The organism is Nocardiopsis suaedae, from assembly GCF_027706745.1.
GTDB lineage: Bacteria > Actinomycetota > Actinomycetes > Streptosporangiales > Streptosporangiaceae > Nocardiopsis_A > Nocardiopsis_A suaedae.
This window is the reverse complement of the sequence record NZ_JAQFWP010000002.1, coordinates 1-113,070: the sequence shown is the minus strand read 5'-3', so window position 1 is coordinate 113,070 and position 113,070 is coordinate 1. Positions and strand designations below refer to the sequence as shown.

The following is a 113,070-nucleotide window of genomic DNA, read 5'->3' as shown; positions in this document are numbered from 1 at the left end:
TACGACCCCGACGTCTACGGCTCGTACCGCGTGCTGCGCGGGGGCGGCTGGTCCGACGAGCACTGGTCCTGCCGCGCCTCGGTGCGCCGCCGCAGCCATCCCACCTTCCGCATCGACGACGTGGGCTTCCGTGTGGCGCGCTCGGGAACGCCCCGGCTTTAGGGCTGTCCATAGTGGCGGTTCCACCACCCGGTCACGCCCGAGACGCCCTCTTCCCCTGAAGCACCGCGCCCCGCACCCGCCTTGTCGACCGGTGCGCCGACGGGCGCCCCTTTCCCCAGGGCGGCGGGAGGCCCGAACGCTCCCCGTTCCGCGCGAGAGTCCCTGGCCGCCGTCCGGTCCACCCGGTCTCCACGCCATCGGCGTCAGACCGTGAACAGGCCCCAGTACGCGGCCCACGGCAGCAGGACGGCGGTCCCGGCGAGCAGCGAGCCCAGGCGGATTTTCGCGGGGGTGTCGAAGGATGCGCGCGCACGGTAGCACCGGACGCCCAAGGAGAGCGCCGCCGCGGTGGCGCCCAGGGTCGCCAGCTGCAGTGCCAGCCACGGCAGCGGATGCCCGGCGACGACCGGGCCGGGCGTCGTCCCGGCGCTGATCATGATCACCCCGAGGTAGCCGATGGTGAGCGGGGGAACGGCCAGGCCCACCAGGCCCAACGCCGTGGCGGTCCGGCGGCCCGGGTGCAGCCGGGGCCGACCGCGCAGGCGGGAGTAGGCGCCGACGAGGAGGGAGCCCCCGAAAGCGACCACGAGCACGGCGAACGCGGTGAGCTGGACGCCGGGCGACTCGTGCGCGGCCAGCGGCGCGAGCGGTTGGCTGTCCTCGTCCTGCTCCGGAGGCGCGTCCGCCCTTCCCGCGGCGGGGACACCGGACAGCCCGTGCACCCATTCGGTGACCACTCGGACGTACTCGGGGGAAAGGTCGCGGAAGAGGTTGTCGAGGTCGGCTTCGGCCTCCACATATCCGTCGTCGCTGGGCTCCATGCTGTGCCCTGCACCGTCGATGACACGCAGCGCCGAGTGGGGGTGGCCGCCGCGAGCAAGGGCGTCCGCGTAGATCCGGAGGGTCTCCCCGGGCGGGGTCGAGCGGTCGAGGGCGGCGGCCACGCCCAGGAACGGCCGCTCCAGCCGTTCCAGCGCGGGCCGGGGATCGTGGCCGTGCAGGCGGAACATGTCGGCGGCCACGATGTGGCGGGTCAGCGTCTCCCCCAGCCGCGACCGCAGGGGCTCTGAGACCCCGGCGTGCCGGAGCTGCATCCGGTTCATCCACACCTGGGTGCGCTCCGGTGGCAGGGCACTGGAGTTCGCGGCGATCACGAAGTCCACCGCCGGGGAGCGGTCCGCGGCCTCGATCACCGTCCAGCCGCCCTCGCTGTGCCCGTGCACCCCGACCCGGTCCGGATCCACCTCGGGGCGCTCTTCCAGCAGGTGGACTCCTGCGATCGCGTCGTCGGCCAGGTCGGTGATGGAGGCGGCGAACAGGGAGTAGCCCTCGTCTGGGCCACGCTTGTCGTAGATGAGGGTCACGATCCCGGCACGCGCGAACGCCTCGGCCTGCGGCCGGTAGACCTCGCGCGGCACCCCCTCGCCGGACCCGGCCACGAGCACGAGCGCGGGCAGGTCCGTGCCGCCCCCGGCCGGCGCGATGACGGTCCCGCCGACCGCCCGGTCCCCGGAATCGAAGACGACGTCCTCGGTGACGAGGTCACCGGACCGGGACGGCCCGTGGGCCGCGGCCGGGCCGTGGCGTGCGGTGACGGGGGCAGGGAGCGACGCGAGAACGGCCAGGGCAAGCGCGGCCAGGGCCAGGGGGCGGCGGGCGGCACGAGGCATCGGACGGGCCCTTCGGCTGTGGGGGGGCTTCCACCTCCAGTGGTACATGTACACAGAAACTTGTGCAAGGGAAATTGTGCACACGTGTCGGTCGACAGTCCCCGCAGGCCATGGATTGCAAAGACATCTGTGCACAACTACGGTGGCCGCATGGATGACGAGTCGGCGCCGCGGACGATCACCGACCTCGCGGCCCTGAAGGCCTTCGCCCACCCCAGGCGCCAGCACATCATCCAGCACCTGACGGAGCAGGGCCCCGCGACCTCGGCCATGCTGGCGCGCGCCCTCGACATGAACACGGGGGCGACCAGCTACCACCTGCGCGAGCTCGCGCGCCACGGCTTCGTGGAGGAGGTCTCCGTCGAGGGGGCCCACGGGCGGGAGCGGTGGTGGGGCGCCTCCCGCCAGGACCTCCGGTTCCCGCTGCGCAGCGAGCAGGACCCGGCCACCCGGGCGGTCATGGACGAGATGACGGGATACACGCTCTCCCGCGACATCGCCGCCTACCAGGAGGCGGCGCGGGCCATGGACCCCTCCGACCCTTGGGCCGACGCCTTCCCCTTCTCACGGGGATCGATCACGGTGACCCCGGAGGAGCTGACCCAGTTCTTCGAGGAGTACATCGGCCTGCTCAAGCGGTACCAGCGGCCTCCGGAAGAGGCCCCGCCGGAGGCCCGCGTCATCCTCACGCACTTCCTGGGCTACCCCGCTCCGGCGCAAACGGAAGACGGCGAGGGCGAGGGCGGCTCCGAAGGACGCTAGCCCCTGTCCGAGCCTTACGAGAAGACGGCGCTGCGAGCCCGCACAGCCCGACGTACAGCACGGCACCCCGGACCGTCGCCTCGGAGCGCAGGACGGCTCGCCAGAGCGCGGCCGCCATGCGGAACCGTTGGAGCAGCCCCATCCCGCTCTCCCCCGCGCGGCGCGGCCGACACGGCTGCACATCGGAGGGACATGGGAGGGCGGCGGCCCACCTGCGGCCCCCTCCCGCCCCTCCCTGAGCCGGGTCGCACGGCGCGCATCCACCGCCCTCGGCCCCCAGTCGAGTGCGCGTGCGGCCTTGGGAGAAGTTCATCCCCAAGGCCGCACGTGTTCCTCCGGACCATCGCCCGATCGGTCCGCCGACGCGTCCCTCCGCCCCTTTCGGCGAGGATCCGTGCGCGGATTCACGGGAATGGCATTTCCGCCTCAGTGGGCATCAGATGTTGTGGATACCCGACACGCTCACCACCGCTGAAAATGTTCGGAGGTTCGGAGGATCGCCTTCCACCGCGGTTCCGGCCGCGCCCAGAAGAAGCTCAGAAGAAGCGCAGGCGCTCACGCATCTGCTTTTCGGGGTCTTCGAGGTAGATCAGCTCGCCACGGGCCATCGCCTGCTCCAGGTAGGCGTACACCTGGATGGCGCGGTTGATGACGTCGGTCTGGGTGTCCCCCGTGGCGGCGACGGTGGCGTCGAGGGCCTGGGTCGTTCGGGACGTCAGGTTGACCGTCACACGGGCGGAACCGGAGCCGGAACGCCGGGATCCCCCACCACGGTTCTGCTGCTGTCCGGACAGGTCTGTCGATTCGGCACTTGAGATGTTGGGCGGCATCACGCGACCTCAATCTTGATCGGCCCGTTCGGGCACGGCGACGATGCACAGGGCTCAGGCGCCGTTGGAGAACGGGAGGGGTTCGGCCGAGCGTGCGGCACCGGTAACACCGACGCGACGGGGCGCGCACGAGCGCGCGGCCGGCGTTGACGGGCAGGACCGGATGCATGGTGAGAGGGGAGGGGGTGCGAGCGCTCACGCGTGCCCCCCGGAGGGCCGGTTGTTGGAATGAATCCATCCATTCGGCCGCCTCCCCCTTACGCATCAATCGTACTCACTAAAGATGCATCATCGGCGGTACGTTGTCAAGACCATAGGGACGGCGCGCGGCATCGCATGACGCCCTTAGGCGCCGGGGGCGCCGGGGGCGCCGGGCGCACCACGCGACCGACGAGCGGCAGCGACTCGCGAGACCCCGAGGGCACACCCACCCGCCTGCCTCACCTGAGATGAAGTCCGCCGACACCGCACCTGAACGCCCCTTCGAACCCCGCGACCGTTTTGCGGCTTCATGCGTGCTTTCGTGCGGTTCATCGCCGATACCCCTTGTGTATCCCGATGCTGCTCCATCTCCGAATACCCCTCTCCCCATCACTGGGCCATCAGAGCTGCATCCATCATAAGCTTGTTAGACGTATATCTTCTGCTATCGTGATGGCTGTGGATACCCGGCGCTGATGCGTCATGTGCGCCCGAGCAGCACCGAGCGACAGCGGAGCCGCCCGAGGCGCGTTGACAACTTGATACTCACCACCAGGTTCTGGAGGTCATCGCCTATGGGTGAACCCCGGGGGCAGTCTCCGCAGCACACGGACGAGGCCACGGCGGAACCGGCCGACGGGGTCGAGGAACGGGTCCTCGCGGACGACTCCCCCAACACTCGCGCCGATGTCGTCTTCGACAGGACCCCCTGCCGCTTCTCGATGGAGGCCGGCGTCGGACCGGCGCGGGGAGCGATCTCAGGGGAGGCAGGCCCCGGCTCACCCATGGAGGCGGCCGGGGCCACGCTCGTCGCCATGGTGGCCACCGCGATTCCACCGGCGGGGATCGGCATCCTTCTCGTTCTCGCGAAAGCACCCGTCGCCGTAGTGGCCACCGCCAGCGTCACCGTCTGGCTCGCCGCCGTCGGCATCTTCTTCCTGATGCGCCGGCGGCAGAGCTGAAGGACCCGGGTGGGCTCCTCCGTCCCCGCCGAGGAGCCCGCCCGGGTCGCAGTGCTGCGCACGAAAGGCGCCCCGCCCCACGGGGACCGGCGCCTCCCGGTCCCCGTCCGTTCAGCGGCTCAGCGGGTCTTGAAGGAGTTCCTCAGAGAGGCCCGCTTCTCCCACGAGTCCCTGCCGGGCCCCTCGGGCATCTCGGGGAACCAGCTGTCGTGGCGGATGAGGAACCGGCGGCGCTCTTCGTCGCTCATGCTCCCGATCTCGCCGAGCTTCTCGAAGTACTCCTCCCGCGCCGCCCCTGGGGCGAACAGCATCAGGAACTCGGCGAGCTCGCCGGAGATGTTGCCGAACGAGTGCATGCCGCCGGGCGGGATGTAGGGGTAGTCGCCCTTGGCCGCATCCATCCATCGCTCCCCGTCGAAGACGTGGATCTCCCCGGAGAGGACGTAGAACGCCTCCGACATCGTCTTGTGGAAGTGAGGCTTGGTCCCGCCGATCGCGGGCCCCATCCGGTTCTGGTAGAGGCCGAAGAGGCCGTCGGTGCTCAGCCGGGTGGAGAGGAAGTGGAACTCGCCGCCGCCGGGCGTCGTGAGGTCCGGAGGAGTGTCGGCCGGCCGGAAGGTCGCGTTGACCTCCCACGTGTCGCTGTCGTGGAGGACGTCGGGGTAGTCGGGGGCGGGAAAGGTCATGGTCTGCTCTTCTCCGGTTCGTCGTCCGTCGCCGAGTCGGGCCGCACGGTCCGAGGGCCAGACATGACACCGTTCCCTCGGGCATCCGCCCGGGTCCGCTTCACTGACGGATGCCGCGCCACGGATGTGACAGACGGGGCGCGGTTCTTCCGTGCCCGGTGCCGATCACACGATTGCCGATCACACGATGCCGAGCGAGACCAGAAGCCTCCAGACGTCCGTCGACGGGTCACGCTTGATCGGGTCGCACTCAGGCGCATGCCCGGAGCGCGCGGACCACTGCCCCGGCTTCGTCGGCGACTCGCCGGATGGCCGACGGTCGATCTGGCCGGTATGCGCCTTCCCGGCTTTGCAGCCGCCGTGCTCGCAGGCGCTCACAAGCGCGCGGGCATTGGCCACGGCGGCGGTTTCCCGGCCGCGCAGGGCGTCTCTCCTCCGGCCCTTGATGCCCTTGTCGTTCCGCTTATCGTAGTCCTTGAAGGCTTCGGCTCCTCCGGCCGCGCGCAGCTTGTCCACGACGTTCCTGCTTCTGCCGCTCTGCGCCCCTGAGAAGGGCTGGAAGTGCAGGAGCAACCACAGGTCGAACGAGGGGTGGGAGAGGCAGACGTCGACCTGCACATCGGCGGCCGCGGCCAGCGCCTCCCGGATGTCGCCGTCCCGGTCGGCACCGTCTCTATCGAAGAGGACCCACGCCTCCTCCCCCTCACGGGCCTTCTCGGCAGCCTTGGCCACGGCCTGCTTCGGCAGCAGGCCGTTCCTGTCGCTGATGGGGTGGATCTGGAAGGGATGACGAGCGTCGCCCCCTTCACCACCGTCGCCGAACTCGTGGTTGAGGTGGATGAGGTAGTCCGGCTCGGTCGCCGCCCCTTCGACGGCGACGAAGAGCACCCGGACCTGCCGCTCCCTGGACCGCGCCGGGCGCTCGAGGGGAGCCTCGTCGTCGATCAAACTGCGTCGGCGGCGCCGCTTGTCCCGCTTGCTCACGCGCTCGGCCTCATCCCCGACTGCGCGATGTCCCGCGCGATCTCGCCGGGCGTCAGCCGGGGCACGCCCCCGTACCTCCCCCGCAGGTAGCCGCGCTCAAGGCTCTCCTCCTTACGCGGCTTCGCGTCGGTGACCGGGTAGAGCTCGGTGGCGCCGTCCTGCTTCTTCCGGGTGATCCACACCTGGTCACGGTCGAGGGGACGGTCGACCACGGCACTGCCCAGGAGCGACACGTCGTGCGTGGTGAAGATGAGCTGCGCACCATGAGGGTTGGAGTCCTGGTCCTGGAAGATGCGGACGACCTCGGCGGCAAGCGACGGGTGCAGGCTGGAGTCGAGTTCGTCGACCAGAAGCACACTCCCATCGTCCAACGCCTGGAGCATCGGCCCGAGGACGTCGAACCAGGTGTGCGTGCCCTGCGACTCCTCGGTGATGAAGTCCAGTGACACGTCTCCATCAGCCCCCCTGTGTTGGAATCTGACCCGCGCCAGTCCCTCGGCCACGCGCTGCACCTCGCCTTCCTCCCCCGTGAGGGGGGTGAGGTACCAAGGCTCCAGCGTGACCCCGGAGATGCCGAGGTCGGCGACGGCGAGGAGGCGTTCGATCTCCTCGCGTCGGGATTCCCCTGCAGCGGCCAGCATCCGCGACGTAAGTCCATCTCCCATGAGGTTCTGGCGCCTTGAACCCGCCTCTCCGAGACTGTCTGTGAGGCTGTCTGTGAACCAGCGGAGCAGGGGGCTGAGCTGGGGATCGTTCAGCGCGGCGCCAGTCGAGAGGAACAGGGCGTTAGGGCGAGTCATGTCCACGATCGCATCGCGCTTGCCTTTGAAGCCAGCCCCGCGAAAGACGTACTCGTCGCCGCCCTCTTCCGCACGCTCGGCGTCCCGGTCGAACCACACGCTGCGCTTGCCGTGCGGGTAGACGTGCAACCACTCCGCCTCAATGCGCTCGTCGGAGACCTCGAAGCCGTAGGTGTACCTGGTTCCGGGTTCACCGAGGAGCAGGTCCACCTCGAAGAGGGACGTCTCCTCTCGCGATTCGCGGTCGAGCTTGAACGGCTGACGGAGGACCCTGCCAGGATGCCGCGCCCAGTCCGCGAATGAGCTCGTCACTGCATGCTGCATGAAGGCAAGAGCATGGATCACGTTCGACTTGCCTGAGGCGTTGGCTCCGAATAGGCCCACGACCGGAAGCGCGCTGACCGCCCTGCCCTTCGATCGGAGGGGCGTCGGCCTGGCCGTCCCTTCGTTGAACTCGGTTCCGACGAGGGACAGCGTCTGCTCGTCACGGATCGAGCGGTGGTTGGCGGTCCGGAATCGGAGCAGCATGCCCGGCCTCCTCATTTGACGTCTGATGCGGTGGCGTCAGACGACTCTTTGCGCAGGTGAACTGCGTAAGAGCGCTTCTAATAATGGTAGGCCATTACCTGGTCCTTCGGGGAGCGGAGCCGTGGACAACGGAGCACGCCTCAGCCGAAGAGGCCGAGGAGGCGGGCGAGGAGGACGACGGCGGCGACCGAGCAGGAGTAGGGCAGGGCCTCCCAGGCGGTGACGAGCATCCATTCGCCGCTGGTGCGGTAGGGCGGGTAGGGGGCGGGATCGCGCCGACGGCGACGGGCCGCCTTCGCGGTGCGGCCTGGTGGTGGGCCGACTGGGCGGGGGCGGCCGGGTGGGCGCGAAGTGCCGGGCGGACGAGATCGCTCGGGGGACGTGGGTGGTGGGGGCGGCGCGGGCTGTTCAGGCCGCGCGGTCGGCCCCGGGGACGGGAGGGGCGGGAGGTGGCGCAGGTCCAGGGCGCCGGACTCGGCTCTGCGGGCTCGTCTGTCGGCGTGGGCCGTGCGGACGTCGCCGACGGTCGGGGCGGTGGCGCGGGCATCCGGGTTGAGCTGGCGGGCGGTTTCGAGGAGCCACGGCGGGAGTTCGGCCTCCGGGACGTCGTGGCTCGCGCGGGCGTGGGGCGAGCGGAGCAGGGGCGGGCCGTCGGGCCGGGCCTGGGGTGAGGGCGTGCCTGGTGGTGGCGCCGACCGGGCGTGGCTGAAGCGCTGCCCGTGTCGTCGGGAGAGGACCAGGCGGACGCGGCTGGCGACGGCCGGCGGTGGGGTCGTCGCGGGAGCGGGCGGGGAGGGGAGGTCGGCGGGCGTGGCCGGGTGCTCGTTGATCATGAGGTTCTCCGGGAGGAGCTCGGTGTAGAGCGGTCGGGAGTACAGGTGCCGACGCGGGAAGGCCGTCGGCGCGAGGAGGCGTGCCGCTGCCGCCGGGAGTGGGCGGAGAGGGCCGGGGAACGACGCGGGCCGGGCCGGGGAGTGGCACGGCCAGGGAGCGACACGGATCAGGGACTGACGCGGCCGGGGAGTGACGCGAGCCTGAGCAGCGGGCGATGGGCCACGTGGGCCAGGGCGTCGAAGAGTCGGTGAGGGGCTGGTGGATGTGGCCGTGTTGTGGCCGTGTAGGGCGCTCCGCCCGGCCCCCTCCGTCCGGGCGGAGCGCGTCGAGGGCGGCTACCGGCGCCGTGCGGGTGCAGCGGGGGCCGCCGCGAGGATGGACTCGATCCGACGGGCGAGGTCGGCGTACTCCTCGACCGGGAGGAGGCGGGTCATCTCGGGCTCGGCGATCTCGCGCTCGAAGCGCTGACCGGGCCAGAGGAGCCACCACCAGGGACGGGCGGAGACGGCGTCCGCGCGCAGGACCGCTCGCTGGAAGGCGAACGGGCACCCGCGGAGCCGGGCGGAGTCGCCGCCGTCGGGGTCGGGGATGTAGGCGTCGACGACGGAGACGGAGGTGTCGACGGCCGTGCCGAGGCCGCGCGCTTCGAGCTCTTTGGCGAGAGCGAAGAGCGGGTGGAACGGCGAGCCGGTGTAGACGGATACGGGCATGAGGTCACCACCTGAGGTGCGGGGCCGACCCCTTCGTAACTGGTCGACCTCTCACCGTGAGTGTGATTTACCTCCGAGGTATTTTGCAAGCAGTTTGAAGGAATCTGAGGTACTTAGTTGTCTCGCAGCGCCCCCGTATGATCACGACACGACCAGCGACCGGAGGTGGGTGTGACCGACGACCACGGCCCGACGGTGCGGCATCGCCGCTTGTCGAACGAGTTGAAGCGACTCCGCGAGGCGGCGGGACTCGACACGCTCGACGTCGCCCAAGCCCTGGGCTGGGACCGCTCAAAGGTGAACCGCATCGAGCGCAGCCAGTGGAAGCGCCTGAAAGAGGCGGATATCAGAGGCTTGTGCGGGTTGTACGAGGTCACCGACGAGGGCCGGGTCGCCGCCCTCGTCGCCATGTCCAAGCAGGCGAAGGAGCAGGGCTGGTGGGTGCGCTACCACGACGTCCTGGGCCCCGGCTCATACGTGAACCTCGAATCGCAGGCGTGCGCCATCCGCTTCTTCGGCGCGCTCATCATCCCCGGGCTGCTGCAAACACCCGCCTACGCACGGGCCCTGATCCGTTCCGGGGGCATCACCGAGCCGAGCGAGGTCAAGCGCCGCGTCGAGGCGCGCATGGCACGGCAGGAGCTTCTCAATCGCCCTGACCGACCCCGCGTGAGCGCCATCATCGACGAGGCGGCCCTCCGCAAGCTCGTCGGAGGCGCGCTCACCATGCGCGAGCAGCTCCTCCACCTGATGCTCTTCAACGAAGAGGGCACGGCGGAGGTGCGCATCGTTCCCGACAGCGTCGGCGGCCACCCCGGCGTGACCGGCCAGTTCGCTCTTCTCGACTTCGCAGCGGCGGAGCAGTCCACCGTCGTCTTCATCGATATTTCGCGGGACGGTATCTTCATGGAGGAACCGGAAGAGGTCGGGCGGTACGAAGCGAAGTACGAGGGTCTGGCTTCGCTTGCTCTGTCCCCCGAGGAGACGAACGATCGCCTGACTCAACTCGTTGACGAGATGAGAGGACGTTGAGGTGGACCAGTCCTCGACCGTGGAGTGGCGGAAGAGTTCCTACAGCAGCCCCGAGGGTCAGGAGTGCGTCGAAGTCGGCAGACCTCGGAGACCAAGCACCCGCGAATCGCGCTCCGTCTATGTCAGAGATTCAAGATCGCCGGACTTTACCCCTCTCGCCCTGCCGGTTCAGACGTGGGTCTCCTTCATCGCAGCGTTCAGATGATCAGTACTTCGGAATCCACAGACCGAGGTCGATGTCCAACCGGTTGACGACTTTATCAACCTCATGCTCGAAAGCCTGTCGGGGGACCAGATCCTCCCCGCCGTTCTTGGCCGTCAGCTGGATTTCGTAAACGGCGCCTCGCGTGCGAACGAGCACCCTGTAGGCCGTCTCCCCATCACCCGGCGAGCCATAAACATAGTACGACTCGTCCGAGTAGTCCCCCGCTTCAGCGACCTCGACGTCCTGAATCCCGGCTTCGAGTTCACCCCGACGCTGCTGAAGGTCACTGGACGCGGAGTCTTCCGGTGATTCCTCGCCGCTCGCATTGATGATGGCGTTGTAGGAGAAGGAAAAATCCCAACGCTCGATCGAGTCAAAATCAGGGTTGAGAACCCACTGACAATCATCCGAGACGACACGGTTCCCTTCCTCACCGCTCTCGGCCGTATCCTCGAAGTCGTCGTCGTTGTCGGTCCGTTCGACGCTGAGGCTGGATATCGTTGGAATCGACTTGGCACAGAGGTCGAGCTCGCCGGCCTCCAGTTCATCGATCGGCTCACCGGTCTGATCACTTACAGCGCCTCCGCCTGCCGACGGGGGCTCCTCTTCCTCTCCACCTGTGACCGTGGAGACGAAGAGGCGCAGAGTTCCGACGATGACGCCCATCACGAGGAACGCGGCCAGGGTCCCCGAAACAAAGACGACGAGGAACGCCTTCCACCCGTGGAGCCCCTTCTTCGCCGGTCTGCTCGCCGCTGCCTTCTCGGCCATATTCCCTCTGACCCTCGCCTAGGGGTTCTGCTGCTCCAACTGCGCCTTCACGTCCGGGTGCTCCAGCGGCCGCGTGAAGCCGAGGATGTCCGCACGGCTCGGGTCATCATACTCACGGGTCGCGATCGGCCCGCAGTCGGTACACCAGGCCTCCACCATCAGCCCGTCCCCGATCACCATGCCGACGTGTCCGGGGCCGGGCGGCTCATTCGAACGGCTCACATCAAAGAAGACGAGGTCCCCGGGCTGTTCCTCGCCCTGCGGGACCTCAGGGCCGAAGGTCCACTGATCCTGGGAGACCCTGGGAATCGAGACCCCGATGCTCGCGTAGGCCTTCATCGTCAGACCGGAACAATCGAAGGTGTTCGGCCCGGTCGCTCCGTAGACGTACGACTTGCCACGCTGCGCCAGCGCCCAGTCGACCACGGCCTGCGAATACTCATCCGGTGCCCGGCCGATCGGCACCCCTTGCTCGTCGACCGTGCAGTTCACCGCGGTCTCGATCGCCCCGCTGGCGTCGAAGTCGCCGTCGGCGTACTGGTCGGCCCACCCCATGACGTCGTCGACGTACCACCAGGCGTGGTTATAGGAGAAGATCGCCTGTCGGACGTCGTCCTTGATCCCGTTCGCGATCAAATAGTCGGCGGCCGCCGGAATCGCGTCCTCGGGGTCGTAGACGTTGACGATGCCGTCCTCGTTGCCGTCCTGCCCGTACCCCTCCTCAGGGCGGTCGTCGGTGTCCATGATCGGCTCGCCGCCCCAGCTGTTGCCTGCCGCCGATCCGTCAAGGGCACCGAACTGCATCGGACCGGCGGCACCCCAGTCGTTGTGCCCCTCGGTGATGCCGGGGCCCTCCCAGCGCCCGTGCTTGCTCTCGACCTGGCCGATGCCGGCGAGGATGTTCCAGGGGATCCCCTTCTCATCGCCCCACTCTTTGTAGAGTTCCAAGTAGTTCTCGGGGATCGAATCCTCGGCGTAGCCGCTGCTCTGAGCCTGCTGGGCGTCGGGATCGGACGAGCATTGGAGCCCCTGCACCGCCATGTACCCCGCCGGTTGCAGGATGGCCAGGGGAAGCACCACAAGGACCAGGACCAGCACCCCGGCCATCAGGAACCCGACGGCGATGGCCAGCCGTGTGGCACAGGCCCCGGAGTCGTCCCGGGGCCGCTCGACGAAGAGGGAGATCATTCGGTCACCTGCCGGGAGGGGTCATCACATACGACAAGTTCACGACGGAGTGAGGTCATCCCCCGCCCAGGTTTCCCGCATCGGCGGGCTGGAAGTCGTAGACCTCCCACTGCCCGCCGTCCTTCTGCACCGTCACTGCATAGTCGCCGAGGTTCTCGTCCGCGCCGTCCGAGTTCTGAACGATGGACTGCGCCGTCACGACGAAGACGACCGATTCGTCGGAGAAACTCCGGATCGACTCGACTTCGGCACGCCCTTCCGCCGTCGTCTCCTTCTTCGCCATCTCGTCCCACAGGGCGCCGGCCCCGGAGCTCTGGGCGAGCGTCTCGGCATAGTCCGGAGCAGCGAGTTCCTCCAGGGAAGCGAAGTAGTCCTCCCGAGGTGCCGAATAGTCGATGGTCCCGTAGGCCTCGGCGAACCCTTGCGCGGTCGCGGCGGCGGCCTTCAGCTCGTCCTCTTCCAGGGGCAACAGGTCGAGAACCTGGACCTCGTCCACGTCTGTCGTCGGGATCGGGCTGGGGGCCGCCGTCGCAGGCGCCCCCGCATCGGCCCTGTCGCCTTGTCCTCCCCCGGCCTGCTGCCCCGAGGCCTCCGTCCCCTGTTCGTCGTCGCCGCTGAATCCCCCGAGGCTCAGATAGATACCGAAGGCGACCAAGACGACGACGAGGGCGCCGAAGACGACTCGCTGCTGCCGATCGGTCAGTGTCCTGGGCATGGCTGGGGCTTCCTCTGGTCACCGTTCGAGAGGGGAGTACCGGCGCGAGTCCACTCGGCCATCAGTCACCGTCCTTCAACCAGAACGGGACGTCCTTGTCGGGACGGCGCTGCGCGCCTGTTCCCGTGCCCGTGCCTGTCCAGAAGGGACTGATCGGCCGGTCCGGGTCCCTGTCACCGGACTTGAACCAGTGCCCGCCTTCCTTCGACCCGTTCGAGGCGGGCGGCGCGGACTGTCGCGGGGGCGCGGGACGCTCCCGCCGAGATCGGGGACCGCCCCAGCGGGAGCCCCTGTTCACGTTGCCCTGCGGCGGAGTGGCCTCCCGCCCCTTGAAGATGCCGGTACCGCTCGTCGGCGAGGGCTCGCCCCTCGACGGAGGCTCCGCTGCGCGGGAGTCGCTCCCCGCCCCCGAACGCTGGCCGCTGCCGCTCCCCGTTCCGAAGACGGACGCCCAGCCCGTGTCACCGGTCCCCCGGTAACCGCCCGCCGGGCGGGGCGGGATCGGCCCGGAGCCGCTTTCCCGGCCCCTGGAGCCCGAGCCCGCTCCCCCGCTGTGCGCGGCGACTCCGCCAAGGCTCGGCGCCTGGTCGGCGCTCTTGGGCGGAGGCGCGGACGGCGTCGACGCCGAGGGCTCCTTGCCCTCCGTCGAGCCGAGCTTGAGCGGAGGCGGCCCCGCCTTGCCATGCGCACGGCCGTAGCCTGCGCTTCCCCGCACCCGGCGGCCCTCGCCTCGCACAGCGCCGCCTTCGCCTTCCGCCTGTTCCGGAGCGCCTTGCGCGCTTCCCCGGCCGCCGACGTCCGGCTGGTCGCCGCCTGCCCCGACGCCCGACGCCGGGACGGCCCCGGCGGCTGCTGCGAGCTGGGGCGCGCGCTTGAGTCCCCATTTCTGCGCCCGCATGTAGGCCACCGGCGGCAGCACGTTCGCGCTCTGGCTCAGCGTCCGACTCTGCATGGCATCGCTGACCATGCGAGACGTGAAGGTATTGGCGTTGACCGACGCGAAAAGGTGCGCGAAGGGCTTGCGATAGATGAAGAGGGCGAGCGTGAAGAGCGCCAGCAGGATCATCTGCAGCCCCCAGCCGAGGCCGGAGCCCATGATGATGCCGTAGCACATCACAAGGAGCGCGATCAGCATCACCACGAAGATCTGCTTGAGGAGGAGGCCGAACATCATCTCCAGCCACCTGAGCAGAACCGTCCGCCCATAGCCCGGATGGACGCCGATCAACAGGAAGACCGGAGCCAACAGGAGGAGAAGTAGGAACCCGATCTTCAAGACGATCAATGCCACTGAACCGGCGAGGATCAACCCGCCTGCGAAAACCGCGGCGAAGAGCGCCAGCACGGCCACCCCGAGCCGATCGCCCTGCTGGTCGCCTGCGAAGAGCGGATAGACGCCGGGATAGGTCTCCTGAATCTCCGATGCGATGTCCTCGTACTGACCCTCTTTGTCAGCGATCAGTTCCTCTGCATCAACCTCTCCGTCGGCGATCTGTTGCTGCTCGACTCGGCTGATGCCCTGAGCTTCGAGGAGGTCCACCGCATAGCGCGAGGTGGCGCTTTCAGCGACGTCACCGCTTCCGAACGTCCCGGCCACCCACGGCTGACAGACCAGGCTGCTCCACAGCATGTTCGAGTTCTGTCGTACAGCGAAATCGCTGTCCGACTCCCACTCGGCTTGCTGCACGGGTTCCGCACCGGCCGGACACGACGTGCTCCCGCCGCCCACGGACACCCTGGAAACCGCCGAGTTCACGAGCTGGGTCCCCGAGTTCACGACCCCGCCCGCCATGTTGAGGATCTGCTGGGGCTGCACCAGGATCCACAGGCCCAGCGCGGTCGCGAGGACCATCCAGATCGTGCTCTCGACGGTCAGGGTCACACGCTTGCGGACCAGCCCGTACCAGCCGAGCCACACCGCCCCCAGGATGATCACCGTGGGCAGGAGCGGGCGCCAGATTCCCTCGCGGAGCTGGGTGATGACGCCCGTGACCATGGTGTTGAAGTCGTTGAGCAGACCGTCCGACGTCGCCGCCTGGTAGACGGTGATCGTGGACTGGTTGATCGTCTTCGACAGGGACCACGTCGTGTTGCTCAGCGTCGCCATCGCGCTGGACGACATCTTGTCCACACACGATTCGCGGATGACGTGCCACTGCTGGCCCGCCGTCCCGTACTGGCCGTAGATGCTCGCGTCCGGCGGCAGACCGTCCTCGGAGCCGACGATCGACGACTGGGACTGGGGCGGGACGAGAAGTCCGTCCGAGCCGCTACCGGCCGACTCCGGCTGGGGCGCCGGCTCCCCCGGGCACAGCGGCGCCGCCTGCGCCGCCCCTAGCGGCACCAGCAGGAACGCCATCACCAGCAGTGCCATCGACAGCGACCGGCGGAGCCCGGGACGCGCACGCGCCCCTCCTCCACTCGCCCCCTTCATCGGCTCCTCCGCGCGCTCTTCCCGCTCGCCGATCCCTGGACCATGCCCTCGTCCGCGCCCCAGCCGCATGTTCACCGTTCCTGCCCGTTGCCCCTGCCGGTGCTGCCCGCCAAGGCCTCCGCGCCCTCGAAGACCTCGGTGTCCTCCTCATCGGGGTGCTGCCGTGTCGGGTTGGTGTCCAGCCACCGCAGCAGCTCCTCCGACACCAGGTCGACCGCGATCCGCCCCGCCCGTCCGTCCAGGTCGCGGAAGATGCATTCACCGTTGCCGAGGTTTCTGAGCATCCCCATGTGCTCCTCCTCGGGCTCCACCCCGAGGAGCGACATGACGCTCTCGACCTCGTACCGCTCACTCGAACGGAACGCGAACACACTGGACAGACAGTTGGTCACCTGCTCGTTGAGGAGGTCGCCGGCGTTCTGGCTGACGAGGATCAGCGCGGTGTTGCGCGAGCGGCCCATGCGGCTCACCTCGGGCACCAGCTTCGCGCCCTCGGGGGTGGAGGTCACCGCCCATGCCTCGTCCAGGAAGATCGCCTTGGGGAGGTGCCGGTCGAGCCCGTTCATCAGTTCACGGGCGAACTGGCTCACCAGGTACAGCAGCGCGACGCTCAGCCGCTGCTCGTACGAGTAGTCCTCGCGCTGGATGGTCGAGTCGGGCAGCGTCAGCCCGCCGAGGGTGAAGACCGTCGTCCACCCCTCGGAGTCCACCTGCGCGTCCCCCTGGGGCGAGAAGCACAGGTTCGCCAGCCGCATCTCCGACATGGACTGCAGCACCGCGCCCAGGTTGCGCGACGCCGGGTCGTGCGACCGCTCCAGGTACTGCACGACCTTCGCCAGGCTGGGCTCGGGCTGGTTGGCGACGGCGGCCACCGCCTGGATCATGGCGGACTCGCGCTCCTCGCTCATGCGGGGCAGCAGCAGCCGCAGGGTCTCCGTGGCCATGGTCTTCTTCGCCGGTAGGTCGTCCCCGAACGCGAACGGGTCCAGCAGCCCCGGCTGCGCCGACTCCAGGGACATGATGCGCGCCTTGCGCCCCCGCCGCTGCAGCAGCCGCACCAGCGACTCCGCGTCGCCCTTGGGGTCGATGGCCGCGACGGTCACCCCGCGCAGCGCCAGCTGGTAGATGAGCAGCAGCGCCAGGGTCGTCTTGCCGCCGCCCGGCTCTCCCGTGATGGCGATGGCCGTGGGCCGGTTGCGCGCCGCCGCCACCATCGGGTCGAAGTGAACGATGGAGCGCGCGCGCCCGAGCGTCTCGCCGATGTACGGCCCGGTCCACCCGCCGCCGCCCTGGCTGGGGTCGCGCCGGTCGCCCAGGTCCACGGTGGCGGTCGGCATGCCCCCGGCGATGGTCCGCAAGGGCTGGCGCTGGGCATAGGCGCTGAGGCGGATGCGGTCGCCCGGCAGGGACTCGTTGAAGAGCGAGAGCTGGTCGCCGGTGGAGTTGACGACGTCGATGCCGATGTCCCGGTAGTGCTCGACGACCGCCTCGATCCGCTGCACCAGCAGCTCCTCGGTCGGCGCCGACACCATCAGCCGGTGCCACCCGTACACGAACGGCAGCCGCTCCTTGGTGATGCCGTGCTCCAGCATCCGGGCGGCGTCGATCTGTTCGGCGAGGGCGATCGGCATGTCCGCCCCCGCCTCGCGAATATGAGCGTCCATGTCGCGCGCGTGGGCGAGCTTGCGGCTGACGTCCTTGCTCGCCTTGGCGGGCGGGATCAGCTTCATCCGGGAGCTGATCTCGACGGGGAACGGGAGCGCGTCCGAGTAGTGCACCCACGGTTCGCCCTCAGGGAAGGGCATGAGGTCGGGGAACCGGGAGAACGACAGGTAGGCGACGTAGGTGTCCCCGATGTTCTGCTCCAGGCGCAGCATGGAGCGCCCGTTGTGGATGACGCCTTCCACGAGCTGTTCGATCTCGCCGCGCCCCCAGGTGCGGCGGCCCGCCGCCGACGGCCGGGGCTCTTCGACGGTGCCGGTGACGGCGTGCCTGAAGAGCCACGCCACCTGGTTCGCAGTGGCGTGCTTGGCGTGCAGGGAGCTGGCCGACAGCGCGCGGCCGAGGCGCTCGGACTGGTCGGTCCAGCGCGCGATCTCCTTGCCGTCGACGGCCGGGTCCTCGATGCCGAGCGCCTGCTCCGAGCGCTGGTAGGCGCCGATCAGCTGCGCGAACATCCCCTGGGAGAGCTGGCCGCGGACGCCGCCCCGCATGCCCAGGCGCACGCCCAGGTAGACCTCCTTGGTCCAGAAGTCCTTGGCCCACACGTGGCGGTACATCTCGTCGAGGTAGTCGTACCACCCGGGGCCGGAGTCGGACGTGTCGTCCAGGCGGGTGGCCCACTGGGCGGCCGGGTAGGTGCGGTGCGCGATGCGCAGGTGCACCTCGGCGTCGTCCATCCGGATGGCGGCCAGGGCGATGGTGATGTTGTTGGCGAGGGCCTCGCGTTCCTCCGGGGTGGTGAACTCGTAGGAGACCGTCGGGAGGCGGAAGTAGGCCCACGCCTCGGAGTCGCTGAGCAGGACGCGGTCGTCGAAGTACCGGACCGCGAGGCGGCTGCCGCCCCTGCTGCCGTTCATCGGTGCCCCTCCCGGGTGGTGGTCGTCACGCCTACGCCCTTCCTCGTTGATCTCGGGGAAGTCGGGGTTAAAAGGGCTGTCTTAAGCCCGACTTCCCCGAGATCAACATGGGGAAGGGGGGCGGGGGGTGTGGAAAAGTCCCGCGCGGCACGGCGAGCACGCACCGTTGTCCCATGACGCGACATCCCGATACCCCCGCTCCCTTGCTCAATGGCCCCTTCCTGGGCCCCGCAGCGATCGCCGAAGGCCTCATCACCGCTGAACAGCTTCGTAGTGAGATATGGGTCCGGATGGCCAAAGGGGTCTACACCCACGTTTCCACCCGTCCGGACTCCCTGCCCACCATGGCGCGCGTAGTGGCACTGATGCTGCCTAAAGGGGCCCTGTTGGGGGGTTCCGCCGCCGCAGCGCTTCATGGCGCGGACTACTGGCGTCGCGGCGACCCCATAGCTGTGGTCACCCCCCGCGACGCCCCCCTCCACCCTTTCAAGGTGCGAGGCGCGGCGGTCCGCATCACCCACGCCGAAGTTCTCCCCGAGGACACGACCCGCACCCTGGGGATTCCCCTCACCGCACCCCTGCGCACTGCCTTCGACCTCACCCGGTTGGCGGTGCCCGGCCGGAGTACGGCGGACCCCGCGAATCTGCGTGAGAACGTGGCCGCGCTGAACACCTTCCTCGCAGTGGGGCGTACGCGCGGAGACACTCGAAGCACGCTTTTCACACCCCACTTGTTCAGGACCTATATCGCGCGCGACCGCTTCTACCGGTGGCGCGGGGTCCGACGGGCGGCCGCCGTAGCACGGTTCGCCCGAACAGAGTTGGAGTCGCCGGAGGAGTCGCGGTTGATGATGGACCTCGTGGGGGCCGGGCTCCCCGTTCCAGAGGTGCAGTATGAGGTCTCCATCGGAGCACGTAGGGATCGGCGCGCCCGACTGGACTTGTGCTACGTATTCGACGAGGGGAAATCCCTGGTGGCCATCGAGTACGACGGAGAGGTTCACGCGCAGCGCCGCCACGAGGACATCGAACGCTGGCAGCTCATCCGCGACCAGGGCGTCCGGCTCTACGTGGTTACGTCCAGGACACGTGACACCGTTCTGCCCTCGGCGATAGCCGAGGTGAAGGCGCGGCTGCGCCGACAGGGGGCGACAATCGGCGACTACCACCCGCGGCAGGCAGCACGCCTCCAGCGCGAGGCCGCCGACCGCCTCCGCGCCACCGAATGTTGATCTCGGGGAAGTCGGGGTTAAGAAGGCTTTGTTAACCCCGACTGCCCCGAGATCAACGAGGAGGGGGGTGGGGCGGGTCATCGGCGGGCCTCCGAGGGGGCGCGGTTGGACGGCTGCTGCCCCGCCGGGGACACGGCGTGCATCAGCACCCCGCCGAGGGCCGCGTGGGCGCGCCGCGTGCTGGACCGCAGGCTCGCGGTGTCCCCCAGCTTCCCCTGGGCCACGTGGTCGTCCCAGGGGACGCGCACGATGGCGCGGCAGCGCCCGCGGGCCACCTGCTCGGCCTCGTCGACGTCGTTGAGGCTGCGCTTGCTCACCCCGTTGATGACCACGACGGAGCGGGAGCGCAGCGCCGCGTACCCGTGCCCGTCCAGCCACTCGAAGGTCATGGCGACCGAGCGCGCGGCGTCGGCGCTCGCCGGGGCCACCAGGACCAGGCCGTCGGCGGTGGGCAGCGCGCGCGCCACACCGGTGGCGGCCGGGTCGAGCAGGGCCACCTCGTAGTGGGCGGACAGCAGCTCGGCCAGGCCCGCGTAGTCGCGGTCGTCCAGGGTCTGCACGTACGGGTCGTCGAGGGTGGAGACGACCTCCAGGCCGGTTCCGGTCTGGGTGGTGTAGCGGCGCATGTCCGCGTACCCGTCGACCGATTCGGCGTTGGCGAGCAGGGAGGTGAGCGTCTCCGGGGTCGCGCTGCGGATCCTGCGGGAGAGGCCGTTGACGCCCGGGTTCACGTCGACGGCGACGACCCGCTCGTCCCGGTAGGACGCCAGGGTGTGGCCGAGCATGAGCGAGGTGATCGTCTGCCCGGCGCCGCCGGTGCAGCCGAGCACGACCACGCTGCGCGGCCCGCCGATGTCCATGCGCAGACGGGCGACGTCCCCGGCGGGCAGCTCGTGCTTGGGCGCGTTGGAGCCGCCGGTGACGACGCGGGCCAGGCGCCGCCAGCCGCGGGTGGCGCCGGTGTCGGTCCCGGCGGCCTCGGCGGCGGCGCGCGCCCGGTCGGCAGGGCTGAGGCGCCGCTGCTCACCGGTGCCGTGGTCGAGCTGGAGCTCGGGCTTGTCGTCGGTGTCGGAGTCGGAGGCGGGGCCGGTTCCGGAACCGTCCGGGGCGAGTTCGACGACCTCGGGGTCGGTCCCGGTCTCGGAGGCGCCCTTGGCGCGGTCGCCGTCCTGGCCGAAGAGGTTGTTGAGGCGGCGTGCGTTCTCGGCGACCTTGCTGAAGACCCCCTCGCCGGTCTGCGCCGGGCCCGACTCGGAGGGCCGGCGGGTCTCGCCGGAGGACGCGGCGGAGGGTTCGGGGGAGCTCTCCGCCGGGCCGCTGTTGCGGGAGCCGGTGTCGCGAGGGTCGGTGTCGCGAGGATCGGTGTCGCGAGGATCGGTGCTCGGAGCGTCGGCGCCCCGGGCCGTGTGCTTGGGCTCGTGGCGCACCGCGCTCTGGGAGCCCGTCGGGTTGCTGCGCATGGAGCGCGAGAGCCGCCGCGACCGTTCCAGGATGTCGTTGACCTCGGCGGGCTGGGAGCGCCGGGAGGGCTTTGCGGGCGCGGCGGATTCCGCGGACTCGGCGGGCTCGGCGGGCGCGGCGGGCGCGGCGGGCTCCTGGGCCGGGCGGCGGGACGCGGCTTGGCGCGCGCGCAGCGCGGCCTCCTCGGCGGCGGTCAGGTCGTCGTCGGTGGCGCGGTGCGGCTCTTCTTCGGGCTGGGCAGTGGCGGCGTAGCTCTCGTGCTCGCCGGTCCCGTGGTCCAGCTCGGTGAAGGGCTTGACGGATGCGGGGGACGAGGCCGGGGACGAAGCCGGGGTCGGCTTCGCGGCTTCAGCCATCTCGCTTCCGCGTGCGGCGGCCTCGTCGCCGGACTTCCGCGAGGCGTCGTCGGGCCGATCGGGGGCGGGCCGATCGGGGGCGGACGGCTCGTCGGCGGCCGCTGCCCTCTCGGCGGTCTTCGGCGTCGACGCCTCCCGCTCGGCGTCCTTGGTCGGCTGTTCGGCGACGTGGGCCAGGGCGGACTCGTCGGTCAGACCGGTGGCCGACGAAGCCCGGCCGTCAGCAGGCGCCGCGTCGGCGGATGCCTGGTCTTCGCGGGCATCCGTTTCCGGAGAACCCGCCTCCGCGCGCGCGGAGGCCGCGTGCGGCAGGTCCTGGGTCTTGACGTCGTCCGCGTCCGCGTCCTCGTTCGTGGAGGCCGCGTCGGACGCCACTTCGGACCGACCGGCGTCGGTGGCTCGGGCTGCGTGCGCGTCCGGGCCGTCGGCGCGGTCCGTCACCGCAGAAGCCGCGGCCTCGCCGTCCTGGTCTGCGGCCGATTCCGCTTCGTCAGCCTTGCCGGAAGATCCATCGGAGGGTGTGGGCCGCGCAGACGGTACGGACGGGGTCGGGGAAGCTGTGCGCTCCTCGGTGGTCTCCCCGCTGCCCTGACTCGAACCCGCCGTGGTGGAGCCGGGCGTCGTGGTGGATCCGGGCGTCGAATCGGCCGACGCGCGCGCTTCAGCGGAGGTCCCGTCCGCGTCGTCGGGCCTGGCGGCCGTCGCCGCGAAGCTCTCGTGCTCGCCCGTGCCGTGGTCGAGCTGCATCACGGGCTTCGAGGGCTCCGAGGGCTCCGGCGTCGCCGCCTCGGCCTGACCGGTGCCCGTGCTGGTGTCCGTGGTCGGGCCCGCATTGGTGGCCGGGTGCTCTGCCTCCGACACCTGGGGCTGCCGCGGCGCCTTGTCGTCGGCGCCGCCCACCGGCGGCTCGGCCGTCGCCGCGAAGCTCTCGTGCTCGCCGGTGCCATGGTCCAGCTCGGTGGCAGGCTTGGCCGGGGCCTCGGGCTCGGGTGCCGCCTCGGCCTCAACCGCAGCCGCCTCGGGCGCCCCGTCGTCGGCCGTGGCGGTGACGGCGTAGCTCTCGTGCTCGCCGGTCCCGTGGTCCAGCTCGGTGGCCGGCTTCGACGGGGTCTTCTGGGGCGGCGCCTTCTGGGACGACTTCTCCGGCTCGTGAGCCGTCGCCGATTCCGCCTCCTCGGCCGTCGCGACGAAACTCTCGTGCTCGCCCGTGCCGTGGTCGAGCTGGAGTCCGGGCTTGTCCGCCCTGTCCGCTTCCGAGGGGCGTGCCTCCGCCCCCTCCTGGGGCTTCTGGTCGCCCTTGTCCTCCGGGGCCTTCTGGTCCTCCTGGACCCCGGCCTCAGCGGGCGCGGCCTCGGCAGGGACGGGCTCGGTCGGCCCTTCGGCGTCGCGGGCATCGCCCTGCGCCGGGCGCTCCGCGCGCTCCTCGGTGAACCAGCCCTCACGGCGGCGCTTGGTGCGCTCGACGTCCTCGGACTCGGCGAAGCGGGGCTGCGGCGGCACGGGGTCCGCCTCCCGCTCTTCCTCCTCCAGGCGCTCCAGGTGGCGGTCGAGGACCTCCAGCCGCTCCTCCTGAGCGCTCTTGGCGGCCTTGGCCCCCTCGGGCCCCTTGGCGCCCTGCTCCGGGGCGACCCCATCCGTCGCGGGCTGAGCGCCGTCCCCGGCACCGTCCTGGGCACCGCCCTCGACGCCGTCATGGGCGCGAACGTCGGCACGGGCGTCGGCGCGCTTCTGGCCGCCGTGCTCCGGGAGTTCCCACGGCGCCGCGTGCGGGCGGCGGCCGCGCTCCTCGCCCTCAGTGCCGACCGCCTGCCGGGCGGCCTCCTCCGGCGTCGCCGGGGCGCCGGTCGCCTGTGCCTGCTGAAGGGGCGGCGGGGGCGCCACGCGCTCACGCTCGCGCGCGAGGCGGCGCTCCACCTGCTTGCCCTGGATCCGGCCGCGCAGGCGCCGGTGGGCGCTCTCGTCGCGCTCGATGGGACGCTCGACGGCGTGCTCGGCGGGGTGCTCGGCCGCCTCCTGGACCGGCACCGCCTCCTCGGCCTCTTCAGGGGCGAACTCGATCACGCGCACGCCCTCGTCCGGAGGGAGGTCCGTGTGCGGCTCCTCGGGCGCCGGTGCCGCCATCATCTCCTCGGCGCGGCGGCGGGCCTCCTTGTCGGGTTTGGGACCGTCCTCTTCAGCGGCCGGAGCATCCTCCACACCGCCGGGCTCATAGATCTCGTCGAACTCCACCGCCGGGTCCGCCCCCGGGGAGCCCGAGGCGTCTGAAGAGCGGTAGGCGTTGAGCCACTCCTCGTTCTCCCTGCGCAGTTCGCCGCGTTGGCGGGCGCGGTCCGCCGCCTGCGCGCGCTCCAGAGAGGTGGGGCGGGTCAGCGAGCCGCCGGGCCGCTGCGCGGTGACGTCCTCGGACATCTCCTCGGCGGCCTGAGTGTCCTGGGCGGCCTTCGGCTGCGCCTTGTTGAGGGCGAACCCGAAGTAGTTGAGCACCTTGATGCCGAGACCGCGCTTGGGGGCGGGCGCAGGCTCGGCCCGTGCGGCGGCCGCGGGCTCATGGGAGGGCTCGGGAGCGGGCTCGTCCCGGACGGGCTCGGGAACGGCGAACCTCGGCGGCTCGGCGCGCACCGGTTCGGCCGGCAGGGGCTCGGGCTCCTCGGGGAGCGGTTCGGGCTCGGGGGCCTCCGAGACGATGGAGGGCTCGACGCGCTCCTCCCCCGCCTCCGGGGAAGGTGCCTCCTGCGTCTCCTGCACCGCCTCCCGCGGCTCCTCCTCGGGCTCCGGAGGGCCGACCGGTTCAGAGACGGGCTTGCCGCGGTTGAGCTTGAGCGGCTCCGGCGAGCGCTTGCCCCGGGGACGCTCCGGGGCGGCGACGGCCGCCACGCGATCGCCCGGCGCCGGCGGCTCCGCCGCCCGGACCGGCGCCTCGGCGGCCCCGGCCTCCTCAAGGGCCGGTTCCAGCATCAGCGGCTCGGCCTCGGCCGTGCCCTGGACCGGTGCGCGCAGCCCGCCGCGCTGTTTCGCGGTGCCCTTCTTCGCGATCCTGCCGGTGCCCTTGCGGGACTTGGCGACCTCCGGAAGGGGGAGGTCCGGGTCGCGGTGCCACACGCGCACCTCGACCCGGACCTCGGACGGCTCGTGCTCGGGCGCGAGCCGGGTGTACACCCGGGACTCGGCCAGGAAGCGGATCTGCGACAGCAGCAGTTCGGTGAGCCGCTTGCCCTCGATCACCGGCCGGGTGGCCAGGAAGGTGATGACCAGGGGCGGCACGATCCACACGACGTGCCAGGGCGTCTTGAGCGGGACGTTCAGCAGGCTCATCAGGAGGATCCACACGGCGAGGACGCCCAGGAACACACCGAGCGTGACGACCGAGAGCGGCTGGGGAAGCCGGAAGTCGTACAGCTTGTACAGCCGCTTCTCGATACGCCAGATGTTGGTGTACGTGGGCAGGTCCATCCGCTGGGCCTCCTAATCGACCGGAACGCCCACGGCGCGCGCAAGGGCGGTCGCCGTCACCTCGATGATCTGGGGCACGTAGAAGACGATCCCGATGAAGATCGCAAGAAGAACAAATTGGACAAACCGGGTGATCTCTCGCGTGAAGAGGAAGAAGATCGCGACCACCGAGACGATCACCAGGAACAGCGGCCCGAAGAATCCCCGGAGCCATTCCGCGAGCCCCTGGGTGTCCAGGGAGTCCTCGGGCGGCGCATCGGCCGCCGCGAGCACGATCGGCCCGACCGCGTCCGACACCGCGTGCACGACACTGGAAAACAGGGGGAGCATGTCAGTCGCCGTCCTCCCGTGCCTCACGTCTGAACTGCATGGCCTTCGATCTCCTTGTCTCGGGACCCCGTAGCGCCGCCTCAGCGCCCGAAGGAGTGCGGAGCCCCCTGGAGGTCCCGCACGTACCACTCGCCGTCGGAACGGACGACGGTGATCCGGTAGCTCTGCGTGAGGGTGGCGGCCTCGTCGCCGCCTCCGGGGATCCGCCACTCCACGGTCGCCGTGGCCTGGCGTACATCATCCTCCCCCACCTCGCCGCGCGCGGGTACCGCCACGTCGTCGAGGCCCCCGAACTCCAGGGCCCCCTGCGGGAGGCGGGCCACGGTCGCGCCGTTCTCCACGTAGCGCGTCAGGTGCTCGGGCGTCTCGGCGTAGGCCTCGAAGAACGAGGTCAGCACCGGCTCCAGCTCCTCGCGGGCCTCGGAGTCGCCCTCGCCCCCGGGCGCCTCGGGCAGGTCGGCCTTGTCCGGCGCGGCCAGCAGGGCCGGCGGGCCGGACACCACCAGGGAGGAGGCGTCCTCGGCGTAGACGGGCACGTCCAGGCTCATGGGCTCGCCGTTGACCTGCGCGCTGAGGGTCACCACGGCGTTGTTGGCGTCCTCGGGGGTGACGGTGACGACCTGGATCTCCGACCCCGTCAGCGACCCGGCCGGGACGTTGAACGCGTCGGCGTCGCCCTCGGGGACGAACTCGGCGAGCGCCGTGGCCCGGTCGGCCTCGGCGCCGTCCTCGGGGGCGTTGAGGTAGTGCTCGGCGAAGCGCCCCGCGAACGCGCCCGCGGCCGCCTCGGGGAACCGCTCCTCCTGCGGCTCCTCCTGGGCGCCGCCGTCGTCGGACGGGGTCGCGATGCCCTCCCGCAGGGGGTGCCAGACGCCGTTGAACAGGACGACGATGATGAAGGCCCACAGGACGGCGCGGCCGACCCAGACCCACCAGCGGCCGCCCGAACCGGCACGGGGCCGCCGCAGGCGGCCCGCTCCCCCGCGCACGTCGTCGGCCGCGTCGGCGGCCTCGGGGGTACCGCCGCTCCGCGCGGTCGACCTGCGAGCCATCACGCCTCCCCCATCTCTCCTCACACCGGACCGGGCACTGCTGATCCGAGGGCACGACGGCACCCGGACTCCACCCGAGCCCTGTCTACCCCATACCTATGGTGAGGCATTGTTCAGGATCTCGGTCGCCAATGATCGTCGGTGTTTCTTCACCAACCGCACGATGTACCCGGCATGTCGAACCGCCAATACCCCCTTACCTGGTCGAATCACATCGAACCACGAGGATTTCCGAGGTCAATGGGGTAATTGCGGTCTGACCGGAAACGACCGTGTGCCCGTTCGGCAACAGGAGTGTGACGTTCAGCGGTCTTGCCCGCCGAGGAGGCGGCGCGCGCTCCAGGCGAGGGCGGCGGCGATGCGCGCGGGCGACAGCCCGGCCCGGTCGCGCTGGTGGGCGAAGGCCTCGGGGGCCAGCGGGGCCAGCAGCGGCTCGACGAGCGCCTCGGGGTCGGGGGCCCCGGCCGCGCGCGCGAGCACGCGCAGGTGCGCGCGCCAGAAGGCGTAGGCGCCGGTGGTGTAGCGGCGCTCGCCGGTCTCGGCGCCCAGCAGCAGCGGCAGGTGGCGGTCGAGGAGGTCGACCATGGCGGCGTAGAAGGCCGCCAGGCGCTCCTCAGGGGGCGCGCCGGGGCCCAGGGGCGGGGGGCCGGAGATCATCGCGCCCTGGAGTTCGCGCTCGTGCTCGTCGAGGAGCGCGACGGCGACCGAGGCGGTGTCGGGGAAGCGCCGGTAGAGGGTGGCGCGGCCGACCCCGGCCGCGCGCGCGATGTCGCCCATGGTGACGGCCCGGGGGTCCTTCTCGGCGAACAGGCGGCGGGCGGCGGCCAGGATCTGCGCGCGGTTGCGGGCCGCGTCGGCGCGGGGGCGGCGCCCGGCGGGCGCGCCCACGGACGGTTCGTCGAGCAGCAGGCCCTCGGGGTGTCCGGCTCCGTTCTCCATGGCCCGATGCTAACGGATTCCCTCGGTTATGTGGACACCGTGTCCGCTTGAATGCATGATGGGAGCGAGAAGCGGACAGCCTGTCCATTTGACCGGGAGAGGACCATGCACATCGCACTGCTCGCCGCCGCCCTGCTCATCGGGTGCCTGCTCGCGGTCCAGGCGTCGGTGAACCTCCAGCTCAACAAGGCCGTGGGAACGCCCTACGGCGCCTCGACCGTCCAACTGTGCGTGGCCACCGGGCTGCTGCTGGCGCTCGGCCTGGCCACCGGGTCCCTCGGCGCGCTCGGGCAGGTGCCCGAGGCCCCCTGGTGGCACCTGCTGGGCGGGCTGGCCAGCCCCTTCTACATCACCAGCGGGATCCTGCTGATCCCCCGGCTCGGCGCGGTGACCACCGTGGGCCTGTTCGTGTCCGGGCAGATGCTCGCGTCGGTGGCGCTGGACCTGCTCGGGGTGCTCGGCGTCGAGCAGCGGCCCCTGTCGGTCGGGACGGCGGCCGGCGCGGTGGCGGTGCTCGCCGGAATCACCGTCGTGGTGCGGTCCCAGACGCGGGCGGCGGCCCCCGCGGCCGCGGGGGTCGGAGGCGTGGCGGTCAAGGCGCCGCCGAACGGGGACGGGCGGCCGCCCTCCCTGGCCGGGTGGGTCGTCCTGGGCCTGGCGGCGGGCGCGGTGCTCCCGGTGCAGGGGGCGGTCAACGCGCTGCTGCGCGGCACCCTCGTCGAGCCCCTGGCGGTGGCCGTCGTCAGCTTCACGGTGGCCACGCTCGCCATCGCCGCGGTGCTGGCGGTGCTCCTGGCGACCGGCCGCACCCCGCGGCCGCGGTTCACACCGCTGCGGCACATGCCGTGGTGGGGGTGGCTGGGCGGGGCCTGCGCGGCGGGCTACGTCACCGGCACCTTCCTGCTGATCCCGCAGATCGGCGCCGCGGTGACGGTGGCGCTCACCGTGACCGGACTGCAGCTCACCTCCGCCGCCGTCGACCAGTACGGGCTGTTCCGCCTGCCGAAGCGGCCCGTGACGCCGCCGCGCGCCGGGGGCCTTGCGCTGCTCGCCGCCGGCGCCCTGGCCATCCAGCTGCTGTGAGGGGATGAGGACCGATGCGCGAGCCCTACCGCGCCGGGCCGGGAATCACCACCCTGCCCTCCGACCTGCCCATACCCGGCCTCGGACTGCAGCCGGTCAACGGCTACCTGGCCACCGGGCGCGAACCGGTGCTCGTCGACTCCGGGATGCCGGTGGACGCGGCCGCCTTCGAGGCGATGCTGTGGACCTACGTGGACCCCGACGACCTGCGGTGGGTGGTGGTCACGCACGACGACCGCGACCACACCGGGGCGCTGATGCGCATCCTGCGGGCCGCGCCGCGCGCGCGGCTGGTCACCAGCCCGGTGTCGGCGGTGCGCCTGACCGAGGAGTTCTCCCTGCCCGAGGGGCGGGTCGTCACCGCCAACCCGGGCGGGCGCCTGGAGACCGCCGACCGGGTGCTGTCGTTCCACCGGCCGCCGATGTTCGACTCCCCGGGGACGCTCGCCGTGGTCGACTCGGCCACGGGATCGCTGTTCGCCTCGGACAGTTTCGGCACCGTGCTGCCCGGGCCCGCCGAGCACCCGTTCGACCACGGCGAGGAGTGCTTCTTCTCCGGCTTCTCGGTCCTGAACCGGGCCATCGCCCCGTGGACGGCGATGGTCGACCAGAAGCGGTTCGACACCGCCGTCGCGGCCATACGGGGGCTGCGCCCGCGCCGGATGCTGAGCGCCCACGCTCCGCCCATGGAAGGCGGGCTGGACCGGCTGTACGCGGCCATGGCCGAACTGCCCCTGCTTCCGCCGTGGCTGCCCGAAGCCGACCTGGAGGGCGCGCTCGACGCGAGCGCGCCCTGAGTGACCGTAGGTGAGCGACCGAAGGGACATGACCCATGCAGGACCCGATCGAAGTGGCGCCGGGGACCATCGTCGTCTACAGCGACATCTGGTGCTCCTTCGCCCACATCGCCGTGCACCGGCTGCACGAGGCGCGCACGCGCGCGCGGCTCGGCGACCGGGTGCGGTTCGACCACCGCGCCTTCCCGCTGGAGCTGCTGAACAAGGCCCCCAGCCCGCGGCCGGGGACCGACAGTGAGGTGGGGCGCATGGCCTCCATGGAGCCCGGCGCCGGGTGGCAGCTCTGGCAGGCGCCCGACTGGCTGTACCCGACGACCACACTGCCCGCGCTGGAGGCGGTGCAGGCCGCCAAGGCGCAGGGGCTCGACGCCTCTGAGCGGCTGGATCTGGCGCTTCGCAAGGCGTTCTGGGCCGAGTCGCGGTGCGTGGGCGACCGCACGGTGATCCTGGAGTGCGCCAAGGCGGCGGGGGTGGACGCGGCGCACATCGCCGAGGCGCTGGAGGACGGAAGGGCCCGGCGCACGCTGTCGGACCAGGCGGAGACGGCCGCTACCGACCGGGTGAACTGCAGTCCGCACCTGTTCTTCGCCGACGGGGGCGACGTGGCCAACCCCGGCATCGAGGTGGGGTGGGCCGGGGACTACGGGATCGGCTGGCCGGTGGTGGCCTCCGACGACCCGTCGGTGTACGACGCCATCGTCCGCCGCGCCGCCGCCTAGGGAAGGACCGCGGGCCCGCCGGAGCCGTTGGGACGGCTCCGGCGGGCCCTTCGCGTGTGCGCGCGCGTGGGCCGCCGCGTGCGCCGCCGACGCGTTGCCGGTTCCTGCCACGCGCCCGGGGAGGCCGACCGGGTGTCCGGGCCCCTGCGATCCGGACGTGCCGGGGGCGCCGTTCCCATACGCCGAAACAGCGCTCTCCGGGCTCCGGCGCACCGTTTTCCCCATTCATATGTGAAGTGGACACGGAAATGCGTCGCATTCACCTTCGGATTCCCGCACGGGCGCCGGAGTGTACCGTCGGGCCGACCATTGTGCAGCGCGCCTGACGCGTCCGTTTCAGGTCAGGGCGATTGCCCCTCAACGGCCGCCCTTCTTCATAGACTTCAAGGCGTTCGAGCAGGTGATCACGGATGTCCGTATCGAATCACCCACGCTCGGCCCACGAAATCGAGAAAGGCGCGAAGACGTGACCGAGGCCGGAATCACCGAGATCGAAGTGTCCACCTTCCCCGAGCCCTCGAACAATGGCGGAGACCCCGCCGTCCGGGGCGCGGCCGACCTGACCCAGCACGAGATCCAGGCGCTGAAGACCCGCTACAACCTGGCGGACGCCCACACCCACCAGCGGCAGTCGCCCGAGCAGGAGAAGATCGTCGCCCGGCTCACCGAGCTGTGGCACGAGTCCGAGGACCACACGCAGGCCTACTTCGAGGACCGGCTGCGGTCGGCCTTCTTCCGCCTGCACCGCCAGCCCACGGCGCTGCACATGGACCGGGCGCTGCTGTCGTACTCGGCCAGCGTGTCCACCATGGTGGCCGCCATGTACCTGCGGCGGCACGGGATGTCCGTGGCGCTCGTCGAGCCCTGCTTCGACAACCTGACCGACCTGCTGCGCAACATGCAGGTCCCGCTGGAGGCGCTGCCCGAGGAGTCGCTGGCCGACCCGGCGCGGGTGTACGACCGGCTCGCCGAGGGGTGCACCGCCGACGCCGTCTACCTGGTCGACCCGAACAACCCGACCGGGTTCACCCTGGCCTCCGGCGGCATGGAGGGGCTGCGCGAGGTGGTGCGGTTCTGCGCCGACCACGGGCGGCTGCTCGTCCTCGACTTCTGCTTCGCCTCCTTCGCACTGGCGGCCGAGGGCACCCGGGCGGACGTGTACGCGCTGCTGGAGGGCTCCGGCATCGAGTACCTGGCCATCGAGGACACCGGTAAGACGTGGCCGCTGCAGGACGCCAAGTGCGCGCTGCTCACCGCCGGCGGGTCCCTGCAGCAGGAGATCTACGACCTGCACACCAGCGTGCTGCTGAACGTCTCCCCGTTCGTGCTGAACGTGGTGGCCCGGTACGTGGAGGACTCCATCGAGGACGGCATGGAGTCGGTGCGGCGGATCGTGCGGGAGAACGCCGCCACGGCCCGCAACACCCTGCACGGGCCGGTGCTGGAGTACCAGGAGCCGATGGTGGAGACCAGCGTCGCCTGGTTCCGGATCCGCCCCGGGCACCTGACCGCGTCCCGTCTGCAGGATGAGCTGCTGGCCGACGAGGTGTACGTGCTGCCCGGCACCTACTTCTACTGGAGCGCGCCCGAGCGCGGTGAGCGGTTCGTCCGCGTGGCGCTGGCGCGGGAGCCGGAGATGTTCCGCCTCGCCATGGACCGCATGCGGAAGGTGCTGATGCGCCATGAGCGGTGACGTGTTCGTGGACGCCTCCCTCTTTATGGGGATGCACCGTATGGGGATGCACCGTACGGGGATGCACCACGAGGACGAGCGCGTACGCCGCGGGTGCAAGGCGTTCTTCGCCCGCGCGCTGGAGCGGCCCGCGGAGCGGGTGCGCATGAGCCTGGAACAGGTCGGCCTGTGCGACGCCCTGGTGTGGAGGCGCCCCAGGGGCGAGCAGGACGCCTATTACCCCTTCATGGACCGGCTCCACACCGACCTGCGCATGGACCGGCCCGGGTACACGGAGAAGGACACCCGGCGCGCCTGGGAGGACCCGGCCCTGGACGGGCTTCCCGACCACGAGCGGCTGGCGCTGGGCCAGGTGATGGAGCGCGGCGGTACCCTGTACACCGCCTCCGCACGGCTGCTGGCGCGGCCCGGCCTGCCGGTGGAGCCCGCGGACGGCGGTGAAGGCGACCCCCGGTTCCCGGGCGGGCTGGAGCCGTACTACCGCATCTCGCTCGCGCTGCGCGTCGGGAGGGATGAGCTGTGATCGCCGGGACCGTGGTTCCGCTCATCACCCCGTACGACGAACACGGCCGCGTCTCGGAGAAGAGCACGGCCTCGCTCATCGAGTACCTGCACGCCGACGTGTCGGCGCTGATGCCGGTGCTCAGCTCGGGCGAGGGGTGGCGCCTCACCGACCAGCAGTGGAGCGACATGGTCGCCTTCACGGTCGCGCATTCCCACGGGCTCCCGGTGATCGCGGGGGTGCAGGCGCCCGACACGCCCGGAGTTCTGCGCCGGGCCCACATGGCCGAAGCGCTGGGGGCGGACATGGTCGCCGCCACCACGCCGTTCGGGGCGCGCGTCGGGCAGGACGAGATGGTGGCGCACTACCGGACCCTGCAGGGCGGGACCCGGCTGCCGGTCGTCGTCTACAACGAGGAGCCGGTTTCGCGGAACCGGGCGTCGCTGGTGACGCTGCTGCGGATCTGCGGGCTGCCCGGGATCGCCGCGGTGAAGGAGTCCAGCGGAAACCCCGAGATGACGCGCGCGCTGGCGGCGTCCGGGACGGGGGTCCCGGTGCTGCAGGGGTGGGAGGACCAGGTGGCGTCGACGCCCGGGGTGGACGGGCTGATCGGGCCGCTGGCCAACCCCGAACCCGGGCTGTGCAACACGCTCCTGGCCGACCCCGGCGAGCCGCTGCAGCGGATCGTGGACGCGGTGTGCGACCTGTTCGGGCTGTTCCGCGACGACTGGTACCTGCGCGTGAAACGGGAGCTCGCGCGCAGGGGCGTGATCGAGGACGCATGCGCGCCCTCCGGAGAGCACGCACGAGAGGAGGACGAGTCATGACGACGAGCACTGTGCCGGGGCTCCCGAGCGGGGTGCCCGCCGCGCCCGACACCGCCGAGGCGCGCGCGAGAGCGGCCGACAGCGACCAGCTCCGGCTGTACCGCCTGTACCGGACCGTGCCCACGGCCGCGGAGTACGGGGAGGTGCTGGCGCTGGAGGAGCGCTGGATCGGGCCGATGGCGGCACGGTTCGAGGCCGGGGCCCCCGACCTGCCGGACCGGACGGCGCTGCTGCGCGCGCTGCGCGGGCGGCTGGCGGCCGAGGAGGCGGTGGAGGACGAGGCCGCGCGGTTCGTGGCCGAGGAGGCGGACCTGGAACAGCTCAAGGTGATCGCGGCCGAGTTCGCGGTGGACGGGCTGACCGAGTCCGAGACGCTGCTCCCGGTCGTGGCGCGGCTGCCGTTCGCGTCGGGGCTGGCGGTGTTCCGGGTGCTCATCGACGAGCTGGGGTGCGGCAGCGAGGAGAAGGCGCACTCGCGGCTGTACCGGGACCTGCTGACCGGGCTGGGGATGACGCTGGACCTGGAGCACTACGTGCCCAGGGCGGCGCCGGAGTCGCTGGCCTACGTCAACCTGTTCCACTGGCTGGCGTCGCGCGCGCCGGAACCGGAGTACTTTCTCGGGGGGTACGCCTACTTCGAGTCGAGCGTGCTGTACGCGTTCCAGTGCTACCGGCAGGCGGCCGAGCGGCTGGGGCTGTCGGAGCACGCCTACTACACCGAGCACCTGTACATCGACGGCTACCACAGCCGCCAGATGCGGGCGGCGCTCAAGGCGCTGGACACTGAGCGCGGCCTGGACACGGCCAAGGTCTGGGCGGGCGTGGAGGTGACCGGCGCGGTGGCCGGGGCGGCCTTCGAGGCGGCCGTAGAGCGCGCGCGGGCGGCAGGGGCTGCGTCATGAGCAGCAACGAGCCCTCTATCCGCCCCGTCACCGAGGACATGGTGCTGATCGAGGCGGGAGGCCGACGTCTACTGGCCGAGGCGCACTGTCCGCACAGGGGCGGCCTGCTGCGGTTCGGCCACGTGGACGGAACGGTGCTGAAGGTGCGGTGCCCGCTGCACCACTCGGTGTTCGACCTGGAGGACGGCTCGGTGACCGCCGGCCCCTCGTGCAGGCCCTTGAGGATCATCTCCGACCTGTCCGGAGAGCCGGTGGAGCAGTAGCCCTCGCAATGAGGACGGGGCCCACACCCAATGGAGCGTGTGGGCCCCTCCGCTTCGCTTCAGGCGGTCGCTCGTCCGCCCGCTTCGGCGCGACGTGCACGCCGACGGATTCCGTCGGACGTCCCCACCATCCGGCGGGGCCCGACTCCACGCGCCCCCGCGACGTGAGTACTAGTTAGGCTAGGCTAAGGTAACCATCGCCGTGTTGGGCATTTCGGGCGCATGGTCCCGAACCGGATCTGTTGAGCGGTGGTCATGGTGATACGCGCTTCTCTCGCCGCGGGGGCGTCCGTCCTCCTTCTGCTGGCCGCGGCCGGCTGCGGGGAGTCCGAACCCGTTCCGGAGCAGGAGGCCGCCGCCGGGGAAGGCGCGACCGAGTACCCCCTGGTCGTGGAGAACTGCGGCCGGGAGGTGACGATCGAGCACGCGCCTCAGCGGGCCGTCTCCCTCGACCAGGGGTCCACGGAGATCCTGCTGTCGCTGGGGCTGGAGGACCGCATGGTCGGCACCGCGTCGTGGACCGACCCCGTGCGGGAGGACCTCGCCGAAGCCAATGAGGAGGTCCCCCGGCTGGCGGACGAGGCGCCCTCCTGGGAGGTGGCCCTGGACACCGACCCCGACCTGGTGACGGCCTCGTTCGGGCGCCACTTCGCCCAGGGAGGGGTGGCCGAGCGGAGCCGCTTCGAGGAGACCGGCATCCCGACCTACCTGTCCCCCACCGACTGCGACGGCGGCACGAGCATCAACGGCGGCGGCACCCGGACCGCCCCGCTCACCCTCGACCCGCTGTACCAGGAGATCCGCGAGCTGGCCGAGATCTTCGACGTTCCCAGCAGGGGCGAGGACCTGGTGGACGAACTCGAACAGCGGCGCCAGGCGGCCCTGGAGGGCGTCGACGCCTCCGACCTCACCATCGCGTTCTGGTTCGCGGACCTGAAGACGCCCTACGTCGCGGGCGGGCGGGGGTCGGCGAACCTGCTGGCCGACGAGGTCGGCGCCGAGAACGTGTTCGCCGACGAGGAGGACGACTGGCCGGCCACGACGTGGGAGGCCTTCGTCGACAGGGACCCCGACGTGATCGTGCTCGGAGACCTCAGCCGCGAGCGGGCGCCGGGCGACAAGCTCCAGGAGAAGATCGACTTCTTGGAGAGCGACCCCCTCACCAAGGACATGGAGGCGGTCGAGGAGGAACGGTTCATCGCCCTGCACGGGGCCGAGATGAACCCCTCGATCCGGACCGTCGACGGGCTGGAGGACCTCACCGAAGGGCTCGGCTCCTTCGAGGATGCGCGGTGACGCTCGACGCCCCGCCCGTCGAGCCGCGCACCGCGTCCGCCCCGGCGCCGCCGGCCGGACCCGCCGGGGGCTCGTCCCTGCGGTTCCTCGGCGTGGGCACGGGGGCGCTGGCGCTGCTCCTGGCGTCGATCGGGGTGGCGATCACCCTGGGGCCCGCGGACGTCTCCCTGGTCAACGTGCGCGACATCGTGCTCAACCACCTGGGGTTCACGGACATCCCGGTGCGGGTCTCCGAGGACGCCATCGTGTGGGACGACCGCCTGCCCCGGGCGCTGGTGGCCGCGGCGTGCGGGGCCGGTCTGGGGCTGTGCGGTGTGATCCTGCAGTCGCTGCTGCGCAACCCGCTCGCCGACCCCTATGTCCTCGGGATCTCCTCGGGCGCCTCGACCGGGGCGGTACTGGTGGGGATCGTGGGCATCGGCGGGTTCGCGCCGGGGGTCTCCGGCGGAGCGTTCGCCGGATCGGTCGCGGCGTTCGCCGTGGTGATGCTGATCTCGCGCCTGGCGGGCGGCACCAATGACAAGGTCATCCTGGCGGGGATCGCGGTGACGCAGCTGTTCTCCGCGCTGACCTCGTTCGTCATCTTCGCCTTCGCCGATTCGGACGAGGCGCGCGGGGTGATGTTCTGGCTGCTGGGCTCCCTCGAAGGGGTGCGGTGGGACGATGTGGCCCTGTGCGGTGCCGTCGTGCTCGCCGGTGCGGTCTTCTGCCTGGTGCGGGCGCCGGTGCTGGACGCGTTCGCGTTCGGTGACGAGGTCGCCTCCTCGCTGGGGGTGGCGGTGCGGCGGGCCAGGATCACCCTGATGACCGTGACCGCGCTGCTCACGGCGACGATGGTGAGCGTGGCCGGGGCGATCGGGTTCGTCGGCCTGGTGCTGCCGCACGCCGCACGGTTCCTGACCGGGCCGGTGCACTCCCGCCTGGTCCCGGTGACGGCGCTGGTCGGGGCGGTCTTCATGGTCTGGGTGGACGCGGCGGCGCGCGTCGCCTTCTCCCCCTCGCCGCTGCCCGTCGGGGTGGGGACCGCGCTGGTCGGCGTCCCGGTGTTCATCGCCATCATGTTCCGCCGGAGGAGGCCGCTGTGACCCCTGCGTTCCGACCGACGAGGAGGCCGGTGTGACTCTGCGGACCCGGGAGGTCGGCTGGAACCGCGGCGGCCGGCTCGTCGTCGACGGGGTGACTCTGGAGCCGCGGGCCGGGGAGACGGTCGGGCTGCTCGGTCCCAACGGTTCGGGCAAGTCCTCCCTCATCAAACTGCTGTCGGGGACAGCGCGGCCCACGTCCGGGGCGGTCACGCTGGATGACGCATCGCTGGCGGCGCTGTCCCGGAAGGACGCGGCGCGAGCGATCGCCACCGTGACGCAGCACGCCGACACCGTCGTGGACATCACGGTCCGCGACATCGTGGCCCTCGGCCGCATCCCGCACCGCGGCACGTTCGGCGGCGACAGGCAGGCCGATACCCGGGCCGTCTCTGAAGCGCTCGCGAGGACCGGCCTTTCCGACAAGGCCGACGAACTGTGGCACCGCCTGTCGGGAGGAGAACGCCAACGCGTCCACATCGCCCGCGCGCTGGCCCAGGAGCCCAGGGAGCTCCTTCTGGACGAGCCGACGAACCATCTGGACATCCGCTACCAGTTGGAACTGCTCCAGCTCGTGGCCGACCTGCCGCTCACGACGGTGGTGGCCCTCCACGACCTGAACCTGGCGGCGATGTTCTGCGACTCCGTCCTCGTCCTCAAAGAGGGCCGGGCCGTCGCCGGAGGCGCACCGGCCGACGTCCTGACGCCGGAGCTGATCGCGGAGGTCTACGAGGTCAACGCGACCGTCAGAACCAACCCCGGGACGGGCCGCCCGGAGATCGGCTTCACCCCGGGACGCGTACCGAGCACGGCGGCGCGGTAAGCCCCCGGACCACCGGGGGCGGCCCGCGCGGCGGATCAGCGCGTCGCGCTGACGCCCTCGATCTTCGGCCTGGTCACAGCCGCTGTTCCCACGGATCGAGCAGTTCGACACCGGTGTGTGCGAAGTCCTTGCTGTTCCTAGTCGCGCACGTGGCGTTGTGCACCAGGCAGATCGCCGCGATCTGCGCATCACGTGCGCTGATCGGCGATCCGGCCGCCTCCCGCGCGACGAGGATGTCCGCGTAGCGCTCGGCGGCCGCGTCATCGAACGACAGCACGGAACGACTGTCCCGGTAAGGCTCGAGCGCGACCTCGATTCGTGTAGTCAGTGCCTTCTTGCGCCTGCCATCAGGGAGGCGGCGCGCCCCGGCCAGCAGCTCCCCCAGTGTCACGGCGGTGATGGCGACGTCACCAGTGAGCGACTCGAGCCACGCGACGACGCCCGCGTCGGGCTGCGGTCGGAAGATCTCTGAAATGACGTTGGTGTCGAGGACGATCACTCGAAGTCCACCGCTCGCGCAACGTCGCTCCGCTCCGGAACCGGAAGGTCCTCGACACCTCCCACGTCCTGCGCCGCCTGCAAGAGCGCCAAGCCGATGTGCGGCCTGCGTGCAGCCTTCGTGAGAATGTCTCGGACCTCTGCCTCCATGGAGCGCCCGTGCTCCTTCGCCTGCGCGGCGAGCTGCCGCTTGACCGACTCATCGAGGCCGCGAACGATGATGGAACCCATCAGAGACCACCCCCTCAGGTGCTATCACCAGCGATAGCATTCCAGCGGAGGCGGCGCTTGAGTTCTTCCTGAGGATGTGCGGCGTGGAGGACACGGCCCCCGTCCTGCGGGTGGCCACCGAGGACGGCCTCACCCCCGACACCCCGCGGCCGGTCCTCCCTGTCCCGGACCGGACGCAACCGTTCCCCTCTTCCCCGCATCGAAGGCATGCCGACGAAGCGAGGGAGCGCAGCATGGCATTCGAGATCCACCACCCCGGCCGCCCCGAGGACCTGTCTCCGGCACCGATGCTGTGGGCCCACGGGGTATTGGGGGCGGCGACCGCAGCGGCCGCCCCCTGGGAGGCGCTTCACCTCTACTCGTTGGACGACGAGGGGCTGCTGATGGACCCCGAAGACGGCACCTGGTGGCGTCTGACCTGGTTCGCCGAAGACACCGCGGTCCTCACCGGAAACGAGCCGCTGGGCTACGAATGCACGGAGTACCGGGGCCTCGTCGACAAGCTGGCCGGGGCCCCTGACCGACTGCCGATCGGATGGCTCGGCGACATGCTCCGCGTCACCACGGCAGGAGAGTGGGAGCCCAGTTTCCTCTACTGGTGGATCGACGGCGACTGGGGCCGCACGGAGTATCCGGAAGGCATCCGCGACGACGGACTGTGCACGGTGGACGGCATGGGCACCCCGGAACGCCTGCAGAGGTACGGGTGCGTCGGGGCCCCCTCCTTGGAGTCGGTGACCGAAATCTTGGAGGCCGCGGCCGCCGGAGCGCTCGCACCGTCGTCGCTGGAGGCCTTCATGCGAGCGTGCGGTGTGGAGGACCCGGCCCCGGCGCTGCGCGTCGCCGCTGAGGGCGGCCTCACCCCCGACGCCCCGCGCCCCGTCCTCAAGGTGACGTAGCCGGGCGGGCCCTCCTGGGTCACAGGCCCGCCTTGTGCAGCGCAGCGCTCGCCCGGAACCTCATCCGTGCACACCGGTCGCGTTCGTCTTCAGGGGTGTCATCGTCGCAGTCGCACCGGTGCCTGAGCCACCGCAGGTCATCCGGGTCGAGCCACAGCGCGACGCGCCCCTGAGCGGCCTCCGCATCGGAATCGGTCGGCACGACTGGGCGCTCATCCATGACGGACATTGTGCCGGTACACGGAAACCGCCGCGCCCGTGCGACGTCGGTATCGGGCCTGCTCTCGGCCTGCGCCAGGATGCCGCCCCCACTCTCATACCGGACACGCACCGTCCGCAATGATCCGTACCGTCGCCTTCGCCCCATCACAGGAGGAGACGGCCATGCAGCTCGCAGCCACCCGCATCATCACCGACGACGTGGACGCGCTCGTCGCGTTCTATGAAGCCGCCACCGGGATCGCCGCCGCGCGGCTCCACCCGATGTTCGCCGAGATCCGCACCCCCTCCGGCACACTCGCCATCGCGAGCTCGGCGACGGTGCCGCTGCTCGGCGAGGGGGCAGCCGAGGCCCGCGCGAACCGCAGCATCGCCCTGGACTTCCTCGTCGATGACGTCGACAAGGCCTACGAGGCCCTCCAGGGCGTCGTCGAGGTGTTCGTCAACGAGCCGACGGACATGCCCTGGGGCAACCGCTCCCTGTTCGTCCGCGACCCCGACGGAAACCTGGTCAACTTCTTCACCCCGACCAGCCAGGCCGCACAGTCCCGGTTCTCCGACCAGGGCAGGTGATCGGCGACGGATCGGCCGGAGGTGGCGGCCCCCGGCCGATCGTCCTGCCCCCTCAGGGAACGATCACGGTCCGCTCGCCCCTGGCGTCCTCGTGGGCCCACGCCGAGGTGACTTCGCTCAACGGGACGACGCGCGGGCTCACGGCCACCTCCCCCTTCGCGATGAGGGCCGCCAGGCCGGCCAGGTCGGCGCGTTCGAGATCGACCGACCCGAATCCACTGCCGCTGATCCGCAGCGCGTTCTGGCGGAAGAGGTGCCCGCCGAGCGTGATCTCGAGCCCGCCCGTCCCGCCGACCTGGACCCAGTCGAGGACCCTGACGTGGTCGGTCCGCGCCCGGCTGATGGACTCCATCGCGCGTTCGGTCCCCGGCCCCCACACGTAGTCGAGGACGGTGTCCACGTCCGCAGCGGCGGCGGCGAAGGCGGCGGCCGTCTCCTCCTCGTCCGGGGTGATGGCGATGATGTCGTCCGCCCCCTCGGTGAGCAGCTGCTCCAGCCGTTCGCGGTTGCGCCCGGCGGCGACGACCCTGGCGGCGCCCACGGCCTTGCCGATCTTCACCGCCATCGACCCGGCGTTGCCGGTCGCACCGATGACCAGCAGGGACTGGCCCGGGCGGAAGCCGACGCGTGCGTGGAGCGCTGTCCATGAGGACATCGCGGGGTTCATCGTGGCCGCGACGACCGCCGGGTCGGCGTCGTCGGGGACGGGGATGAGCGTGGCGGGATCGACCGCGATCCGCTCGGCGAGCGTCCCCGTGGCCGGTGCCATCACCATGGCGAGGCGCCCGTCGCGGCGCCGCACGACGGCGTCGATCCCGGCGATGATCGGGGGCCTGGTCGTGTTGGTGTAGTGCTTGCCGGAGGCGAATCCGCGTGTGGCCGGGTGGATTCCCACGGCCAGCACGTCGACGACCTCCCTCCCCTCGTCGGCGACCGGGGCCGGGACGGTGGTGTACCGGGGCGGTTCGCCGAACGCCTCGACGACCGCGGCATGGACAGTGGACATGATCTCCCCCCGAAGATACAAGCGTGTATCTAATATCGCCGATACTAGCCCCGTCGCATAAGATACACAAGTGACTCTTGGGGGATGGGAATGACCACGGGGACCACGGGGCCGGACGGCCCGCGGCCGGGCGCGAAGGCGACGAGAAGACGGGGGGCCGAGCTGCACGCCGCACTGCTGAGCGCCGCGTGGGACGTCCTCGTCGAGAAGGGGTACTCCGGCTTCACCTACGACGCGATCGCCGCACGCGCGCAGACCAGCCGAGCGGTGCTCTACCGGCGGTGGCCGCAGCGGCACCTGCTCCTTGAGGAGGCTCTGCGGAAGGCCTGGGCGCCGGTGCCCCTCCCGGACACCGGCGGCCTCCGCGAGGACGCGATCGAGCTGCTCCGCTCCATCGCCGCCGCACGCGGGACGCTGATGACGGTTCTCATGCAGAACCTCGCCGACTACTACCGCGAGTCCGGCAACACGCTGGAGGACCTCAGGGAGATCATCGGGGCGGCGCACCGCGAACGGCCGTTCCACGCGCTGGTCGAGCGCGCGGTCGAACGAGGGGAGATCGCAGCGGCGCCCCGGAACGACCGCGTCCTCGAACTCCCGCTCGACCTCCTGCGCCAGGACATGCTGATGAAGGGCGGAGCAGTCCCCGACCACACACTCACCGAGATCATCGACGAGATCTGGCTCCCACTGCTACGGCGCTGACGAGATGTCCGCCCCGCCCCCGCCGACTCACACGTTGAAGCGGAACTCCACCACGTCGCCGTCGGACATCACGTAGTCCTTGCCCTCCATGCGGACCTTGCCCGCGGACCTCGCGGCCTGCATGGTGCCCGCATCGATCAGGTCGTCGAAGGAGACCACCTCGGCCTTGATGAACCCGCGCTGGAAGTCGGTGTGGATGACTCCGGCCGCCTCAGGGGCCGTCGCACCCTTCTTGATGGTCCAGGCGCGGGACTCCTTCGGGCCCGCGGTCAGGTAGGTCTGCAGCCCCAGGGTCGAGAAACCGACCCGCGCCAGCTGCGCCAGGCCCGCCTCGGACTGGCCCATGGACTCCAGCAGCTCGGCCGCCTCGTCGTCGTCGAGCTCGGCCAGCTCGGCCTCGATCTTGGCGTCCAGGAAGATGGCCTCGGACGGCGCCACCAGCTCCGACAGCTTCGCGCGCACGGCCTCGTCCGCCAGCTCGTCGGTGTCGAGGTTGAACACGTACAGGAACGGCTTGACCGTCAGCAGGTTCAGCTCGCGGATGGCCGCCAGGTCCACGCCGCCCTCCGCGGCGCCCGTCGACAGGCCCTTGCCGGACTCCAGCACCGCCAGCGCCGCGCGCGCCGACTCCAGGGCCGCCTGGGCGCCCTTGTCCTTGGCGTTGCGCTTGGCGTCCTTCTCCAGCCGCGGCAGCGCCTTCTCCAGCGTCTGCATGTCGGCCAGGATCAGCTCGGTGTTGATCGTGTCGATGTCGCGCGAGGGCTCGATGCCGCCGTCGACGTGGGTGACGTCCGGGTCGTTGAAGACGCGGATCACCTGGCAGATGGCGTCGCTCTCGCGGATGTTGGCGAGGAACTGGTTGCCCAGCCCCTCCCCCTCCGAGGCGCCGCGCACGATGCCCGCGATGTCGACGAAGTCGACCGTGGCCGGGATCGTCTTCGCGGATTCGAAGATCTCGGCGAGCTTGTCGAGGCGTGGGTCGGGCACACCCACGACACCGACGTTGGGCTCGATGGTCGCGAACGGGTAGTTCGCGGCCAGAGCGTCGTTCTTGGTCAGCGCGTTGAAGAGGGTGGACTTGCCGACGTTGGGCAGCCCGACGATCCCGATAGACAGACTCACAGCCCCCGAGTCTAGTTGCGCCGGGGCCGTGGCCTCGCCGTCCGTGCCTCCCGACCGGCCCGGATCGCCCTCGAACGCCCGTTCTGGGCCCCACGGGACCCCGTAGAGGCGATGGGGGACTTTTCGGTTACAGATCGTCGATCTTCGGATGAAATGCCCTGCGCGCCCGGACGCCGCGCAGTACGTTCGAGTCCTGCCGTGCGTTCACCCCGGTGCGGGGTGCGCGCGCGCCGACCGTATCGACTGGGGGGATCGAGAATGGTTGCCGGGCAGGTCCGAGCGTTCGTCCAACGCCACCCGGTGGTGCGCCACGCCACCCGCCGGATCCGGATCCGGCTCCCCGTCAGTCTCGGGGGCATCGACCCCGAGCGCGTGCCGCCCCGGGTCCGCCGGTTCGACCTGCCGCTGCCCCGCCGCGCCGGGGCCCCGCGCACCGGCCCCGACGCCCTGTGCGTGCGCACGCCCGGCGACCTGTGGACCCCCGGCCGCCTGCACGCGCGCGGGCTGCCCGGGTACCGTCCCGAGGCGCTGGCCTGCTTCCTCGCAGTGCTGGAGCACGCCCGCCCCGGCGCCGTCCTCGACGTGGGCGCCAACGTGGGCGTGTACGCCGCCCTGGCCGCCGCGCGGACCCGGCGCAGAGTGTTCGCGTTCGAGCCCGCCCCGCGTGCCGCGCGCGCGGCACGGGCGATCGCGGCCGACAACGGGTTGAACATGGACGTGGTGGAGCTGGCGCTGAGCAACCACAGTGGGAGCGGCCTGCTGCGCCTCTCCCCCGACGACGCCTCCAACTCCCTGCTGCCCGGCGCGGGCCCGGCGGCGGGCCGGGTGACGGTGCCCGTGCGGCCGCTGTCGCACTGGCGCGAGGAGGCCGGTGTCCTGCCGTCGGTGGTGAAGATCTCGGCGTGCGCGTCCGAGCCCGACGTGGTCTCGGGCAGCCTGGAGGTGCTGCGGCGCTTCCGCCCTTGGGTGCTGTGCGAGGTGCGCCCCGGGTACGGCATCGGCCAGCGGCTCACCGCCCTGCTGGAGCCCTTGGACTACCACTGGTACCGCGTCTCCGGCAGACCCCCGTACTCGCCGCAGCCCTCGATCTCCGAGGGGACCTCCCGGCGCGGCGGCATGTGGCTCTTCGCCCCGACGCCCGCCCCCGAGGGCCTGTGGGCCAGCGCGGAGGCGTGGCGGGCCGCCATCGACGACTGCCGGTGACGGCCCGGGGCGCGCTTCCTAGATCCAGCCTTCGAGGCTCTCCATATAGGCCGCGAAGTCGTCCCGGTGGCTGCAGTGCCCCGTCCCGGCGACCACGCGCACCTCGAACCCGCGCTCTTTCAGCCGGTCGGCCCCTTCAGGGGAGATGGTGAAGCTGGGGTCGGCCAGCTGCACCAGCGACGGGACCACCGGCTTCCCGGGGATGTGGTCGCTCCCCGCGCAGGCCTCCACCATGCCGAAGAACTCCGGGTCGAACAGGGTGAACCCCGCCGCCTCGGCCTGCACGTCTGCCTCGCTCCAGCGCGGGTTGGCCTCGGCGATCGCCGCCGGGGAGGCGGCGGCGACCATCGCGCGCATGGCGGCCAGGTCGCCCTGGCGCACGGCGGAGAACTGCCATGCGGGGTCGTAGTAGACGGCCCGGTGCGGGCGCAGGCGTTCGACGGCCAGGGACAGCGCCAGCCCTCCCATGGAGTGGCCGATGGCCAGGTCGGCGCCCTCGGGCAGGCTCTCGGCCAGGTCGGCGGCGAGGAGCTCGGGCGTGTACGCCCCGCGCGCGCTCATGCCGTGCCCGCGCAGGTCGGGGGCGATGACCCGGTAGCCGCGTCCGATGAGCGCGTCCTCGACCGCGTGCCAGGTCCGGTGGTCGGACATGGCGCCGTGGACGAGCAGCGCGGTCCGCTCGCCGTCACCGCCGGTGTGCACGTTGAGCCGCATGGTGGTGGCCCCCTTCCGTCGATGGTGGGTGCCGGCGGGTCGGCACCCACCGGCGGCGCCGGTCAGGCGACGCCCTTGACACGGGTGATGGCCAGCGCCCCGAGCAGGGACAGGACCGCGCCGACGATGAACAGGTACTGGTAGCCGCCGAACAGCACGACGATCCCGCCCGCCACGAACGGGGCGATGATCTGCGGTCCGGCGTTGGCGATGTTGAGCACGCCCAGGTCGCGGGCGGCGTCCCCGCCCGCGGGCAGCACGAGGGTGACGATGGCGTGGTCGGCGGCCATGAACACCCCGAAGGCCGCCCCGGCGATGGTCGCCCAGACGAGGATGCCGGTGAAGGTGGGCACGAGGACGGGCACCACGGTGGCCGAGGCCGCGATCAGCCCCGCGACGAGGACGAAGGGGCGGCGCCGCCCGATCCGGTCCGACACCGGCCCGATGACGGCGGTGCAGGCCACGGTGAGCACGGTGTTGGCGATGGTGAGCACGGGCACCGCGTCGGTCGGGGACAGGCCCTCGGGCAGGGCGATGTAGTCGGACAGGATGTAGACCTGGTAGCCCAGGATCGCGAAGAACCCCATCATCATCAGCGCCCGGCTGGTGAACGCCCAGGTGAAGTCGGGGCTGCGCAGCGCGGAGCCGAACCCCTTGAGCTGCTGCACCAGCGGGTTGGGGCCGCCGGAGGTCCGGGGCGGGAGCGCGTCGCCGCGCGGGTCGTGGGTGAGCGCGGTGAAGAGCACGGCGACCACGACGAGGGCGGCGCCGAGCAGGATGTAGCCGAGTTCGAGCCGGCCGACGAAGCGGGCGGCGACCAGGCTCCCGGCGACCAGGCCGAGGGACTGGGCGATGCCCATGACGGCCGAGGCGCTGCCGCGCCGCTCGGCGGGGACCCGGTCGGGCACGGTGGCGGTGATGGCGGCCTGGTACACGTTGCCCATGGCCTGGGCGACGCACCAGCCCACCGCCAGCAGCCAGAGGGCCGGGGACAGGCCCATGACGGCGAGGAACGCCACGACGCCGAGCGCACCCCCGAGCATCCACGGGTTGCGCCTCCCCCACCGGGTGCGGGTGCGGTCGGACAGCATGCCGCCGATGGGGTTGAACAGGGTGGCGAATATGGCGCTGACGCCGGTGACGACGGCGAGGTTGATCTCCTTGGAGGCCGGGTCGAAGGCCTCGACCTGGACGGGCAGCAGGATGCTGACGACGCCCAGGTACATGGCGTACAGGGCGAGGTTCCCGACGGCGTAGAGGGCGAGGAACCGGGAGAGGCCGCGGCGCCCCCAGCCCCCGGCCCGGGGTGCGTCGGTTCCGGGGCTCCCGGGGGTCCCGGAGGCGGATGGCGGCGGGGGTACGGGGGAGGTATCGGGCACGGGAGGTCTCCTTCAGCCGGCAACGGCGTGAACGGTCGGCGCATCCCCCCAGGTCGTGCGCTGATTAGACGTTTAACCTAAGCGACCGGGCCCGCCGCGTCAACGGGGGCGGCGCGGCACAATGGGACGCGATGAGCGCGACCCGATCCCGTCCCCCGACCATCACCGACATCGCCCGGCAGGCCGGGGTGTCCACGGCGACGGTGTCCTATGTCCTGAACGACACCCCGGGGACGCGTATCCCCGAGGCGACGCGCCGCAGGGTCACCGAGGCCGCCGACGACCTGGGCTACGTCCCGCACGCCAGCGCGCGCTCTCTGCGCACGGGCCGCAGCGACCTGGTCGTGTACGCGATGCCCGCGGTCACGCTCGGCCCGTTCGCGGCCCGGTTCCTGGCCGGGCTCGCCGACGAGCTGCAGGACCGGGGCTTCACACTGGTCCTGCACGGCGACAGCGCCTCGCGCGGGGTGCGGGCGGCCCGGAGGTGGGCGCGACTGCGCCCGGCGGCGGTGATCGCCGAAGGGCACCGGCTCACCGACGCGGCCAGGGATCTTATGCGGCGGTCGGGGACGGTGCTGGTGGCCTTGGGCGGAGCGCCCGAGGCGGGCCTGCCGACGCTGGTGCTGGACCACCGGGGCATGGGCGAGGCGGCCGGGCGCCACCTGGCCGGGCGCGGGTGCCGGGACGTGGCCGCCGTTATCCCGGCCGAGCCGGTCCTGCGGGACATGGGCGAGGCGCGGGCCGTGGGCGTCGAGGAAGGCCTCCGCGGGGCCGTCGAGGGCGACGCAGGCGGCGGGCAGTCCCGCGACGGTGAGAGCGCGGACGGGGACGCCATCGCCATGCGGCGCACGCCGATGGAAGAGACCCCCGAGGACGCCGGCCGCGTCGTGCGCGAATGGATCCGCGACGGGCTGCCCGACGGGGTGTTCGGCTACAACGACGAGCACGCGGGCCTGCTGCTGTCGGCCCTGATCGACGCCGGGGTGGAGGTGCCCGGCCGGGTGCGGCTGGTGGGCGCCGACGACCTGCCGCTGTGCGGGATGCTGCGGCCCCGGCTGACGTCGGTGGGGCTGCGGGCCGAGTACGCGCCCGCCGAGGCGGCGGAGCGGCTGCTCTCCCTCATCACGGGCGAGGAGGGCGCGGACCGGCCGCTCCGCCTGTGGACACCGGAGCTGCGGGTGCGGGCATCGTCGTAGTCGTCGAAGTGACACGGACGCCTTTCGTGTCGTGGCACACCCGCCAGGCGACGGCGATGGAGGTCGGCGGCCCAACCTGCAGCCTTGTCGGCCGTTGGGTGTGTGCGTGGTCACCGTGAGGGGCGGCGACGGCAGAAGCGGGGCGGTTCCCTGGGCCTGCCTGCCGTCCGCCCGGCCCCTCGCGGTCCGGGGCGGCGGCTCGGCAGGTACCCCGCTCATGGACCCCGGCCGGGAGGCGGCACACCAGTGCGCCTTCCCCGCGATGATCTCGACAAAAGTGCTGCCATTTCGGCGATTTTGGCAGCACTTCCGTCGAGATCATCGCGGAGGGGGCCGAGCGGGGGGCGCATACCAGGCATACCGGGCGCGGCGGGAAGGATTCGGCGATCCTGCGCGGCGAAATGGATGCTTTTCGCGTGATCGCGTGGCGGTCTCGCCACGCAGGATGACCCCGGCTCACCGCTACGCGCCCGACTCCGTCTCTACCGTCGCGGACAGGCGCGTGTCGGCGTAGGACCGTCCGACGAGGACGTCGTACGCCCCCGGAACGAGGCGCCATGCGCGGGCCTCCTCGTCCCACGTCTGAGCCGCGCGCCTCGGGACGGTCAGCAGGGCCTCCGCCGTCTCCCCCGGGCCCGCCTGCACCGTCGCGAACCCCGCCAGCCAGCGGGCCGGGCGGTCCCCCGGCTCATGCGGGGCCAGGTACACCTGCACGACCTCGCGCCCCGTGCGCTCGCCCGCGTTGGTCACGCGCACGCGCACCCGGGCCAGGTCCTCCCCGCCGATCCCGGCCGACTCCACCTCGACGTCGTCGTAGGCCCAGTCCGTGTAGGTCAGCCCGTGCCCGAACCAGTACGCGGGCGCCGTCCCCGCGCGCTCCCACGCCCGGTAGCCGATGAACACGCCCTCGCCGTAGTCCAGGTGCCCATCGGTCGGCACGACGTCCCACACCGGCACGTCCTTCTCCGCGGCGGGCCAGGTGGTGGGCAGGCGCCCGCCCGGCTCCCGCTCGCCCAGCAGCACGTCGGCCAGGGCCGCCCCCAGCTCCTGCCCGCCGAACCATGTGAGCAGCACCGCGTCCACGTCCTCACGCCACGGCATGAGCACCGGAGAACCCGCGTTGACGACGGCGACCGTGCGCGGGGCGGCCCCGGCGACGCGCGCCACCAGCTCGTCCTGGCGGCCGGGCAGCGCCAGGGTGGAGCGGTCGAAGCCCTCGGACTCCACGTCCTCGGTGGTCGCCGCGATGACGACGGCGACGTCGGCGTCGGCCGCCGCGGCGACGGCCTCGGCGATCAGGGTCTCGTCGTCGGCCATGGGGTCGCCGTGGGCGAGGCTGAACCCGACGAAGGCGAAGTCGCCCATGGCCTGGCCCGTGGTGTGGTGGACGACCTCCACGCGGACCGGTTCGCCTTCGGTGAGTTCGACGGCGGCCTCCCTCCGGGGCGGGTGGAGGAAGGCCGTCGCGGGGTCGCCGCCCTCCGGCTCGATGGTCCCGTCGAAGAGCGTCTCGCCGCCGACGCTGAGGACGAACCGGCCGACGCCCGCGATGGCGAAGATGTGCGTCCCCGAGGTGGCGGGGGTGAAGCTCCCTGAGGCGACGACCTTGGACAGCTCCCCGGGGACGACGCCTTCGGGGAGCTCGCCGATCCAGCGCGCCGTGCCGTCGACGAGGGGTTCGGACGCGACCTGCACGCCGTCGGTGTCGTAGAAGGCGGCCGTCAGCGGCCCGGGAAGGGGCGGGTGGTTCTCCCTCGGGTCGGCGCCGACGCTGTAGGTGAGCTCCACGCCCTCGGGAAGGGCGTCGCGGAGCCCTTCCAGGGGCGTGACGGTCCGTTCGGCGAAGACCGTGGCGCTGCCGCCGCCGCTGGTGCGCGCTTCGGACGCGGCGAGCCCGATCAGCGCCACCTTGCGGACGTCCCCGCTCGGCGCCGTGTCGAGGGGCAGGGTGCGGTCTTCGTTGCGGAGGAGGACGAAGGAGCGCGTGGCGACCTCGCGGGCGACGGCGCGCCCGTCCAGGGGCTCGGGCAGTTGCGCCTCCGGTACGACCGGATCGGCGCCGTCGAGCAGCCCCACGCGCGCGGCGAGCAGGAGCATCCGCCGCGCCATGGCGTCGACGGCTGACTCGGGAACGCGCCCGTCCCGGACGGCGGCGACCAGGTTCGCGCCGTAGACCGTGTCGGGGCCCGGCATCGCGGCATCGAGCCCGGCGAGGGCGTCGCCCACGGTGTCCCGGGCGGCCGTCCAGTCCGACACGATGAACCCGTCGAAGCCGAACTCGTCCCGCAGCACCGCGTTGAGCTGCCGGTGCTCGGTCATCGTGGTGCCGTTGACCTTGTTATAGGCGGCCATCACCCCCCAGGGGCGGGCGTCGGCGACGATGTGCTCGAAGGGCGCCAGGTAGGTCTCGCGGAGCGCGCGCTCGCCGACGCGGTTGTCGACGGTGAAGCGGTCGGTCTCGGCGTCGTTGGCGACGAAGTGCTTGACGGTGGTGCCGACGCCGCCCTCCTGCACGCCCCGCACGTAGGCGGCGCCGATGGCCCCGGTCAGGCGGGGGTCCTCGGAGTAGCACTCGAAGTGGCGGCCGCCGAGCGGGCTGCGGTGCATGTTGACGGTGGGGGCGAGCAGCACGTGCACGCCCTTGCGGCGGGCCTCTTGGGCGAGGAGGTGCCCGGCGCGCCGCACCAGGTGCGGGTCCCAGGTCGCGGCGATCGCGGTCGGGCTGGGGAGCTGCACGGAGGGGTCGTCGGGCGTCCACCGCTCGCCGCGCACACCGACCGGGCCGTCGGACATGACCAGTCGGTCCAGGCCGATCTCGGGGGCGGGGGCGATGGCCCACATGGAGGCGCCGGAGAGCTGGTGGGCCTTGCCCTCCAGGCCGAGCCGGGCGAGCGCCTCGTCGACGCGGCGCTCCCGCCGCTCGTTCGCTTCCTGCGCCGCGGCCGCGGCGGGTTCGGGTGCGGGCATGGCGTTCCCCTTCGGTCTCGGCCCGTGGGTGGCCCAATTCACCTACCGAGTACTCGGTAGAAGCATTCGGTGCCGAGTGTAGGCCGCGCCCCCGGGGCGCACCAGCCCCCTCGCCGGGGTAGCCTCGCGGCACCGCGGCAGGCGGCGGTCGGCAGGCGCGACGGAGAGGACCAGGGGCATGGGAACAGGGCGAGAACGGCGGCGCCCCGGCTACGCGCCGGGCGGGCGGCGGGACGCGATCCTGGACGCCGCGCTGGACGAGTTCGCGGCCGGGGGCTACAACGGCACCTCACTGGCCAAGGTCGCCGAGCGCGCGGGGCTGACCCAGCAGGGGCTGCTGCACTACTTCCCCAGCAAGCAGGCACTGCTGGTGGGGCTGCTCAACCGGCGCGACGAGACGGACGCGGCCGCCGCGGAGGACGAGGGCGTCGACCTGGTGGAGATCGTGCGCCGCAACGTCGAGCGGCGCGGCATCGTGCAGGTGTACACGGTGCTCAGCGCCGAGTCCGTCACCGAGGGGCACCCGGCGCAGGAGTTCTTCCACGACCGGTTCGACCGCCTGCGCACGAAATTGGAGAAGCGGCTGCGGGACCGGCACGGCGACCGGCTGCCGTCGGGGGTCGCCCCCGGCGACGCGGCGGCCCTGCTCGTCGCCGCGATGGACGGGCTGCAGACGCAGTGGCTGCACGACCCGGAGGCGGTCGACATGCCCCGTCTCGTACAGGTTCTGGCCGACGCACTGACCGATCGCCTGAGCGACGCGGACTGACGCCCGGGCGGCGCATACCGGACACTTCGGGCGTGAAGGCAGCGCTCCGGCGATCCTGCGCGGGGAAACAGTGGCATTGAGCATGATCGGGTGGCGATTCCGCCACGCAGGATCGCCGGAACCTTTCCCCCGCCCGGAATGCGTTACCCGGTCGTCCCCACCGGCGCCTACCGGCCGGTGAGCGCCCTCCCCTTCCCGGCGGCCCAGACCGCGAGCAGGACGGTGGCCGCAACCGTCCAGACCGGCACCATCGGCCCCGGCAGCATCCCGGACAGCGGCGGGGCTGCGGCGAGCACGGCGGCCGTCGGCCCCTGCAGGTGCCACATGAGCACCTGGATCGGCGCGGTGTTGCCCATCGGCGACTCGTAGCCCGTCCACAGGTGGGCCGGGAGCCGACCGCGGAACGTCCCGCCCAGCGCCCCGGCCACCACGGCCGGCAGCATCGCCGCTAAGACCAGGCCCCGCACGCCGACCAGGGCGAAGGCCACCGCCACGCCGGGCACGGCCGCCAGGAGCAGCACGGCGAGCGGGACGCCCCCGTGCAGGAGCACCGCGGCCGGGGGCCGGTGCGGCAGCAGGAGGAGGCGCTGCGGGACCGCGGCGGTGTAGTCGGCCCCGACGAGGAGGGGCCGGGCGGCGGCGTACAGCAGCAGCGCAGCGGCGACCGCCGCACCCGCTTGGAGCGCGGGGTCCGCCCCGGCCCCCGCGGCGACGGCGACGGCGGACAGGGCCGCGAAGGCCGTCGAGCGGACCGCGGCCACCGGGTTCCGCAGCAGCCCGGTCACGTCGCGCCAGAGCACCAGGGCTCCGGCGCGGGACGGCGGGCGCAGACGCAGCCGGGTCGAGGGGGCGCGGCCGGCCCCCTCCCGGAGCATGTCGTGGCCGAAGGTCGGCTCGCTGAGCCATATCCCGTAGCGGAGTGCGGCGTGCATGTCGGCCCGCGAGCGCAGAACGTCGGCGGGAATGCCGCCGATCGGGCGCTCGGCGGTCACCGCTGCGGCGGTGACCACGGCCGCCGCCGCAGCGAGCACGCCCCACGGGCCGGTCGCGGCCAGGGCCGCGACCGGCGCGTCCCAGACCCCGAGCGCGGAGGCGAACAGCAGCGCGGCCACGGCCAGCGCGAACGGGGTCAGCCAGGCCAGCACGCGGGGGCTCTCCGGGAAGCGGACGACGGCGGCGCCCACCGCGGCGCTGCCGACCCCCGCCAGGCCGCCGGCGAGGATCGCGGGGGCGAGTGCGACCGACCCGATCACCGCGGCGGCGGCCAGCCCGGACAGCCCGCCCACCGCTCCGCGGACGGCGTAGGCGCGCAGCAGCAGCGGACGCAGCAACGGGCGGCGCGGGACGGGGAGCACCAGGAGCCAGTCGACCATGGGCCGCTCGACCGCGATCGGCCCGCGGACCAGGGCGTCGCGGACGGACAGCCACAGGACCGCGAGCACCGCGAGCGCGATCAGCTCGGGGAGCACGGGGGCGACGCGCCCGGCCCACGCGGGCGGCTCGGGGGCGGCCAGCGTCGAGTCCAGCCAGGACAGGAATGACATCCCCGCCATCAGGGCGGTGAAGACGGCGATGTAGACGCTGGTGGCCGTGCTCTCCTCCGAGCGGCCGCGGGCGGCCCTGCGCGCCCGGCGCAGGCGCCGGACGACCTCGTCGGCGGCGGCCGGGGAAGGGACCGCGGTCGGGCGCGGGGGCGTGGCCGGGGCCGGGGACGGGTTCATGACAGGTCCGTCCGCGCGTCGCAGACCCGGTCGGCGAGGGCGTCGCTGTGGGTGGCGAGAAGGACGGCCGTCCCCCGCTCCCGCGCCTCCTCGACGAGGACGGCCAGCAGGTCGCGGGCGTCGCCGTCGAGGTGGCGCTCGGGCTCGTCGAGGACGGCCAGCCTCGCGGGCGGCCGGACCAGGATTCCGGCGAGCATCATGAGCTGCCGCAGGCCTTTGGACAGGCGCCCCGGCGCCATGTCGGCGTGCCCGGAGAGGCGGCAGCGCTCGACGGCCCGGCCGACCAGCTCCGCGGCCCCGCGCCCGGCGCCGTGGCCGATGGCGGCCAACTCCAGGTGCTCGCGGACCGTCAGGTCGGGGTAGAAGACCGCCTCGTCCAGGACGAACACGTCGCGGCGGAACTCCAGGTCGGTCTCGCGCGGAGGCCGCCCGCACACCCGCACCTCGCCTTCGTCGGGCTCCTCGCGCCCCGCGACGACGCGGACGAGCGTCGACTTGCCCGCGCCGTTGGGGCCGCGCACAGCGAGCCCGCCGCCCGCCTCCAGGCGCAGGTCGATGGGGCCGAGGACGCGCCGCCCGCCATAGCGCTGCACGACGCCGTCGGTTGTGAGTACCGGATCCACGGACCCGAGCATGCCAGGGTCCGGGGTGCGGGGTTCATCCCGGCCGATGTCCTGACGCATCCCGCGCGTGGCGGAAAGGCCCCGGACGCCGAGGATTGAGAACATAGGCCGCCATGAACGGCCTTGAGATGATCCTGGTGCTTCTGGTGGGACTGGCCATCGGGGCGGCCTTGGGGTGGATGCTGGCACGCAGCCGCACCGCCGAGTCCCACGCCCGCGCGCGCGCCGCAGAGGAGCGCGCCGCCTACATCGAGGAGCAGCTCGCCGACAAGTTCCGCGCGCTCTCCGCGCAGGCGCTCGACGACACCAACCAGCGCTTCCTGGAGCTGGCGGAGGGGCGCCTCAGGGCGGTGGGCGCCGAGGCGGGCCAGGACATGGAGCAGCGGCGCCAGGCCGTGGAGCGGCTGGTCGAGCCGTTGCAGCAGGCGCTCTCCAAGGTCGAGGGGCAGTTGCGCGAGGCCGACGCCGGGCGCAGGGCGGCCCACGCCGAGCTGGCCAAGCAGGTCGAGTACGTCAGGGAGGGGTCGGACCGGCTGCGCGACCAGACGCGCGCGCTGGTGACCGCCCTGCGCCGCCCCGAAGCGCGCGGGCGCTGGGGGGAGATGCAGCTCCGGCGAGTCGCCGAGATGGCCGGGATGAGCTCCCACTGCGACTTCGAGGAGCAGGCGAGCGTGCGCACCGACGACGGGGTGCAGCGGCCGGACATGGTGGTGCGCCTGGCCGGGGGAAAGAACATCGTCGTGGACTCGAAGGTGTCCCTGGCCGCGTACCTGGAGGCGGCCGAGACCGACGATGAGGACGTGCGGGCCGAGCGGCTGCGCGCCCACGCCCGGCACCTGAGGGCGCACGTCGACCAGCTCTCCGGGAAGGCGTACTGGAGGGCGTTCGACCCGGCCCCTGAGTTCGTGGTGCTGTTCATCCCCGGGGAGGCGTTCCTGGCGCCCGCCCTGGGGGAGGATGCGGGGCTGCTGGAGTACGCGATGGGGCGCAGGGTGCACATCGCGACGCCGACGACGCTGGTGTCGCTGCTGCGGACGGCGCAGTACGCGTGGCAGCAGGAGGCGTTGAGCGAGAACGCGCGCGAGGTGTTCGAGCTCGGCAAGCAGCTGCACTCCCGCCTGGCGACGCTGGGCGGGCACGTGGACGGGTTGGGGCGCGCGCTGTCCAAGGCGGTGGCCTCGTACAACCAGACGGTGGGGTCGCTGGAGAGCCGGGTGCTGGTGACGGCGCGGCGGTTCGAGCGGCTGGGGCTGGTCGAGGAGGAGCTGGAGGCGCCGCGCGGGGTCGAGGAGCAGGCGCGGCCGCTGGCGTCGGCCGAGCTGACGGCCGGACTCGCGGGGGATCCGGCGGCCGGGTCGAGCGCCGGGGCGGCGGCGGGGTCGAGCGTCGGTCCGAGCGCCGAGCCGAGCACCGGGGCCGGCCCCGGGCCGGGCGATCCGCCGCACCCGGAACCGGAGGTTGCGCTGCCCGGAAACGGGCAGGAGGAGACGGAAAACGGTGCGGACACGGCCCACACCGAACTGTACGGCGGCGCCTTCGCGGCACCGGATCCGGAAGACGCGGCCGACACGACCCCCGGGAAAGAGCACGATTATTCACCACGAGTGACACACTGAACACTGTGAGTCATACAAGGGAGCGTGCGGGCATGGCCACGCGGAACACGGAGTCGCCTGAGGACCCTCGGGCCCCCTTCTTCGTGCCCCCGTCGCCCCGCCGGCGCGGAAGCACCGACCCGGCCGCCGAACGGTCGGCCTCCGGAACGGCGTCCACGCCCAAGGGCGGGAAGGCGAGGGCACCGTCGCGCACCCAAGGGCCACGCAAACGGCCCCGGGAGGCGCCCCGGCGCACCGGACGCCAGGAAGCGGCGCGGAAGGCGCCCCAGAAGGCGCCAAGGCAGGCGCAGAAGCCCCAGGCGGGCGGCGGGGGCGCCGCCGGGGCCGCTGGGCCCGCCGGGATACGGCTGACCGGGCGCGGCGGCGTCCTGGTGATCATGGCCGCGAGCCTGTCGGCCGCCCTCACCGCCGACGCCACCGGGTGGGGATTCCTCAACGGGGCGGCGTTCGTGGTGGCCTGCGTCGTGGCGGCACTGCTGGTACGGCCGTCGGACCTGCTGGGGCTGACGGTGAGCCCGCCGCTGGCCTACTTCACGGCGGCGGTGGCGGCCGAGTGCGTGCTGACGCTGGGCAGCACCGGTTTCGTGCGCGCGCTGGCGCTCGGCATGGGCACGCGGCTCGCCGACATCGCGCCGTGGCTGTTCCTCGGCACCGCGCTGGTGCTGATCATCTCGGTGTTCCGTGGGCTCCCCTCCAACGTGCGGGCCTTCAGCGACGAGCTCAACGGGCGCCGCCCGCGCGCCTGAGGCATCACGTCACCAGGGCGATCACGGAAAACCGGTGTCGGCCTTCGGCGGGGCGCTGGCAGACTGCCCGGCATGATCCCGTTCTCCGATTTCGACACCCGCAGGTACCCGACCGTCGACGTGGCCACCGGCTACGGCGCCTGGGCGAAGACGTACGAGGGCACGGTCGAGGACCTGATGGACATCGACCTGCTGGAGCGCCTGAGCGGCCCGGAGTGGGCGTCGGTGCGGCGCGCGGCCGACCTGGGGTGCGGGACGGGCAGGACCGGCGCCTGGCTGCGCGGGAAGGGGGCGCGGGGCCTCGACGGGGTGGACCTGACCCCGGAGATGCTGGCCATCGCGGAGGAGAAGGGGGCCCACGAGAGCCTCCGCGTGGGCGACGCGACCGACAGCGGGCTTGAGGGCGGGGCTTATGACCTGGTCATCTCGTCGCTGATCGATGAGCACCTGCCGGATGTGGGACCGCTGTACGCGGAGGCGGCACGGCTGGCGCGGCCGGGTGCGTGGCTGGTGATGGTGACGTTCCACCCGCAGTTCATGATCACGACCGGGATGCCGACCCACTACACGGACACCCGGGGGCGGTCGTTCACGATCGCGACACACCTGCACCTGGTGAGCGACCACGTGCGAGCGGCGGTGGCCGCGGGCTGGCAGCTGAGGGAGATGCACGAGGGCGTCGTGGACGACCGGTGGGTGGAACTGAAGCCGAAGTGGGCGAAGTTCCGGAGCACACCGGTGTCGGCGGTGTACGCCTGGCAGAAGTGAGGTAGCGGGCCGGGCGGCCGGAGAGGGCGGGGGCGTTCACCCCCTGCGCGGGGAGAGACCCACCTGCGGCGAGGCAGGGCGCAGCGCCGTGCTCACGTTGATCGTTAAAGTCCTGGGCAGTCCATCCCCGCGTCTGCGGGGCGCACACCACGGCCACCCTGCACGCCCTGGCCCGCGCCGGTCCATCCCCGCGCTTGCGGGGCGCACCGCCTCATCAGCATCGAGACGAAGCAAGGCCGCGGTCCATCCCCGCGTCTGCGGGACGCACGAGCTCGACTGGTACACCCGCGACAACCGGATGGGGCCGTCCCCGCGTCTGCGGGGCGCACCTCCGCCTCCACGAGGAAGGCCTGACCGTCGTCGGTCCATCCCCGCGTCTGCGGGGCGCACCCCGGGCGGACCAGAGGCACGCCCGCGTCTTCAGGTCCATCCCCGCGTCTGCGGGGCGCACGGGTCCGCCCCAGACGGGGCGGGCCCTTTCGTGGGTCCATCCCCGCGTCTGCGGGGCGCACTCGTAGGCCCGCGCGTGCGGCGCCGCCGACCGCGGTCCATCCCCGCGTCTGCGGGGCGCACCTACGGGCAGCAGCCCCGCCCCCGCCCCTCCACGGTCCATCCCCGCGTCTGCGGGGCGCACTCTTTCTCACCTGGGACGATGTGCGGCGTTACTGATTTGCGATCGAATGCGGAACGCTTCTGACCGCCCCCGCCCCTCACCGCTTTTGAGTTGTCCTCAGGCGCAGTCTAGAACGGCGTCTCCGCCTCGCCGCCGCCGTTCCCGTTGCCCTCGGGGGCGTTCTCCTCCATGGCCACCGCCAGCTTCGCCCGTGCCCCCTCAAGCCACTGCTCGCACGTCTTCGCAAGCTGCTCGCCGCGCTCCCACAAAGCCAGCGACTCCTTCAGGGTCAGGCCGCCCGACTCCAGCCGACGCACCACGGAGTCCAGCTCCTCGCGGGCCTCCTCGTAGCTGAGTTCCGGCTCTTCGGCCGCGCCCGCCTGCTCCGGGTTCTCCGTCTCGGCGGCTTCAGCCGTGCTGCTCTTCTTCGCCATGTCCCCTCACTCGTCCCCGGTCTCGTCTGCGCTGTCCGTGCCGTCCGCGCTGTCCGAACCGTCGGCGTCGTCCGCGTCGTCCCGGCCGTCCATCTTGTCGCCCGCGGTGGCCTTCAAACTGTCCTCCGCGAACCGCAGCCGCAGCTCATCACCCTTGGACACCTCATCAGCCGACCGGACCACTCCCCCGTCCGGCCCCTGCACGATCGCATAGCCGCGCGCCAGCGTCGTCGCGGGTGACAGCGCGTGCAACCGCGCCCTCGTGTGCCTCAGGTCGTCGCCCGCCCGGTCCAGCGACACCGTCACGCACCTGCGCGCGCGGTCCCGCAGGCCCATCACCTGCTCGGTCAGCCGGTCCATCTCCTGCACGGGGTTGGCCAGCACCGGCCGGGACCGCATGCCCTCCAGCCACGCCATCTCCCGCGCGACACCACCTTCGATCACCCGGCGCGCGCGGTGGCGCAGCCCCCGGATGAGCTCCAGCTGCTCCCCCACGTCCGGGATGGTCTTCTTCGCCGCATCCGTCGGGGTCGACGCCCGCACGTCCGCTACGAAGTCCAGCAGCGGCGTGTCCTGCTCGTGCCCGATCGCGCTCACGACGGGCGTTCCCGCCGCCGCGACCGCCCGGACCATCGCCTCGTCGGAGAACGGAAGCAGGTCCTCCAGGCTCCCGCCGCCGCGCGCGATGATGACGACGTCGACGCCAGGGTGCCCGTCCAGCTCCTTCAGCGCCTCGGTCACCTCGCCCACCGCACGGTCCCCCTGCACCGCCACCTCGCGCACCTCGAACCGGACGGCCGGCCAGCGGCGGCGGCCGTTCTCCAGCACGTCGCGCTCGGCCGCCGAGTCGCGCCCGCAGATCAGCCCCACCGTCCCCGGCAGGAACGGCAGCGCGCGCTTGCGCGCCTCGTCGAAGACGCCCTCGGCGGCCAGGGTCTTGCGGAGCTGTTCCAGCCGGGCGAGCAGCTCGCCCAGGCCCACATGCCGGATCTCCAGCGCCAGCAGGGAGAACGTTCCGCGCGCCACGTAGAAGTCGGGCTTGGCGTGGATGACCACCCGCGCGCCCGGCTCGGGCACCGGGGTGGTGGCCTGCAGCACCCGTATGGGGCACACCACGCGCGCCGACACGTTCGCCACCGGGTCGCGCAGGGTGATGAAGGCGGTGCCGCCGCGGCGGTTGAGCTCGGCGATCTGCCCCTCGACCCAGATGCGGCCGAGGCGCCCGATCCACCCGCCGACGGCCTGCATGACGACGCGCACCGGCTGCGGGGACTCGGCGGAGCTCTCCATACCCATGGCTCAGAGCCTAGAGGAGCCCACCGACGGTTCCCCTCGCGGCGGGCCGGGGCGGCGGCCCCGGAGCGGTGTGGGCCTTCAGCCGCCCCACACCTCGCCGACCACGCGCAGGACGTCCGGTGCCTGGGTCCGGCCCGCGCGCGCGGCGGGTGCGCGGAACCTCGGGTCCAGCACGTTGCCGCCGAACGCCGCCACGGCCTCCTTGTCCGGCGTGACCAGCACGGTCTTCGGGTCGCCGGGCAGGTCGGAGAGCTGGGCGGCGGGGCCGGGCAGCGGTCCGATCCCGTGCGCGATAGGGGCGAGGACGACCACCCGGTCGTACCCGGCCGCAACGTCGATGTTGGCCGTGGAGTACACGCCGCCGTCCATGTAGACGGACCCGCCGGCCGGTACCGGGGGCCACACGCCGGGCACGGCGCAGCTCGCGGCGACCGCGTCGACGATGGGCACGCCGCTGTCCCGGTCGAACACCTTGCGGCGGCCGGTGCGGACGTCGACGGCGGCGACGCGCAGGTCGGCGTCGGGCCAGTCGTGGGAGACGAGGCGGCCCGCGATGACGGCGCGGCGCTCGGCGACGGAGGCGTTCGGGCGGCGGAGCGCGCTGCGGTGGGCGGCGCGGCCGATACGGGCCCGCGCCCGGTCGGGGTCGCGCTCGATCAGGTACGCCGAGACGAAGCCGAGCAGGCCCGCGCGGGACAGGTGGGCGCTCACCTCCCCGTCCGGGGGCGCGAGCTGGCGTTCGTAGAGCTTGGCGAGCGGCATGCCGGAGGTGGCCTGCGCGCCGACGACGGACCCTGCGGAGGTGCCGACGACCAGGTCGGCGCCGGTCAGGTCCAGCCCGGCCTCCTGGAGCCAGGAGAGCATGCCGATCTCCCAGGCGATCCCGGTGATGCCTCCGCCGCCGAGCACCAGGGCCTTGCGCATGCCGAGCCTCCTCGTTCGAGGTGTCCGCCTGGCGTCGACCGCGCGAGGGCCGGTCGCTACGAGGCCGGCCCCTTCGAAGTCAACGCGGTTGTGGTCCGCCGGGTCGGCGGGGTGGTCCAGGGGTCAGAATATGCCGCCCGGTGGCGCGGGACACACCCGCGGGGGTCGAAGCGCGAGCGACGAGGGCATGCGGCCGGGGGCGGACCGCGTCCTCAGGTCATTCCGCTCCCCCGGCTGCCCGGTCCCTTCTCGCTGAGGGGCTGTGACCCCACTCCCTCACTTGACGACATGGAAAGTCAATGCTTCACTTTCCGGTATGGAAACACAGAATCCCCCGAGCGGCCGGCCCTCCCCCGAGGAGGCCGCGGCGGCACTGCAGGAGACCGAGAAGCTCACCACCGACGTCGCCGGTGTCAAGGTGCCCGCCTGGTACTTCCCGGTCCTCGGAGCCGTCGTCGCCCCCTACGGCCTGATCACCGTCCTCCCCGACACCCCGCTCGGCATCGGGGCCACGTTCGCCGGGATCGCCGCCTTTCTCGCCGCCGTCGCGCTCATCGCCCACTTCGGCGTCAAGCAGATGGGCGTGCTGCGCTGGCTCACCTGGAAGGAGACCTGGCCGGTCTTCGTCCCCTGCGGGGTGCTCACGGCCGCCGCCCTCGCGGCGAGCACCGTCATCGACTCGAACTGGCTCTGGGTCGGGCTGTCGGCCGCGCTCGGCGTCATCATCGCCGGATTCGGCCCTTACCACCGCCGCACCAGCCCCTACTACAGGCAGAGCGATTCCCAGTGACGACCGATCCCGCATCCGCCGCAGCCGACGGCTTCAACCCGACCATCCACGCCCCGAACCGGCTCAAGATCTGCGCCGCGCTCCACGCCGCGGGCTCGGGGGGCCAGGTGGAGTTCGCGACCGTGCAGGACAAGCTCCAAATCAGCGCATCGGTCCTGAGCAAGCAGGTGAGCACCCTGGTCGGCGAGGGGTACGTCCACCAGAACCGCGCCACGCGCGACCACAGGCAGCGGGTCTGGCTGTCGCTGACGAAGGAGGGGCGCGCCGCCTACGAGGCCCACGTCGCCGCACTGCGGGCGATCGTCGAAGGCTGACCGCGGCGCCGGCCGAGGGCCGACCGAGAACCGCCCTTCCCGCACCATGTCCCCGCCGGGGACCGGCACCCCTCTCAGAGTGGGTGCCGAGCCCATGGGGCCCGCGGCGACGCGCGCTTACCGTCGTACGGCATGAGAACGCACGTGACCTCCGCCACACTGGCGGGCGCGCTCCTCCTCGCCTCCACGGCCGCCGCAACCGCCCCCGCGAACGCCGCCTCCCCACCCGGCGGCGACGGCCCCGTCCCGGGAGCGGACCGGGTGGTGACCTCCCGCCTGGACGACCTGACCACCGCAGGGACCGTCGACAGCGGGCACACCGACCCCGCCGCCTGGGCCGGGCTGCAGGCCGAGGGGACCCACAACCCGAGCGGTGTGCCCGGTGTCCAGCTCGACGGCCACTTCCCCGACCGGTCGTCCACCAACGCCACCCACGGCTGGGACCACGACTCCCAGTTCGTCATCCGGTTCCCCGAGGACTGGAACGGCGGGCTCGTGGTCGGCGGGTCGCCCGGCAACCGCACGCAGTACGCGCTGGACGCCGCCGTCTCCGACTGGGTCGTGGCCCAGGGGTACGCCTTCGCCGCCACCGACAAGGGCAACACCGGGCTCGAATTCCACCGCGACGGCAACCGCCCCGGGTCCGCCGTCGCCGAATGGAACAAGCGCCTCACGCAGCTCACCGTCGCCGCCAAGGAGGCCGCGGGCCTCCACTACGGCCGAACCCCGGAACGGACCTTCGTCACCGGCCTGTCCAACGGCGGGTACCTGACGCGCTGGCAGCTGGAGAACCGGCCCGACCTCTACGACGGCGGCATCGACTGGTCCGGGGTGCTGTGGCGCGGCGACGGGCCCAACCTGTTCACTTTCCTGCCGACCGCCGTGCGCGAGTACCCCGCCTACGCCGAGACGGGTGACCCGGAAGCGCGCGAGGCCTTGCTGGAGGCGGGGTTCCCCGCCGACTCCGAGTTCCTGTGGGAGTTCCACCACGAGGTCTACTGGGGGCTGACCCAGGAGATCTACCGCGCCGAGTTCGACCCGGCCTACAAGGGCGACGACGCGGATTACGTCTACGAGGACCGTCCGGCGCCGGTGCGGCGCGCGGTGGACCGCATCTCGCTGACCGGGGACATCGGCAAGCCGCTGATCACCCTGCACGGCACCCTCGACGCCCTGCTGCCGATCTCCACGGGCTCCGACGTCTACGCGGACATGGTGGACGCCCGAGGGAACGCGGACATCTCCCGCTACTACCGCGTGGAGGACGGCAACCACGTGGACGGGCTGTACGACCGGTTCCCCGACCGGCTCCGCCCCATGCTGCCCTGCTACCGCGAAGCCTTCACCGCCATGGAGCAGTGGGCCGAGGACGGCACGCCTCCCCCGCCCAGCACCACGGTCGAACGGCCCCGGCAAGGCGATCTGGTGAACCGGTGCCGCCTGTGAGAACCCCCCGAGTGCGATCCGAAAGGAGAACAGAGGATATGACATCCCCCTTCCGCCGATTCCACCGAACCGTGTCCCGGGCCGCACGCCGTTTCGCCGCCGTCGCGGCGGCCGCCGTCGGCGCGGCCCTGCTCGCCGGGTCCCCCGCACAGGCGGCCCCGCCCCTGGAGAAGGTCGAGGGGTTCGCCAACCCCGGCGCCCTCGACATGTACGTCCACCGTCCCGCCGACCTGCCCGACGGCGCCCCCGTCATCGTCGCCCTGCACGGGTGCACGCAGACCGCTCAGGAGTACGCGGACCACTCCGGACTGGTCGAGCTCGCCGACCAGGAGGGCCTCCTCCTGGTCTTCGCCGAGCAGCGCACCGCCAACAACTTCAACCGGTGCTTCAACTGGTTCCAGGGCGGCGACATCGCCCGCGGCCGGGGGGAGGTCGCGTCCATCCGGAACATGGCCGACCACGCGGCGGCCGAGTTCGGCGCCGACGCCGACCGGGTGTACGCCACCGGACTGTCCGCAGGGGGCGCGATGACCACCGCGCTCCTCGCCGCCTACCCGGACGCGTTCCAGGCGGGCGGGGTGATGGCCGGGCTCCCCTACAAGTGCGCGACCAGCATGATCGACGCGTTCACCTGCATGAACCCGGGCAAGGACAAGTCGCCTGAGGAGTGGGCGCGCCTCGCCGCCTCCGGGCACCCCTCCTGGGAGGGGCCGTGGCCGCGCGTGGCGGTGTGGCACGGCACCGCCGACTACACGGTCGTCGAGCGCAACGCCGATGAACTGCGGGACCAGTGGACCGCGGTCCACGGACTCGGCCAGACGCCGGACCGCACGAGCACCTTGGAGCCGAACGGGACCCGGCGCGAGGAGTACCTCGCCGGCGACGGCACGGTGGCCGTCCAGGTCAACCGGGTCCCCGGAATGGGGCACGGCACCCCGGTCCGCCCCGGAAGCGGCCCGGAGGAGTGCGGCCAGAGCGGCCAGTACTTCCCGGACACCATCTGCTCCGGCCGCCATCTGCTCCGCTTCTTCGGCCTCCAGGAGTGAGCGCGGACGGCCGGCGCTGAGGAGCGGCAGACCCGGCCGATCGCCCTGAAAGGCCCCGCCCGGGGCGCCCTCCCCCACACCGTCAGGGGTCCCGGTCACCGGGGCCGGTACGAACGGGCCGCGCCGGTGCGGTCGAGACGGGGCGCCTCCCAGCGCCGACCGCACCGGCGCTGCCCGCCGCCAGGCGAGCGGGGCCCGGACCGCCGCCGCACCGCTCCCCTCCAACTCTCGCGGTGCCGCGGCGCCATTCCGGCCCGGAACGCCACAATGCAGCGGGTGTGCCGCCCCGGACTCCCCCGAACCGGATGCCCCCCACTCTTGTGCGGCCTAGGGTTACAGGGCAACGCGCATCGATTCCGCATCGACTCGGGGACCGCCATGGAACCGCTTCTCCCCCCTTCGGCCGTCGCGCACCTTCTTGGCGTCGCACCGCCCACGCTCCGCAGTTGGGACCGCCGGTACGGGATCGGCGCCACAGGCCGCTCCCCCGGAGGGCACCGCCGCTACACCCCTGAAGACCTGCGTCGGCTCACCGACATGTGCCGCCTCATCGCCGAGGGCGCGGCCCCGGCCGATGCCGCCGCCCGGGTCGCCTCTGGGCCCCTCTCCGAGTCCGGCGCCCCCTCCGCCGCCCCAGGCGTGCCCGCGCAGCGGGCCTCGGGCACGGCCACGGCGAAGAGCGCCTCGGCGGCCCTGCACGGGGTGGCCCACGCCGCCATCCGGATGGACGCCGCCACGGTCGAGAACGTGCTGGAAGACCGCTTCAGGTCCCGCGGAGTCGTGGACACCTGGGACGAGGTCGCGCGCCCCGTCCTGTTCGGGATGGGGTCGGCCTGGGCCGCGACCCAGCGGTTCGTCGAGGTCGAGCACATGCTCTCCTGGAGCATCTCCTCGTCACTGCGCCGTATGCACCGGAGCCCGAGCGTGCCCGACCGGCGTCACGTCCTCCTGGCCTGCACGCCCGAGGAGCTGCACACCCTCCCCCTCGAAGCGCTGGCCGCGGCGCTCAGCGAGAACGGTGTGGTCTGGCGCATGCTCGGCGCCGCGACGCCGCTGGCCGCGATCGCAGCGGCGGTGCGGCGCACCGCTCCCAAGGCCGTGGTGGTCTGGTCGCACCGGCCGGAGTCGGCCGATCCCGAGGCGCTCCGCACGGTCCGCAGAGCCGCCGCCGGAGCCCGGGAGTCGACTCTGCTCATGACGGCGGGCCTCGGCTGGCGGTCGGGGAGCGGGGAGGCGTCGGACGCGTGGGCTTTCACTCTCCCGGATGCGCTTTCGATCCTTTCCAAAGAGGTCGCGGTCGTTCCCTGAACGTACTTCCGGCGCCCGGTCAGGCCGGCGCTTCAAGCGGCGGGTGGTACGCGACACCGGGGTGCTTCCAGGGCTCGTGCACGGCACCGCCGGGCACGTGTCCGAGTTCGGGGACATAGCGGCGCACGTACTCGCCCTGCGGGTCGTAGCGCAACGCCTGACGCACCGGATTGAAGCCGCGGTTGGGCCGTGTGTCGTTGCCCGTCCCGGCGACCCACTGCCAATTCCCGTAGTTGTCGGCCAGATCCCCGTCGCTCAGCAGGGCATGGAAGTGGTCCGCTCCCCGTTTCCAGTGCACGCGCAGGATCCGGGTCAGATAACCCGCGGTGATCAGACGGGCCCTGTTGTGCATGAAGCCTTCCTGGAGGAGCTGCCGCATGCCCGCGTCGACGATGGGCACACCGGTTCGCCCCTCGGCCCACGCCGTGAACGCCTCTTCGTCGTCACGCCAGTCCGCGCTCCGCGGACGGTAGTCGACGCGTGGCAGGGCGGGGAACGCGTTGAGGACCTGATGGTGGAAGTCCCTCCAGGCCAGTTGGCGGACAAAGGCGGCCCCCGCCTCTCCTCTCCGGTATGCGGCGCGCTCCAGCACGAGCGGGGAGACACGGCCGAACCGCAGATCGGTGCTCAGGCGCGATGTGGCATCGGCGGCAAGGTCGTCCCTGTACCCGTCGTACCGGCCGATCCCCTCGTCCAGCCATGCACACATGCGCGCGGCCGAGTCGCCCCCGCCGTGCAGCCGTTCCGGTGACAGGACGCCGAGCCCCTCCCGGTTCGGGTCGGGGTACGGCGTACGATCGGCCCCCACCCCGTCGGGTGGCCTCAGGGACGGAGGCGCTGGGGACTCCTCGCGCCTGCCCGCCGCCTCCCAGGCCTTCCAGTACGGAGTGAACACCCTGTAGTGGTCCCCGCCCCCGGATGGCGTGACGGCACCGGGAGGGACCACCGTCACCCCGGGGTGCCCGACCACCTCGATACCGGCGTGGGCGGCCTGCCCCCTCAGGCGCCGCGCGCGCCGACCCGCGAAAGCCCCGACGTCCTCGGCCACGTGGACACGATCGGCGCCCACCTCGTGCGCCGCCCGCAGCGCTTCGGCCACCGTCTCTCCCCGGCGCAGGACGAGTGCGCCGCCGAGCGCGCGCAACTCACGGTCGAGTTCGGCCAGCGCCTCGGTCAGGAAGGCGATCCGGTTGCGGGAGCTGCGCCCCAGAATCCAGGGGTCGGCGACGAACAGCGACAGAACCCTGTCGCTCCGGGCCGCCTCGGTGAGTGCGGGATTGTCCTCGACCCTCAGGTCGTGTGTGAAGAGCATGACCGACGTGCGCACTGTCCCCCCGGGGAAAACGAGCGGCCGCCGTACGCAGCCGTTGGACGTATTGTGACAACCATGAGCGACCGTTCGGTCACAGAAGAACACGTGCAGGCGGAGCGGGACACGACCGCGGAACGCCCCAGGATCGGCGTATCGAGCTGCCTCCTCGGCGAGCCCGTGCGCTACAACGGCGGCCACTGCCGGGACCGGTTCCTCACCGACCGGCTGGGGGACCACGTGGACTGGGTCCCCGTCTGCCCTGAGGAGGAGATCGGGCTGGGGGTCCCGCGCGAGACGCTGCGCTTGGAGCGGTCCGCCGAGGGCCCCCGGGTGGTGGCGTCCAAGAGCGGGACCGACCACACCGATGAGCTGCGCGGCATCGCCGACCGGCGCAGGGAGCAGCTCGAAGGGCTCGACGGATATGTCCTGAAGAACAAGTCGCCCAGCTGCGGCCTGTTCGGCCTGCCGGTCTTCGAGGACGGCAAGCGCGTCGACGGCAAGGGGCGGGGGGGCTTACGCCGAGCGCCTGACCTCGCTCGTCCCCGGGCTGCCGACCGAGGAGGAGGGGAGACTGTCAGACGCGGACCTGCGCGACCACTTCGCCGAGAGGGTGTTCGCCCATGCCCGCCTGAGGGCCCTGCTGTCCGGCGACTGGCGCCCCAAGGACCTCGTGGAGTTCCACGCCCGTCACAAGCTCCAGATCATGGCGCACTCCCCTGACGCCTACCGGTCGCTCGGCAAGACGGTCGCGCAGGCGGGCGCCCGTGAGCGCACCGAACTGGCCCGGGAGTACCGGGAGGGCTTCCAGACGGCTCTGACGCACAGGGCCACGCCCGGACGGCACGTCAACGTCCTCCAGCATGTCTTCGGGATGGTGAGCGACCACCTGGACGACGCGCGCAGGCACGACATCCTCGAGGCGATCATGTCCTACCGCCAGGGGCTCGTGCCGTTGACCCTGCCGGTGGCGCTGGTGCGCCACCACTGCGCCGCCGAGGGGGTCGCCTGGGCCAGGGAGCAGACGTACCTGGCACCATTCCCGGCCGACCTCGGCCTGCGGAACGGGCTCGTGAAGCGCTGAACGCCCGGCCTCGGGCGTCCAGCGCCGCTCGTCCTGCTGGTGCACGGCGGCCTGCTGGAGATTGGCGGTGCGAACGTCACGGCTCCAGCGGGATCTCCATTTCCAGCAGTGCCGAACTCATGGACTTGCCGTGGGCGTCGAGGCGCAAGGACTCGGTGACCGTGTCCCCCGGCGCGCGCGGGCATACGAACAGCAGCGCGCCCACCCCGTCCATGCGGTGCCGCACCACCTCGCCCACAACGCGCTCCCCCAGGTGCCGACCGACCTCCTCGGGGGTCACCACCTCGCACAGCACCGGGTAGAGCCCCGGGTCGTACGGGATCAGCGACAGCGTCGTCACGTTGCCCTTGTCGCCCGCGCGCGAATGGGCGACCTCGTACAGCCGGACCATCAGCCCTCCTCCGCATCCGTCGGGCGCTCCGCCGCGCGCGCCGCCACACGCACCACCGCGGTCTCCACGGCGTCACGGGGGATTCCGGCGGACAGCACGCCCACCACCTCGTCCACGCGGACCCGCACCCCGCCGCCGCCCGCGGGCCCGGAGGTGTAGAGCGCGTCGACCTCCTCGGCGACCGCCTCCGCCGCCTCACGGTCGTGGGAGCGCCCGGCGACCCGCAGGCGGCATTCGTAGGGTTCGGCGCCCTCCTGCGCCTGCGGGCCGTGCATCGCGTCCACCCCGACCACCTCGATGCTCAGGTCCCGCACCGCCCCGCCGAGGCGCTCCCGGACGACTTCACCGGCCAGGCGGGCCCGCCGCACCGCGCCACGGCCCGCGTAGCCGATCTCGCCTTCGCCGCGGAACCCCGCCCTATAGCCCCCGCTCACCTTGAGGGCGTCGGGCCGGGGCCTCCCCACGGCGCCCCGCACCTCCACACGGTCGGGGCCGACCCGCTCGGCACGGACCCCGGTGAAGTCGGCCGCCACATCCGGGGTGAGGTAGGCCGAAGGATCGGTGACCTCATAGGCCAGCTGCTCGGCCACGGTGCGGGTGTCCACCACGCCTCCGGCCCCGGGGAGCTTGGTCACCACCGCACTCCCGTCGGGTGCGACCTCCCCGAGCGGATAGCCCAGCCGGGCCAGGCCGGGGACCGTCTTGTAAGGCGGGTCGGCGAAGTACCCGCCGGTGAGCTGCCCCGCGCACTCAAGGAGGTGTCCGACCGTGGTCCCGCGCGCGAGGGTGTCCCAGTCGTCGGCGCCCCACCCGAAGGCGGACATCATCGGCGCCAGGAAGAGCGAGGGGTCGGCCGCCCTGCCGCACACCACCGCGCGCGCTTCCGTCTCCAATGCGGGGAGCAGCGCGTCGGCTCCGATGTAGGCGTTGGCGGAGACGATCTCCCCGTGTTCACCGAGCGGCTTTCCGTCCTCCCAAGCGGGCTGTTCCAGGTCGATCCGGTCCAGGACGTCGTCCCCCACGACCGCCGCGACGTCCATGGGCGCGCCCGCCTCCGCCGACACCCGGGCGGCGAGGTGCGCCGCGGCCTCAGGGTCGGCCGCCCCGGCGTTGGTGACCAGGCGTGTGCCCGTCGCGGCGAGCGGTCCCGCCAGCGCGCGGATGCGCTTGGCCAGCAGCGGGTCGGCCCCGGCGGAAGGGTCGCGCAGGCGGCGCGCCAGGGCGAGCGCGACCGTGCGCTCCCCCAGGCACTCCAGTGCGAGGAAGTCCAGGCGCCCGTCGCGGACCAGGTCGACCGCCGGAGCGATGCGGTCCCCGGCGAACCCGGCGCCGCATCCGATCCGGATCCGGCTCATCGTCGTCCCCCCATCGTGTGGTTCGCTCAGCCCGTCCAGACGGGCACGGCGCCCGTCAGCACGGCGGCGGCGAGCATAATCAGGCTGACCAGCCACGCCCAAGGAAGCAGGAAGCGGATGTGCGCGCCGATGGGCACCTTCGCCAGGCCGGTCAGGAGGAAGAAGGAGCCGGTGAGCGGGCTGATCGGGAAACCGACCGTCTCCTGCCCGACCAGGGACGCGCGCGCCAGCGCGTCCGCCTCCGCGCCGAAGCCCGCCCCCACGGCGTCGAGGACCGGCAGCACGGCGAAGTAGTAGGCGTCGGGGCCGAACAGCAGGCTCATCGGGACGCCGAGGGCGCCGACGACGACCGGCAGCGCCGGGCCCGCGGCCTGCGGGACCGCCCCGGTCATCGAGGAGGCCATGGCCTCGATCATGCCGCTCTCCTCCATCACGCCGAGGAAGACCCCGGCCGCCAGGAGCGTGGAGGCCATGAGCACCGCGCCCTGGGCGTGGGCGTTGATGCGCTCGGTCTGGGCGCGCATGCCCGGGTAGTTGACCACCAGCGCCGCCACGAGGCCGATCATGAAGACGAGCTCGGGCGAGAGCACACCCCAGATCAGCACGCCCACGACGGCGAGCGTGAGGGCGGCGTTCACCCAGAACAGGCGGGGCCGGGCGTGCTCGGAGGCGGTGTGTGCGGCGGGCGCCTGCCGCGGCGTGTCGTCGGCGGCGGCCGCCGTCGCGGACTCCGTGGACTCCCCGGACGCCGTGGACTCTGTTGGCGCCGTGGAGGCGGCCAGGCGCCTGCGCTCGCGGCGCCCCAGGAGGTAGGCGACGGCGATCGCGGCGACGACGCCGACGGCCTGCGCGGGGATCAGGGGCGTCCAGAGCTCGTTGGCCCCGGTGCCCACCGTGGTCGCGGCGCGGGCCGTCGGCCCGCCCCACGGGACGAGGTTCATCACCCCCGCGCCGAGCCCGGCCAGCGCCGCGAGCAGCAGGCGCCGCATGCCCAGCGCCTCGTAGAGCGGCAGCATCGCGGGGACCGTGATCAGGAAGGTCGTCGCCCCGGCGCCGTCGAGGTGGCAGACCATGGCCAGCACGACCGTGGCGACGGAGATGGTGACCGGGTCGCGCCCGGCGAAGCGCAGGACGCGCTCCACGACGGGGTCGAACAGCCCGGCGTCGCGCATCACTCCGAAGAACAGGATGGCGAAGACGAACATCGCCACCGTTCCGACGACCCCGCCGACCCCGGCGGAGACGAACCCGGTGATCTCCTCGGGCCCGAAACCGGCGAGCGCCGCCGCGGCCAGGGGCACGGAGATGAGCGCCACGACCGCGCTGACGCGGTTCGACAGCAGAAGGACGAGCAGGACGGCGATCGTCGCGAACGCCAGTGCCGTGAGCATGCCAGGGCCTCCTCGGCGGGGAGACGTGCGCCGCCGGGGTGCGTGACGGCGATCACTTCCGATCATGGTGAGGGGGCCGGTCGTTGCGTGTCCAACATCAGAACCGGATGGACTTATGCTGTCAGACCATGGATCTGACATTGCGGCAGCTCGCGGCGTTCGAGGCGGTGGCGCGGTGCGGTGGATACACGGCGGCCGCACGGGAGCTGCGGGTCTCCCAGTCATCGCTGAGCCGGACGGTGCAGGAGGTCGAGCGGTTGATGCGGGTGCGGCTGTTCCAGCGCACCACCCGGTCGCTGCGGCGCACCGCGGAGGGCGACGCGCTGCTGGCCGCCGCGGAGCGGGTGCTGGGCACCCACCGCGCCGAGATGAACCGCCTGGACCGGGTGCTGCGCGGAGACGAGGGCACGGTCACCGTCGCCACGCTGCCGTCGGTCGCGGCGGTCCTGCTGCCTCCGGTCATCGCCGACTTCCGCGAACGGCACCCGGGCATCGCGGTGCGGGTGCTGGACGGGATGGCCCGGACGGCCCTGGAGCGGGTCGCAACGGGGACGGCCGACCTGGCGGTGACGGCGCTGGACCCGCGGCCCGTCGGGCTCACCGCACGCCCCCTGGTGCGCGACACGTTCTTCGCCGCGCTCCCGCCCGGGCACGCGCTGGCCGCTCAAGAGCGCGTGACGTGGGCGCACCTGAGGGAGGAGACCTTCATCGCCCTGGGCGCGGACTCCAGCGTGCGGCGACTGACCGACCGCGCCTTCGAGGAGGCGGGCGGCGCGCCCGCCACCGCGATCGAGGCGGGGAACGTGTCGACCGTCGGGGGCCTGGTTGCGGCGGGCTTGGGGGTGACCGCACTGCCGTCGCTGGTACGCGTACTGATGGGGTTCGCCGACATCGCGCACAGGCCCGTGGAGGGACCGGTGTGGAGCCGGGAGATCGGTGTCGTGACGCCTCAGGGGCGGACGCCGTCGCCAGCGGCCGCCCGGTTCCTGGAACGCCTGGGGCAAGCCCCCGACACGGCCGAACTCCTCCCCGAGGGCGCCGAACGGGTGTGACCCGGCCGGCCGCCGAACTCCCCCCGGTGTCCTGCCGCGGTGGTCACTTCTTCTTCAAGGTCCTGGCCCCCAGGAGGAACGCGCTGACAGGAACCGCCACGCCGAGCCCGATCATCAGGGGCGTCCGCCATTCGGGGAGGGGGTCCTGGAACTTGACCAGCATGAGGAGGAGGAACAGGGCGCCGACCAGCACCATATGGGCGTAGGGCAGGGCGACTTCGCCCTCAGAGGGGGCTTCCTCGGTCATGTCCGACTTCCAAGGCGGGGTACGAGGCCCGGCCGGGGCGGCGGCGCCGGTCCTACTGGTCTTCGCTCTGGAGCTTGGCGATGCGGTTGTCGTACATCTTCACGAACTCCGGGCGCTCCTGGTGGGCGACCTCGTAAGCGCGGAGCAGGCGCACCTCGTCGATGCTGAGCTTGCGCAGGCGCGCCCGGATGGACGGCAGCGTCAGCTCGTCGTAGTTCGGGACGGGCAGGTCCTCGGCGGCGGGGGCGGAGTCCTTGCGGACCTTCTGCAGCACCTCGTCGCTGGCGACCTGGGTGTCGTCCGCGTTCGTGGAAAGCTCCTCGGCGACGGCCTCGCGCTCCTCCGGCTCGACGATGCGCTCGGAGCCGCCGCCCTCCTCGGCCGTGTCCGCCGCTTCAGCCTTCTCCGCCGCTTCGGCGCCGGCGGTTTCCGCAGGCTTCCCGGCGGCGTCGGAACCGTCCGATTCGGCGGTGTCCGCCTGCGCGGCCTCCGTTTCGGCCTCGGCGGACTTCTCGGCCCGCCCGGCCTCTTCCTGCTCGGCCGCCCGCTCCTCGGCCGCCCCGTCCGCCACGGCGGGCTCGGCCGCCTGCTCGGGGACGGCGGGCTTCTCGGAGGTCTCCGCGGAGGCGGGGGCCGCCGCGGCGGGCTCCCCCTTCTCCTTGCGCCCGAAGATGCCCTTCACCATGGTCACGAGCTTGCTGACGGTCGACGCGTTCGACATTGGACTGGGGCTCCTGCCGCTGTCGCAGTGCTATACGGGGGTGGCTGCTATCGGGGGTATAGGCGTATGGGGGTACGCAAGTCAACCAGGATAGGGCTGCAAGGGTCCCGTGAAGGCGGCCGTATTGGGTACGAATTCGCCATCTCGGGACGCAACCGATCGCTGACCGTTATCCCGTCTCCACCGGTGCCCTGCCGCACCACGCCGCGCACCGGCCCCGGCGGCCCCACAGAGGCGGGTCCGGTGGCGGTCCTATGAGGGCGTTGCCGCGGTGATGCTGTGGCGATCGCGACATCAGGACGCCCTGGTGGACCACGCCCCCTAGGATGGGGGCATGACTGCGACGAATCGCCGCCGTGTCCTGCTCGCCAATCCCCGCGGCTACTGCGCCGGGGTGGACCGCGCTGTCGTCACGGTCGAGAAGGCCCTTGAGCAGTACGGCGCGCCGATCTATGTGCGCAAGCAGATCGTGCACAACACCCACGTGGTGAGCACGCTGGAGAAGCGCGGCGCGATCTTCGTCGAGGAGACCGACGAGGTCCCTGAGGGCGCCATCGTCGTCTTCTCCGCGCACGGCGTCTCCCCCATGGTCCACGAAGAGGCCGACAAGCGCCGCCTCAAGACCATCGACGCGACCTGCCCCCTGGTGACCAAGGTGCACAAGGAGGCCAAGCGCTTCGCGACGCAGGACCGCGACATCATCCTCATCGGCCACATCGGCCACGAGGAGGTCGAGGGGACCAGCGGCGAGGCGCCCGAGCACATCCAGATCGTGGAGAGCCCCGACCAGGTCGACCAGGTCGAGGTGCGCGACCCCGACAACGTCTCCTGGCTCTCGCAGACCACCCTGTCGGTGGACGAGACCAACCAGACCGTCGACGCGCTGCGCGAGAAGTTCCCCAACCTCCTGGACCCGCCCAGCGACGACATCTGCTACGCGACCTCCAACCGGCAGGACGCGGTGAAGTCGATAGCGCCCGAGTGCGACCTGGTGATCGTGGTCGGGTCGGACAACTCCTCCAACTCGGTGCGCCTGGTGGAGGTCGCCCTGGAGGCCGGCGCCTCCGCCGCCCACCTGATCGACAACGCGTCCCTGATGGACGAGGCATGGCTGGAGGGCGTCGGCACGGTCGGCGTCACCAGCGGCGCTTCGGTCCCCGACATCCTGGTGCGCGAGCTGCTCGACATGCTCTCGGGCCACGGGTTCGACAACGTGGAGACGGTCAAGACCGCCGAGGAGAGCCTCACGTTCTCCCTGCCGAAGGAGCTGCGGCGCGACCTGCGCGCCGAGACCGTCTGATCCGGTCCCGGCGATGGCCCGGGAACCGGAGACGAAAGGGCCGCCCTCCCTGGGGAGGGCGGCCCTTCGCGTTCGGCGGGCCCGCGTTCACGGGTTCCGCCGGCGGTGTCAGCGCTCGCCTTCGATCCCGTTCCTGAACGCGTCCTCGGCGGCGGTGGTGGGGTCCTGGGCGACGTCCTGCACGGCCTCGCCAGCGCTCTGGGCCTGGTCCGTGTACTCCTGCGCCTGCTCGCCCACGCCTCCCGCAGCCTCCTGCGCTTGGTCGGCCACGCCTCCCGCAGCGTCCTGCGCCTGCTCGCCCACGCCTCCCGCGGCTTCCTGCGCCTGGTCGGCGAAGCCCTGCGCCTCCTCGGCGTACTGCTGCCCCTGTTCCTCCGCAGTTCCCTGCAGGGTGTCGACCGCGTCCTGGGCGGTGTCTCCGAAGAGGCCCTTCAGCCAGTCGAGAATGCCGTCCATCATGGTGTCCGCTCCGTGGCGGGCGCCGTGCGCCCTAGGGGTATGGCTGTCGCTGCGCCATTACCCGTCCGATATAAGCGCAACGTGAAGGGGGAACGACGCGCGGCCCTCACGGAGTTCCGCGCGGCGTCAGCGCTCCTGCAGCGACCCGGCCAGCCGCTCCAGCTCCTCCTCACCGGCGCTGCCGCTGACGACCAGGAACTCGCCGTCCCCGCCCTCGTGCAGCAGGGCCCGGTCCCCCTCGGAGTCGGCGGCGTGGTGCCGCCATTCCAGCCCGCCCGCCTCGACGGTGCCCCCGGCCTCGCCCGGCGCCGCCGACGCGGCCGCCTCCGCGTCCCCGGTGATCAGGTACTCGGCATGCATGTCCGACGGGGTGGCGAACCCGACCGTCCACGACGCGCCGCCGTCGGTGCTCATGTTCGTGCTGGTCGGCACCCACCCCTCCGGCAGGCCCTCCGGGGCGTACACGGGGAAGTCGGCCTCGCTCGCCATCGCCTGGGCGTGCGGCGCGTAGTCGACGCTGGGGATGTGCTCGACGGTGCGCCAATTGACCACCAGCGCCATGAGGAGAAGGATCCCGACGATGATGGCCATGGCCAGCACCATGGGCCCCATGGCGGCCTGGGAGCGGTTGTAGGTACTCATGATGCTTCCAGCTTGCCGCACCCCGGCCGGTGGCCCGCACCGGGTCGGGTGTGGCCCGTACCCCTCTGTGGCGGCACCGTCGCCTTATGGGGCCGGTGTTCAGCCTTCGTCGACGCGCCCCTCGGTGCCGCGGCGCGGGCGCAGGTCGGACAGGAGCTCGGTGACGTCGTCGGCCAAGCGGCGGGCGTCGTCGTCGGACCGGTGCACCACCTCCGACACGGCGAGCAGCATCGCACCGCTGACGACCATGAGCAGCGCCTCGTCCACCGGTTCGTCGGCCTTGCGGAACAGGGCCACGTTGCGGTCGGTCCACTCGCGCAGCCGCACCCGCAGCTGGGAGTCGAAGCCGGGCGGGCCGTCGCCGCTGAAGAACAGCCGGGTGGTATCCCGCTCCTCGATGCAGCCGTCGAGGTAGGCGCGGGCGGCCGCGTACATGAGCCGTGTGGGGTCGGTCTCGCCCTCGGCCCGCGCGCGCGTCACCGCGGTGTGCGTCCGCTCCTGCTGGCGCTGCTGGAACTCCTCGTACAGGGCGAGGAAGAGGTCGGCCTTGCCGCCGAAGTGGTGGTAGAGGCTGCCGACGCTCGCCCCCGCCTGCTGGACGACCTCGCTCACGCCCGCCTTGGAGAAGCCGACGGTGCGGAAGACGTGCGCGGCGGCCTCCAGGAGGGCGCTCCGTGTCGCCGCACCGCGCGCGGAGCCGCGCTCCGGCTTGGCCCCGGTTTCGGCCTTGTCGACTGTCACGTCCGCGTCCCGTCCTTATCCGTCGCCCGCCTCAGGATGAGGCTACGCCAGTTCAATAGAGTTGATCCAAGCCCGCGCGCGCGGGCTCCTTCTTCACCAGCTCACGCCCCTTTTTGAGAGGCCTTCCATGACCGAGTCCACGCCGCCTGCGCCCAGTAGCGACACCGCCCCCGACCGCAACCTGGCCCTGGAACTGGTCCGGGTCACCGAGGCGGCGGCGCTGGCCGCCGCGCGATGGGTCGGGCGGGGCGACAAGAACGGCGCCGACGGCGTGGCCGTGCACGGGATGCGCCACCTGATCAGCTCCGTGTCCATGAAGGGCACCGTGGTGATCGGCGAGGGCGAGAAGGACAACGCGCCCATGCTCTACAACGGCGAGCAGGTCGGCGACGGCAGCGGCGCCGAGTGCGACGTGGCGGTCGACCCGATCGACGGCACGCGCCTGACGGCGATGGGCATGCCCAACGCGATCTCGGTGATCGCGGTGAGCCCGCGCGGGTCCATGTTCGACCCGTCGGCCGTGTTCTACATGGAGAAGCTGGCCGCGGGCCCCGAGGCGGCGAACGTGGTGGACATCACCGCGCCGGTGGCCGAGAACATCCGGGCCGTCGCGCGCGCGAAGGGAGGCGCGCCGCAGGACGTCACCGTCGTGATCCTGGACCGGCCGCGCCACGAGGGCCTGGTGCGGGAGGTGCGCGAGGCCGGGGCCCGCATCAAGTTCATCACCGACGGAGACGTGGCCGGCGCCATCATGGCGGCCCGCCCCAAGACCGGCGCCGACCTGCTGCTGGGCATCGGCGGCACCCCGGAGGGCATCATCACCGCCTGCGCGATGAAGTGCCTGGGCGGCACCATCCAGGGGCGGCTGTGGCCCAAGGACGAGGAGGAGCGGCGCGCGGCCCTGGACGCCGGGCACGACCTGGACCGGGTGCTGACCACCGACGACCTGGTCTCCTCGGACGACGTGTTCTTCGCGGCCACGGGCATCACCGACGGGGAGCTGGTGGGCGGTGTGCGCTACGAGGCCGGGGGCGCCATGACGGACTCGCTGGTGATGCGGGGGCGCAGCGGCACCGTGCGGCAGGTGCACAGCGAGCACCGCATCTCCAAGCTCGCCACCTACAGCGGGGTGGACTTCGCTTCGGCGACCTCCTGACGGCCCCTGCAGGGGGTCCTCTGGCGGCCGGGTCCGGCCGGACCCGGCCGCCAGAGGCGGAAGCCCCTCCTCGCCGGGCTAAGAGGACCTGTGCGGATTGGTACGGTCTTACAGGCAAAAGCGCACTCCGGAGGTCCGATGTCCTACCCCGATCCCCCCGGCCAGCCGCAATGGCAGCCGTCCGGGCCGCAGCCCTATGGGCAGCAGCCGCCCGGCGCCGGCGGGCCGCCCCCGATGGGTCCCGGGTATCCGCCCCAGGGCATGCCGCAGGGGCCGCCGCAGGGCCCGCCCCCGGGAGGGCCGCAGCGTCGCAGCCGCGTGTGGATGATCCCCGTGGCCGCCGGGCTCGGCGTGCTCCTCATGGGGTCCGGGGTGTGGGCCGCGAACACCGTGGTGACCCGCCTGTTCGGCGGGCCGCAGCCGGACACGGTGCTTCCCGGTGACGCCGCCGCCTACTTCCAGCTCGACCTGAAGCCGTCCGGGGCCCAGCTCGCCGACTACGCGAGCTTCGCGGGCAAGCTGCCCGACTCGGCCAAGGACGAGCTCGGCGACGACGAGGACCCGGCCGCCGCCGTCTTCGACGAGATCCTGGAGTCGAGCGACAGCGACCTCGACTACGAGGACGACATCCAGCCGTGGGTGGGCAAGCGCTTCGGTGTCGCCATGATGGCGGGCGGCGAGGACGAGGGGCCCGCCTTCGAGGCGGTCGTCGCGATCGCGGTCACCGACGAGGGCGCGGCCGAGGAGGTCGTCGACGAGCTCGCGCAGGACTTCTCCGGGACCGACGAGGGGGTGGGCGAGGTGCGGGACGGCTTCATGTTCCTCGCCGAGTCCACCCGGACCCTCGACGGCGTCGAGAAGAAGGTCGACGAAGAGGGCTCGCTGGCCGACGACGAGACCTACTCCTCCGACATGGCGGGCGTGTCCGACGACAGTCTCGCCGCCGCCTGGTACGACCTGGGCGCCACGTCCGACCTGATCCAAGAGGGGCTGGCCGGGTCGACCTACGGCAGCGACCCGTTCAGCACCGGTTACGACGAGTACGGCGAGTACGAGGACTACGGCTCGGGCGGCGGCTCCTTCGAGGACCTGAAGTTCGACGGCCGCATCGCCGCCGCCGTTTCGGTCGACGCCGACTACGTCGAGCTGCGCGCGGACCTGGTCGAATTCCAGATGGGCGACTTCTCCCTCGCCGACTACACCACCGAGCAGACCGGCCTGTCGGAGATGGCCGAGCTGCCCGACGACACCATGATCGCCATCGGCGGCAGCGGCATGGACGAGCTGTCCGAGCAGTCGTGGAACGACATGGCCGCCGTCATGCCGGAGGCGTTCGACGAGGCCGAGGACGCCATGGGGGAGATGGGCGTCTCCGTCCCGGACGGCTTCACCGACCTGCTCGGCACGCAGACGGCGCTGGGCGTGAGCGACCTGGACAGCGGCCTGGACGACCCGTTCGCGGGCTTCGACAGCGGCTCGGTGCAGTACAGGGCCTCGGGTGCGGACGCCGGGCTGATCGAGGACCTGGTGGAGGAGGCCTCGCAGGGCTCCTACTCCTCCCCGCCCGGGGTGAACTCCGAGGGCGACACGGTCGTGGTGTCCTCCGGGGCGACCGGTCAGGGGCGCCTGGGCGACGACCCGGTGTACCAGCAGGTCATGCAGAACAACGAGAACGCGGTGTTCGGCATGTACATGGACCTGCGCCCGTTCGCCGAGTCCGAGGGCGAGTCGGACGCCGACCAGTGGGGGGCCGTCGGCTACGCCTCGGCCCTCGACGGCGAGCGCGCCACCAGCAACGTCCGGTGGGCGCCCAGCGGGGGGTGACACCCCCTTCCGGAGAGCGCTGAAGGCCGCGCCGGGGAGCTTCGGCTCCACCGGCGCGGCCTCTTTCGTGTCCCGATGCCCCCGCCCCTTGATCCCGCCCGTTGCCCCCGGGAAGGCCGGGCGCGGTGGACCAGGGGGCGACGAAGGTGGCGGTTCCACCACCCGGTGACCTCGGCGGCGACCGTTCCACCACGCCAGGTGCCCGAACCGGACGGCCCCCGCGGTCGACGACGGGAGGGGCGGCCCTCAGTCGATCAGCCGCCGCCGCATCTGGAACACCGCCAGGCCCCAGGCGACGACGACGAAGGCGGCCAGTGCGGCCCAGTGGAGCGCGGCCGTGCCCGTGCCGATGCCGAACGCGGCCCCGCGCACCAGCTCCACACAGTGGTAGAGCGGGTTGAGCTTGGAGATCCACTGCGCCCACCCGGGCAGCTCGTCCAGCGGGAAGAAGGTGCCGGCCACCAGGAAGATCGGGGTGATCAGCCCCGAGATGACGTAGTCGATGGTCTTGATCGAAGGCACCAGGGCGGACATCCAGATGCCCATCAGGGCGAACCCGAAGCCGGTGACCAGGGCGATCAGCGGGACGGCGACCATCCCGGCGGCCGGGGGCAGCCCGAAGCCGATCGCCACCAGCAGCGGGGCGCAGCCGTACACCCCGGCGCGCAGGGCGATCCACGCGGCCTCCCCGGTCACCAGCTCCCGCACGTCGACCGGGGCGGCCAGCATGCCGTCGTAGGTGTGCTGGAAGACCCGGCGCACATAGGTGTCGATCAGGCCGGGGTAGATGGAGGTGAACAGGACCGAGGTGGCGACGATGCCGGTGCCGATGAAGTCCAGGTACCGGTACCCGGCGACCACCCCGACCAGGGATCCCAGTCCGAAGCCGAACGCGAGCAGGAAGATGACCGGCTCCACGACGGCGGCGAAGGTGGTCGGCTTCCAGCTGCGCCGGTACAGGGCCCACTCACGGGTGAGGACGCCCTTGACGGGCGCCAGCTCGAACCGCCCGGGCGGTCCCGTGCGCGCGGCGGGCGCCGCCTCCGGGCGCTCGGCGGTCTCCTGCACGCTCATTCCACACGCTCCCCGGTCAGGCTCACAAACACGTCCTCCAGGTTGCTGGGGCGCACGTCGCCCCGGCCCAGCTCGCCGCGGAGGCCCTCGGTGATCTCCTCGGCGCGCATGACCGCCAGGGCGGCGCCGGTGCGGCGGGTGGGCAGCCCGGCGGCCTGCGCGCGGCGCTCCAGTTCCTCGTGGCCGTCGGCTCCGGCGGGGAACTCCTCGACGGTCTTGCCCGCGTACTGGGCGATGAGGTCGGCGGGGACGCCGTGGCGGACGACGCGGCCCCTGGCCATGAGGGCGACCTCGTCGGAGAGGCGTTCGGCCTCCTCGATGTAGTGCGTGGACATCAGGACCGTGACGCCTTCGTCCCGCAGGCTGGTCACCAGGCTCCACAGCTCTTGGCGGACCTGCGGGTCCAGGCCGACCGTGGGCTCGTCGAGGAGGACGAGGCGGGGGCGGTGCACCAGGCCGCGGGCGATGAGCAGTCGGCGCCGCATGCCGCCGGAGAGCTTGTCGGCCCGGGTGTCGCGGCGGTCCTCCAGGTGGGCGATGCGCAGCGCGCGCTCCACCGCTTCGGCGCGCTCGGCCTTGGGGACGCGGTAGAGGTGGGCGAACACCAGGAGGTTCTCCGCGGTGGTCAGCTCCTCGTCGAGGTTGTCGTGCTGGGGCACGACGCCCATGAGGGCACGCGCGCGCTTGGACTCGCGGGGGACGGAGTGGCCGAGGATGGTGATCTCCCCGTCGTCCGCGCGGGTCTGGGCGGTGAGCATGCGCATGGTCGTCGATTTCCCGGCCCCGTTCGGGCCGAGGAGCCCTAGGACGATGCCCGACGGCACTTCAAGGTCGAGCCCGTCGACGGCGCGGAGGGCGCCATAGGACTTGACCACCCCGCGAAGGGTGAGGGCGGGGGGTTCTCCTCGTGATGATGACGGCATACGGACACGGTAGAGAATTCAGGTGAGCGCTCCCACTGGTTTTTCGGCCGGTGACGGGCTGTGGAGCGGGACGGGTTCGTCACTGAACACCACTGGGCGCCACCGAGGGAATGCGGACACACACAGAGCGCAGTCACGGCGTGCTCCCCTGTCCGACCAGGTCAATGGGCCTACGAACGTCCCCCTTCGCCGACCGCGCCCCCTTTTCCCAATCGCGGAAATTTCGGATGACAAAAACCCGTTCGCCACCGGAAGGGTTGTTTAGCATTACTGATCCGAATGCGCAAGCTCCGCAGGTCAAGGGGTCTTTTTCCGACAATCCTCCGCATACTCATCACGGATGTGTAGAGTCCTCCTCCGAACCTTTCGGGTGGGCTGGAACCGAGCCCGGAAGGTCGTCCCCTCCAGCCCGGACGGCCGCGCGGCCTGATCAGCCGCGCGGTTCCCCGCTACCGTCCAAACTGAGGAGAAGCACCGATGAACAAGGGACGCACGGCCCGCGCCGGGGCGGTCCTGGCCGGGGCCGCACTGGCCCTGGTCGGCGCCGCGACCGGGACGGCCGCCGCCCACGGCACGATGGGCGAGCCGGTCAGTCGCATCGCCGCGTGCTACGCCGAAGGGCCCGAGAACCCGCAGTCCGAGGTGTGCAAGCGGCTCGTCGAGGAGAACGGCGCCCAAGCGCTGTACGACTGGAACGAGGTCAACATCCCCGACGCCGACGGGCGCCACCGGGAGATCATCCCGGACGGGGAGCTGTGCAGCGCCGGACGCGAGAAGTATTCGGGCCTGGACGACCCCGGCGCGTGGGAGACCACGGCGCTGCCGTCGGGCGGCGAGTACACGTTCAGCTACACGGCGAGCGCACCGCACAAGGGGTACTTCGAGCTTTACGTGACCAAGGACGGGTGGAGCCAGGACCAGGAGCTCACCTGGGACGCGCTGGAGGACGAGCCGTTTCTGCGGGTCGACCAGCCCGAGGTCGTGGACGGCGCCTATCAGTTGACGGGACGGCTGCCCGAGGGCAAGTCGGGGCAGCACCTGATCTACGCGGTGTGGCAGCGAACGGACAGCCCGGAGGCGTTCTACTCCTGCTCGGACGTGGAGTTCGGCGGTGAAGGGACCGGGACGTCGTCGTCGGAGGGGGCCGGTGAGCCCTTCGCTCCTGAGGAGCACGGCGACCATGGGGAGCACGGCGGCCACGCCGACGGCACCGCCGGTGGCACCGGCTCCGGCGAGGAGGCCCAGCTCGCGTCGGGCGCCGATTCTGGCGGCACTTCTGGTACCGGTGACGCCGACCCCACCCCTGCGGATGAGGCCGCTCCTCCCGCGTCCGGTGAGTCGGGCGGGTCGAGCGAAGAGGACGGTCCGGGCCAGACGGCCGCCGACGGCTCCTCGGAGTCCCTCCCCGTCACCGGGTCGGCGCTGACCGGGCTGTTCCTGGCGGCGGCGGGCGCCATCGCGGTCGGCGCCACGGCCATCGCGATCGGCCGCAAGCGGCGTTCCGCCGGCGCCCACAGGTCCTAGCAGGTGAAGCCGTAGGGGCGGGACGCCGACTCAGCCGTCGGCGCCCCGCCCCTCATGCGTCGGCGTGACCCCTCCCACATCGCCCGAGGTCACGCGCGGACTGTGCCGGGGGCAGCCCCACCCCCCACCTCCACTTCTGGCAATCTTGGGGGCAGGTTTCCCTGGAGGTGTCTTTCAACGATGAGTGAGTTCCGCATCGAGCACGACTCGATGGGCGAGGTCCAGGTCCCCGCTAAGGCCAAGTGGCGGGCCCAGACCCAGCGCGCGGTGGAGAACTTCCCGATCTCCGGCCAGGGGCTGGAGACCGCGAACATCGAGGCGCTCGGCCACATCAAGGCCGCCGCCGCCAAGGTCAACGCCGAGCTGGGGGTCATCTCCGACGAGCTCGGCAAGGCGATCCGCCAGGCGGCCCTGGAGGTCGCCGAGGGCAAGTGGAACGACGAGTTCCCGATCGACGTGTTCCAGACGGGTTCGGGCACGTCGAGCAACATGAACAGCAACGAGGTCATCGCGACCCTCGCCAAGGACGCCACCGGGCTCGACGTGCACCCGAACGACCACGTCAACGCCTCGCAGTCGTCCAACGACGTGTACCCGTCGTCCATCCACATCGCGGCCACCTCCGCTGTGGTGAACGACCTCGTTCCGGCGCTGGAGCACCTCCAGGGCGAGCTGAACCGCAAGGCCGTGGAGTTCGCCGGGGTCGTCAAGAGCGGGCGCACGCACCTGATGGACGCCACCCCGGTGACGCTGGGGCAGGAGTTCTCGGGGTACGCCGCGCAGGTCGGGTACGGCGTCGAGCGCCTGAAGGCGGTGCTGCCGCGCGTCGCGGAGCTGCCGCTGGGCGGAACCGCGGTGGGCACCGGCATCAACACGCCGGAGGGCTTCGCGCCGCGGGTCATCGGTGAGATCGCCCAGACCACGGGCCTTCCGCTGAGCGAGGCGCGGGACCACTTCGAGGCCCAGGGGGCGCGCGACGGGCTGGTCGAGCTGTCGGGGCAGCTGCGGACGATCGCGGTGGGCTTCGCCAAGCTCGCCAACGACATCCGCTGGATGGGCTCGGGGCCGCGCACGGGCCTGAGCGAGCTGCGCCTGCCGGACCTGCAGCCGGGCTCGTCGATCATGCCGGGCAAGGTGAACCCGGTGCTGTGCGAGGCGATGCTGCAGGTGTCGTCGCAGGTCGTGGGCAACGACGCGGCGGTGGCCTTCGGCGGCGCGAGCGGCAACTTCGAGCTGAACGTGCAGCTGCCGATGATCGCCCGGAACATCCTGGAGTCGGTGCGGCTGCTGGCCAACGTGTCCCGCGTCTTCGCCGACCGCTGCGTGGCCGGCCTGGAGGCCGACGAGGAGCGCTGCCGGGAGTACGCGGAGTCGTCCCCGTCGATCGTGACCCCGCTGAACCGCTACATCGGCTACGAGGAGGCGGCCAAGGTCGCGAAGCAGGCCCTCGCCGAGCGGAAGACGATCCGCCAGGTGGTCATCGAGCGCGGGTACGTCACCGACGGCAAGCTGACGGAGGCCCAGCTCGACGAGGCCCTCGACGTCCTGAAGATGACGAACGCGAAGTAGTCCTCCAGGACATCGCGCAAGGCCCTCGGTCGTCAGACCGAGGGCCTTTCTGTTGTCCCGTCGGTGGAGCCCCAGGCTCGGAGGGCCGGAGCGGCTCTCCTCTCAAGCCTTACGCCCTTTGGGGGATCTGCCGATACTGTCAGGAGCATGAGCGACCTTTCCCCTGGGGTGTACGAGCGGCTCATCACACGTGAGCTGCAGCGACGCCTCGCAGAGGTAGATGACGAACTCCAACAGCGCGGAAAGCTGAAGGATGTCGACGGCAAGGACCTGCTCGTCAAGCACGTGGCTGAGCTGACCAAACGCGCGCTCTCGTTCGTCGATAAGAACGACGAGAGCTTCAAGGACCAGGTCCGTATCGTCAACAAACTTGGCGCCGTCCTCGCGGAAGCGACTGACAAGGCCGTCACCGAGGACGACCAGCTTGTCGACGCAGAGGATCCCCTCCTGAGCATTGCTCGTGAGATGACTCCTGACGACAAAGGTGTATTTCCCAAGCGCCCGGACATACCGTTTTCGTCCAGTGCGCTGCTCGTCAACGGTCGCGATCAACCTCAGATTGGACGAGAGGTCACGAAGGAGCTCGACTCGGCGGATCGGGTCGATCTACTTTGCGCTTTCATCAAGTGGCATGGGCTTCGGCTCATAGAACCGCACCTGCGCGCCTTTCTAGAGCGCGGAGGTCAGTTGCGCGTAATCACCACAACTTATATGGGCGCAACCGAAGTGCAAGCAATCGACCGCCTTCAGGAGCTCGGTGCTGAGATTTCTATCTCATACGACACCAGGAGGACGCGACTGCACGCCAAAGCTTGGCTTTTTCACCGTCACTCAGGAATGGACACCGCCTACGTCGGATCGTCCAATCTTTCCCGCTCGGCCATGCTCGATGGCCTGGAGTGGAATGTACGCCTCGCCCGAGCCGAACAGCCTCATCTCATCGACACTTTCGCAGCCACTTTCGAAGAATACTGGAATGATCTTTCATTTGAAAGATACCATCCTGAGCGAGACCACGATCGACTTCGCACAGCGCTCTCTCACGCTGGGGCACGTGAAGACGATCAGGTCGACACAGTGGCCAATATCGACATCACCCCCTTCCCGTACCAGGGAGAGATCCTTGAGGCTCTCGAGGCCGAGCGCGAAGTTCATGGTCGGTACCGCAACCTCGTCGTCATGGCTACCGGGACAGGGAAGACCATCGTTGCAGCACTCGACTATGCACGACTAAAAAAGTCGGGCAAGATTAATTCCCTTCTTTTCGTCGCCCATCGACAAGAAATTATCAAGCAGGCACGCAAGAGATTTCGCGAAGTCCTCAAGGATGGATCATTCGGCGAACTCCTCGTGGATGAAAATAGACCTCAACACTGGCAGCACGTATTTGCGTCGGTGCAATCCCTCAAGCATCTTAAATCTCTTCCCAATAATCACTTCGACATGATTATTGTCGATGAGTTTCACCACGCTGAAGCGCCCACCTACGCCCACCTCCTTGATCGTGTGGCCCCCAAAGTACTCCTCGGACTGACAGCGACTCCCGAACGGACCGATGAGAAGGATATTCTCCATTGGTTCGATGACGGAAAGATCGCCGTTGAGCTGCGGCTCTGGGAGGCACTGGAACGCGGTCTGCTCTCCCCCTTCCATTATTTCGGGATCCACGACGACGTCGACCTCAGCGATATTCCGTGGCGTAGGGGCGTCGGATACGACCTGGAGTCACTGAGTGAGGTTTATGTCGGACTCGACTCTCGCGTGAACCTGATTGTCGAGGCGCTTCAAGAGAAAGTGGCGGACATCTCAACCCTGAAGGCCGTCGGGTTCTGCGTCGGCGTGAACCATGCAAAGTACATGGCGCAGGAGTTCGAGAAACGAGGGGTCCCGGCCCGGGCGGTGACGGGACAGCTCAGCACGCCTGAGCGCGAAGCAGCGCTTCGCGATCTTAGAGACGGCCGCATCAAGGCCGTCTTCACGGTGGACTTGTTCAACGAAGGCGTTGATATTCCCGCGATCAACACCATTCTCTTCCTGCGCCCGACGGAGAGTGCCACCGTCTTCCTTCAACAGTTGGGCCGTGGCCTGCGACTGACTGAGGACAAGCCAGTCCTTACAGTCTTGGACTTCGTTGGCCACCAGCGGAAGGAATTCAGGTTCGACAAGCGCTTCACCGCTCTAACCGGCATTTCGAGAGAAAACCTCAAGAACGAGATTCAAGCCGAATTTCCAACGCTCCCCGCTGGATGCTCGATCGACCTGGACCGCGAAGTCAGCAAAATTGTCCTTGATAACATCAAGCAAGCTCTCAAATTCAAGCTCAAGGACGCTGCGGCCGATCTCAGAGGTATGGGCCGAGTACATCTCGCTGAGTACCTAAAGAGAACCGGTAGAGAGCTCGAAGACCTCTATGGTCCAAACCGTGGTGGCTGGACCGACCTTCTTCGCGAGGCAGGCCTTGACGATCGAGAGATCCCTGACAGAGATGACGATCAGGCACTAGCGCGGGCCTTCGGGCGTATGCTCCATGTGGATGACACCGAGCGACTCAACTTCATTAAGGATGTACTGACTTCTCCCGAGCCGCCAAAGCAACTCAACAACGATCTTCACCACAGTCGGCTACTAGCGATGCTTCATGGTCTAATCAATGGAAATCAGCGTCTCTCTGCCATGGAAGCAAACATGGCAAGATTGTGGACCAACGAGGCTCGCCGGGAAGAACTTCTCGAAATCGCAGATATCTTGGACGAGCGGATTCATCGAGTAACTACTCCAGTGGACGCCATCTCCCATCTCCCTCTTCGTCTTCATGCGAGCTATAATCGCAATGAGGTTCTGCGCGCGTTTGGCGTTGACTACACACGCTCGGCCGTCGAGGGAGTTCGTTGGATTGAAAACGAGAAGTCCGATGTCTTCTTTGTGACTATCGACAAGTCGGACCGAACTTTCAAACCCACGACCATGTATCACGATCGAGCCATCACGCCGCATCAGTTTCAATGGGAATCTCAGGGGAGAACCCGAGAGTCGTCATCAACAGGGCAGCGGTACATTAACCATGTCGAACAAGGGGTCACGGTTCACCTATTCATTCGACCTAACAAGGCCGCACCGGCCTATCTGTACGCAGGCCCAATGACATACGTCAGCCATGAAGGAGAGCTCCCCATGCGCATCCTATGGAACCTCCACCACGCGCTTCCGGCAGATGTCTTTCATTACGCAAAAGTCAACGCGGGCTGAAGTCGCCTCAGCACGAGCACCCGACGCGTAGTGAGACACAGACAGCAGCGCGTGCGTCGGGTGCCCCCGCGCGCATGCCCCAGCTTGACCGGGCCAGCACCAGCCTGCAGACGACATAGCCAGGTGTGCTGTACCCCCAGAAGGCCCGATCCGGACAGGGGGGATGCCTCCCTCTGGGCCTGTCCGGTGTGGCTGGTTAGTAGTCTGCATGCACGATCGCTTACGTTATCTCCCCCTTGAGAGGCCTCACTGATGTCCACGGATGAGGGCGCCCGTGTCGTGATGGGGCGCTACCGGTTGGACAAGGAGCTGGGCCGCGGCGGTATGGGCATCGTCTGGAACGCCTGGGACACCCAGCTCCAGAGGGCCGTTGCCGTCAAGGAGATCCTCCTCCCCGCTCACCTGTCCGACAACGAGCGTTCCGAGGCTCGTGCGCGTGTGCTCCGGGAGGCGCAGAGTGCCGCCCGGGTCCCGCACCCCTCCATCGTCACCGTGCACGACGTCTTCGACTTCGAGGACAACCCGTGGGTGGTCATGGAGCTCATCCCCGGGCACTCGCTCGACCAGGAGCTCGCCGAGAACGGGCCCCTGCCGCCCTCGCGGGCGGCCGCGCTCGCCGGCGCGCTGATCGAAGGGCTCAAGTCCGCCCACGCGGCCGGCGTCGTCCACCGCGACATCAAGCCCGGCAACGTCATGGTCTGCGAGAGCGGCCGCGTCGTCATCACCGACTTCGGCATCGCCACCATGGAGGGCGGCGCCTCCATCACGGCCACCGGCGCGCTCATCGGGTCGCCCGAGTACATGCCGCCCGAACGCCTCCTGGGCGAGGCCGCCACCCCCGCCGGCGACCTGTGGAGCGCCGGCGTCACCCTCTACCAGGCCGTCGAGGGCTCCTCCCCGTTCCGCCGGGGCACGATCACCGCGTCCATTTCGGCGGTCGTCTCCGACCCTCTGCCGGAGATGCGCCAGGCCGGTCATCTCCAGCCGGTCATCTCCGGGCTCCTGGAGCGCGACCCCGCGCACCGTATGGGGACCGACGCCGCCCTGGAGCTCCTGCGGTCGGCCTCCGGACCCGGCATTGGGACCGGGCCGTCCGCCGCGTTCGATCCAGGCCCTCGCGCCCCTGAAGGAGTCGCTCCGGGCACTGGCCCTGGGGGCGGTCCCGAGGGTGGGCCCGGGACGCCCGCCGGCGGTGTCCCCGCGGAGATGGGGATGGGCGGGCCGACGCCCGGCACTCCGGCCGGGGGCGTGCCTGCCGAGATGGGCATGGGCGGGCCGGGCGGGCCCGGTGCCGTGCCTACCGGCGGCACGCCTGCGCACGGAATGCCCCCTGGGCCTCAAGGACCCCCTGGCGCACAGGGCCCCCAGGGCCCTAGTGGCGGCTGGCCCTCCCCCGCGGCGGCTGGGCCGCCGCCTGGACCTCCTGGACCTCCCCAAGGGCCCGGCCCCGGCTATCCGCCCGGCGGGCCGCCGCCTGGGCCGCCTGGGCCTCCCCCCGGGCAGCCGGCCTACGCGGCCGCCGGTCCTCCTCCACAGGCCCCGAAGAAGTCGGGCAGCAAGGCGCCTCTGATCCTCGGCCTCGGCTGCGTGGTGCTCGTCCTCCTCCTGCTGGGCGGGTGCGGTGCGTTCATCGTGCTGGCGAACAACGCCGGGAGCAGCTCAGGCGGGCCGGAGACCGCCTCCGACGGCCCCGAGAGCGGCGGCTCGGCCGACACCGAGGCGCGCGAGGACTCCCCGGACGCCGGGGGCTCCGAGGGCGAGGGCTCCGAGCAGGCCGAAGGCGTGCCCACCGACTTCGAGACCTACTACGGGGACCGCTTCAGCGTCGACTACCCCTCGGGCTGGACCCTCGACGACAGTGACATGTCCTCCGACGGCACCGGCACGGTCACCATGGCCGACTCCACCGGCGAGCGCCGCTTCATGCTCGCCACGTGGGACCTGGAGGGCGACCAGGGCAGCCTGGAGCGCCTGGAGGCCAACGACGAGACCTTCAAGTCGTCCGGCGACTACGAGAACTACCGCACCGACGAGATCCGGGAGCTGGAGGAGGACGAGTACCCCTTCCTCTGGGACCCGGAGTACGACGCGGCCTTCGTCGTCAACCGCTACACCGGCAACGACTGGGACAACCCGGACCGCTACCTGACCGAGTACTCCGTCCAGCACGGCGGCCAGGGCTTCACCCTGTCCCTGAACGTCCCCGAGGACGAGGCGGACGCCTACGCGCCCGTCCTGCAGCACTCCTTCGACAGCTGGTTCTTCCTGTCGATCTGACGCCGAGCCGACGCCGAGCCGACCGGGGATAGAGCGGGGAGACGCGGAAGGGCCCCTCCGAACACCGTTCGGAGGGGCCCTTCCGTCTGTCCACGTCCCTCTAGTACCAGCCGTTGGCCTGCGAGTGCGACCAGGCCTCACACGGCGAGCCGTAGCGGTCCTCGATGTAGCCCAGCCCCCACTCGATCTGCGTGGCCGGGTTGGTCTGCCAGTCCGACCCCGCCGTGGCCATCTTCGAGCCGGGGAGGGCCTGCGGGATCCCGTACGCACCCGAGCTCGGGTTCTGCGCCGACGGGTTCCAGTTGCTCTCCTTCTCCCACAGCGGCTCGAGGCAGCCGCTGAACTGGTCCGAGCTCCATCCGAAGTCGCCCAGCATGGCCTTGGCGATGCCCTTGGGGTCGCCGCTGGGAGGCGCGGAGCCGCCCGAGTCGGAGCCGCCGCCGTCTCCGCTGTCGGACTCCTCCTTCTCCTCCTCCTTCTTCTCCGGCGCGGCGGTGCCGGAGGCGCCCGCGGCGGAACCCGCGTCCTCCACCCGCTCCTTGGCCTCCTCGCGCGCGGACGCGCGCTGGTCGTCGGAGACCTCTTCGACGTCGGAGAAGAACTCCTGCTCGCTCTGGGACTCCGCCTTCGGCGCGTCCTCGGGGAGAGCCGCGCTCGCCGCCTGCTCGGGGGAGGCACCGCTGTCGGCGAATGCGGAGACACCGAAGGCGGCTCCCGCCACCACGGTGGCGCATCCGACCGCGGCGGCCGCGCGCAGCGAGATCCGGTTCGTCAGCAAAAATCGCCCTTTCGCCAGTCGCGCGCCGGCGAGCGCGCGCGATCGACCGATGCCCCGGGCACAGGTTGGAATCGGAAAGGGCGGCTGAGAGGGGAACTTCGCCGGCCGCCCTCGCCTCTGGGGTCCGCGCGGCGGTACATCGGGGGCACCGGGTCTCGGGTGCGTGCCGCGCAGGGCTCCGGGGGCTCCTTATGGGGCGGGGGTCCGGGGACCACCCGCATCGTCACGGAACAATAACAGCAAATCCCGACATGTCCACCCCGGGGAACGGGGCGAGAACCGCGGGACAGGGGGATGCGGGGGTTCAGGGGGTGCATGCGGTGTGGGCCCCGCAGGGAGCCCACACAACGAACTCCGGAGGCGGACCCTAGTCGAACAGGTGGCGCCCGCACTCGGGCCACTGGCTCTGCCAGTTGCCCCCCACGGCGTCGTACAGCATCTTGGCGCGCGTCGTCTGCTCGCTCGACGGCGCCTCGGCCGGGCTGCCGCTGCCGCCCACCGACTGCCAGGTCGACATGGAGAACTGGTACAGCCCGTAGTAGCCGCCGGCCTCGTTCACCGCCGTGGGGTCGCCCCCCGACTCGCACTGGGCCAGCGCGGGCCAGTTGAGCGAGTCGGCGTCGGCGCTGGTGTCGCCGACCGGGCCGCCCCCGGAGTCGGAGGAGCCGTCCTCGGCGGAGTCCTCCTCGGGCTCCTCCTCCTTCTTCTCCGGCGCTGCGACGCCGGAGGCACCTGCGGCGGAGTCCGCCTCGTCGATGCGGTTCCTGGCCTCCTCGCGCGCGGACGCGCGCTGCTCGTCGGAGACGCCCTCCACACCGGCGAAGAAGTCCTCGCCGCCGGCCTGCGGCGGCGGCTGCACGGCGGCGCCGGTCACCTCTCCGGTGTCGGCCCCGGCGAAGTACACGGTCCCGGCGAACAGGGCGCCCGCGGTCAGGCCCGCGGCGCCGATGCCCGCGGCCAGGCGGGGGGAGATGCGGTTGAAAAGCACGAGTGGGCCTTCCGTCAGAAGTGCGCGCGACCCGATGTCGGGGGCTGGGGGCGGGGCGACGGACGCCTCCGCCGCCGGGTGCGCGCCCGGGGGCTCCTGGTTACGATCCGTCCCTAACCCTGCCGTATGCCGCGATGGCCGGACACCGGTTCCGGCGTGACCTCGGTCACACTACATCGCGTCACGGCGTTCACCGCCGCCACCTGGGTCCCGATTCGCTGCGTGATCCGTTCGGGGGCTCCGGCGGCGCGGCCGATGCGGTCGGCCGCCGCCGGCGCCCCCGATCTTAGGACATGCGGGCGCCGCCCGCGGGGATGTCCGAAACCGGGTCCGGCGCCGTGTCGGGCGCCGGGTCAGGCCTTCCCGGGGTCGAGCTCGGTGGACCAGAGCGCGTCCCCGTCGGCGTCGCGCAGGTGCACCGTCATCCGCTTGCTCTCCGGGTCCACCTCCACCTCGCCGAAGTGCTGGAAGCCGTCCAGCGGCGAGGTGTTGGGCTCCGGCGGCGCCTGCACGAACACCTCCTCCGGCCCGAAGGTGGGGTCCAGCTCGTTCGGGCCGAACGCCCCGGCGTGCAGCGGCCCGGAGACGAACTCCCAGAACGGCGTGAACTCCGAGGAGCTCGCCCGCTCCGGCGAATAGCGGTGGGCGGCCGTGTAGTGAACGTCCGCGGTCACCCACACGGTCCCGGTGACCCCGGCGCGGTGCAGCCCGTGCAGCACCCGGTCGATCTCCGGCTCGCGCCCGGCCGGCGCCCCGGGGCGGCCGTTGGCGACGGCCTCGATGGCGTCGCCGTCGGGCACGACCAGCCCCAGCGGCATGTCGGAGGCGATCACCTTCCAGGTCGCCTTCGAGCGCGTCACCTCGCGCAGCAGCCAGTCGGCCTGCCGCCGCCCGAGGATCGCCTCGTCCTGGGCGGTCCCGTCGGAGTTGGGGGCCCGGTAGGGGCGCATGTCGATGACGAACACGTCCACGTCCGGGCCCAGCGACAGGCGCCGGTAGATACGCCCGTCCACCGCCTCCCGCCGCATGATGGGCTGCCACTCGTGGAAGGCGCGGTGGGCGCGGGCCGCCAGCCGGTCCACCGACGTCTCGGTGTACCGGTCGTCCTCCAGGACCTCCCCCGGGTACCAGTTGTTGGTGACCTCGTGGTCGTCCCACTGCACGATCTGCGGCACCCGCGCGGCGAACGCCCGCAGGTTGTCGTCGAGCAGGTTGTAGGCGTACTGGCCGCGGAACTCCGCCAGGGTCTCGGCGACCTTGGACTTGGCCTCGCTGGTCACGTTGCGCCAGATCCGCCCGTCGGGGAGCGCGACCCGCTCCTCGAGGGGCCCATCGGCGTAGCAGGTGTCCCCGCTGTGGATGAAGGCGTCGGGGTCGCGGTCGGCCATCGCCGCGAAGATCGGCATCCCGCCGATGTCCGGGTTGATCCCGTACCCCTGCCCGGCGACGTCCCCCGACCACAGGAACCGCACCGGGCGGCCGCCACCGGGGGTGCGGAACGACCCCGTCACCGGCTCGCTGCAGTATCTGCCGGACTCGGCGCGCACTCTCACGTGCACCTCGGTGCCCGGCTCCAGGCCGTCGACGCGCACCCGCCCCGTCCCGTCCGAGGCGGGGGTGAGCACCGGCCCGCGCACCTCCTCGGCGTCGGAGAAGTCCGGCCGGGTGGCCACCTCGACCACCATCCGGGCGGGCCGGTCGGTCCGGGCCCACACCACCGCGCCGTCGGGGCGCGGGTCGCCGAGCTGGATGCCGTGCGTCAGCTTCGGGCGGTTCCTCCCCTGGGCGAGGGCGGGGGCGCCGCCGACCAGCGAGGCGCCCAGCGCGGTGCCGCCCAGCAGGGCGCCGCGGCCGAGCACCGACCGGCGGGAGGGCGCGTCCTTCCCTGAGGGCTGTGCGGGCTCGGGTGCGGGGGATGCGGGGGACGGTGCCATGGGCGCGGCTCCTCGGGCTCGGTGGCAGGCGCGGACGGGGGGCGCTGCGGCCCCCCGTCCGCGTTCTACCTGCCCGTCTGGTCCCGGGCCGGAACGGGTGGGGAAGGTGGGGTGAACGCGAACGTGCCCGCCGGAGCGGGGCTCCGGCGGGCACGCGTCAGCGCGTCAGCACCTCAGTGCGTCAGCGCTCGAGCATCTCGGTGACCAGGGCGGCGATCGGGGACCGCTCGGACCGGTTCAGCGTGATGTGCGAGAACAGGGGGTGCCCCTTGAGCTTCTCGATCACCGCGACGACGCCGTCGTAGCGGCCCACCCTCAGGTTGTCGCGCTGGGCGATGTCGTGCGTGAGGACCACGCGCGAGTTCTCCCCCAGCCGGGACAGCACGGTGAGCAGCACCCCGCGTTCCAGGGACTGGGCCTCGTCGACGATCACGAACGCGTCGTGCAGCGAGCGCCCGCGGATGTGGGTGAGCGGCAGGACCTCCAGCATGCCCCGGTCGACGACCTCGTCGATGACGTCCTGGCTGGTGACGGCGGACAGGGTGTCGTGCACCGCCTGCCCCCAGGGGGTCATCTTCTCGTTCTCGGTGCCCGGCAGGTAGCCCAGCTCCTGGCCGCCGACCGCGTACACCGGGCGGAAGACCATCACCTTGCGGTACAGGCCGCGCTCCAGGACCGCCTCCAGGCCCGCGCACAGGGCCAGGGCCGACTTGCCGGTGCCGGCGCGCCCGCCGAGCGAGACGATGCCCACCGAGGGGTCACTGAGCAGGTCCAGCGCGATGCGCTGCTCGGCGCTGCGGCCGTGCAGGCCGAACACGTCCCGGTCGCCCTTCACCACCTTGACCGACTTGTCCGGCAGCACCCGGCCCAGCGCCTTGCCGCGCTCGGAGACCAGCACCAGGCCCGTGTGGCAGGGGAGGTCGCGGGCGGCCTCGACCTCGGCGGTGCCGTCCTCGAAGAGGGCGGCGACCTCGTGTCCGGGGACCTCCAGCTCGGCCATGCCCGTCCAGCCGTGCTCGATGGCGAGCTCGGCCCGGTACTCGTCGGCGCTCAGGCCGATCGACGACGCCTTGATCCGCATCGGCAGGTCCTTGCTGACCAGTACGGTGGCCCCGGTTCCGGCCACGCCCGACTCCTCGTCGAGGTTGCGGGCCACCGTCAGGATGCGGGTGTCGTTGTCGCCGAGCCGGAAACCGGCCGGGAGCACGGTCGGGTCGCTGTGGTTGAGCTCCACGCGGAGGGTGCCGCCCGACTCGTTCACCGGGACGTCGGCGTCCAGGCGCCCGTACTCGACGCGCAGGTCGTCGAGGCGGCGCAGGGCCTCCCGGGCGAAGTAGCCGAGTTCGGGGTGGTGACGCTTGCTCTCCAGCTCGGAGATCACCACGACGGGAAGCACCACTTCGTGCTCGGCGAACCGGGTCATCGCCGCGGGGTCGGCCAGCAGGACGCTGGTGTCGAGCACGTAGGTGCGCCGGGTGGTCGAGGAACTAGCCACTCGTTCTCCCCTTGGGCGCCGCTGGGGCGCCCGTCTCTCACGGGATTCCTGGGACCGGGACCGACCCCCGCGACGGGCCGGGACCGGCCCGCGTCGTGGTGAGCTCCTCGTGGGAACAGGACCTCGGACAGCAGGGGCCTCCCGCAGCGGACGGATGCGCACCGTCCGCTGGTTCCGACGGTACCCGGCAGGCTCCAAAGAGCAAGACCCCCAGGTGACACGGCATGTGAACACCGGGTGAAGCGGCTTTGGTCCTCTCGTCGCGGGGGCAGGGGGGCGGGGGCCGGCTCAGCCGCCGAACCGTCGGTTCCGCGCGCCGAAGGAGCGGAGCGCGCGCAGGAAGTCCACTCTGCGGAAGGCAGGCCAGAAGACCTCGCAGAAGTAGAACTCCGAGTGCGCGCTCTGCCAGAGCAGGAAGCCGGAGAGGCGCTGCTCCCCCGAGGTCCGGATGAGCAGGTCCGGATCGGGCTGGCCGCGGGTGTAGAGGTGCTCGGCGATGTGGTCCAGATCGAGGCGCTCGGCGAGCTCCTCGATCGTGGTGCCCTTGGCGGCCTCCTCGTGCAGGAGGGACCGCACCGCATCGGCGATCTCACGCCTACCCCCATACCCGACCGCCACATTCACAATCAGGCCGGGATTGCCGGATGTGGCCGCACCGGCCTCTTTGATCACACGGGCGGTCGAATCGGGCAGCAGGTCCAGGGCGCCGAGCGGGTTGACCCGCCACCCCTCGCGCCGCAGCCGCTCGACGGTGCCCTCGATGATGCGCAGCAGCGGCTCCAGCTCATCGCTGGCCCGGCCGAGGTTGTCGGTGGAGAGCATCCACAGGGTGACCACCTGGACGCCCCGCTCGCTGCACCAGCCCAGCAGGTCGAAGATCTTCTCGGCCCCGGCCTCGTGGCCGCGCGCGACGTCGCCGAGCCTTCCGGCCTTGGCCCATCTGCGGTTGCCGTCCAGGATGACGCCGACGTGGCGGGGGGTCTCGGCGTCGCCGAGCTTGCGCTCCAGGCGCCGCTCGTAGAGCCAGTACAGGGGGTCTCGGAGCCCCATGGGACGCAACCTTTCGCCGCTGGAAGCAAGGCAGGGGAAGACGCCCTCGCGGCACCGGCGGCGCAAAGGGCGCGGCCCGGTGCGCGAGGGGTGGATTACCTTCCAGGGTAGGGCGCTTTACCCGCTCACGTCACGGCGAGCGCCCTGCGCACGTGCTTGCGCCCTTCGTGGATGCGCGACTTGACGGTGCCCAGGGCGATGTCGAGCTCCCCGGCGATCTCGTTGTAGTCCATCTGGCACAGGTCCCGCAGGACCAGGGGGGCGACCAGGTTGGGGCGCTCCTTCTCCAGCCGGTCCAGGGCCTCCAGCAGGTCGATGCGCGAGCCGGCGATGACGCTGGTGGTGCGGGGGTCGCGCTGGTGGGGGATGCGGTCGGCCTCGGTGGGAAGCTCGCCGGCGCGGCGCTTCATCGACCGGTAGGTCTGCCGGGCGGAGTTGGAGACGACGGTGTACAGCCAGGTCGTGAAGAGCGAGTCGCCCTTGAACCCGGCGATGTTGCGCGCGACCCGGAGCAGCGCGTCCTGGCAGGCCTCCTCGGCGTCCTGGCGGTAGGGCAGGAACCGCGCGCAGCGGCGCAGCACCTCCGGCTGGATGCGGCGCAGCAGCTCCTCCAGCGCGGACTCGTCCCCGTCGCGGGCGCGTCGGGCCAGCTCCTCGACGGCCTCGTCGACCTTCGCGGCGCTCCGCTTGGGGGCGGTGCCCTTGTCGGTGTTACCCACGGCTCTCAGCTCCTTGCTCCGAGGGCGGCGCTCCGGGCGGTGCGCCGTCCCCTGCTACTCCCTTACACGCGCACCCCCCGGTATGAGGTTCACATTCCACTCTGACGCGTAGGTGCCCGGACCGGCTCCCGCCGAAGCGGGCCACGCGCGCCAGGTTTGCCGGGGTGCGGTCTGGTAAAGCAGTAGCTGTGGCGCAACCGGACACCTTCGGCCGATATCGGGTCGTTCGCAGGCTGGGTTCCGGCTCGTTCGCGACCGTGTGGCTGGCCCACGACGACCTCCTCGACACCCCCGTCGCGGTGAAGGTCCTCGCCGAGAACTGGGCCCACCAGCTGGACGTGCACCAGCGCTTCGTCGAGGAGGCGCGGATCCTGCGCCAGGCCGATTCGGCCTGGCTGGTGCGGGTGCACGACCTCGACGTGCTCGCCGACGAGCGGCCCTTCATGGTCATGACCTACGCCGACCAGGGCAGCGTGGCCGACCTGGTCGCCCGCGGACCGCTCCCGCTGGACGAGGCCCTGCGGCTGCTGACCGAGATCGGCCAGGGGGTGACCGCGCTGCACCGGCACGGCACCATCCACCGCGACATCAAGCCGTCCAACGTGCTGCTGCAGTCCTCCCCCGTGGGGCAGCGGGTGCTCGTGGCCGACCTGGGGTTCGCCAAGAGCATCGACGGGGCCTCCGGGTTCACCGCGGCGGCGGGCACCCCCGGCTACATGTCGCCGGAGCAGTCGCAGCCGGGCGGCGACATCGACGTGCGCGCCGACGTGTACTCGCTGGGCGCGGTCGCCTACGAGCTGGTCACGGGGAGGCGGCCGCCGCCTCCGCCGGTGCGGGTCCCGCCGCGGCGGGTGCGCCCGGGCACCCCGCGCGCGCTGGACGAGCTGATCATGGCGGCCCTGTCGGAGGACCGGTCGGCCCGCCCGGCCGACGCGCAGACCTTCACCGACCGGGTGCGCGCCATCCGGATGGAGCAGGACCTGCCCGAGGGGGTGCCCTGGCGTCTGCGGCACGCCGCGGCGGTGCGCCGCACCGCGGGCGCGGCCGCGGTCGTAGCGGCGCTGGCCGCGTGCAGCCCGGCGGCGGCCGCCGCACCGGGGTTCACCTTCGGCCGGGTGAGCGACACGACCGGGTCGGTGAGCGTGGCCCTCCCCGTGGAGTGGGCCGACGAGCTGCAGCCCAACGGGTGGTCGCCGCGGCAGCTGGGGCTGGTCGGCGGGCACGAGCCGGGGCTGCTGGCGGCCACCGACACCGACGCCTGGCGCGACGGCGGCAGCACGGCGGGGGTGTTCGCGGGGCTGGTGAGCCGGTCGGCGCCCGGCCCGGAGCTGGAGGAGATCATCGACGCGGGCCCGTGCCCGGGGGAGCCCCGGCGGCGGGAGTACTCGGACGAGCACTGGGGCGGCGAGGTGTGGGAGTGGGACCGGTGCCCGGGGCGGTCGTCGTTCGCGGCCGCGGCGGTGCGCCCGCACGCCGGCGGCCCGGTGCTCTACCTGGAGGTGCGCCAGCCGTCCCCGCGCCCCGACATCGTCGACCAGGTGATCGCCGGGACGCGCGCGTCGGCGTGAGCGCGTCGCGTCGGTCCCCCTCAGGGGGTGTACCGGGACAGGTCCATGGAGTGGGCGATGCGGTCGTAGTCGGCGGCCGGGTCGACGATCGCGACGTCCAGGGCCACGTCCGCGTCGGGCACCAGCCACAGCCGGCTCTCGAACGGCTTTCCGCCCTCGCACTTGAGCCGCCAGGCGGTCTGCTCGACGGTCTCCCCGCTGACGAGGTCGAAGTCCTCCCGGTTCTCCCGCTTCACCAGGCCGGGCACGGCCGATCCCACCTGGCCCACCGAGCCGGGGCACACCACGTTGGGGCGCTTCCACCCGGTGTCGGAGTCGAGGTCGCCGCGGCCGATGCCGCCGCGCTCGCTGACGTTGAAGCGCAGTCGCATGGCCGCGGGCGGGCAGGGCACCGGCTCGTCCTGCCGCCCCTGCACCCTTCCGGCCTTCTTGACGGCGGCGGGCGGCGCCAGGCAGCCGTCCGAGCCGAGCGCCCGCCACCCTTCGGGCAGCACCAGGTTGATGTCGTTGACGGCGTGCAGCCCATCGCCCTTGTGCAGGACGAACCCGTCCTCGGAGGAGGCGGCCGGGCGGGCCGGGCCCGGTCGGAGATGCACCTGCCCGGTGCATCCGGCCAGCAGCGCCACCAGCACCAGGGCAAGGGGCACGGCCAAGGGCACCGCCCGTCTGCCCATGGCGCTCCCCTCCGCGCTCCCCGTAGTGGGCCGCCGCTCGGCCCTCCTATGACTGTGGATGCCCGATGTCACGGTGGGGCCGTCCGGCCGCCGCGCGCCGCGGCCGGATCCGGCCAACGTCAGGGCGTCAGCCGCTCCTGAAGGGAGACAGCGTCGCGCACCGGTAGATCACAGGTGAAGCCCCGGCACACATAAGCCGCGGCACCGCCGCCGATGAGCGGACGCCCGGCCAGCAGCGGCACCGGCGCGTCCTCGGGGTCGTCGGGGGCGCCGCCGTCCCCGGGCGCCACGGCGGTGCCGAACGGCGCGGTCATGAGGGCGGTGCGGTGCAGCTCACGGGTGATCTCGGCGCCTTCGCCCCCGGGGCCGACGACGGCCACTTCCAGGGGGCCGCTGAGCAGGGTCTCGGTGACGGCGAGCCCCCACCCGGCGAACCGCGGCGCCTTGGCGGCCAGCGGCACGACCGGTCCCAGCGCGCTCTCGGCGGCGCGCCGGTGCCGCTGGGAGCCGGTGAGGCCGGAATAGGTCAGCAGCGCACCGGCGGCGGCGAAGCGGCCGGAAGGGACGGCGTTGTCGGTGGGGTCCTGGGGGCGGTTGATGAGCGCCTCGGCGTCGTCGGCGGTGTCGTAGAAGGCGCCGGAGGCGTCGGTGAACCGGTCCAGGACGGTGTCGAGCAGCCGCCCGGCCGCTGCGGTCCACTCCTGCTCGCCGGTGACCGAGAACAGCGCGAGGAACCCCTCTGCGGCGTCGGCGTAGTCCTCCAGGACGCCCGCGCTCGCGCCGACCGCGCCGTCGCGGGAGGTGCGGGCGATGCGGCCGCCGTCCATGTGCAGGTCGGCCAGGAGGCGGGCCGCGGTACGCGCGCGCTCCACGAGGTCGGGGCGGTCCAGCAGGGCACCGGCCTCGGCCAGGGCCGCCACGGCCAGCCCGTTCCAGGCGGCGACCACCTTGTCGTCACGGGCCGGGGGGACCCGCCGCGCGCGCTCGGCCAGCAGGGCCCGGCGCACCCGCTCGAAGCGCTCGGGGTCGTCGGGGTCCTCGGGCAGGCGCAGCACGGAGGTGCCGTGCTCGAAGGTGCCCTCGTCGGTGACGCCGAAGACCCCGGCGGCCCACGCACCGTCCTCGGGACCGAGCACGCGCTCCAGCTCGGCGGGCGACCACACGTAGTAGCGGCCCTCCTCGCCCTCGCTGTCGGCGTCCAGGGCGGAGGCGAAGCCGCCTTCGGAGGTGAGCAGGTCGGTGACCATCCAGTCCGCGATGCCCAGGGCGGTGCGGCGGGCGAGCACGTCGCCGGTCTCGCGCCACAGCCGCAGGTAGGCGCGGAGCAGCAGCGCGTTGTCATAGAGCATCTTCTCGAAGTGCGGCACGGTCCAATCGGCGTCGACCGAGTAGCGGGCGAAGCCGCCGCCGATCTGGTCGTGGATGCCGCCGCGGGCCATGGCCTCGGCGGTGGTGCGGGCCATGAGCAGCGCGCGCTCGTCGCCGGTGCGGCGGTGGTGCGCGAGCAGGAACGTGAAGAGCATGGACGGCGGGAACTTGGGGGCGCCGCCGAACCCGCCGCGCCGGGCGTCGAAGTCGCGGGCCAGGCCCTCCACCGCGGCGGCGGCCTCCTCGGCGCCGGGCAGCTGCCCTTCGCCGAGGGTGCGGGGGGCGGCGAGCGCGTCGACCACCCGGCGGCCCTGGTCGAGCACGCCGTCGCGTTCCTCGCGCCAGACGCGGGCGACGGCCTCCAGGAGCCGGTTGAAGTGGTCGCGCGGGAAGTAGGTGCCGCAGTAGAAGGGGGCGCCGTCGGGGGTGAGGAAGGCCGTCATGGGCCAGCCGCCCTGGCCGGTCATGGCCTGGACGGCCTCCATGTAGACGGCGTCGACGTCGGGGCGCTCCTCGCGGTCGACCTTGACGTTGACGAAGCCGTCGTTCATCCGCTCGGCGGTGGCCGGGTCCTCGAAGGACTCGTGCGCCATGACGTGGCACCAGTGGCAGGCGGCGTAGCCCACGGAGAGCAGCACCGGCACGTCCCGGCGGCGGGCCTCGGCGAAGGCCTCCTCGCCCCAGGGGCGCCAGTCCACGGGGTTGTCAGCGTGCTGAAGCAGGTAGGGGCTGGTCGCATCGGCCAAGCGGTTGGACATGTCCCCACTCTGCCCCACGGCGGGTGCGGCATGCACCGGCGAGCGGCCCGCGGGGCTCCGAGCGCTGCGTACATGGATCACGCCCCGTTGCGGGCGGGTGCTCGACTGCGGGCGCGGCATGTACCGGCAGGAACGCGGGAGCGGCAGTACTCTGGACCGAGCAGTGCTGGACCTGACGGTCACCGCCGGTCGAGGGAGGTACGCCATGGGCGCGGAGATGGCCCCTGCGTGGATGCACTCGCAGATCAGCGCGGAGGAGTACGACTCCTGGTCCGAAGAGCAGTGCGCGGGCATCGAGATCGTGGACGGGATGGTCGTCGTGAGTCCGAGCGCGTCCAAGCGGCACAACCGGCTGGCCCGAATCCTGGCCAATGCACTTGACGACGCGGCGGGCCCGGATTGGAACGCCGACACGGACTTCGACGTCCGCCTCCAGGACGCCCCGCTGACCAACCGCCGCCCCGATGTCGCCGTCTACCGGGCGGACACCCTCGACGTCACGCCCACCCGACCCGAGCACCTGCTCCTGGTCGTCGAGGTCGTCTCCCCCGGCTCAGAGACCACGGACCGGGTCGTGAAGGTGAGCCAGTACGCCGAGTACGGCATCCCCTTCTACTGGCGGATCGAGCAGGCGGCCACCGGCATCCCCATTATCTACACCTACGTCCTCGACCCGGCGATGAAGGCGTACCGGGACGGCGAGATGTACACCGGCGCGATCAAGGCGTCCGTCCCCTTCCCGGTCGCCGTCGACCTGTCGGCGGTCTGAGGACTACGGCCCGGGAGCGGCCCCGCGGCTCATGAGAGCCGGCGGCGGGACTCACGCGTTCGCATCCCGGAGTGTGCGCAGGATGCGCTCCAGGTGGCGACGGTCCTCGACCGAGAGCGGCGCGGTGACGTGACGGTGGAGCTGGGAGACGTGGGCGGCCAGGGCCCGGTCGAGCGCCTCAGCGCCCTTGTCGGTCAGTGCGGCGAGTGAGGCCCGCCGGTCCTCGGGGTCGGGGTCGCGTCGGATCAACCCCTCCTTCGCCATACGGTCGGCGAGCCGGGTGAACCCCCCCGAGCTGAAGGACACGGCCTCCGCCAGATCCGTCATGCGCAGCCGGTGCCCGGGCGTGCGGCCCAGCCGCAACAGCACCTCGAACCAGGTGTCCGGGACCCCGAGGTCCCGGTGCACGAGGGGCCTGAGACGCGTGAACGCCTCCACGAACAGTCCGTAGAGCGTCACGTCGTCGTCATGCAGCAGTTGCGCGTCCATCCCACCAGGATGCCAGATAGCCAACAACCGAAGAAGCTGCTCTTGCAATATCTGCCGCTGCAGCTATATTATCTGCAGCGGCAGATACTTGATGCGGTACCCCCAACGGATACGGAGTCCGATCATGCGCAAGCACGTCCTTCCTGCGATCGGTGTCGCCGCCGCCACGGCCGGAGCCCTGGCCCTCGGCCTGTCCCTGGCGCCCACCGCGGCGAACGCCGCCCCTCCCAAGCACGGATACCACCACCGCACGATCACCATCGAGGCGGTCGAGACGGGCACCGCGGTCAACTTGGTCGACGTCGCCCCGGACGACTCCGCCCTCGGCGACCAGCTGATCGGGACCGCCGACCTCACCGACTCCGACGGCAACGAGCTGGGCACCAGCAGCTTCGTGGGCATCTCCACCGACGCCGAGCCGCGCACCTCCGAAATGCTGACCTTCGTCTATGAGCTGCCCGACGGCAAGATCACCACGGCTGGTACCGCGCAGCTCTCCGACTCCGGTCCCGTGTTCGACGAGAAGTTCGCCATCACGGGCGGCACCGGCGAGTACAAGAACGCCTCCGGAGAGGTGCGCGTCCTGCAGGAGTCGATGGAGGAGGCGAAGGTCACCTTCGAGATCCGGCGCTGACCCCACCTACGCGACCAGCACGAACGGAGTCACCCGTGAAGATCCTCCTCATCGGCGCCACCGGCATGATCGGCTCCCGTGTGGCAGCGGAAGCGCTGCACCGCGGCCACCAGGTCACCGCCGCGACCCGCTCGGGCCGTACGGACGCCCTGCCCCCGAATCCCGCACTGACGGGCGTCGCCCTCGATGTCACCGTGCCCGCCCAGGTGGCCGAGGCGGCCGCGGGTCACGACGCCGTGGTGTCGGCCGTCTCCCCGCCCCGCGACGGCTCCGACCCGACCGCCCCGCTGCTGGCGATGTACCGCGCGCTGGCCGAAGGGCTGCGCACCGCGGGTGTGCCGCGACTCGTCGTCGTCGGCGGCGCCGGCAGCCTCAGGACCGCATCGGGCGCGGACCGTGTCGACACCGACGACTTCCCCGCGGTCTACAAGGCCGAGTCCCTCGCCCAGCGCGAGGTCCTGGGGCTGCTGCGCGCCGAGGTGACCGACCTGGACTGGACGTACATCTCACCGGCGGACGAGATCGCCCCCGGCGACCGTACCGCCCGGTTCCAGCTCGGCGGCGACGAACTCCTCTTCGACGCGAACGGCCGCAGCTTCATCAGCGCCGAGGACTACGCCGTCGCACTGGCCGACGAACTGGAGAAGAGCCAGGCCGTCCGCCGCCGTATCACCGTCGCCTACTGACCTGTATCCCGGCCTGCCACCGTTCCGCCGCAGACGGGGAGAGGAGCGGTCGGCTCGGGCGGACGCGGTCCCGTCCAAACCGCCGCTCCACTTCCGAACCCCGTCAGAGGACGGTCTCCCGCTCGCCATCGGCTCTGCGGAGCGCCCCTGGAGCGACAGTCCACGGTCGCACGGCACACGTGGCAGGCGGTGCGGCCCACCGACAGCGGCACCGGCACGTCCCGCCGGCGGGCCGCGGCGCTCGGGCGCCGCGGCCTGCGCGGGTCATTCCTTGGAGGCCTGCCCCGGCTCGTCGGCGGCCGCCTCGGCGGCCTGGTCGAATCCGCCCTCGCGGACGTGGGCGAGCTTGCCCGTCATGCTGCGCATGAGGAAGTACAGGACGCCGCCGATCGCGGCCACCACCAGGAAGCCCAGCACGCCCGGGGTGACGGTGAACTTGTCCACCTCGGGCTGGGCGAGCATGAGTACGGTCTCCATACCGCTCATGTTCCCACCGTCTCGCGGACGCCCGCGAACAGGTCCGTCTCCGGCATCTCGGTGTCGACCAGGGAGCGGGCCAGGTGGTAGTCCTCCCAGGGCCAGGACGCGCGCTGGATGTCCATGGGCACCGCGAACCAGAACCCGTCCGGGTCGATCTGGGTGGCGTGCGCGATGAGGGCGCGGTCACGCGTGTCGAAGTACTCGTCACACGTGACCTTGGTGGTGATCTCCCACGTCTTGCGATCGCGCTCCATGTCCTCGAAGCGCTTCATCAGGTCCTTGTAGGGGTTGTCCAGGCCGCGCTCGTCCAGGGCGGCGGAGATCGCCTCGAAGCGCTCCCGCGGGAAGGACACGTGGTAGTAGAGCTTGAGCGGCTGCCACGGGTCGCCGGTGCCCGGGTAGCGCTCCGGGTCGCCCGCTGCCTCGAAGGCCTCCACCGAGACCCGGTTGGTCATGATGTGGTCGGGGTGGGGGTAGCCGCCCTCGTCGTCGTAGGTGAGGATGACGTGCGGGCGGAAGGAGCGCACCGACCGCACCAGCGGCTCGGAGGCCGTCTCCAGCGGCTGCACCGCGAAGCAGCCCTCGGGCAGCGGCGGCAGCGGGTCGCCCTCGGGCAGGCCCGAGTCGACGAAGCCGGAGAACTCCTGGTGCACACCGAGGATCTGCCGGGCCTCGGCCATCTCCTTGCGCCGGACCTCACCGATGTTGTCGCGGACCTCGGGCCGGTCCATGGCCGGGTTCAGGATGGAACCGCGCTCGCCGCCGGTGAGTGTGACGACCAGCACTTCGGCACCCTCGGCAACATAGCGCGCCATCGTGGCGGCGCCCTTGCTGGATTCGTCGTCGGGGTGGGCATGCACGGCCATCAGCCGCAAACGCTCGGACAACGGAGTTACCCCTCGGGTAGTCGCGGAAGCTTCCTCGAAAAGACCCGGCCGGCGGCTTGGTCCGGCCGGGTGCCCGCCGCGCTGCCCGTGCGGGGACATGCGGGGGCGGGGGTGGAACGGGGGCCCCACTGGGCGGGGCTATCTTAGACAACGCAGACCTTACGTTCGGAGATTCCCGCATGCCCGAGAGCCCCTCTGACCTCACGCCCGACGGCGCCGAGCGGCACGGCGCCGCCGGAGGCGACGGCGGCGACAACGGCGGCAGCGGCCCGCGCGCCGCCGGGAGCGCGGTCGGGAAGCGGCACGGCGCCCGCCCCGTCTTCTTCGTCCTCGGCCTCATCGCCGCGGCCGTCTTCACCGTCGGCTGGGGGTTCGCCCTGATGAGCTACGGGGACCACACCGGTGTGGCCAACCAGACCATCGCCTGGAGCATCGAGTCCGACGACGCGGCCAGCATCACCTTCCAGACCAACAGCGGCGGCCCCGCGGTGTGCGTCGTGCGCGCCACCGACTCCCAGCACGTCGAGGTGGGCCAGCGCAGGGTCGAGGTCGGGGCGGGCACCCAGGACGTGACGACGGAGATCGAGACGGTCCGTCGTGCCGCGATGGTAGAAGTGGCGTCCTGCAGGGACCAAGGAACGGCAAAGTGAACGCCAAGACCGCCCTGACCTGACCGCCCCCGTGTGCCCCGGCCCCGGCGCCGGACACCGCCGACCACCGCGCGGACCATTCCTCCGCATTCCCGACCGCGCCTGCCGGCAAAGCGCCGTAAGGTGCGCAAACGGCGGGAATCAACGCTTCTTCCGTGATGATCACGCGGTGATAACCTCGTAAGTTCAGCTGCGGCCGATGGTGGACCGCAGTAGTTCAGACGCACCAAGGGAGTTCCCGTGACCGAGACCCGCGATGACAACGTCACCTGGCTGACCCAGGAGGCGTATGACCGGCTCAAGGCGGAGCTGGAGCACCTTTCGGGGCCTGGTCGCATCGAGATCGCCGACAAGATCGAAGCCGCCCGCGAGGAGGGCGACCTGAAGGAGAACGGCGGCTACCACGCCGCCAAGGAGGAGCAGGGCAAGATCGAGGCCCGCATCTCCCAGCTCCAGGACATCCTCCGCAACGCGCGCGTCGGCAGCGCCCCGCACAAGGAGGGCGAGGTCGGTCCCGGTATGACCGTCACCATCAAGTTCGAGGGCGACGACGAAGAGGTCACCTTCCTCCTCGCCTCCCGGGAGGAGAGCGGCGCGCCGATCGACGTCTACTCCCCCAAGTCGCCGCTGGGCTCCGCGATCAACGGTAAGCGGATCGGGGAGACGGTGAGTTACACGCTCCCGAACGGCAAGAGCCTGTCGGTGGACATCATCGACGCCGTCCCCTACGGCGGGGCCTAGCCTCCCGCAGTACATTGCGGAAGGGGTGGCCGAGAGCCACCCCTTCCGCTTTGCGGGGGCGGGTTCCCGGGAATGGGTCCCCCGAGGCGGGTTCCCGGGAAGGGGCCGCCCGCCGGTCCGCCCGCTCGCCTGCTAGGGCAGGGCGCACTCCGGCGCGGCGCCCCCGCCCTCGGCGAAGGCCGCCGGGAGGAAGTCGCCCTCGCCGATGCGCAGCCACTCGGCCGCCGCGCCCGCCGGCCCCTCGACCCGGTCCCCGGCGCTGCGGCACTCGACCGCCACCCGCGCCCCGTCGGCCGCCATCCCGGTCGCCGGGTGGTCCAGCCCCGGCCCCGAGCGGACCACCACCGGGTCCCCGGCGTCGGCCACCGCCACCCGGGCGCGCGGGCTCGGGCCGCCCGTCCACAGGTAGTCCACCCGCACCCAGGCGTTGGTGGGCAGCTTCAGCGCGTCCCGGAAGGTGCCGTCGGCCAGGTCGATCCCGGCCGGGTTGAGCACGGTGCGGCCGAAGCCGTCCCGCCCGCCGTTGTAGCCGTCGGTGTAGGCGGCCTGGGCCTGCGGGGTGCCGTGCGGCAGGTCCCGCCACATCTGGCGGTCGGTGTTCCAGTGGTCGTCCTTGATGTTCCATGGGCCCACGTCCCACACCGGCGCGTAGGCGCAGCGGCGCCCGTCCCCGCCGCCCCCGGCGCACACGCGCACCGTGTAGTCCCCGGAGCCGCGCGGCGCCAGCGCCCGGCGGGAGGGCAGCGCGACGAAGTGGTCGTCGGCGCGGACCGTGTGCCCGTTGGCGGTGGTCCCGCCGACCAGGCCGATCCGGGTGGCGAACAGCCGCGCGGAGAACGGCCGGCCCGGCAGCCCGTCACCGGCCCCGGCGTCGGCGGCGCCGACCGGGCGCAGCCGCACCTCCTCCAGCACCGACCCGCCGTCGGCGGCCTCCCCGCTCAGGCCGACCCGCACCTGGACGCGGTCGGCGGGGTAGGGCAGGCGCACGCGCACGCCCTGCTCCTCGGCGACCGCCCCGGGCGAGGACCCGGCCACCGGCACCCACTCCCCCCACACCCCTTCGGCGCGCTCGCCGCGCACCTCCACGGCGAAGCCCTCGGCGGGGCCGGACACGCCGATGGCCACGTCGAGCTCGTCGACGGCGCGGTCGAGGTCGCGGGCGGGGAAGGTGGCCAGCGCGACCGGGCCGTCGCCGGGCTCGCGCTCCAGCGAGGCGCCGAGCGGCGCATCCGGTGCGGTGCCGGTGTCCAGGCGCAGGTCGGCGCTGCCGGGGTCCTCCTCGATCCAGCCCTGGGCCGACGGGCGGGCGGGCGCCTGAGGCGCGGCGGCGAGTGGTGCGGCGGGCAGCAGGACCGCCCCGAGGAGCCCGGTGGCGGCGGCGAGGGCCCCGGTGCGGAGCCGGATACGCGGCATGTCTCCCCCATCTCGGTCGGTCCCCGGCACAGCGGGGACGCCACAAGTAAGCAACCGATGACAGGGAATGACGAACGCGGCACGCCGCGCAGAGGGGGTCGCGCCGGGTAAAAGGAGGACAAGCGGCCCGATTTCAGCGCACACCCGGGAGCACACCCGGGCGCGCGGAGGTGCGCCGACGGCGCGGGGGACGCGCGCCGGGGCCGAGGGCGGCCGTAATGGCCGCCCTTAAATGGCGCATGATCGCCACCCGAATCGGCGGCCGCCGCTCCTGGGGCCGCTCTCCGTTCAGGGGCGGTGGCGGCGTAGGGGTCCAGGGCGGCACGGGCGGCCTCGCCCCTCTGCTGTCGGGGGGCGGGCCCGCAGCGGTCCGCCCGCCCGTCCGCGCGCCCTGCAACCCCGGCCCGCCCCGGGCCGGTCCTAGGGTGTGTTCATTGGAGGCTTCTCGATCAGCGAGCGGCCGTCGCCCCTACTGCGCCGGCTTCGCCATGGTGGCGCAGCCGGCGCAGTAGAGGCGTGGTCGCGAGCCGAAAATGATCCAAGAAACACGCGCTAGTCCCCGAAGGCCAGCAGGCAGGCCGTATAGCTGTGCACGTGGTTGCGGCCCGCCACCGGGCCGACCTCCCCCGCGGCGAAGAAGCCGGTCACCGCGTCCACGCCCAGCGCCCGGCGGACCGCCCGCACATCGTGGTCGGCGGTGCCGAACATGGACGCCCCGCGCCCGTTGCAGGAGAACAGCAGCACCCCCGCCGCACGCCCTCCGGTGTCCTCGCCGAAGGAGCCCAGCCGCTCCAGCAGGTCGGTGTCGGCGGTGTCCCGGTCGCGCACCTGGAACCGCACGGTCTGCCCCACGTCCACGGTGTCGCCGATGGTCAGGCTGTTCTCGTCCGGGTCGGCGCCGACCACCGAGCGGATCAGGAAGTCGCCCTGCTCGTGCCGGTCGGCGTACTCGTCCATGGCGATGCCGATGTGCAGCCCGCCCCCGGCCGCCAGCTCCTGCTCCTCCGGCGGCAGCGCGTTGATGAGCTGCTCCAGCCGGTCATAGGCGGGCACCCCGGCCAGGCCGCTGACGACGTTGCCCTCGGCGCCGGTGACCGCCATCGCCGGGCCCACCGGGCGGCACCCCTGGCTCACCATGGTGCCCACGATGCCGTCGCCGCCGAGCAGCAGGCCGATGGCGCCGGCGTCGACCACCTCGCCCTCGAAGAACAGCCGCACCGAGCCGTTCCCGCCCATGCCGTCGGCCAGCCCTCCGACCAGCGGCAGGCCGCCCAGCGCGTCGGTGGAGCGCTCCACGAACGACTGGGCCGGGAAGCGGTAGGGGTCGGCGAGCAGCAGGGCCGCCCGGTCGGACTCGTCGGGCTCGCGCATGCCGATCACCGCCAGGTGGTCGCCCTCGGGCACCACGTCCAGCTGGAACGGGGTCATCTCCACGTCGGGCAGCCGCGCCGCCCACACGCTCACCGCGCCCTGCTCCTCCACGCCGCGGCCGCCGCCGATCACGCCGGCGGAGGTACAGCCGATGCTCACCGACCCGGGGGCCATGCCCATCACCCGCTCACCGGCGAGGACGACCTCTTCGGTGTCGGTGCCGCAGACCGAGAAGAAGATGAGGTCCGGGGGGCCGTCGAGGGACCGCACCGCCTCCTGAACCGCCCTCTCGGCCGCGCTCACCAGATCGGCGCCCGACGCAAGCGCATCACCGAACCTGGCCACTGGTCGCACCCCACATCGCTCGTCGGTCCGTTCCGGGCCGGGGCGCCGGCCCGGGGGACCATCCTTGCAGCCCCTCGACGTGAAACCTTCCCCCGAGGCTGCTTATTTCACCGGAGACGGCCCGGCTGGGGCGATCCCGCACACGCCGCCCCGCCACTAGACTCGCCTGCGTGTCCGCCCTCACACCCCCTGACGCGCTCCCCGCCACCCTCGGCGCCCTGCGGGACTCCGGCCGCGCGCCGGTGCCCGTCAAGGAGGAGGTCCGCCGCGCGCTGCTGAAGCGCATGCGCGCCGGGCGGCCGCGCCTGCCCGGGCTGGTCGGGTTCGACGCCACCGTGCTGCCGCAGGTGGAGCGGGCGCTGCTGGCCCGCCACGACATCGTGCTGCTGGGGGAACGCGGGCAGGGCAAGACGCGGCTCCAGCGCGTGGTCGCCGGGCTGCTGGACGAGTGGTCCCCGGCGGTGGAGGGGTGCCCGGTCAACGACGACCCCTTCGCGCCGGTGTGCCCGCGCTGCACGGAGGCGGCGGGGCGGCTCGGCGAGGACCTGCCGGTGGTCTGGCGGCACCGCGGCGACCGGTACACCGGGAAGCTCGCCACCCCTGACACGTCCGTGGCCGACCTGGTCGGCGACGTCGACCCGGTGCGGCTGGCCCAGGGGGCCGCGCTGGACGACCCGGCGTCGCTGCACTACGGGCTGGTGCCGCGGGCCAACCGGGGGGTGCTGGGCCTGGACGAGCTGCCCGACCTGGCGGCCCGGGTGCAGGTGGCGCTGTTCGGGGTGCTGGAGGAGCGGGAGGTGCAGGTCCGCGGGTACGCGCTGCGGCTCCCGCTGGACCTGCTGGTGGTGGCCACGGCCAACCCGGAGGACTACACGGACCGGGGGAGGATCGTCACCCCGCTCAAGGACCGGTTCGGCGCCGAGGTGCGCACGCACTACCCGCTGACGGCCGAGGACGAGGAGGCGCTGGTGCGCCAGGAGGCCGCGCCCGCGGGGCGGGTCCTGGTCCCGGGGCACCTGGTGGCGGTGGTGGCCCGGTTCGCACGGCTGGTGCGGGGGTCGGCGTCGGTGGACGCGCGCTCGGGGGTCTCGGCCCGGTTCGCGCTCGCGGCGGTGGAGGCGGCCGCCGCCTCGGCCGAGCGGCGGGCGGCGCTGACCGGGGAGAAGGCGGCGGTCGCGCGGGTGGCCGACCTGGCGTCGGCGGTCCCGGCGCTGCGCGGGAAGGCCGAGTTCGCGCCGGGTGAGGAGGGGCGCGAGGGAGAGGTGCTGGACCACCTGCTGCGGCGGGCGGCGGCCGAGGTGTTCCGCGAGCGGTTCACCGAGGAGGAGCTGGAGCCGCTGAAGGCGCACTTCGCGGGCGGCGGCACCGCCGAGGCGGGGGCGGGGGCGGCCGCGGCCGACCTGCTCGCGTCCGTGGGCCCGTTGGAGGGTCTCGGCGTGCTGGCCGACCGCGCCGCACGGGGCGGGGCCCTGCCGGGCGCGGACGGGGCGCCGGACGGGCCGGACGCCGCCGCCGGGGAGACGGCGGCGGCGCTGGAGCTGGCCATGGAGGGGCTGTACCTGACCCGGAGGCTGTCCAAGGCGGACCTCGGGGATGAGGAGGACGGTGGCCCGGGGCCGGCGGGCGACCGCTCGGTGTACCGGACGTGAGGGCGACGGGATGACCGGCGGGATCGCTGGGACTGCTGGAATGACCTGCGGGGAGATCGAATGACCGGCAGGGGGTCGGAATGACCGGCGGGGCGACCGGCGGGGACCGGGTCCGCTACCTCCGCTACCGGCCCGGACCCGACCCGCTCGCGCCACCGTTCGACACCGCGGGGGCGCTGCGCGGCCTCGGTCGCGGTGTCTTCGCCGGAAAGCGACCCCACCAGGCCTTGCGCGACCTGCTGCGGCAGGGCGTACAAGGGACGGCGGGTACGGACGAGCTCCTCCGGCAGGTGCAGGAACGGCGTGAACAGGTGGCGCGGCGCGGAGGCCTCGACGGGGTCCTGCGCCGAGCGCGCGCCGAGCTGGACCGAGCGGTCGGGATGGAGCTCCGCGCGCTGGCCGCCGACCCGTCCGACGACGCCCGCATCCGGGAGAGCGAACTCGCCTCGCTCCCCCACGACACGGCCGCCGCCCTGCGCCACCTGCTCACCGAGCCCTACCCCTGGCGCTCGGACGAGGCCCGGGAGGCGGTCGCGCGCCTATTGGAAGACGTGCGGAACGACTTCGTCGACGCCCGGCTCGGCTGGCCCGGAGCACGAAGGGCGCGAGGGGTACAGGGTTCGCGGGGGGCACTGGCGTCGGACCCTGCGCGCGTCGCGGCCATGGCGACGGCGCTCGCCGCGCTGTTGGAGGCCGACGCCCACGGCGAGCCCGTCGACCTCGACCGGTTCATGGCCGGGCACGGCGCCTTCTTCCCCGAGTTCGCCGAGCACCCCCGCGACCTGGACGACCTGGCCGAGGCTCTGGCCCGGCGGTCCGCCGCCGCGCGGGCGCACGCGTCGTCGCTGAGCCCGGACCGCCGCGCCGAACTGGAAGGGCTGATCGGCGAGGCCACCCGTGAGGCGGGGCTGGCCGAGGCGCTCGACCGCCTCGCCGACGCGCTGCTCCGGCGCCGCCCCGACCTGGTCCGGGAGGCCTTCGCGGAGGTGGACGGCGCCCGGGAGCTGGGGTTGGCCGAGGCGGTCGACCTGATCGAGGAGCTGGCCGAGCTGGACGAGCTGGGGCGGGCGCTCGGAGGCGGCCTTGGTGGTGGCGGCTTCGCTGGTCGTGGCGGCTTGGACGGCGTCGATGGTCTCGACGGTGTCGACCCTGCGGTGGCGGGACGACTGCTGGGGCCCGAGGCCGCCGAGGCGGTCGGCCGCCTTGCCGAGGTCGAGCCCCGGCTGCGCGACGCCGGGCTGCTCACCGGTGGCCGCTCCCGGCCGCGGCTGACACCGCAGGCGGTGCGGCAGCTCGGTGAAGCGGCGCTGCGCGACCTGGCCACCGGGGCCGAGGGGAGGCGGGCCTATCGGAGCGGCGGCCATGGCCGCGCGCAGGACCGGGCGTCGGGCAGGGCACAGGCGCAGGCCGGGGACCCGGGGGCCACGGTCCCCTGGGAGCCCGGGTCTCCGGCGCCGCTGGACGCGGTGGCCACGGTTCGGGAGGCGGTCGTGCGCCGGGCGGCCGATCCGGGCTCGCCGCTCCTGTCACCGGAGGACCTGCGGGCCGTCGAGACCGAGGAGCGCACGGCGGCGGCGGTGTGCCTGCTGGTGGACCTGTCGTCGTCGATGGTGCGCGGCGGGCTGTTCGGCCCGGCGCGGGAGGCGGCGCTGGCGTTGTACACGCTTGTCGGCGCCCGGTACCCGCAGGACGCCGTTCGGGTGGTGGGGTTCGACGAGACGGCGCGGCCGCTGTCCGCGGCGGACCTGCTCGAAGCGGCCGGGCCGCGGGTTCAGGGGAGCAACGTGCAGCACGCGCTGCTTCTGGCGCGGGAGCACTTCGGCCGCCATCCGGGGCGGGCACCGGTGGTGGTGCTGGTGACGGACGGGGAGCCGACCGCGCACATCGGACGGGACGGGTCACCGGAGTTCGCCTGGCCGCCCCGACCGGAGACGGCGGGGAAGACGGAGGCCGAACTGGACGCCCTGGCGGCGGCGGGGGCCACGGTGACCTTGATCGTCCCGGGCGTCGGTGAAGCGGCGTCCAGCTCCGCCGGGGAGGCGGCGTCCGGGCTCACCGGGAGGACGGCGTCCGGGCTCACCAGGGCGGTGACGGCCCGGGGCGGACGGGTGGTCCGCACAGCAGGGGCCGGCCTGGGGGCCACCGTCATCGACGCGTACAGGTCACGAAGGCCACGGACCTGATCTGGTCGGTCGCCGTACGAATACCCAGCGGAAGAGGCGAAGGGGCGAAAGGTCGACGACGGAGGTCGGCGGCCCTCACGGCAGCGCGGTCGGCCGCCCGGCGTGTGCGTGGTCGCCGTGGTTAGCGGCGACGGCCAGAGCCAGGCAGTGCCCCGGGCCTGCTTGCCGGGCACCGGGCCCCTCGCGGTGCGGGTGGAGGCGGCTCGGCTGGTCCCCCGCTGGCGGGCCCCGGCCGGGCGACGGGCCACCGGGGTGTGGGGCGGATGGAAGCAACGACGAAGGCCAGCGGCCCTCGCGGTAGCGCGGTCGGCCGCCGGGCGCGTGCGTGGTCACCGTGATGGGCAGCGACGGCGAAGCCGGTCCCCCACTCCAGGCCTCAGCCGTCCGGCGGGTCAGCGGGGTGCAAGGGAAACGGCGGCGACGGCGAGAGCCGAGCGGTTTCCTGGGCCTGCTTGCCGGGCGACAAGCTCCTCGCGGTCCAGCTCCTCGCGGTCCAGCTCCTCGCGGTCCAGGTCAGCGGCTCGGCAGGTACCCCACTCCGGGCCCCGGCCGGGCGCCGGGCCGTGGGGGTGCGGGGTAGGAGGCGGCGACGAGGAAGGTCGGCGGCCCTACCTGCGGATCAGTCGGCCGCCCGGTGCGTGCGTGGTCACCGAGATGGGCGGCGACGGCCAGAGCCGAGTGGTTCCCTGTTCCTGCTTGCCGGACGCCGGGTTCCTCGCGGTTCGGGTCGGCGGCTCGGCCGGTTCCCCGCTCCGGGCCCCAGCCGGGCGGCGGGCCCCCGGGGTGTGAGGCGGCGGCGCGGGTGGGGCGGGTCCAGGCGCGGGTGGGGCGGGTCCGGGCGCGGGTGATCGCGTGGTGGATGCACCACCCTCGCCGCCCCTCGGACCGCCCGGCGGCACCGGCGAGGGGCGGGTCCGTCCAGCCCATCGCGGTGCAGGGGGCGGCGCGGCCGGGAAGGCGAGGCTTCTTCGCGTCCCCGGCGTCTGCCGGGCCTGTGCCCCGCCCCTCCGGGAGAGAGGACTCGCCCAGATACGCCCGACGGCCGGGATCCGGGCCCCGTCTCAACCAACGTGCACCCCTCGACGGAGAACCTCCCGCATGGTGAGACACGGGGGCCATGGTTCCCCCTCTCCGACGCCCGGACCCGCCCCCCCCCCGCCCCCCCCCCCA

Annotated in this window: 99 protein-coding genes, 1 pseudogene and 1 CRISPR repeat array (1 of these 101 only partly in view); of the genes and pseudogenes, 48 read left to right on the top strand and 52 right to left on the bottom strand. The window is 72.0% G+C overall.

Features of this window, described 5'->3' with window-relative positions; translation table 11 throughout:
• A protein-coding gene (locus O4U47_RS01825) for a formylglycine-generating enzyme family protein (protein ID WP_408638912.1) crosses the window boundary here: on the top strand, window positions 1-162 show its end. 513 nt of this gene lie to the left of the window's left edge; 162 of the gene's 675 nt are visible here — the last part of the coding sequence; its start codon lies beyond the left edge, outside the window; it ends in the stop codon at window positions 160-162.
• Window positions 163-365: 203 nt separating this feature from the next.
• Here O4U47_RS01825 and O4U47_RS01820 read toward each other — a convergent pair whose 3' ends face one another.
• Entirely contained in the window at window positions 366-1,832 is a 1,467-nt protein-coding gene (locus O4U47_RS01820; RefSeq protein WP_270675503.1) for an alpha/beta hydrolase family protein, read from the bottom strand.
• 150 nt (window positions 1,833-1,982) lie between these two features.
• On the opposite strand from O4U47_RS01820, the gene O4U47_RS01815 reads away from it, so the two are divergent.
• Complete coding sequence (locus O4U47_RS01815) at window positions 1,983-2,594, top strand: winged helix-turn-helix domain-containing protein (protein WP_270675501.1); 612 nt, start codon at window positions 1,983-1,985, stop codon at window positions 2,592-2,594.
• A 536-nt stretch (window positions 2,595-3,130) separates the two neighbouring features.
• Here the strand turns inward: O4U47_RS01815 and O4U47_RS01810 are convergent.
• Window positions 3,131-3,325, bottom strand: coding sequence for a hypothetical protein (locus O4U47_RS01810; protein WP_270675499.1), 195 nt, complete (start codon window positions 3,323-3,325; stop codon window positions 3,131-3,133).
• Window positions 3,326-4,200: 875 nt separating this feature from the next.
• On the opposite strand from O4U47_RS01810, the gene O4U47_RS01805 reads away from it, so the two are divergent.
• Window positions 4,201-4,587, top strand: coding sequence for a hypothetical protein (locus tag O4U47_RS01805; RefSeq protein ID WP_270675497.1), 387 nt, complete (start codon window positions 4,201-4,203; stop codon window positions 4,585-4,587).
• A gap of 119 nt (window positions 4,588-4,706) precedes the next feature.
• Here the strand turns inward: O4U47_RS01805 and O4U47_RS01800 are convergent, their stop codons facing one another.
• The 4 genes from O4U47_RS01800 to O4U47_RS01785 all read right to left on the bottom strand — a co-directional run bounded on the left by O4U47_RS01800 (window position 4,707) and on the right by O4U47_RS01785 (window position 9,129).
• The gene (locus O4U47_RS01800; protein WP_270675496.1) at window positions 4,707-5,273 is read right to left on the bottom strand and encodes a cupin domain-containing protein; all 567 of its coding nucleotides are present in this window, start codon (window positions 5,271-5,273) and stop codon (window positions 4,707-4,709) included.
• 180 nt (window positions 5,274-5,453) lie between these two features.
• Complete coding sequence (locus O4U47_RS01795; RefSeq protein WP_270675495.1) at window positions 5,454-6,257, bottom strand: RloB family protein; 804 nt, start codon at window positions 6,255-6,257, stop codon at window positions 5,454-5,456.
• Window positions 6,254-7,585, bottom strand: a complete 1,332-nt coding sequence (locus O4U47_RS01790) for an AAA family ATPase (protein WP_270675493.1) — start codon at window positions 7,583-7,585, stop codon at window positions 6,254-6,256. The genes O4U47_RS01795 and O4U47_RS01790 overlap by 4 nt, the downstream gene beginning before the upstream one ends.
• 1,169 nt (window positions 7,586-8,754) lie before the next feature.
• Entirely contained in the window at window positions 8,755-9,129 is a 375-nt protein-coding gene (locus tag O4U47_RS01785; protein WP_270675491.1) for a hypothetical protein, read from the bottom strand.
• A 171-nt stretch (window positions 9,130-9,300) separates the two neighbouring features.
• On the opposite strand from O4U47_RS01785, the gene O4U47_RS01780 reads away from it, so the two are divergent.
• Both O4U47_RS01780 and O4U47_RS01775 read left to right on the top strand, forming a co-directional pair.
• Window positions 9,301-10,161, top strand: a complete 861-nt coding sequence (locus O4U47_RS01780; protein ID WP_270675489.1) for a helix-turn-helix domain-containing protein — start codon at window positions 9,301-9,303, stop codon at window positions 10,159-10,161.
• 1 nt (window position 10,162) lies between these two features.
• Complete coding sequence (locus O4U47_RS01775) at window positions 10,163-10,366, top strand: DUF397 domain-containing protein (RefSeq protein ID WP_333563627.1); 204 nt, start codon at window positions 10,163-10,165, stop codon at window positions 10,364-10,366.
• Here O4U47_RS01775 and O4U47_RS01770 read toward each other — a convergent pair whose 3' ends face one another.
• From O4U47_RS01770 to O4U47_RS01750, 5 genes are all read right to left on the bottom strand, one after another.
• Entirely contained in the window at window positions 10,367-11,137 is a 771-nt protein-coding gene (locus tag O4U47_RS01770) for a hypothetical protein (protein ID WP_270675487.1), read from the bottom strand.
• An 18-nt stretch (window positions 11,138-11,155) separates the two neighbouring features.
• Window positions 11,156-12,325: a C40 family peptidase gene (locus tag O4U47_RS01765; protein WP_270675485.1), complete on the bottom strand. Its 1,170-nt coding sequence runs from the start codon at window positions 12,323-12,325 to the stop codon at window positions 11,156-11,158.
• Window positions 12,326-12,380: 55 nt separating this feature from the next.
• Complete coding sequence (locus O4U47_RS01760; protein ID WP_270675481.1) at window positions 12,381-13,040, bottom strand: hypothetical protein; 660 nt, start codon at window positions 13,038-13,040, stop codon at window positions 12,381-12,383.
• 61 nt (window positions 13,041-13,101) lie between these two features.
• Complete coding sequence (locus O4U47_RS01755; RefSeq protein ID WP_270675475.1) at window positions 13,102-15,414, bottom strand: type IV secretion system protein; 2,313 nt, start codon at window positions 15,412-15,414, stop codon at window positions 13,102-13,104.
• Window positions 15,415-15,545: 131 nt separating this feature from the next.
• Window positions 15,546-18,053 (bottom strand): ATP-binding protein, encoded by a 2,508-nt coding sequence (locus O4U47_RS01750; RefSeq protein WP_270675473.1) that lies wholly within the window; start codon window positions 18,051-18,053, stop codon window positions 15,546-15,548.
• A gap of 173 nt (window positions 18,054-18,226) precedes the next feature.
• Here O4U47_RS01750 and O4U47_RS01745 point away from each other — a divergent pair, with 173 nt between their 5' ends.
• On the top strand, window positions 18,227-19,285 hold the full coding sequence (locus tag O4U47_RS01745) for a hypothetical protein (RefSeq protein WP_270675471.1): 1,059 nt from the start codon (window positions 18,227-18,229) through the stop codon (window positions 19,283-19,285).
• Between the two features lie 77 nt (window positions 19,286-19,362).
• Here O4U47_RS01745 and O4U47_RS01740 read toward each other — a convergent pair whose 3' ends face one another.
• The 4 genes from O4U47_RS01740 to O4U47_RS01725 form a co-directional block, all read right to left on the bottom strand.
• Window positions 19,363-24,552 (bottom strand): TcpE family conjugal transfer membrane protein, encoded by a 5,190-nt coding sequence (locus O4U47_RS01740; protein WP_270675470.1) that lies wholly within the window; start codon window positions 24,550-24,552, stop codon window positions 19,363-19,365.
• A 12-nt stretch (window positions 24,553-24,564) separates the two neighbouring features.
• The gene (locus O4U47_RS01735; RefSeq protein ID WP_270675468.1) at window positions 24,565-24,882 is read right to left on the bottom strand and encodes a hypothetical protein; all 318 of its coding nucleotides are present in this window, start codon (window positions 24,880-24,882) and stop codon (window positions 24,565-24,567) included.
• An 80-nt stretch (window positions 24,883-24,962) separates the two neighbouring features.
• Window positions 24,963-25,934: a conjugal transfer protein gene (locus tag O4U47_RS01730; protein WP_270675466.1), complete on the bottom strand. Its 972-nt coding sequence runs from the start codon at window positions 25,932-25,934 to the stop codon at window positions 24,963-24,965.
• Between the two features lie 303 nt (window positions 25,935-26,237).
• Window positions 26,238-26,873, bottom strand: coding sequence for a TetR/AcrR family transcriptional regulator (locus O4U47_RS01725; protein WP_270675464.1), 636 nt, complete (start codon window positions 26,871-26,873; stop codon window positions 26,238-26,240).
• A 105-nt stretch (window positions 26,874-26,978) separates the two neighbouring features.
• On the opposite strand from O4U47_RS01725, the gene O4U47_RS01720 reads away from it, so the two are divergent.
• From O4U47_RS01720 to O4U47_RS01670, 11 genes are all read left to right on the top strand, one after another.
• Window positions 26,979-27,956 (top strand): DMT family transporter, encoded by a 978-nt coding sequence (locus tag O4U47_RS01720; RefSeq protein ID WP_270675462.1) that lies wholly within the window; start codon window positions 26,979-26,981, stop codon window positions 27,954-27,956.
• Window positions 27,957-27,970: 14 nt separating this feature from the next.
• A complete protein-coding gene (locus O4U47_RS01715; RefSeq protein WP_270675460.1) occupies window positions 27,971-28,753 on the top strand; it encodes an oxygen-binding di-iron domain-containing protein in 783 nt (260 codons plus the stop codon).
• Window positions 28,754-28,788: 35 nt separating this feature from the next.
• Complete coding sequence (locus O4U47_RS01710) at window positions 28,789-29,472, top strand: DsbA family oxidoreductase (RefSeq protein ID WP_270675459.1); 684 nt, start codon at window positions 28,789-28,791, stop codon at window positions 29,470-29,472.
• Between the two features lie 466 nt (window positions 29,473-29,938).
• Complete coding sequence (locus O4U47_RS01705) at window positions 29,939-31,165, top strand: aminotransferase class I/II-fold pyridoxal phosphate-dependent enzyme (RefSeq protein WP_270675457.1); 1,227 nt, start codon at window positions 29,939-29,941, stop codon at window positions 31,163-31,165.
• Window positions 31,155-31,688: a DUF6190 family protein gene (locus O4U47_RS01700; RefSeq protein ID WP_270675455.1), complete on the top strand. Its 534-nt coding sequence runs from the start codon at window positions 31,155-31,157 to the stop codon at window positions 31,686-31,688. Before O4U47_RS01705 ends, O4U47_RS01700 begins: the two co-directional genes overlap by 11 nt.
• Window positions 31,685-32,494: a dihydrodipicolinate synthase family protein gene (locus O4U47_RS01695; protein WP_270675453.1), complete on the top strand. Its 810-nt coding sequence runs from the start codon at window positions 31,685-31,687 to the stop codon at window positions 32,492-32,494. Before O4U47_RS01700 ends, O4U47_RS01695 begins: the two co-directional genes overlap by 4 nt.
• A complete protein-coding gene (locus tag O4U47_RS01690; protein ID WP_270675451.1) occupies window positions 32,491-33,396 on the top strand; it encodes an iron-containing redox enzyme family protein in 906 nt (301 codons plus the stop codon). Before O4U47_RS01695 ends, O4U47_RS01690 begins: the two co-directional genes overlap by 4 nt.
• Window positions 33,393-33,659, top strand: a complete 267-nt coding sequence (locus O4U47_RS01685; RefSeq protein ID WP_270675449.1) for a Rieske (2Fe-2S) protein — start codon at window positions 33,393-33,395, stop codon at window positions 33,657-33,659. The genes O4U47_RS01690 and O4U47_RS01685 overlap by 4 nt, the downstream gene beginning before the upstream one ends.
• A gap of 255 nt (window positions 33,660-33,914) precedes the next feature.
• A complete protein-coding gene (locus O4U47_RS01680) occupies window positions 33,915-34,955 on the top strand; it encodes an ABC transporter substrate-binding protein (RefSeq protein WP_270675447.1) in 1,041 nt (346 codons plus the stop codon).
• The gene (locus tag O4U47_RS01675) at window positions 34,952-36,040 is read left to right on the top strand and encodes a FecCD family ABC transporter permease (RefSeq protein ID WP_270675445.1); all 1,089 of its coding nucleotides are present in this window, start codon (window positions 34,952-34,954) and stop codon (window positions 36,038-36,040) included. Before O4U47_RS01680 ends, O4U47_RS01675 begins: the two co-directional genes overlap by 4 nt.
• Window positions 36,041-36,071: 31 nt before the next feature.
• On the top strand, window positions 36,072-36,860 hold the full coding sequence (locus tag O4U47_RS01670; RefSeq protein WP_270675443.1) for an ABC transporter ATP-binding protein: 789 nt from the start codon (window positions 36,072-36,074) through the stop codon (window positions 36,858-36,860).
• A gap of 73 nt (window positions 36,861-36,933) precedes the next feature.
• Here O4U47_RS01670 and O4U47_RS01665 read toward each other — a convergent pair whose 3' ends face one another.
• Both O4U47_RS01665 and O4U47_RS01660 read right to left on the bottom strand, forming a co-directional pair.
• Window positions 36,934-37,359, bottom strand: coding sequence for a type II toxin-antitoxin system VapC family toxin (locus tag O4U47_RS01665; RefSeq protein WP_270675441.1), 426 nt, complete (start codon window positions 37,357-37,359; stop codon window positions 36,934-36,936).
• The gene (locus tag O4U47_RS01660; protein WP_270675438.1) at window positions 37,356-37,589 is read right to left on the bottom strand and encodes a FitA-like ribbon-helix-helix domain-containing protein; all 234 of its coding nucleotides are present in this window, start codon (window positions 37,587-37,589) and stop codon (window positions 37,356-37,358) included. The genes O4U47_RS01665 and O4U47_RS01660 overlap by 4 nt, the downstream gene beginning before the upstream one ends.
• 233 nt (window positions 37,590-37,822) lie before the next feature.
• Here O4U47_RS01660 and O4U47_RS01655 point away from each other — a divergent pair, with 233 nt between their 5' ends.
• Complete coding sequence (locus tag O4U47_RS01655; RefSeq protein WP_270675436.1) at window positions 37,823-38,488, top strand: hypothetical protein; 666 nt, start codon at window positions 37,823-37,825, stop codon at window positions 38,486-38,488.
• Window positions 38,489-38,507: 19 nt separating this feature from the next.
• Here the strand turns inward: O4U47_RS01655 and O4U47_RS01650 are convergent, their stop codons facing one another.
• Complete coding sequence (locus O4U47_RS01650; RefSeq protein ID WP_270675434.1) at window positions 38,508-38,708, bottom strand: hypothetical protein; 201 nt, start codon at window positions 38,706-38,708, stop codon at window positions 38,508-38,510.
• Window positions 38,709-38,872: 164 nt separating this feature from the next.
• Between O4U47_RS01650 and O4U47_RS01645 the strand changes: the two genes are divergently transcribed.
• Complete coding sequence (locus O4U47_RS01645; RefSeq protein WP_270675432.1) at window positions 38,873-39,280, top strand: VOC family protein; 408 nt, start codon at window positions 38,873-38,875, stop codon at window positions 39,278-39,280.
• Between the two features lie 52 nt (window positions 39,281-39,332).
• On the opposite strand, the gene O4U47_RS01640 is transcribed toward O4U47_RS01645, so the two are convergent.
• Window positions 39,333-40,286 (bottom strand): quinone oxidoreductase family protein, encoded by a 954-nt coding sequence (locus O4U47_RS01640; protein WP_270675430.1) that lies wholly within the window; start codon window positions 40,284-40,286, stop codon window positions 39,333-39,335.
• A gap of 84 nt (window positions 40,287-40,370) precedes the next feature.
• On the opposite strand from O4U47_RS01640, the gene O4U47_RS01635 reads away from it, so the two are divergent.
• Entirely contained in the window at window positions 40,371-40,991 is a 621-nt protein-coding gene (locus O4U47_RS01635; RefSeq protein ID WP_270675428.1) for a TetR/AcrR family transcriptional regulator, read from the top strand.
• A 27-nt stretch (window positions 40,992-41,018) separates the two neighbouring features.
• On the opposite strand, the gene ychF is transcribed toward O4U47_RS01635, so the two are convergent.
• A complete protein-coding gene (gene ychF / locus O4U47_RS01630) occupies window positions 41,019-42,113 on the bottom strand; it encodes a redox-regulated ATPase YchF (RefSeq protein WP_270675426.1) in 1,095 nt (364 codons plus the stop codon).
• Window positions 42,114-42,371: 258 nt separating this feature from the next.
• On the opposite strand from ychF, the gene O4U47_RS01625 reads away from it, so the two are divergent.
• Window positions 42,372-43,316, top strand: coding sequence for an FkbM family methyltransferase (locus tag O4U47_RS01625; protein WP_270675424.1), 945 nt, complete (start codon window positions 42,372-42,374; stop codon window positions 43,314-43,316).
• An 18-nt stretch (window positions 43,317-43,334) separates the two neighbouring features.
• Here the strand turns inward: O4U47_RS01625 and O4U47_RS01620 are convergent, their stop codons facing one another.
• Both O4U47_RS01620 and O4U47_RS01615 read right to left on the bottom strand, forming a co-directional pair.
• Window positions 43,335-44,030 carry an alpha/beta fold hydrolase gene (locus tag O4U47_RS01620; protein ID WP_270675422.1) on the bottom strand — a complete coding sequence of 232 codons (696 nt, stop codon included), beginning with the start codon at window positions 44,028-44,030 and terminating at the stop codon, window positions 43,335-43,337.
• 62 nt (window positions 44,031-44,092) lie between these two features.
• Window positions 44,093-45,409 (bottom strand): MFS transporter, encoded by a 1,317-nt coding sequence (locus tag O4U47_RS01615; RefSeq protein WP_270675420.1) that lies wholly within the window; start codon window positions 45,407-45,409, stop codon window positions 44,093-44,095.
• Window positions 45,410-45,540: 131 nt separating this feature from the next.
• On the opposite strand from O4U47_RS01615, the gene O4U47_RS01610 reads away from it, so the two are divergent.
• Window positions 45,541-46,605, top strand: a complete 1,065-nt coding sequence (locus O4U47_RS01610) for a LacI family DNA-binding transcriptional regulator (RefSeq protein WP_270675418.1) — start codon at window positions 45,541-45,543, stop codon at window positions 46,603-46,605.
• Between the two features lie 462 nt (window positions 46,606-47,067).
• Here O4U47_RS01610 and O4U47_RS01605 read toward each other — a convergent pair whose 3' ends face one another.
• On the bottom strand, window positions 47,068-49,572 hold the full coding sequence (locus tag O4U47_RS01605; protein ID WP_270675416.1) for a beta-glucosidase H: 2,505 nt from the start codon (window positions 49,570-49,572) through the stop codon (window positions 47,068-47,070).
• Between the two features lie 178 nt (window positions 49,573-49,750).
• Here O4U47_RS01605 and O4U47_RS01600 point away from each other — a divergent pair, with 178 nt between their 5' ends.
• Window positions 49,751-50,341 (top strand): TetR/AcrR family transcriptional regulator, encoded by a 591-nt coding sequence (locus tag O4U47_RS01600; RefSeq protein WP_270675414.1) that lies wholly within the window; start codon window positions 49,751-49,753, stop codon window positions 50,339-50,341.
• A gap of 167 nt (window positions 50,342-50,508) precedes the next feature.
• On the opposite strand, the gene O4U47_RS01595 is transcribed toward O4U47_RS01600, so the two are convergent.
• Window positions 50,509-52,062, bottom strand: coding sequence for a DUF6297 family protein (locus O4U47_RS01595; protein WP_270675412.1), 1,554 nt, complete (start codon window positions 52,060-52,062; stop codon window positions 50,509-50,511).
• Window positions 52,059-52,685 carry an ABC transporter ATP-binding protein gene (locus O4U47_RS01590; RefSeq protein WP_270675405.1) on the bottom strand — a complete coding sequence of 209 codons (627 nt, stop codon included), beginning with the start codon at window positions 52,683-52,685 and terminating at the stop codon, window positions 52,059-52,061. Before O4U47_RS01590 ends, O4U47_RS01595 begins: the two co-directional genes overlap by 4 nt.
• A 113-nt stretch (window positions 52,686-52,798) precedes the next feature.
• Here O4U47_RS01590 and O4U47_RS01585 point away from each other — a divergent pair, with 113 nt between their 5' ends.
• The 3 genes from O4U47_RS01585 (at window position 52,799) to O4U47_RS01575 (ending at window position 55,815) form a co-directional block, all read left to right on the top strand.
• A complete protein-coding gene (locus O4U47_RS01585; protein ID WP_270675403.1) occupies window positions 52,799-54,301 on the top strand; it encodes a DNA recombination protein RmuC in 1,503 nt (500 codons plus the stop codon).
• Between the two features lie 377 nt (window positions 54,302-54,678).
• Entirely contained in the window at window positions 54,679-55,047 is a 369-nt protein-coding gene (locus O4U47_RS01580; protein WP_270675401.1) for a DUF6542 domain-containing protein, read from the top strand.
• A 72-nt stretch (window positions 55,048-55,119) separates the two neighbouring features.
• Window positions 55,120-55,815, top strand: coding sequence for a class I SAM-dependent DNA methyltransferase (locus tag O4U47_RS01575; RefSeq protein WP_270675399.1), 696 nt, complete (start codon window positions 55,120-55,122; stop codon window positions 55,813-55,815).
• A 118-nt stretch (window positions 55,816-55,933) separates the two neighbouring features.
• Window positions 55,934-56,449: direct repeats of the CRISPR family, unit length 28 nt; unit sequence GGTCCATCCCCGCGTCTGCGGGGCGCAC.
• Between the two features lie 107 nt (window positions 56,450-56,556).
• On the opposite strand, the gene O4U47_RS01570 is transcribed toward O4U47_RS01575, so the two are convergent.
• The 3 genes from O4U47_RS01570 to O4U47_RS01560 all read right to left on the bottom strand — a co-directional run bounded on the left by O4U47_RS01570 (window position 56,557) and on the right by O4U47_RS01560 (window position 59,082).
• Window positions 56,557-56,862 carry an exodeoxyribonuclease VII small subunit gene (locus tag O4U47_RS01570; RefSeq protein WP_270675397.1) on the bottom strand — a complete coding sequence of 102 codons (306 nt, stop codon included), beginning with the start codon at window positions 56,860-56,862 and terminating at the stop codon, window positions 56,557-56,559.
• Between the two features lie 6 nt (window positions 56,863-56,868).
• Window positions 56,869-58,158: an exodeoxyribonuclease VII large subunit gene (gene xseA / locus O4U47_RS01565; protein ID WP_270675395.1), complete on the bottom strand. Its 1,290-nt coding sequence runs from the start codon at window positions 58,156-58,158 to the stop codon at window positions 56,869-56,871.
• A gap of 78 nt (window positions 58,159-58,236) precedes the next feature.
• Entirely contained in the window at window positions 58,237-59,082 is an 846-nt protein-coding gene (locus tag O4U47_RS01560; RefSeq protein WP_270675393.1) for a patatin-like phospholipase family protein, read from the bottom strand.
• Between the two features lie 316 nt (window positions 59,083-59,398).
• Here O4U47_RS01560 and O4U47_RS01555 point away from each other — a divergent pair, with 316 nt between their 5' ends.
• From O4U47_RS01555 to O4U47_RS01535, 5 genes are all read left to right on the top strand, one after another.
• Entirely contained in the window at window positions 59,399-59,872 is a 474-nt protein-coding gene (locus tag O4U47_RS01555) for a hypothetical protein (protein WP_270675391.1), read from the top strand.
• The gene (locus O4U47_RS01550) at window positions 59,869-60,186 is read left to right on the top strand and encodes a transcriptional regulator (RefSeq protein WP_270675390.1); all 318 of its coding nucleotides are present in this window, start codon (window positions 59,869-59,871) and stop codon (window positions 60,184-60,186) included. The genes O4U47_RS01555 and O4U47_RS01550 overlap by 4 nt, the downstream gene beginning before the upstream one ends.
• A 132-nt stretch (window positions 60,187-60,318) precedes the next feature.
• Window positions 60,319-61,632, top strand: a complete 1,314-nt coding sequence (locus tag O4U47_RS01545; RefSeq protein ID WP_270675388.1) for an alpha/beta hydrolase family protein — start codon at window positions 60,319-60,321, stop codon at window positions 61,630-61,632.
• A 38-nt stretch (window positions 61,633-61,670) separates the two neighbouring features.
• Window positions 61,671-62,678 carry an extracellular catalytic domain type 1 short-chain-length polyhydroxyalkanoate depolymerase gene (locus O4U47_RS01540; RefSeq protein ID WP_270675386.1) on the top strand — a complete coding sequence of 336 codons (1,008 nt, stop codon included), beginning with the start codon at window positions 61,671-61,673 and terminating at the stop codon, window positions 62,676-62,678.
• Window positions 62,679-63,056: 378 nt separating this feature from the next.
• Window positions 63,057-63,986, top strand: a complete 930-nt coding sequence (locus tag O4U47_RS01535; protein ID WP_270675384.1) for a MerR family transcriptional regulator — start codon at window positions 63,057-63,059, stop codon at window positions 63,984-63,986.
• A 19-nt stretch (window positions 63,987-64,005) separates the two neighbouring features.
• Here the strand turns inward: O4U47_RS01535 and O4U47_RS01530 are convergent, their stop codons facing one another.
• Window positions 64,006-65,298, bottom strand: a complete 1,293-nt coding sequence (locus O4U47_RS01530) for a cryptochrome/photolyase family protein (RefSeq protein ID WP_270675382.1) — start codon at window positions 65,296-65,298, stop codon at window positions 64,006-64,008.
• A gap of 75 nt (window positions 65,299-65,373) precedes the next feature.
• Between O4U47_RS01530 and O4U47_RS01525 the strand changes: the two are divergent.
• Window positions 65,374-66,379 (top strand): annotated as a pseudogene (locus tag O4U47_RS01525) (YbgA family protein).
• A 76-nt stretch (window positions 66,380-66,455) separates the two neighbouring features.
• Here O4U47_RS01525 and O4U47_RS01520 read toward each other — a convergent pair.
• The 3 genes from O4U47_RS01520 to O4U47_RS01510 are packed head-to-tail and all read right to left on the bottom strand — an operon-like array spanning window position 66,456 to window position 69,516.
• The gene (locus O4U47_RS01520; RefSeq protein ID WP_270675380.1) at window positions 66,456-66,770 is read right to left on the bottom strand and encodes an AtuA-related protein; all 315 of its coding nucleotides are present in this window, start codon (window positions 66,768-66,770) and stop codon (window positions 66,456-66,458) included.
• Window positions 66,770-68,125, bottom strand: coding sequence for an acyclic terpene utilization AtuA family protein (locus O4U47_RS01515; RefSeq protein ID WP_270675378.1), 1,356 nt, complete (start codon window positions 68,123-68,125; stop codon window positions 66,770-66,772). The genes O4U47_RS01520 and O4U47_RS01515 overlap by 1 nt, the downstream gene beginning before the upstream one ends.
• A gap of 26 nt (window positions 68,126-68,151) precedes the next feature.
• Window positions 68,152-69,516, bottom strand: a complete 1,365-nt coding sequence (locus tag O4U47_RS01510; protein WP_270675376.1) for a CitMHS family transporter — start codon at window positions 69,514-69,516, stop codon at window positions 68,152-68,154.
• A 128-nt stretch (window positions 69,517-69,644) separates the two neighbouring features.
• Between O4U47_RS01510 and O4U47_RS01505 the strand changes: the two genes are divergently transcribed.
• On the top strand, window positions 69,645-70,568 hold the full coding sequence (locus tag O4U47_RS01505; protein WP_270675374.1) for a LysR family transcriptional regulator: 924 nt from the start codon (window positions 69,645-69,647) through the stop codon (window positions 70,566-70,568).
• 43 nt (window positions 70,569-70,611) lie between these two features.
• Here O4U47_RS01505 and O4U47_RS01500 read toward each other — a convergent pair whose 3' ends face one another.
• A complete protein-coding gene (locus O4U47_RS01500) occupies window positions 70,612-70,815 on the bottom strand; it encodes a hypothetical protein (RefSeq protein ID WP_270675372.1) in 204 nt (67 codons plus the stop codon).
• 52 nt (window positions 70,816-70,867) lie between these two features.
• Window positions 70,868-71,536, bottom strand: coding sequence for a hypothetical protein (locus tag O4U47_RS01495; RefSeq protein WP_270675370.1), 669 nt, complete (start codon window positions 71,534-71,536; stop codon window positions 70,868-70,870).
• Window positions 71,537-71,870: 334 nt separating this feature from the next.
• On the opposite strand from O4U47_RS01495, the gene O4U47_RS01490 reads away from it, so the two are divergent.
• On the top strand, window positions 71,871-72,836 hold the full coding sequence (locus tag O4U47_RS01490) for a 4-hydroxy-3-methylbut-2-enyl diphosphate reductase (RefSeq protein ID WP_270675369.1): 966 nt from the start codon (window positions 71,871-71,873) through the stop codon (window positions 72,834-72,836).
• Between the two features lie 108 nt (window positions 72,837-72,944).
• Here O4U47_RS01490 and O4U47_RS01485 read toward each other — a convergent pair whose 3' ends face one another.
• The 3 genes from O4U47_RS01485 to O4U47_RS01475 all read right to left on the bottom strand — a co-directional run bounded on the left by O4U47_RS01485 (window position 72,945) and on the right by O4U47_RS01475 (window position 74,678).
• Window positions 72,945-73,295 (bottom strand): hypothetical protein, encoded by a 351-nt coding sequence (locus tag O4U47_RS01485; protein ID WP_270675368.1) that lies wholly within the window; start codon window positions 73,293-73,295, stop codon window positions 72,945-72,947.
• A gap of 126 nt (window positions 73,296-73,421) precedes the next feature.
• Entirely contained in the window at window positions 73,422-73,937 is a 516-nt protein-coding gene (locus tag O4U47_RS01480; protein ID WP_270675366.1) for a DUF4245 domain-containing protein, read from the bottom strand.
• Between the two features lie 99 nt (window positions 73,938-74,036).
• Window positions 74,037-74,678, bottom strand: coding sequence for a TetR/AcrR family transcriptional regulator (locus tag O4U47_RS01475; protein WP_270675364.1), 642 nt, complete (start codon window positions 74,676-74,678; stop codon window positions 74,037-74,039).
• Window positions 74,679-74,805: 127 nt separating this feature from the next.
• Between O4U47_RS01475 and glpX the strand changes: the two genes are divergently transcribed.
• Both glpX and O4U47_RS01465 read left to right on the top strand, forming a co-directional pair.
• On the top strand, window positions 74,806-75,834 hold the full coding sequence (gene glpX / locus O4U47_RS01470; protein ID WP_270675362.1) for a class II fructose-bisphosphatase: 1,029 nt from the start codon (window positions 74,806-74,808) through the stop codon (window positions 75,832-75,834).
• Between the two features lie 324 nt (window positions 75,835-76,158).
• Window positions 76,159-77,658 carry a DUF3352 domain-containing protein gene (locus O4U47_RS01465; protein WP_270675694.1) on the top strand — a complete coding sequence of 500 codons (1,500 nt, stop codon included), beginning with the start codon at window positions 76,159-76,161 and terminating at the stop codon, window positions 77,656-77,658.
• Between the two features lie 246 nt (window positions 77,659-77,904).
• Here O4U47_RS01465 and O4U47_RS01460 read toward each other — a convergent pair whose 3' ends face one another.
• Together O4U47_RS01460 and O4U47_RS01455 are read right to left on the bottom strand one after the other, a co-directional pair.
• On the bottom strand, window positions 77,905-78,732 hold the full coding sequence (locus tag O4U47_RS01460) for an ABC transporter permease (RefSeq protein ID WP_270675359.1): 828 nt from the start codon (window positions 78,730-78,732) through the stop codon (window positions 77,905-77,907).
• Entirely contained in the window at window positions 78,729-79,607 is an 879-nt protein-coding gene (locus O4U47_RS01455; RefSeq protein WP_270675357.1) for an ABC transporter ATP-binding protein, read from the bottom strand. The genes O4U47_RS01460 and O4U47_RS01455 overlap by 4 nt, the downstream gene beginning before the upstream one ends.
• Before the next feature lie 525 nt (window positions 79,608-80,132).
• On the opposite strand from O4U47_RS01455, the gene O4U47_RS01450 reads away from it, so the two are divergent.
• The 4 genes from O4U47_RS01450 (at window position 80,133) to O4U47_RS01435 (ending at window position 88,271) form a co-directional block, all read left to right on the top strand.
• Complete coding sequence (locus O4U47_RS01450) at window positions 80,133-81,179, top strand: lytic polysaccharide monooxygenase auxiliary activity family 9 protein (RefSeq protein ID WP_270675356.1); 1,047 nt, start codon at window positions 80,133-80,135, stop codon at window positions 81,177-81,179.
• 180 nt (window positions 81,180-81,359) lie between these two features.
• Window positions 81,360-82,748: a class II fumarate hydratase gene (locus O4U47_RS01445; protein ID WP_270675354.1), complete on the top strand. Its 1,389-nt coding sequence runs from the start codon at window positions 81,360-81,362 to the stop codon at window positions 82,746-82,748.
• 147 nt (window positions 82,749-82,895) lie between these two features.
• A complete protein-coding gene (locus O4U47_RS01440; RefSeq protein ID WP_270675352.1) occupies window positions 82,896-85,994 on the top strand; it encodes a DUF3427 domain-containing protein in 3,099 nt (1,032 codons plus the stop codon).
• A 252-nt stretch (window positions 85,995-86,246) separates the two neighbouring features.
• Window positions 86,247-88,271: a serine/threonine-protein kinase gene (locus O4U47_RS01435; protein ID WP_270675350.1), complete on the top strand. Its 2,025-nt coding sequence runs from the start codon at window positions 86,247-86,249 to the stop codon at window positions 88,269-88,271.
• Between the two features lie 100 nt (window positions 88,272-88,371).
• Here O4U47_RS01435 and O4U47_RS01430 read toward each other — a convergent pair whose 3' ends face one another.
• From O4U47_RS01430 to O4U47_RS01405, 6 genes are all read right to left on the bottom strand, one after another.
• On the bottom strand, window positions 88,372-89,049 hold the full coding sequence (locus O4U47_RS01430) for an aggregation-promoting factor C-terminal-like domain-containing protein (protein WP_270675348.1): 678 nt from the start codon (window positions 89,047-89,049) through the stop codon (window positions 88,372-88,374).
• 367 nt (window positions 89,050-89,416) lie between these two features.
• On the bottom strand, window positions 89,417-90,037 hold the full coding sequence (locus tag O4U47_RS01425; RefSeq protein ID WP_270675346.1) for a transglycosylase family protein: 621 nt from the start codon (window positions 90,035-90,037) through the stop codon (window positions 89,417-89,419).
• Between the two features lie 353 nt (window positions 90,038-90,390).
• Window positions 90,391-91,971: an alkaline phosphatase D family protein gene (locus tag O4U47_RS01420; protein ID WP_270675344.1), complete on the bottom strand. Its 1,581-nt coding sequence runs from the start codon at window positions 91,969-91,971 to the stop codon at window positions 90,391-90,393.
• A gap of 181 nt (window positions 91,972-92,152) precedes the next feature.
• Window positions 92,153-93,466: a PhoH family protein gene (locus tag O4U47_RS01415; protein WP_408638911.1), complete on the bottom strand. Its 1,314-nt coding sequence runs from the start codon at window positions 93,464-93,466 to the stop codon at window positions 92,153-92,155.
• A gap of 288 nt (window positions 93,467-93,754) precedes the next feature.
• Complete coding sequence (locus O4U47_RS01410) at window positions 93,755-94,516, bottom strand: isoprenyl transferase (protein ID WP_270675343.1); 762 nt, start codon at window positions 94,514-94,516, stop codon at window positions 93,755-93,757.
• Between the two features lie 125 nt (window positions 94,517-94,641).
• Entirely contained in the window at window positions 94,642-95,235 is a 594-nt protein-coding gene (locus tag O4U47_RS01405; protein ID WP_270675337.1) for an RNA polymerase sigma factor, read from the bottom strand.
• A 188-nt stretch (window positions 95,236-95,423) separates the two neighbouring features.
• On the opposite strand from O4U47_RS01405, the gene O4U47_RS01400 reads away from it, so the two are divergent.
• Window positions 95,424-96,803, top strand: coding sequence for a serine/threonine-protein kinase (locus O4U47_RS01400; protein WP_270675335.1), 1,380 nt, complete (start codon window positions 95,424-95,426; stop codon window positions 96,801-96,803).
• A gap of 20 nt (window positions 96,804-96,823) precedes the next feature.
• Here O4U47_RS01400 and O4U47_RS01395 read toward each other — a convergent pair whose 3' ends face one another.
• The gene (locus tag O4U47_RS01395) at window positions 96,824-97,477 is read right to left on the bottom strand and encodes a hypothetical protein (RefSeq protein ID WP_270675333.1); all 654 of its coding nucleotides are present in this window, start codon (window positions 97,475-97,477) and stop codon (window positions 96,824-96,826) included.
• 119 nt (window positions 97,478-97,596) lie between these two features.
• On the bottom strand, window positions 97,597-99,603 hold the full coding sequence (locus O4U47_RS01390; RefSeq protein ID WP_270675331.1) for a thioredoxin domain-containing protein: 2,007 nt from the start codon (window positions 99,601-99,603) through the stop codon (window positions 97,597-97,599).
• Window positions 99,604-99,766: 163 nt separating this feature from the next.
• Here O4U47_RS01390 and O4U47_RS01385 point away from each other — a divergent pair, with 163 nt between their 5' ends.
• Window positions 99,767-100,372 (top strand): Uma2 family endonuclease, encoded by a 606-nt coding sequence (locus tag O4U47_RS01385; protein ID WP_270675330.1) that lies wholly within the window; start codon window positions 99,767-99,769, stop codon window positions 100,370-100,372.
• Window positions 100,373-100,423: 51 nt separating this feature from the next.
• Here O4U47_RS01385 and O4U47_RS01380 read toward each other — a convergent pair whose 3' ends face one another.
• Complete coding sequence (locus O4U47_RS01380) at window positions 100,424-100,861, bottom strand: MarR family winged helix-turn-helix transcriptional regulator (protein WP_270675329.1); 438 nt, start codon at window positions 100,859-100,861, stop codon at window positions 100,424-100,426.
• 124 nt (window positions 100,862-100,985) lie between these two features.
• Between O4U47_RS01380 and O4U47_RS01375 the strand changes: the two genes are divergently transcribed.
• The gene (locus O4U47_RS01375) at window positions 100,986-101,495 is read left to right on the top strand and encodes an allene oxide cyclase barrel-like domain-containing protein (protein WP_270675327.1); all 510 of its coding nucleotides are present in this window, start codon (window positions 100,986-100,988) and stop codon (window positions 101,493-101,495) included.
• Window positions 101,496-101,530: 35 nt separating this feature from the next.
• Window positions 101,531-102,181: an NAD(P)-dependent oxidoreductase gene (locus O4U47_RS01370; RefSeq protein ID WP_270675325.1), complete on the top strand. Its 651-nt coding sequence runs from the start codon at window positions 101,531-101,533 to the stop codon at window positions 102,179-102,181.
• Window positions 102,182-102,445: 264 nt separating this feature from the next.
• On the opposite strand, the gene O4U47_RS01365 is transcribed toward O4U47_RS01370, so the two are convergent.
• Window positions 102,446-102,658, bottom strand: coding sequence for a hypothetical protein (locus tag O4U47_RS01365; protein ID WP_270675323.1), 213 nt, complete (start codon window positions 102,656-102,658; stop codon window positions 102,446-102,448).
• Between the two features lie 5 nt (window positions 102,659-102,663).
• Complete coding sequence (gene mca, locus O4U47_RS01360) at window positions 102,664-103,527, bottom strand: mycothiol conjugate amidase Mca (RefSeq protein ID WP_270675691.1); 864 nt, start codon at window positions 103,525-103,527, stop codon at window positions 102,664-102,666.
• Between the two features lie 200 nt (window positions 103,528-103,727).
• On the opposite strand from mca, the gene O4U47_RS01355 reads away from it, so the two are divergent.
• Window positions 103,728-104,198, top strand: coding sequence for a DUF4307 domain-containing protein (locus O4U47_RS01355; RefSeq protein ID WP_270675321.1), 471 nt, complete (start codon window positions 103,728-103,730; stop codon window positions 104,196-104,198).
• Between the two features lie 240 nt (window positions 104,199-104,438).
• On the top strand, window positions 104,439-104,939 hold the full coding sequence (greA, locus tag O4U47_RS01350) for a transcription elongation factor GreA (protein WP_017626777.1): 501 nt from the start codon (window positions 104,439-104,441) through the stop codon (window positions 104,937-104,939).
• A gap of 132 nt (window positions 104,940-105,071) precedes the next feature.
• Here the strand turns inward: greA and O4U47_RS01345 are convergent, their stop codons facing one another.
• Window positions 105,072-106,352: a hypothetical protein gene (locus tag O4U47_RS01345; protein WP_270675318.1), complete on the bottom strand. Its 1,281-nt coding sequence runs from the start codon at window positions 106,350-106,352 to the stop codon at window positions 105,072-105,074.
• A 552-nt stretch (window positions 106,353-106,904) separates the two neighbouring features.
• Window positions 106,905-108,068: an FIST signal transduction protein gene (locus tag O4U47_RS01340; RefSeq protein ID WP_270675316.1), complete on the bottom strand. Its 1,164-nt coding sequence runs from the start codon at window positions 108,066-108,068 to the stop codon at window positions 106,905-106,907.
• Between the two features lie 170 nt (window positions 108,069-108,238).
• Here O4U47_RS01340 and O4U47_RS01335 point away from each other — a divergent pair, with 170 nt between their 5' ends.
• Both O4U47_RS01335 and O4U47_RS01330 read left to right on the top strand, forming a co-directional pair.
• Window positions 108,239-109,717, top strand: coding sequence for a sigma 54-interacting transcriptional regulator (locus O4U47_RS01335; protein ID WP_270675315.1), 1,479 nt, complete (start codon window positions 108,239-108,241; stop codon window positions 109,715-109,717).
• 80 nt (window positions 109,718-109,797) lie between these two features.
• The gene (locus O4U47_RS01330; protein WP_270675313.1) at window positions 109,798-111,900 is read left to right on the top strand and encodes a vWA domain-containing protein; all 2,103 of its coding nucleotides are present in this window, start codon (window positions 109,798-109,800) and stop codon (window positions 111,898-111,900) included.
• Window positions 111,901-113,070: the final 1,170 nt, after the last annotated feature.

Excerpts from the sequence above, each read along its gene's own strand:
- O4U47_RS01720 (WP_270675462.1), top strand. The coding sequence starts at position 26,979 with ATGCACATCGCACTGCTCGCCGCCGCCCTGCTCATCGGGTGCCTGCTC.
- O4U47_RS01510 (WP_270675376.1), bottom strand. The coding sequence starts at position 69,516 with ATGCTCACGGCACTGGCGTTCGCGACGATCGCCGTCCTGCTCGTCCTT.
- O4U47_RS01480 (WP_270675366.1), bottom strand. The coding sequence starts at position 73,937 with ATGAGTACCTACAACCGCTCCCAGGCCGCCATGGGGCCCATGGTGCTG.
- O4U47_RS01710 (WP_270675459.1), top strand. The coding sequence starts at position 28,789 with ATGCAGGACCCGATCGAAGTGGCGCCGGGGACCATCGTCGTCTACAGC.
- O4U47_RS01500 (WP_270675372.1), bottom strand. The coding sequence starts at position 70,815 with ATGACCGAGGAAGCCCCCTCTGAGGGCGAAGTCGCCCTGCCCTACGCC.
- O4U47_RS01685 (WP_270675449.1), top strand. The coding sequence starts at position 33,393 with ATGAGCAGCAACGAGCCCTCTATCCGCCCCGTCACCGAGGACATGGTG.
- O4U47_RS01755 (WP_270675475.1), bottom strand. The coding sequence starts at position 15,414 with ATGGCACTGCTGGTGATGGCGTTCCTGCTGGTGCCGCTAGGGGCGGCG.
- O4U47_RS01805 (WP_270675497.1), top strand. The coding sequence starts at position 4,201 with ATGGGTGAACCCCGGGGGCAGTCTCCGCAGCACACGGACGAGGCCACG.
- O4U47_RS01770 (WP_270675487.1), bottom strand. The coding sequence starts at position 11,137 with ATGGCCGAGAAGGCAGCGGCGAGCAGACCGGCGAAGAAGGGGCTCCAC.
- O4U47_RS01440 (WP_270675352.1), top strand. The coding sequence starts at position 82,896 with ATGAGCGACCTTTCCCCTGGGGTGTACGAGCGGCTCATCACACGTGAG.
- O4U47_RS01650 (WP_270675434.1), bottom strand. The coding sequence starts at position 38,708 with ATGGATGAGCGCCCAGTCGTGCCGACCGATTCCGATGCGGAGGCCGCT.
- O4U47_RS01715 (WP_270675460.1), top strand. The coding sequence starts at position 27,971 with ATGCGCGAGCCCTACCGCGCCGGGCCGGGAATCACCACCCTGCCCTCC.
- O4U47_RS01585 (WP_270675403.1), top strand. The coding sequence starts at position 52,799 with ATGAACGGCCTTGAGATGATCCTGGTGCTTCTGGTGGGACTGGCCATC.
- O4U47_RS01420 (WP_270675344.1), bottom strand. The coding sequence starts at position 91,971 with ATGGCACCGTCCCCCGCATCCCCCGCACCCGAGCCCGCACAGCCCTCA.
- O4U47_RS01330 (WP_270675313.1), top strand. The coding sequence starts at position 109,798 with ATGACCGGCGGGGCGACCGGCGGGGACCGGGTCCGCTACCTCCGCTAC.
- xseA (WP_270675395.1), bottom strand. The coding sequence starts at position 58,158 with ATGGGTATGGAGAGCTCCGCCGAGTCCCCGCAGCCGGTGCGCGTCGTC.
- O4U47_RS01700 (WP_270675455.1), top strand. The coding sequence starts at position 31,155 with ATGAGCGGTGACGTGTTCGTGGACGCCTCCCTCTTTATGGGGATGCAC.
- O4U47_RS01660 (WP_270675438.1), bottom strand. The coding sequence starts at position 37,589 with ATGGGTTCCATCATCGTTCGCGGCCTCGATGAGTCGGTCAAGCGGCAG.
- O4U47_RS01740 (WP_270675470.1), bottom strand. The coding sequence starts at position 24,552 with ATGGACCTGCCCACGTACACCAACATCTGGCGTATCGAGAAGCGGCTG.
- O4U47_RS01555 (WP_270675391.1), top strand. The coding sequence starts at position 59,399 with ATGGAAACACAGAATCCCCCGAGCGGCCGGCCCTCCCCCGAGGAGGCC.
- O4U47_RS01390 (WP_270675331.1), bottom strand. The coding sequence starts at position 99,603 with ATGTCCAACCGCTTGGCCGATGCGACCAGCCCCTACCTGCTTCAGCAC.
- O4U47_RS01750 (WP_270675473.1), bottom strand. The coding sequence starts at position 18,053 with ATGAACGGCAGCAGGGGCGGCAGCCGCCTCGCGGTCCGGTACTTCGAC.
- O4U47_RS01545 (WP_270675388.1), top strand. The coding sequence starts at position 60,319 with ATGAGAACGCACGTGACCTCCGCCACACTGGCGGGCGCGCTCCTCCTC.
- O4U47_RS01485 (WP_270675368.1), bottom strand. The coding sequence starts at position 73,295 with ATGATGGACGGCATTCTCGACTGGCTGAAGGGCCTCTTCGGAGACACC.
- O4U47_RS01620 (WP_270675422.1), bottom strand. The coding sequence starts at position 44,030 with ATGCGGCTCAACGTGCACACCGGCGGTGACGGCGAGCGGACCGCGCTG.
- O4U47_RS01655 (WP_270675436.1), top strand. The coding sequence starts at position 37,823 with ATGGCATTCGAGATCCACCACCCCGGCCGCCCCGAGGACCTGTCTCCG.
- O4U47_RS01460 (WP_270675359.1), bottom strand. The coding sequence starts at position 78,732 with ATGAGCGTGCAGGAGACCGCCGAGCGCCCGGAGGCGGCGCCCGCCGCG.
- O4U47_RS01530 (WP_270675382.1), bottom strand. The coding sequence starts at position 65,298 with ATGCTCTTCACACACGACCTGAGGGTCGAGGACAATCCCGCACTCACC.
- O4U47_RS01820 (WP_270675503.1), bottom strand. The coding sequence starts at position 1,832 with ATGCCTCGTGCCGCCCGCCGCCCCCTGGCCCTGGCCGCGCTTGCCCTG.
- O4U47_RS01505 (WP_270675374.1), top strand. The coding sequence starts at position 69,645 with ATGGATCTGACATTGCGGCAGCTCGCGGCGTTCGAGGCGGTGGCGCGG.
- O4U47_RS01520 (WP_270675380.1), bottom strand. The coding sequence starts at position 66,770 with ATGGTCCGGCTGTACGAGGTCGCCCATTCGCGCGCGGGCGACAAGGGC.
- O4U47_RS01580 (WP_270675401.1), top strand. The coding sequence starts at position 54,679 with ATGGCCGCGAGCCTGTCGGCCGCCCTCACCGCCGACGCCACCGGGTGG.
- O4U47_RS01380 (WP_270675329.1), bottom strand. The coding sequence starts at position 100,861 with ATGGACGCGCAACTGCTGCATGACGACGACGTGACGCTCTACGGACTG.
- O4U47_RS01345 (WP_270675318.1), bottom strand. The coding sequence starts at position 106,352 with ATGCCGCGTATCCGGCTCCGCACCGGGGCCCTCGCCGCCGCCACCGGG.
- O4U47_RS01410 (WP_270675343.1), bottom strand. The coding sequence starts at position 94,516 with ATGGGGCTCCGAGACCCCCTGTACTGGCTCTACGAGCGGCGCCTGGAG.
- O4U47_RS01445 (WP_270675354.1), top strand. The coding sequence starts at position 81,360 with ATGAGTGAGTTCCGCATCGAGCACGACTCGATGGGCGAGGTCCAGGTC.
- O4U47_RS01785 (WP_270675491.1), bottom strand. The coding sequence starts at position 9,129 with ATGCCCGTATCCGTCTACACCGGCTCGCCGTTCCACCCGCTCTTCGCT.
- O4U47_RS01735 (WP_270675468.1), bottom strand. The coding sequence starts at position 24,882 with ATGCTCCCCCTGTTTTCCAGTGTCGTGCACGCGGTGTCGGACGCGGTC.
- O4U47_RS01515 (WP_270675378.1), bottom strand. The coding sequence starts at position 68,125 with ATGAGCCGGATCCGGATCGGATGCGGCGCCGGGTTCGCCGGGGACCGC.
- O4U47_RS01760 (WP_270675481.1), bottom strand. The coding sequence starts at position 13,040 with ATGCCCAGGACACTGACCGATCGGCAGCAGCGAGTCGTCTTCGGCGCC.
- O4U47_RS01375 (WP_270675327.1), top strand. The coding sequence starts at position 100,986 with ATGCGCAAGCACGTCCTTCCTGCGATCGGTGTCGCCGCCGCCACGGCC.
- O4U47_RS01570 (WP_270675397.1), bottom strand. The coding sequence starts at position 56,862 with ATGGCGAAGAAGAGCAGCACGGCTGAAGCCGCCGAGACGGAGAACCCG.
- O4U47_RS01690 (WP_270675451.1), top strand. The coding sequence starts at position 32,491 with ATGACGACGAGCACTGTGCCGGGGCTCCCGAGCGGGGTGCCCGCCGCG.
- O4U47_RS01450 (WP_270675356.1), top strand. The coding sequence starts at position 80,133 with ATGAACAAGGGACGCACGGCCCGCGCCGGGGCGGTCCTGGCCGGGGCC.
- glpX (WP_270675362.1), top strand. The coding sequence starts at position 74,806 with ATGACCGAGTCCACGCCGCCTGCGCCCAGTAGCGACACCGCCCCCGAC.
- O4U47_RS01745 (WP_270675471.1), top strand. The coding sequence starts at position 18,227 with ATGACGCGACATCCCGATACCCCCGCTCCCTTGCTCAATGGCCCCTTC.
- O4U47_RS01495 (WP_270675370.1), bottom strand. The coding sequence starts at position 71,536 with ATGTCGAACGCGTCGACCGTCAGCAAGCTCGTGACCATGGTGAAGGGC.
- O4U47_RS01355 (WP_270675321.1), top strand. The coding sequence starts at position 103,728 with ATGCCCGAGAGCCCCTCTGACCTCACGCCCGACGGCGCCGAGCGGCAC.
- O4U47_RS01575 (WP_270675399.1), top strand. The coding sequence starts at position 55,120 with ATGATCCCGTTCTCCGATTTCGACACCCGCAGGTACCCGACCGTCGAC.
- O4U47_RS01595 (WP_270675412.1), bottom strand. The coding sequence starts at position 52,062 with ATGAACCCGTCCCCGGCCCCGGCCACGCCCCCGCGCCCGACCGCGGTC.
- O4U47_RS01730 (WP_270675466.1), bottom strand. The coding sequence starts at position 25,934 with ATGGCTCGCAGGTCGACCGCGCGGAGCGGCGGTACCCCCGAGGCCGCC.
- O4U47_RS01790 (WP_270675493.1), bottom strand. The coding sequence starts at position 7,585 with ATGCTGCTCCGATTCCGGACCGCCAACCACCGCTCGATCCGTGACGAG.
- O4U47_RS01490 (WP_270675369.1), top strand. The coding sequence starts at position 71,871 with ATGACTGCGACGAATCGCCGCCGTGTCCTGCTCGCCAATCCCCGCGGC.
- O4U47_RS01365 (WP_270675323.1), bottom strand. The coding sequence starts at position 102,658 with ATGGAGACCGTACTCATGCTCGCCCAGCCCGAGGTGGACAAGTTCACC.
- O4U47_RS01395 (WP_270675333.1), bottom strand. The coding sequence starts at position 97,477 with ATGGGCAGACGGGCGGTGCCCTTGGCCGTGCCCCTTGCCCTGGTGCTG.
- O4U47_RS01605 (WP_270675416.1), bottom strand. The coding sequence starts at position 49,572 with ATGCCCGCACCCGAACCCGCCGCGGCCGCGGCGCAGGAAGCGAACGAG.
- O4U47_RS01815 (WP_270675501.1), top strand. The coding sequence starts at position 1,983 with ATGGATGACGAGTCGGCGCCGCGGACGATCACCGACCTCGCGGCCCTG.
- O4U47_RS01635 (WP_270675428.1), top strand. The coding sequence starts at position 40,371 with ATGGGAATGACCACGGGGACCACGGGGCCGGACGGCCCGCGGCCGGGC.
- O4U47_RS01645 (WP_270675432.1), top strand. The coding sequence starts at position 38,873 with ATGCAGCTCGCAGCCACCCGCATCATCACCGACGACGTGGACGCGCTC.
- O4U47_RS01600 (WP_270675414.1), top strand. The coding sequence starts at position 49,751 with ATGGGAACAGGGCGAGAACGGCGGCGCCCCGGCTACGCGCCGGGCGGG.
- O4U47_RS01800 (WP_270675496.1), bottom strand. The coding sequence starts at position 5,273 with ATGACCTTTCCCGCCCCCGACTACCCCGACGTCCTCCACGACAGCGAC.
- O4U47_RS01535 (WP_270675384.1), top strand. The coding sequence starts at position 63,057 with ATGGAACCGCTTCTCCCCCCTTCGGCCGTCGCGCACCTTCTTGGCGTC.
- O4U47_RS01765 (WP_270675485.1), bottom strand. The coding sequence starts at position 12,325 with ATGATCTCCCTCTTCGTCGAGCGGCCCCGGGACGACTCCGGGGCCTGT.
- O4U47_RS01640 (WP_270675430.1), bottom strand. The coding sequence starts at position 40,286 with ATGTCCACTGTCCATGCCGCGGTCGTCGAGGCGTTCGGCGAACCGCCC.
- mca (WP_270675691.1), bottom strand. The coding sequence starts at position 103,527 with ATGGCCGTGCATGCCCACCCCGACGACGAATCCAGCAAGGGCGCCGCC.
- O4U47_RS01680 (WP_270675447.1), top strand. The coding sequence starts at position 33,915 with ATGGTGATACGCGCTTCTCTCGCCGCGGGGGCGTCCGTCCTCCTTCTG.
- O4U47_RS01435 (WP_270675350.1), top strand. The coding sequence starts at position 86,247 with ATGTCCACGGATGAGGGCGCCCGTGTCGTGATGGGGCGCTACCGGTTG.
- O4U47_RS01465 (WP_270675694.1), top strand. The coding sequence starts at position 76,159 with ATGATCCCCGTGGCCGCCGGGCTCGGCGTGCTCCTCATGGGGTCCGGG.
- O4U47_RS01725 (WP_270675464.1), bottom strand. The coding sequence starts at position 26,873 with ATGGAGAACGGAGCCGGACACCCCGAGGGCCTGCTGCTCGACGAACCG.
- O4U47_RS01610 (WP_270675418.1), top strand. The coding sequence starts at position 45,541 with ATGAGCGCGACCCGATCCCGTCCCCCGACCATCACCGACATCGCCCGG.
- O4U47_RS01560 (WP_270675393.1), bottom strand. The coding sequence starts at position 59,082 with ATGCGCAAGGCCCTGGTGCTCGGCGGCGGAGGCATCACCGGGATCGCC.
- O4U47_RS01540 (WP_270675386.1), top strand. The coding sequence starts at position 61,671 with ATGACATCCCCCTTCCGCCGATTCCACCGAACCGTGTCCCGGGCCGCA.
- O4U47_RS01625 (WP_270675424.1), top strand. The coding sequence starts at position 42,372 with ATGGTTGCCGGGCAGGTCCGAGCGTTCGTCCAACGCCACCCGGTGGTG.